The following is a 115,343-nucleotide window of genomic DNA, read 5'->3' on the forward strand; positions in this document are numbered from 1 at the left end:
ATCGAGGCTGAGGGCAGCGGCGTACTGACCACCAGCGATGGTGAGCAGGTACCCTACACCAAGAACGTACCCTTCAGCTTCGAAGGCGATGCCGCCAACCACTGCGCCGAATGGAACGTGCCCGGACAAGAGTACGCCGAAGGTATCTACACCATCGAGCTGTACAACAAGGGTAACCTGGTGGGGAACACCCAGCTGGAGCTCAAGTAAGCCTATCCGCCAACGCGGAGGTAATCAGGGCCGTCTCCCGGAGTGGGGGCGGCCCTGTTATCTTTACGCCGTGACCGAAGCCGACTCCACCGCCCAGGAACGGCTGCGCCAGGACTTTGACCTGCCCCGCGGCCGCCTCACCGAAGCCGAATTGCTCGACTGGCTCGCCCATCGGGTCGCCGAACTGCTGCGTACGCGACCGGGATTCCTCATGAGCCTCTGCTATACGCTGGACCTCTCGGAGGCGCGCGTACAGGCCGCCCTCCACCCCGCCGCGCCGCGCCCGGCCCACGAAGAGCTGGCGCGACTGCTCTACGAGCGGCAATGCCGCCGCGCGGCCACGAAACGGTCCGTCCCCGCCCCACCCCTTTCCGATCCCAACGCCTGGTAAGCCATGCGCGACCGCATCGATCCCCTGGCGGACTACGCCACCGCCCTCAGCGGACCCATTCCCGATTACTTACTGCGGCTCGAGCGGCAAACCTACCTCAAGACCATCGCGCCCCAGATGATGTGCGGCCCCGTGCAGGGCCGGCTGCTGGCCCTGCTCTCCCGGCTCGTCCGCCCCACGCGCGTGCTGGAAATCGGCACGTTTACCGGCTACGCCACCCTCTGCCTGGCCGAGGGGCTGGCCCCCAACGGCCGGATCGAGACGATCGAAGGCGACCCCGAGATCGCTGCCCGCGCCGCCCGTAACTTCGCGGGCAGTCCCTTTGGCGACCGTATCGACCTGCTCCGCGGCGACGCGTACGACCTGCTGCCCACCCTGCCCGGCCTCTACGACCTGATCTTCCTCGACGGCGACAAACGCGGATACCCCCGGTACCTGCCCGTACTAGTGGAACGCCTCCGTCCGGGTGGGCTCCTGATCGCCGATAACGTCCTCTGGGACGGAAAAGCGGGACGCAACACCACCGACCCGACAGCCGCTAACTTGCAGACGTACAACCAATTGGCGGCTGCTCATCCCCAATTATCGGCCTTAATTCTACCGATTCGGGACGGTCTGTCCATATGCAGGAAAAACTAGTAAACATATAACGGGTGTATCGACATATAATAGCGAGTGTAATATTCACATTCGCTATTTAACCATTAAATTCACACCCATGCTTTTTGTAAAAACCAAAGACAAACTATCCGGAAAAGAAGTAAAACTGCGCTACCAGGAATACGGCAGCGGCAAACCCGTAGTCTTCATCCACGGCTGGCCCCTAAGCGGCGACATGTTTGAGTACCAGATGGAACCGCTGAGCCGCGAAGGCCTGCGCTGCATTGCGTACGACCGTCGCGGTTTCGGCTTTTCCTCCAAGGTAGGTGACAGCTATAACTACGATACCCTGGCCGATGATCTCCACGCCTTCCTGACCGAGCTCGACCTCCACGACGTAACGTTGGTTGGTTTCTCGATGGGTGGCGGCGAAGTAGCCCGCTACATCGGCAAGTACGGAGAGGACCGCGTCTCCGCGGCCGTCTTCATCAGCGCCGTTACCCCCTATATGCTCGATACCGACGACCACGATGGCGTGGAGTGGAGCGTTTTCCAGGAGATGATCGACGGCATCCGCAAGGACCGCCCCGCATTCTTCTCCTCCTTCGCCAAGAATTTCTACGGCATTGGTATGTTGAGCCACCCCGTCAGTGACCAGTTCCTGCACTGGACGCAGCATATGGCCATCCAGGGTTCCAGCCGCGCGGCCATCGACTACATCGAGGCCTTTGCCAAGACCGACTTCCGCAACGACCTCAAAAAGATCACCGTTCCTTCCCTCATCATCCACGGTGAGGACGACAAGATCGTTCCCATCGAGGTCGGTGGTAACGCCACCGCGGAACTACTTCCCAAGGCCATCTACCACAAGTACGCCGATGCGCCCCACGGACTTTTCTACCCCCACCGCGAGCGGCTCAACCGCGACCTATTGTCCTTCATAAAAACGAAGGCCAGCGTCGACCGCAAGGTGGCCGTTCACTAGGCGCACTTCGCCCTTAGGACCGAATAAAAAACCGGCCGTCCCCTCGGGGGCGGCCGGTTTTTTCTTGCCGGTCACTGACTGGGAAACCGCTAGGCCGTCACGGAAGCCTCCTCCTCCTTCGGTAGGCCCTCCACGCCGTTCACGGTCGTGTACTTGAAGCTGAGCTTCTTGTCGGGGTAGATGTAGCTGAAGGCCGACTGTACCGCGAGCGTGCCCTCATGGAAGCCACACAGGATGAGCTTGAGCTTGCCGGGGTAAGTATTGATGTCGCCGATGGCGTAGATACCCGGCACGCCGGTGCTGTAGTCGCGGGTGTCCACCTCGATCGCGTTCTTGTCAATGGTCAGGTTCCAGTCGGCGATCGGACCGAGCTTGGGCGATAGGCCGAACAGGGGGACGAAGTGGTCGACGGCCACGTTCTCCTGCTCTCCGTTCTTGTGCTTGACGGTCACCGCCTCCACGTGGTCGTCGCCGACGATACCCACAGCCTGGGCGTTGGTCACCAGGTTCACGCGCCCGGCCTGGGCCAGTTCGTGTACCTTCTCCACGCTGTCCAGGGCCCCGCGGAAGCTGTCGCGCCGGTGGACCAGGGTGACTTCCTTGGCCACGTCGGCCAGGAAGATCGTCCAGTCCAGGGCGGAGTCGCCACCACCGGCCAGGAGTACGCGCTGGTCGCGGTACACTTCCGGGTCGCGGATCACGTAGGCCACGCCGTTGTCTTCGTACTTCTCGATGTTGGGAATCGGCGGCTTACGGGGCTCGAAGCAGCCCAGTCCGCCGGCAATGCAGATGACGGGGGCTTCGATGACGGTGCCGCGGCTGGTGGTCAGACGGTACAGCTTCTCACCTACCTTTTCCAGTTTCTCGGCCCGCTCGCCCAGGGTGAATCCGGGGTTGAAGGGCTTGATTTGCTCCATCAGGTTGTCGACCAGCTCCCCGGCCAGTACGCTGGGGTAGCCGGGAATGTCGTAGATGGGCTTTTTGGGGTAGATCTCGGTAAGCTGACCGCCCGCCTGGCCGAGGCTGTCTACCAGGTGGCAGCGCATCTTCAGCAGGCCGGCTTCGAAGACGGTAAAGAGGCCGACGGGTCCGGCGCCGATGATGAGTATGTCCGTGGAAATCATATAATTATCTTTTACTATCAACAGTTGGGGTCAAAAAAGGCTCACTACAGGTGCAGGCCGCACTCGTCCTTGTCGCTGCCCGCCCAGCGTCCGGCACGCCCCTGCCCGGGACGCGTGCAGTGGGTACAGCCGATCGAGCCGTAGCCCAGTTCCTCGAGCGGGTGGCGCGGGAGCTTGTCCTTTTCGAGCAGGTACAGGAACTCGCCTTCCTCGATGTCGATGAGGGGGTGAAAGTGGATAAGTCCGTCCACCTCCTCAAAGATTTCCATGGCCGCCCGGTTCATGGTCTGGTAGCTGTGCACGCCAGACATCCATACGCGGTGGCGCGCCTTTTCGGCCCGCAGGGGCAGCACTTTGTTGTAGTGGCAGCACCGACCGGGCTGCGATTTCCACATCTCGGTAGTGCGGGTGAGGGCGTGGCGCTCGGGGTCGGGATGGATCTCTACGACCTGCAGGCCGGTGAGGTCGGCCAGCGTCTGCTTATAGGCCAGCGTCTCGGGGAAATGGTAGCCGGTGTTCAGCATGTGCACCTTCTGGGCGGCGTTGGCGCGGCTTACCAGGGTGAGCATGACGACGGACTTGGTACCGAAGCTAGAGGTGAAGAGCACCTGATCGACCGGTACGTAATCGTACAGTCTCCGAATACGCTCCTGGAAGTCCAGGGGAGCAAATTCTTCATTCAGCGCCGCGATATCGAAGGAGAGGGCGGCTTTGGGGTGGGGTAAACTCATTATTAATTCAGGTTTTCGTTCCCCCCGTTTTCGGGGTGGGGCGGGGGCGCGGGTGCAGTGTCGTCGGGTGTGGCGGCGGCCGCCAGCAGGCAGCTGCCCCCGGGACATCGGCGACCCGCCCGGGCCGAGGCAAGTAAACCGGCCGTCAGGCTGTTGAGTTCGCGGACCTTGGACTGGAAGTCGCCGGTGAGCCGGTCACGGAATACTTTCAGGTTATCGATCAATTCGGTCGTTTCCCCCTCCGGCAACTCCGCCTCAAGCCACTGCCGGAATCGCTTGGCGAAGGTCGGACTCTGGCCGTTGGTGCTGATGGCCACCTTGAGCGGACCGCGGGTGACGATACTGCCGAGGTAAAAATCACACAACGCGGGGGTATCGGCGATATTGGCCAGTCGGCGGGCGGCCTTGGCGGCTTCCCACACCGCCCGGTTCACTTCGGGGAAGTTTGTGGCGGCCACCACCAGGTCGACGGGCTGTACGTCGTCCGGCCGAAACTGCCGCCGGTACCAGGTTACCCGCCCCCCGGCCGCCGTATGCCACGTCCCGGCGGGAGTTTCGTTCCCGAAACCAGTATTTCCCGTGCTTCCGCCCCCCCCCGGCACCTGCGTACCCGCCTCAGATTCGTAGCGGTCCAGCAGGGCGGTCAGCTCCTCCCCCATCCAGGGGGCCACCACCGACACCCGGGCGTTGGGGCTGCTCTTCAGGATAAAGCTCAGCTTCTCCTCCCCTACCTGCCCGGCACCTACGACGAGCATCTCGAGGCGGTCGAGGCGGAAAAAGGCGGGATAGAGGGGATTGGTCATAAGCGTTTAAATCTGAAATGTTACGTCGGAGATCTGAGACTTAAATTACTGTAGCACAGGCTATCACGCTTGCTTTAAAATCCTTATGCTGCCGTACCGTCTCCCCCAGTACGATGATGCCGGGCCCCCTGTCGCGCTCGGCAAGCACGCGCGGGGCGATGTCGTTGACGGTCCCTACCCAGCAGCGCTCGTCGGGGCGGCTGCCGTTCTGGATGACCATGGCGGGCAATTCGCCACGCCCCTCGGCGTCCCAGAGGGCACAGATCTGGTCCAGCCGGCCCAGGCCCATCAGGATGATGACGGTGGCATTGGACCGCGCGGCGCGGAAGAGGTCGTCGCTCAGCCCCCCGTCGCGGGTGTGGGCGGTGAGCACCCAGAAGCTGTCGGCGTAGCCACGGCTGGTCGGTGCCACGCCCTGCAACTCGGGCAGGCTGATACAGCTGCTGATACCGGGGACTACCGCTACCGGGATCCCGGCGGCTTCGGCGTGGACCTTCTCTTCCTGTCCGCGCCCGAAGACGAAGGGGTCCCCGCCCTTGAGGCGGACGACGTGGCCATACTCGCGGGCGGTGGTGACCAGAAGTTCGTTGATCTCTTCCTGTTTGCGGTAGTGGCAACCGGCCCGCTTGCCGACAAAGATCCGCTGGCAGTGGGCCGGCGTCTCGTCCAGCAGCTCGTCACTGCTCAGGGCATCGTAGAGCACGACGTCGGCCGTGGCCAGTGCGCGCAGGCCCTTGCGGGTGATCAGGTCGGGGTCGCCGGGGCCGGCGCCTACGAGGGTGATGCGGGGGATATGGGTAGTGGTGTTCATTTCCGGAGGTTAGGCGATTATGCCTTGTAGTATTCGCTGACGACCTGCTTATCTAGTTGCCGCTCGCGCGTCGTGATGGCCTTGGTGACGAACGCCCGGGCGTCGGCGATATAGCCCGAGACGAATTCCGGGTCAGGCTCCGTGTGCTTGATGCGGAGCACGTAGCCTTTGAAGTCATCGATCTCCGGGAAGCGGTCGCCGAAGTGCTCTGGGAAATCATTCAGGATGCCAATGTGGGTGTTACACTTTACATCCTCGCTGAGGAGCAGGGCCTTTGCGGCGGTGATCATGGCGGAGTAGGCGTGGTATCCGGCGTCGGCGGGGGCGTCGCCCTGTAGGCTGCGGTCGGCGGCGACCAGCTTGTTGCTGCTGTCGTTCAGGATGGCACCGATGACGTCGAGGCTGACCCCGGCGCACTCCCCTACCCCGATCTCCTGCTTGTAATCTTCGTCCTGTCCCCAGTCGTAGAACTCTTCATCGGCGATGTCAGCGGTATCTCCCAGGGACTTCAGCAGTCCGTAGAAGTAGCGCTTGCCCTGCCGTTCGGCGTAGTCGTTGTAGTATTCGCCCTCGTGGGCATTATCGCGGTAGTCGTTGAAGAGGACGCGGACGACTTCCGGAATGCGGCGGGTCGGCACCTTGATGACCTTCTGGGCGATGAAGCCCCGCCCGTCGGGGGCAATGCCGCCACCGACGACTACCTGCATGGCGGGGGCGATCCGGTCGCCGACGCGAATGCTGGAGCCGTGAAAGCCGATGTTGGCGGCCATGTGCTGCCCGCAGGCGTTCATGCAGCCGCTGATCTTAATGCGGATATCGTCTTCGGTGACCATCTCGGGAAACTCGTCGCGCACGAGCTGCTCGAGTACCTGGGCCAGGCCGGTGGAGTTGGTGACGCCGAGGGCGCAGGTATCGGTGCCGGGGCAGGCGGTGATATCGGCCGTGGTATCGTAACCGGGCAGGCCGAGGTCCAGGGCGTAGAGTCCGTTAAAAAGGTGGGGCAGCGCGGTCGGCGGCACGTAGCGCAGCACGAGGCCCTGCTGCACGCTCAGGCGGATATCGTCGCTGGCATACCGCCGGATGACGTCCGCAAGCAGCCGCGCCTGCTCGGCTTCCAGGTTGCCCAGGGGCACCCGGACGGCCACGGCGTGGTAGCCCTCCTGCTTCTGGGCGAGCACGTTGGTCTTCAGCCACTCGGCGTAGACGGCGGGCTGCACCGGTTCTACGGGCGGGAAGGTGTCCTGGGGTACCTCCCCGAGTTGGGGGACCAGCGATTCGTCGATGGCGTACTCCTTGTGGGCGATCGCCGGCCATTCCTCGTGTACCAGCTCCATGAAGCGGTCGAAGCCGAGGTCCTTGATCAGGAATTTCATGCGGGCCTTCATGCGCTTTTCGCGCTCGCCGTAGCGGTCGAAAACCCGGATCGAGGCCTCCATGAAGGGAATGATCTGATCGGCCGGCAAAAACTCGAACGCCGTGTGGGCCACCATGGAGACCGCCCCGAGCCCCCCGCCGATGACGACCTTGAAGCCTTTCTGTCCGTCCCGCAGCCGCGGAATGAAGCCGAAGTCGTGGAAGTAGGTGAAGGCGCTGTCGCGGTCGCTGCTGGAGAAGGCCGGCTTGATCTTGCGGCCCATCTCCTGGCAGATCGGGTTGCGCAGGAAGTAGTCGAAACTGGCGTAGACGTAGGGGCTCACGTCGAAGAGCTCCTCGGGGTCCACACCGGCCAGGGGACTGGCGGTGAGGTTGCGGACCGTATTGCCGCAGGCTTCGCGGGCGGTCATGCCGGCTTCCACGAGCTCCCGCCAGATGGCGGGGCTGTCGTTAAGCTTTACGTAGTGCATCTGCACGTTCTGCCGGGTAGTGATGTGCAGCCGGCCGTTGGTGTACTTCTCGGAGATGTCGGCCAGCGCTACCAGCTGCTTGGGCGTGACGTGCCCGAAGGGGATCTTGGTGCGGAACATATGGACGCCCATCTGCCGCTGTCCGTACACGCCCCGGGTAAGGCGGTAGTGCTTGAAGCGGTCTTCGTCCTCCCGTCCACGCTGGTAGGCATAGATGCGGGCGGACAGCTCCTCAATGTCCGCGCGGTTCGCGGGATCCAGGTGGTCAAGGGCGGGGGCTTCGGTCGTATTCATACCCCAAGGTACCCGCCAGAAAGGCCTTCGTTCATATCGATTCAGGATGAAATGATCATATGAACGAATAAATTAAGGAGTCAACTAGCTAATTTACAGGCATATACAAATATATGTTATCAGCATTTCATTTATCCTTAACATATATTTATTATTTCATGTGACTGTGACGACCCGTCCTGCTTGCTGGTGCCGGCAGATTAGGGGAAAGCCGTACCGACACCCCCCCCGGGAATCTCACGGTGGAGGCAGCGGCAATTTTTCTACCGGCTTGGAAGCGAATTACCCCCTTATCTACCACAAATTGAGGGCGACACCCGGCAAAAAGTGGCGGAAAGACGATCCGGGAGAACCAGTGCGGGCGCGGGTTTTGGGTGGGTGTTCGGTTCAATTTTAACTTTTTTTAAAAAAATTTCGAACCTGCAACGAGCCGCCCGGTTACACCCCATCATTTAGCGGCAGGCCCCGGACTGCTTAGGATTGCGCGGGGCGTACCCACCCCATGGGTTACGGAGTTTGGTCCGCCGGCTTGCCTGTTAAAAAGACTTAAGGTCGCAATGCCCGTTGTGAATGTGCACCCGGTTTGCCTATCTTTGACAGCATAAGGGTTGCACCCCTTGCTTTTACAGGCTTGCACGCCTTTCGCATTTTACCGTTCTAAAGTCTATCTATCGTCTAAACGTCTACACTAACTGTCCTTAGGCATTTGCGCCCAATCCCGCTTCGGGAAATAATCCCAAACTGAAACTGTGTTAGTCATGGACGTCAAGTCACTTAACGATCAGGAACTGATCAACCTCTACCTCTCTGGCCAGGATCGTGCATTCGAAGAATTGCTCGGCCGTCACCAGCAGAAAATCTACACCTCCATCTACCTTTTCACGAAGGATCACAGCAAAGCGGAAGATATCTTCCAGGAGGTGTTCATCAAAATCATCGACACGCTCCGGCGTGGCAAGTACAACCACGAAGGCAAGTTCCTCCAGTGGGCCATGCGGATCTCGTACAACATGTGCGTCGATTCCTTCCGCCGCAACAAGCGCCGCCCCCAGGTCGGCCAGACGGAAACCTTCAACATCTTCGACGTGCTCCAGTCCCCCGAGGACAACGCCGAAGACGGCATGATCCGCAGCCAGACGCACGACAAGGTGCGCAAGCTGGTGGATGCCCTGCCGCCCGAGCAACGCGAAGTGGTCATCCTGCGCCACTACGCCGACATGAGTTTCAAGGAGATCGCCAAGCTGACCCGCGTCAGCATCAATACCGCCCTCGGCCGCATGCGCTACGCACTGATCAACATGCGTAAAATGGTCGAAGAGAAAGAGATCGTTCTGCAGTAACTCCCAGGTTACTACGCCCTACGAATTGACTACATACAGCAAGCCCCGTTACGCGATGCGTAACGGGGCTTTTTGCGTGGGCCTCGGCAGCGATCAGACGCCCTCCGCCAGCGGAATGGGGAACTGGACGAATATGTCGTCTCCCTCCCGGTCGATGGGCAGGAACTGTGCGTTGAGCCGGCCGTAGCGGCGCAGATCAAACATCAAGTGCCCTTCACTCCACAGGCTGTAGGTACGCTGGTACAGCAGTTCGTCGATGAGGGCGTCCTGTGTCACCTCCCCGTCGTAGTCAGCGAGGCCGGCAGCGTTGCGCACGACGTTGAGGGCCTCCACGGCCGTTCCCAGGTCATTGCGGTTGATGTTGGCCTCCGCGTAGATCAGCACCAGCTCCTCGTTGCGGATGATGTCGATGGGCGAAGTGGCCGATGGATAGAGGGCTGTCTCGTAGTCACCGTTCAGGTTATCCTGGCTGGTGGATTGCTGCCGCAGGCGGAACTTTTCGTCAACCCGCAGGTCACCGGCGGTGGTATCGGCGATAATGCGGGGGTGCACGATGATCTGGTCGCCGCTCTGTCCGGGCGTTTTGAACAGCGGATTGAGCAGGTCACCGGCGGCGGCACTGAAGATCATCTCCGGGCCCACCGACAGATCGCCGTCAAGGTCCAGAAAGCTCTCGTTCACGTAGGTTAGCGCCTCGTCGTAGCGCTCCCCGTGGGTAGCGATCCGCGCCGCTAGCGCGCGGTTGAATTCCTGGAAGGTCTCCGGCGTATCGAACCCTTCGAACCCGGTCGACAGGGTAAAGCCGAAGTCGGCACCCTGTAGCTGCGCGTCCGCCTCGTCCAGCAGGCCGAGCAGGGCGGAGTAGCTTTCGTCGCGCGACAGGAACGGGCCGAGGTTATTGGGATCGGCGACGTCCACGCGGATACCGTTGTCGCCGAGCAGGTCCAGCACGCGACTGAGCACCAGGGCCTTCATGGTATTGGCGAAGGCGCGGTAGCCGTCCTTCTCCGCCTCGGAGACGGAGCTGGTATTGTCAACCGCCTCGAGCAGGATATTGGCGTTCTTCACTACCCGGTAGGAGCTGTTGAAGGGGCCGGTGATGTAAAAGGTATTGTTGTCGAGTACAATATCCTCCTTGCCCAGCAGGTCCTCCGTGTTGCGGGGGTCGGCGTCGAAGATATACAGCTCCCGGGCAATGGTCCCGGAGGCAGTCACGTAGCCCGCGTAGCCGTTGCGGATTCCCGCTTCGATGGCGGTAACGAGCAGGTCCAGTTCCACCTTGGTAGCGTCGGACAGCACGCTGTTGATGCTGGGTCCGTTGGGGTCAAACTGCTCGTCGATCTCGCAGCCCGTCAGAAAGAGCAGACCGCCGGCCAGCAGCGGTAGAAATAAGGTTTTCATACTAAGTATATTTTTCGGACGTCGGGGCGGGCGCGCGGGTGCGGTGTCCCCCCGAAGCCGGTCAGTTAGGGTTGGGTTAAAAGTCAAGGCCGATCTGCAGGTAGAACTGCCGGCTGCTGGGGAAAGGAGCAACCTCCAGGTTGGTGGAGAGTCCGCTGCCGCCGTTGACCGAAGTCTCGGGGTCGTAGCTGCTGTAGTCGGTGATGGTGAAGATGTTGCGTCCCGAGACACCGACCCGCACGCCCCGAATGAAGGTATCCTCCAGGGGGAAGCGGTAGGCGATGCCCGCCTCGCGTAGTCGGAAATAGGAGCCGTCCTCGATGAAGCTGTCCAGGTTATCGTATTCCCGCGGCGTGGTCCCGCCGATATCGGTCAGGAAGCGCGTCAGGTTCAGCAGTTCGCTGCCCTGCCGCCAGTGGAAAAGGAAGTTGATGTCCAGGTTCTCGAAGAGGGTCAGGTTGTTGTTCCAGCCGAATTGGAAATCGGGTTCCGTGTTGCCAACCTGCATCGGGCCGTCGGGCGTGCTCTGCCACAGACCGGTGATCGGCGATCCCTCGTTGATGTAGAAGGTACCAAGTCCCAGACCGAAGCCGGCGCCCGGGGGAACGAAACTGGGAATGTCTTCCCCGTCGCTACCGTCCTCGATACCCAGGCGGGTGATCTCGCTGCGGTTCAGCCAGAAGTTGAAGGTGGTACGGTAATCAAAGGCGGGCGAGCGGAAGGGATTCAGGCCCAGTTGGAACTCAAAGCCCCGGTTGCGCAGGTCGAGGTCGTTGCGGATCTCGTTGCCGAAACCGGAGCTGGTCGGCAGCGACCGGTCGTAGAGCAGGTTGGTGACGTCGCGGACGTAGTAGGTCGCCGTCACGTTGACCTTATTGTCGAACAGGCCGAGATCGGTTCCCACCTCGATCTCCGAGCTGGTTTCCGGCTCCAGGCCGCTATTGCCCTGCCGTCCGTTGACGGTGAGCCCGGCGTTCCCGCCGGTACTCACGAAGGCCAGGGAGGTGAAGAGGCTACCGAAGCTGGCGCTGTTACCCGTCTGTCCGTAGGCGGCCCGCAGCTTAAGCTGGTCCAGCGGACCATCGCCCGACCAAAAGTCGAACTCGTGGAGGTTCAGGGCTACCGAAGCCCGCGGGAAGGTGTATAGCTTGTTGGGATCGCCGTTCAGCGACGATTTATCAAAGCGTAATCCACCCGTCAGGATCACCTGGTCGTTGACGTTCACTTCTTCCTGTACGACGTAGCCAAATTCCTCCACGTTGAGCAAGAACTGGTTCGTCGACTGGGCCGCCCCCTGGGAGAGGTTGGTCTGCAGGGGAATGAGCTGGGTGGTCTGGCTCAGCAGCTGGTCGGCCGACTGGTTCAGGTAGGTGATGCCGGCCTGGGTGGTAAAGTTGATACCGCTCTCGGTGTAGAAGTCGTGGACGGCGATCGCGCTGTAGTTGTAGTTGAACAGGTCGTTCTTGCCCTCTGCAAGGAAGCCCTGCTGGCGACCGCGCTGCGACTGAAAGCTTTCCGGAACGTATACGAACGTCTTGCTGAGGATGAAGTCCAGGCCACCGTTGAAAATCACGTTGAGCGACTGGTTGCCCGTCCGCAGCAGGTTCAGGTTGATGTTGATGCCCTCGAGGATGCGGTCCACGTTTTCGTCGTTGCGGGTCTGGTCACGGGTCTGTAGCGGGTTACCGGAGGCGTTGGGGTTGTCCGGGTAGTTGCCGAACTCGTCGGGGAACAGGTTGATGTAATCCCGCGTGAAGGCCAGGGTATAGCCGTAGGACAGTCCGCCCTCGTTCTCGTTACCGGTGAAGGAGCGGGCGGCCTGCGAACGGATGTAGTTGGTGTTGGACTGGACCTTGAGCCAGTCGTTGACTTGGTGGGTCAGGTTCAGGCGGGCGGTAAAGCGCTCGTAGCCGGTATTCTTGATGATGCCCGCCTCGTCGCGCCAGCTGCTGCTGACAAAGAAGTTGGTCTTCTCGTTACCCCCGCTGACCCGCAGGCGGCTGTCGGTGATGAATCCCTTCTGTCCGTAAATGATGTCCTCGTAGTCGAAGATCTCGCCCGCGGCCTGGGCGGCTACGAACTGGTCGCGCGCGTCCGCGCCGAAGGCTTCCTCGATCTGGGCGGCGTTGTAGGAGCGGCGGCCCACCTTGCGGATGATGGTATTGAAGCCGAGGTCCTGGTTAAAGGAAACCCGGGTTTCGCCGCTCACCCCCTTCTTGGTGGTGATGATGACTACGCCGGCGTTGGCGCGGGTACCGTAGATGGCCGCCGCGGAGGCGCCCTTCAGTACCTCGATGCTCTCGATATCGTCGGGGTTGATGTCCGCGATCCGGTTGGAAGCGCCCTCTTCGTTGGCGCTGTTGGCCCCGGACGCCCCGCGGGAACCGCTGGCGATCTCCACGTTCGAGATGTACACCCCGTCCACGATAAAGAGCGGCTGGTTGTTGCCGGAGAGGGATGACACGCCACGGAGCCGGAGCGCGTAGCCGCCGCCCGGTGCGCCGGAGGTCTGGGTGATGTTGACGCCCGTCAGCTTGCCGTAGAGGGCCCCGTCGACGGTCTGCTGGCTGGTCACGCCGGTAAGGTCCTCACCGCTTACTACGGAGACGGCATTGGCCAGGTTGGAGCGTTTGATAGTGGAAGCCAGACCGGTAACCACGACCTGCTCCAGATTGGCCACGTCCTCCTGCAGGACGATCTGCAGCGGAGCGATGTCGCGCTCCACGGCAACCGTCTGGGGGGCGAAGCCGGTGTAGCTCAGCCGTAACTCGGAGCGGTTGTCCGGGATCTCCAGCTCGAAGGTGCCGTCAAAGTCGGTGATGGTGCCGCTGGTCGTTCCCACTACCAGGATGGAAACGCCGACGAGCGGCTCGCCGTCGGCGTCGGTAACGGTACCCGTGACCGGATACTGGGCCAGGAGAAAGCATGGAAAGAATAGCGCCAGAACAAGAGCCCAGGCCGCCGGATAGTGATGTCGTTTCATAAATCAGGGTAGTTAGTGTAATAGCCCTTCCCGGCGCCGGCACGCAGCCACTACCGGGGAGCAACCGCTTAAATGTAGTGATTGGGAGCGATTTGGCGTACCGGACGCGTATTCCCCGGCTGACGGGCCACGCGCGGACGCCCCGGTGTATCGATACCCTTGACCGGCCGTCCTGCCGTTTACCCGACGGCACCGCACCTGCGCCCGCCGCCCCGGGCGTATTACCTTTGCCGCTTCGCGATCTCAGCTGCATGAACCCTACTACCCCGTACGACACCCCCGCCCCACCGACCCACCTGCTGGGTGTACTGCGCACGCTCTGGCGCTGGCGGCGGCCCATCCTCTTCACCACGGCCGCCGGAGCCCTGCTTTCCATCGTGATCTCCCTGCTGCTGCCCGAGTACTACACGGGCTACACCTCCTTCGTCGCGATCAGCCCGGAGCAGATCTCGATCGAGAGCACCTTTGGGACCAACGGCGGGCGGATCGCCTTTTACGGCACGGGCGACGACATCGACCGCTTGCTGAGCATCTCCGAGAGTAAGGAGGTGATCGACCACCTCGTTGACTCCTTCCACCTTTACTCGATCTACGACATCGACAGTACCACCCGCAAGGGCCCCGTGAAGGTAGCCGAAGAGTTCCGCAGCCACTACAGCGTAGAGCGTACGCCCCGCGACATCATCGAACTGACCGTCGAGGACCGGGACCCCGAGCGCGCCGCGGCCATGGCCCGCGCCGCCCGCCGGCGCATCGACGCTCTCAATCTGGCGTTGATTCGGTCCACCCACCGCCGCAACGCCGCCGGCCTGGAGCAGGAAGCGCAGGAAAGCCAGCAGCGGCTCGAAGAACTCAATACCCGCCTGACCGAACTGCGGCAGAAGAGCGGCATCTACAACACCGAAGCCCAGAGCGAGGCCCTGGCGCTGGCCGCCAGCCGGGTCGACCAGCAGTTGGCCACCTCGGAGGCCCGGCTGGTCGCATTCCGGGAGCAGAACGCCCGCGACAGCATCCGCAAAGTGACCGTGGACCTGGCCGGCCTGCGGGAAACGCGCGTGGCCCTCACGGAGCAGCTCGCGCAGCTCAACGCCAGCATCGGTACGATCGATAACCTGGAGGAGGAACGGCTGCAGGCCAACGAAACTTTGAACGAGAGCCGTACCCGCCTGAAACAGTACCAGAGTATCCTGGGGGGCGACCGGGCTACGATGGAGGTGATCGAGGAAGTCTCCGTCCCCATCGTGAAGAGCTCCCCGATCCGGTGGCTCATCGTCGTCTTATCCACGGTCGTCACCTTCATCTTTTCCGTCATTGGCGTACTGCTGCTGGACAACGGCCGGCGGTACGACTGGGGAAGCATCACGCGATGACCGCCGCCCCGCTGCGCCTGTACACCGGCTACGCGGCCACGGTGTTGCTGTGCCTCGGCGGGGCCATCGCCACGGGTCACTACTGGATCGCCGGCCTGCCCCTGCTGCTCGTAGCGGTCGGGCAGGCCGTACTGGACATCCGGCTGTTTTTCTGGCTGCTGGTGGTGGTCATCCCGCTGGGCACCGAGATCAGCCTGCCCGGCGGCGTGGGGACCGACCTGCCCACCGAGCCCATCGCCGTGGCGCTCACCGCCTGGCTTGTGCTGCACGCCGCGCGGCACTGGCCGGCCTACGACGCGCGCACTTTCCTGCATCCCGTGGCCCTGTTGCTTTACCTGCACGTGGCCTGGATCGTGGTGGCCAGCGGCTTCGGAGAACTGAAAGTGCTGAGCTTCAAGTTTACCCTGGCCAAGCTGTGGTACGTGGGGGCATTCTTCCTGGTGCCGCTGCTGTTGCTGCGTACCCCGCGGGCGGTCCGCCGCTTCGCCTACCTGTTCTTCTGGCCCCTGCTGTTCGTGGCCGTACAGACGCTGATCCGGCACGCCGGCTACGGCTTCAGTTTCGCCGATCAGTTCCGCACGCTCTCCCCCTTCATGCGCAACCACGTGGCCTACGCGGGCTGCCTGGCCACCTTCACGCCCTGGCTGGTCTACCTGATCTGGCACCGCCGGCGACAGGGACAAAGCTGGCAGTGGCTTACCTACCTGGTACTGCCGCTCTGGACGGCGGCCCTGTTCTTTTCCTATACCCGGGCCGCCTACGTCTCGCTGGCGCTGGCCGGTGGTGCCTTCCTGCTCCTGCGGTGGCGCCTGCTGCGGCCGGCGCTCGTCGTCGGGTTCGTGGCGGCCCTGGGCGTGGCGGTGTACCTCGTCTACGACCACAACTACCTCGACTACGCCCCCAACTACGACACCACGATCTCCCACCGGGAGTTCGACGACCTGCTCTCGGCGACCTACCAGCTCGAGGACATCTCCACCATGGAGCGTTTCTACCGCTGGGTAGCCGGCGGCAATATGGTGCCGTACCGTCCCCTTACGGGCTTCGGGCCGAGCAACTTCGTGGAACTCTACCCGAGCTACACCAACAATAATTTCGAAACCTACGTCAGCGACAATCCCGAGCGGAGCGGCATCCACAACTACTTCCTGATGACGCTCGTCGAGCAGGGATACCCGGGGCTCTTCTTCCTGCTGCTCTTCTTCGGGGGGATTTTCTACTTCGGGGAAGATCTTTACCGGCGGCAAACCGACCCGGACGCCCGCGCGGCCATCGCCGCGGGCCTGATGGCCGTGGTAGTGGTCACGGCCTTCAGCCTGATCAACGACCTGCTGGAGACCGACAAGGTGGGCTCGCTGTTCTTCACCTCCACGGCCATCGTCATTACCATGGGCCTTTACCGCTCCCCTACCCCGCCACGGTCCCCGTCAGGTACACTACCGCCAGGATACTGAGTGTCCCGCCCAACAAACTGGCAAACAGGTAGGTAAACGCTACTACCCCGTAGCCCTGCTGCAGCAGGTCCGTCAGCTCCAGGGCGAAGGTGGAGAAGGTGGAAAAGCCCCCGCAGAATCCGGTGATCAGCAGCAACTGGCCGGCGCGGGGAAGCTGGTCGCGCGCCACGAACGCGAGGCCCAGGCCGAGCACCGAGCAGGCCAGCAGGTTGGCCAGGAAGGTGGCCCAGGGGAAGTGGCCCTCCGCCAGTACCGCCGGAGGCAGCATGAGGGCCAGCCCGTAGCGGCAGCATGCACCGAGCCCGCCGCCCGCGAACACGAGCAGCCAGTTCACACCGTCTGGGTCTGGGGTACCGGGGCCGGAGCTGCCTGTTCCGCCTGACGGGCCGCCGCGGCGCGCTTGCGCTGCTTGATCCGGCGGGCCTTGCGGTTGAGGAGGTAGGTCAGGCCGACCGCCAGGCCGATCTCCACCAGCAAAATGGAGTGCAGGCCCAGCAGCGGGTCGAGGAGGAACGCCAGACTAATGAAGCTCAGGTTGACCAGCGCGAGAACGAACGTAGCCTGCACGTGGCTCAGGTCGGAGTCGATGAGCAGGTGGTGGATATGCCGGCGGTCCGGGCGCATCGGGTTCGTCCGCCGCAGAAGCCGCGTGATAAAGACCCGAATCGTGTCGAAGAGAGGCACGATCAGGATACCTACGGCAACGCTGATGGGGTGCTCGAAGCGGTACTTCGCCGGGATGGGCGCCGTCGAACAAACATCGATGAACTGAATGGTCATGATGCCCAGCAACATACCGATCACCAGGGCACCGGTATCGCCCATGAAGGTCTTCTGCGTCTTGGAGATGTTGTAGTACAGGAAGGCCAGCATACCCCCGGCCGCCGAGAGCGCCAGGATGCCCAAGTGGACCATACCCACCACGAAAAACCAGGTGCCGAAGCTGACCATCGCGATCACGCCCACGGTTCCGGCCAGCCCGTCGATGCCGTCGATCAGGTTGAAGGCGTTGGAGATCACCAGCAGGGTAAAGGCACTAGCCAGGATGGAGAACCAGACGGGCAGGGTACCGGACTGGTAGAACAGCTCGTACATGCTATTCAGGCGGATGTCGCCGCGGGTAACCAGGATAGCGATCGCGATAAACAAGCCGGCGGTCTTTTTCCCGGCGGACAACTCGCTGATGTCGTCCTTGGTACCGATCATGAATACGATCACCAGCGCGCTGAGGATGTACTGCAGGCCGGCCCACTGGTCCATCGGCGTCAGGAGCAGGGCACTGAACAGGATACCGAGAAAGATGGGAATGCCGCCCAGGCAGGGAGTGATGACCGCGTGGCTGCTGCGGGCCTCGGGGGTCGCCACCAGCTTCTTGTCAATAGCAATACGAATCACGCCGGGCATGATCGCAAACACAAGGGCAAAGGAAATTAAAAAGCTGAGTATAAATACGAACATAGGCGAAGAGTGGCGGAGCCTGTTTCCGATTCCAGCTAACCCAACGGCAAAAGATACACTAAGGGGTTAGCCGGCACAAAGATACGTGCACCATCTGTACTAAAGGACGGATACCCAAGAGGTTCGTGACGTGTACTCTACATTACACAAAAACAGTCCGCCGGCCGGCGCACTCCATGGTTTGGGGAGCCGCTCCTGCCGGTCGAGGGCCCGGCGCACCTCCTCCAGCGACAGCCGCCCCTCCCCCACCCGCAGGCACATGCCCACGATCAGGCGCACCATACCGCGCAGGAACCGGTTGGCCGTGACGTGGTACTGCATGCCCTCCGCGCCAAACTCCCAGCGGCTCTCCGTCAGGGTGCACTTCATGGTGAAGGCATCGCTGTTGGTCTTGCAGAAGGGCGCGAAGTCACCGTATCCGGTGATCAGCGCCGCGGCCTCCCGCATCAGGTCGTGGTCCAGTTCGCCGAGGGCCGGCACCCAGGCCACCGTATCGGGGCGGAAGGGATCCTTCCGCAGGCTCAGGTGGTAGACGTATGAGCGGCTGCGGGCGCTGAAACGGGCGTGCAGCTCTTCCGGCACCCGGTACAGGCCCCGCAGGGCGATGTCGGCGGGCAAAAACCGGTTGAGGCGTCCGAGCAGGCGGGGCGGGAAGGAACCCGCGTAGTCGAAGTGCGCCGCGTAATCACTGGCGTGTACGCCCGCGTCGGTACGCCCGCAGCCCACCAGCTTGATGGGTTCCCCGAGCACGGTCGACAGGGCCGTATCGATGGTTTCCTCGACCGACACGGCGTTGGGTTGCCGCTGCCAGCCGGCGTAGGCCGTGCCGCAGTAGGCCAGCTCGAGCAGGTAGCGTTGACCGGTCACAGCAAAGGCTTCTTTTTCGACCGCGTCACGAAGGGCGGGTTGAGGTAAAAGGGCTCGTAGGCCGCAACATCGGGGCGGCGGGGCGCGGGTGCGATGAGGTGACGGGCGGCGGCGGTGCCGGGTTCCCCGTAACTGAGGGCGTTGTCGTGCTCCAGTGCGGTTTGGATCCGGTCTTGCCCGGGGCCGCAGACCCACACCCGCCCCAGTCCGGCTCCGGCGCGAAGTTTTCCGCGCCACTGGGGATCCTTGAGGCGAATGTTGAGCACCTCGGTTTCGGGGGTGCGGGTGTCCATGGCGAACAGCTGGCCGTAGACCTCGTCGCGGCGGGAGTTGATGGTGGCCAGGATACGGTCGGCCGGACCCGCGGGGGCCGCGGTCGCGAGCGACTGCAGGGTAGGTACCACGGCCAGGCGAAGGTCCGGCAGTGCCAGGCACAAGCCCTTGGCCGTGGCTGCCCCGACCCGGAGGCTGGTGTAGCTGCCGGGGCCGTCGCTGAGGACAACCTCCCCTACGTCGGAAAGCGTAAGGCCGGCCTGCTCCAGGGCTTCGCGCACGAACAGCGTCAGCCGGCTGGCGTGCTGCTGCACCTCCGGAGCGGTTACTTCCGCAAGCAGGACACCGTCGCGCGCCACGGCAACGGAGCAGACGTCGGTGGCCGTTTCCAGGAGGAGGCGGATCATGTATCAAGCAGACTAGCGGGTGACCAAAAACATTCGTCAAAAGCGGGAATGCGGTCGTCCACCACCACCACGCCCTCCGCCTCCAGGCGTTCCTGCATGCAGGTAGGGGTGGGAAAGTGATTGCGCCCGGTGAGTTCCCCGCGGCGATTGACGACCCGGTGGGCGGGTACCGCTTCCCCCGTCGCCAGGCCCTGGTAAAGGGCCCAGCCGACCATGCGTGCACTTCCGAGGGTAAGAAAATCGGCAATGGCCCCGTAGGTGGTCACCCGGCCGGGCGGGATGAGCCGCGCCACGGCGTGCACGTCTTCGATGTAGGCGCCGCCCACCGTTATCGGTGGATTTCCCGGGCCATCCGCTTGTCCTTTTCGGAGTGGGGCATGGTACCGAAAACGTAATCCCACAGGGGATTGGACACGCCGAAGAGCACGTCGTCTTCGCTGTAGTGGTGGATGGAGTGGTTGACCCAGAGCGCACGTAGGAAGTTGCGCGGCGGGGCGTAGATGTGTACGGTGTAGTGGACAACCAGGTACAGCGCGTAGCCGACCACGAAGCCGGCCAGGTAGGAAAAGGAGTATTCACCCAGTACCAACTCGAACAGGAAGAGCAGCGAGGTAGCCAGGAAAATAGCGACCAGTGGCGGCATGGCCAGCCGGCGCTTGTCCTTCGGGTAGTCGTGGTGCATCCCGTGCATCTTGTACGTAGCCTGCTTATAAGCGTCGGAGGCCCCGTGCGGGGGGTGGTACACCCAGCGGTGTACGGCGTACTCGGTAAAGGTGAAGCCCAGTATGCCCGCCAGGAAGAGGCCCATTACGGTCAGTACGGGGATAGCGGTGTGGGTCTCCGTGTACCAGAGCAGTCCGATAGCGTACAGGAAAAAGATAACGATCGGCGTGGCGATGTGGGTCTGGGTCAACCGGTCGAGCAACTTGTTCTCGAACATCGGCGGAGAGGTGTCAGTGTTCGACTTAAACTTCTGAGTGCGGGCTTTCATGGGTATCGGTTATGTTAGTGAATACTACCCGATATTCAGACCAAGTTCAGGCGTTGCTTGATCTTGCGTCCGTACATACGCTTGTACACGCGGTACATCCGCTGCAAATGCTTGACGCTGTAGGAAGCCGGCTCTCCGTTGGGCTTGAGGTATCCCTGCTCCTGCATCCAGGCGTCGTTGAATATCTTCCCGAGGTACTTACTGCCGTGGTCGGGGAAAAGGACCACCACCGTATCGTCCGGCGTCAGTTGCTTGCGCATCGAGAACACCGCCTCCAGGGCGGCCCCGCTGCTGTACCCCAGCAGCAGGCCTTCCCGCTGCGCCAGTTCCCGGGCACGGAGGGCGGCGGCGCGGTCGCCTACCTTGATGAACTCGTCGATGAGGTCGAAGGCCACGTTGTCCGGGATAATGGTCTTGCCGAGGCCCTCCACCTTCCAGCTGAAGATCTCATTGGGGTCGAATACACCGGTCTGCCAGTACTTCTTGAGTACCGATCCGTAGGCGTCGACGCCGACCACGGTCACGTCGGGGTTTTGCTCCTTCAGGTACCGGGCCGTGCCGGACAGGGTTCCTCCGGTGCCGGCGCAGCAGACGTAGTGGGTGATCTTCCCCTCGGTGTCTTCCCAGATCTCGGGGCCGGTGCTGTGGTAGTGCGCACCGCTGTTGTCGAGGTTCCAGTTTTGCCGCAGGTAGAAGCTATTGGGGATGGTACCGGCCAGCTCCTCGGCACGGCTATAGTATGACTCGGGGTCCTCGGGCGCGGCGTCCTTCGGGCAGAGGACGATTTTGGCGCCGAGGGCCTTCAGCAGGGCCTGCTTCTCGGGCCCCGCCTTATCCGACAGGGTCAGGATACACTTGTAGCCTTTGATGGCCGCGATCATGGCGATACTGAACCCGGTGTTGCCGCTGGTCGCCTCGATGAGGGTGGCACCGGCCTGGATACGCCCCTTGCGTTCGGCCTGTTCGATCATGTACAGCGCGGCGCGGTCCTTGGCGGACTGCCCCGGGTTCATGGACTCCATCTTGCCGTAAACGGTAGCCGGAATGCGGGTGCCACAAATGCGGTCGAGACGAATCAGCGGAGTATTGCCGATGGCTTGTAGTACACTGTCGTGGCGCATAAAGGGGGGGTTAGTAAGCGGGGCAAAGGTAGTAGCTACGGCATTAACGTCGCAGCACTGGCAGTGGTTGGGTATATTGTGGGCGCTTAGGTTCTGGAAACATACGTCACCCCCTTACATGGCTAAATTTAAAGTCTCCCTGAAGGCCAGACTCATTCTCGAGGACCGCGGTCGCATTCTCCTCCTCAAACAGACCAAACCGAACGGGGGCAACTACAGCCTCGTGGGGGGCACGATCGAACGCAAGGAGTACGCCGTGGAGAGCCTGATCCGGGAAAGCTACGAGGAGGCGGGCATCGAGCTGACGCCGGCCGACCTGACCCTCGTCCACGTGCTGCACAAGCGGTACCCGAAAAAGAAGAAGGGCCACCGTATCGTGCTCTATTTCCGGGCCCACCACTACGAGGGCGAGATCGAGAGCCGCGAGCGCAAGAAGTTCGAAAACGTGGAATGGCAGCCCTACGACTCCCTGCCCCCCAACCTGACGACCACCGTACGGCACGTGCTCAAAGCCTACAGCCGGGGCCGGCTCTACTCGGAGATGGAGAAATAATCCCGCGGGCGCCCTATCTTGCGGGTGCGTTGTTGTCCCCGCCTCCGGTCCGTAGCCTACCTGTGACCGTGACTCCTACCCCCGATACCTGCCTGCGCATCCGCGACCTCGCCGCCGAGGAGCAGCCCCGCGAGAAGCTGCGCCGCCGCGGCCCCCGCTCCCTCACCGATGCCGAACTGCTGGCCATCCTGCTGCGCAACGGCGTGCGCGGCGCCTCCGCCCTCGACCTGGCGCGCCGGCTGCTGCTGGCTTGTGACCACGACCTGCACGAGCTGTCGCGCCGGCAGCTGCAGGACCTGACCCGCACGCCGGGCGTGGGGCCCGTCAAGGCCATGCAGGTGGTGGCGGCGCTCGAGCTGGGCCGCCGCCGCGAGGCCTCCCCCCACCGCGACCTTCCGCTGCTTTGCGACAGCGGCAGCTGCTACCGGTACCTGCGGCCGCTGCTGGCGGACCTCCACCACGAGGAGTTCCACCTGCTATGCCTCAACCGCGCCAACCGCCTGCTCGGCGCCCACGTCATCAGCCGCGGCGGTACGACGGGCACGGTGGCCGACGCGCGTACGATCTTCCGCACCGCGCTGCAGCACGGCAGCGTCACCTCCCTGGTGCTGGCCCACAACCACCCGAGCGGGCAGGCGCACCCCAGCGCGGCCGACGTGCGGCTCACCGCCAAGCTGGGCCGCGCCGCGCGCGACCTCGACCTCCACCTGCTGGACCACGTCATCGTGGCGGGCCCGCGCTACTACAGCTTCGCCGACCACCAATTGCTGGACGGCGAAACGGGATAAGAACAGAAAGCATATCTTCGCGCTTCCTAAATCGATCCGGCCCAATTTCTTACATTGGCCGAAGCGCTAAACCAATCCAAATGGCCTCCACCTCAGATATAAAAAACGGATTCACCTTCCGTCACAACCACGATATCTACAGCGTAGTCGAATTTCAGCACGTGAAGCCGGGCAAGGGCGCCGCCTTCGTGCGCACCAAGATCAAGAGCCTCTCCACCGGCCGCGTTCTCAGCGAAACCTTCCCCTCCGGCCACAAGGTCGAAGAGGTGCGGGTAGAGCGCCACAAGATGCAGTACCTGTACAAGGACGAGATGGGCTTCCACTTCATGAACGCCGAAAGCTACGAGCAGGCCACCATCCAGGAGGCCATGATCGACAATGCCGGCTTCATGCGCGAGGGTGATACCATCGAGGTCCTCTACAATACGGAAGACAACGTCCCGCTTACGGTGGACCTGCCGCAGTACGTGGAAATGGAGGTCACCTACACCGAGCCGGGGGTCAAGGGCGATACCGCCACCAATACCCTCAAGCCCGCCACCATCGAAACGGGAGCGGAAGTTCGCGTGCCGCTGTTCGTGAACACCGGAGACAAAATTAAGATAGATACTCGCAGTGGCTCGTACCAGAGCCGCGTGTAACCCTCAACGCCCAACGCATGACGCTTAAAGACATTCAGGAACTCATCAAACTGATCGCCAAGACCGAGGTATCGGAGTTCAAATACAAGGACGAGCAGGTTACGCTTCACATCCGGGGAAAATCCTATAACCCCGTTTCCACTCCGGGCGCCGCCGCACCCGCCGTGCCGTCGATCATCAACGTACCCACCCCGACCCTCGGTCAGGGATACGCTCCGGCGCAGCAGCCACCGGCCGCCGCTCCCGCGCCTGCCGCCGCACCTGCGCCCGCCGCCGCAGCCGCCGCGGGGGGAACAGAGGCATCGGATGAATCCACCAATACCGCCAACCTCCTCGAGGTGAAGTCTCCCATGATCGGTACGTTCTACCGTTCCTCTTCGCCCGACAAGCCGGTCTACGTCAAGGTCGGCGACCGGATCGCCAAGGGCGATACCGTCTGCATCGTCGAGGCGATGAAGCTGTTCAACGAGATCGAGTCGGAAGTAGCCGGCAAGATCGTCAAGGTGCTCGTCGAAGACGCCCAGCCGATCGAGTACGACCAGCCCCTGTTCCTGATAGACCCCTCCTGAACCCAGTATGGCTAAGAAATTTAACAAGATACTTATCGCCAACCGCGGCGAGATCGCCCTGCGGATCATCCGTACCTGCCGGGAAATGGGCATCAAAACCGTGGCCATCTACTCCACCGCCGACCGCGAGAGCCTGCACGTGCGCTTCGCCGACGAGGCCGTCTGCATCGGCCCGCCCGCCTCGGCCGACAGCTACCTCAGCATCCCCAAGATCATGGCCGCGGTGGAAATCACCAACGCCGACGCGGTGCACCCCGGCTACGGATTCCTGAGCGAGAACGCCGACTTCGCCGAGATCTGCCAGGACTACGGCATCAAGTTCATCGGCCCCTCCCCGGAGCACATCCGGAACATGGGCGACAAGATCACCGCCAAGGAAACCATGATCCGCGCCGGCGTACCCGTGGTCCCCGGCGACGGCACCCTCCTCAAGAGCGCCGAAGACGGCATCGAACGCGCCGAGAAGATGGGTTACCCCGTCATGATCAAGGCCACCGCCGGCGGCGGCGGCAAGGGCATGCGGATCGTCAAACGGAAGGAAGACTTCGTCAACGCCTGGAACAGCGCCCGCGCCGAGGCCAAGGCCAGTTTCGGCAACGACGGCATCTACATGGAGAAGTACATCGTACAGCCCCGCCACATCGAGATTCAGGTGATCGGCGACCAGTACGGTACCGTCATTCACCTGAGCGAGCGCGACTGCTCGGTGCAGCGGCGCCACCAGAAACTGCTCGAGGAATGCCCCAGCCCCTTCATGACCGACGAGCTGCGGCAGCGCATGGGCGAAGCCGCCATCAAGGCGGGGGAGGCCATCGGCTACGAAGGCGTGGGTACCGTGGAGTTCCTGGTCGACGCCGACCGCAACTTCTACTTCATGGAGATGAACACCCGCATCCAGGTCGAGCACCCGGTCACGGAGGAATCCATCGACCACGACCTGATCAAGGAGCAGATCAAGGTCGCCTACGGCGAAAAGCTCTCCGGAAAGAACTATACGCCGAAGGGCCACGTCATGGAGTGCCGCATCAACGCCGAGGACCCGTGGCGCGACTTCCGGCCCAGCCCGGGCAAGATCACCAGCTTCCACAGCTCCAAGGGGCACGGCGTACGCGTCGATACCCACGTATACGCAGGCTATACCGTGAGCCCCTACTACGATAGCATGATCGCCAAGCTGATCGTCCGCGCCCCCACGCGCGCGGAGGCCATCACGAAGATGGAGCGGGCGCTCGACGAGTTCATCGTGGAGGGCATCAAGACCACCGTCCCCTTCCACCAGTGGCTGCTGCGGCAGGAGGATTTCCGCGAGGGCAACTTCGATACCGGCTGGCTCGGCCAGCAGGAACTGCCCAAAGGATAAGCAACCACTCCCGCCATGCGCATCTCCAATCTCCTGCGGTCCGTCGAAGAGCGGGCCATCCTGCCCCGGAGAAAGGCCGGCGCCCCGCCCGGCACCATGGTCTACACCGGGGAGCGGCACATGGAGGAGGTGCTCGTGCACCTGACGGAGTACCGGGGGGAGTTCTTCGACGTGCAGACGGCCGACGACGACCTGCCCGAGGCCCACGGCGAAACCGCCACCCGCTGGTACGACGTACGGGGCCTCCACGACATCGCCCTGGTGGAGCGCCTGGGCAAGCAGCACGGCATGCACCCGCTGGCGCTGGAGGACGTGGTGGACGTGCAGCAGCGCCCCAAGATGGAGATCTTCTCCGACGGCGTACTGATCATCATCAAGGCCTTCGCCTTCGCGCCGGAAACACGCGACCTCAGTATCGAGCAGGTCGGTATATACCTCTCCCAGGACACCGTACTCACCTTCCAGGAGGACGCCGGCGACCTGTTCAAGAGCGTACGCAAGCGCCTGGAAACCTCCAGCGGCCGCATCCGCACCCGGGGACCGGATTACCTGGCCTACGCCCTGGTGGACAACGTGGTCGACAAGTACTTCACCGTCATCGACCAGATCGAGGGCGAGCTGGACAAGCTCGAGGACACGATCATGCGCTCCCCGGAAATGTCCACCAAGTCCAAGATCCACGACCTGCGGCTGGCTCTCCTGACGCTGCGTAAAAGCATCAGCCCGCTGCGAGAGCTCATGACCCGCTTCGGCGACAACGAGAGCAAGCTCATTACCGAGGATACGCAGCTGTACGTGGCCGACCTCCGGGACCACGTCATCCAGATCACCGACCTGGTGGAAACCTACCGCGACGTGACCAACGGACTGTACGACCTCTACGTCAGCGAGATCAGCTTCCGCATGAACAGCGTAATGCAGACGCTGACCATCGTCTCGACCATCTTCATCCCGCTCAGCTTCCTGGTCGGCGTGTACGGCATGAACTGGGACAACATGCCCGAGCTGCACACGCGCTACGGCTATTTCGTGCTGTGGGGCGTGATGATCTGCGTGATTCTGGGCATGCTCGGATGGTTCCGCAGCCGCCGCTGGATATAGGCCGGCCGGCGGACCTGCGGGCACCGATTCCGCGGGTCGGGACGGCAAAGCCGATTTGGCTTCGTAAATTTGCGCCCTCAACAACAAAGCGTTCGCGCCCATGAACAAGCGTACTCTCACCATTATCGCCGTTATTCTGGCCCTGCTTTTCGTCGGTACCCTCATTTGGGGCGTCACAACCAAGAGCAAGTTGGAGGCCGATTACACCGAAAAATCGGGCGAGGCCGATCAGCTGGCCGTCCTGCGCGATAACCTGATGCAGTCGGTCGACAGCCTCGATCAGGCCTTCACCCAGGTAAGCGAGGAGAACGCCCAGCTGCAGGGAGAACTGACCGACGCCCAGGAAACCGCCAAGCGTGCGCTCTACGACATGCGGCAGGCCCAGCGCAGCCGCGAGAACGACAACAACGTGGCCTACCAAATGCGCCTGCAGATCGAGGACCTCATCAACGTCCGGACCATGCTGGAAACGAGCATCACCGAACTCGAGACCGAGAACCAGACCCTGCGGGAAAGCAACGTGGCCCTGCGCCGCGACCTCTCCACGGCAAAAACCGAAGCCTACGAGGCCACCAAGGTCGCCGATAACCTCAGCCGGATGAACGAGAGTATGGAAGCTGACCTGGAACGCATGACCCTCGGCGCTTTCCGCGCCTCCGCGATGCAGGTCGACCTGCTGCGCAAGAACGGTTCCAACACGGCGAACGCCAGCCGTGCCCGCCGCATCACGGTCAGCTTTGACCTGACGGACGTACCCCGCGAGTACCTGGGCGTGCGGCCGATCTACCTCGTCCTGACCGACGAGCGCGCCACCCCCGTCATCAGCGACAACCCCGTACGGGCCAAGAGCGTCGTCAACGGCGCGGAGAAGGATATTATCGCCCTGGAGGGCCGCGACGTGAACCTCGAGCGCAACCAGCGCCTCACCTTTACGCACGAGCTTGACGACAAGCTCGCGGAGGGCTTCTACCGCGCCGAGATCTACACCGACGTCGGTATGCTCGGCTCGGCCAAGGTTCAGTTACGGTAGCAAGCGGTACTACCGTACTGCCTAACTACGGTACCGTTGGACTCCCGACCACCGTACCACAACGCCCTACCACAAGACTAAACGACTACCATGGTGTTTCTGGAATTTGAAAAACCGCTAGAAAAGCTCTACGAACAACTTGAAAAAGTGAAGGACGTAGGCGAGGATGGCGTGGTCGATATGCAATCTACCATCGAGGAGCTCGAGAGTAAGATTAAGCAGACGCGCCGCGACATCTACAGCAACCTCACCGGTTGGCAGCGGGTGCAGCTGAGCCGCCACCCCGAGCGCCCCTACACGCTTTTCTACATCGAGCAGATGTGCCGCAAGTTCGTCGAGCTCCACGGCGACCGGCACTACGGCGACGACAAAGCCATCGTGGGCGGCATCGGCAACCTCGACGGGCAGACCGTAGTCTTCATCGGCCACCAGAAGGGCGTCAACACCAAGATGCGCCAGTACCGCAACTTCGGCATGGCCAACCCCGAAGGCTACCGCAAGGCCTTGCGCCTCATGAAGTTGGCCGAGCGCTTCGGCTTCCCGGTGATCTCCCTCATCGATACCCCCGGGGCCTTCCCCGGCATCGAGGCCGAGGAGCGCGGACAGGCCGAGGCCATCGCCCGCAACCTGTTCGAGATGGCCCAGCTGCGCGTGCCCGTGGTCTGCGCCGTGATCGGCGAGGGGGCCAGCGGCGGCGCCATCGGCATCGGCCTGGGCGACCACGTTATGATGCTCGAAAATACGTGGTACTCCGTCATCTCGCCCGAGAGCTGCAGCAGCATCCTGTGGCGGTCCTGGGACTTCAAGGAGCAGGCCGCCGAGGCCCTCAAGCTCACTGCTGAGGACATGAAGGGCTTCGGGATCGTCGACGAGATCGTCAAGGAACCCCAGGGCGGCGCCCATATGGCCCCCGAGGAGATGGCCAAGACCCTTAAGCGGCAACTCAAGAAGGCCATCGCCGCCATTCAGGAAAAATCCGTCGACCAGATGGTCGATGACCGGATCGAAAAGTACGTCGCCATCGGCCGCGTCACCCAGGCCGACTAGCCCCGGCCCGCTCCCGGCCGCCGGGTGTACCTTGCGGCCCTTTACCGCCCCGAGAATCCCATGCAAGCTCCCCTCCCCCCCTTCAGCGGCACCGGCGTCGCCCTCATCACGCCCTTCCTGGCAGACAAGTCGATCGACTACCCTTCCCTGAAGCGCCTCATCGACTACGTCATCACGGGGGGCGTGGACTACCTGGTATGCCTCGGCACCACCGGTGAGGCCATCACCCTCAGCACCCAGGAATGCCGGGAGATCCTGGACTTCACCCTCCGCCACGTCGATGGGCGGGTACCCATCGTAGCGGGCTTCTTCGGCGGCAACTACACGGAGAAACTGGTCCGCTTCATCTCCGAGTACAACTTCGACGGCGTGGCCGGCATCATGTCGAGTAGCCCCGCCTACAGCAAACCCCCGCAGGAGGGCATCTACCAGCACTTCATGCGGGTGGCCGAGGCCGCCCCGCGCCCCCTCATCATCTACAACGTGCCCGGCCGCACCAGCAGCAACGTACTCCCCGAGACCGTCCTCCGCCTGGCCGAGGCCAGCGATCGCTTTGCGGCGGTGAAGGAGGCAAGCGGCGTCCTGGCCCAGGCCACCGAGATCCTCCGCCACCGCCCGGAGCACTTCGGTGTGCTGTCGGGCGACGACCCCCTGGCCCCCGCCATGATCGCTCTCGGCGGCCACGGCGGCATCAGCGTGATCGCCAATGCCCTGCCCGAACACTTCAGCCGGATGATCCGCGCCGCCCTCACCGACGACTGGCCGGAAGTACGCCGCCTCAACTTCGAGCTGCACGACATCCACCCCCTCCTGTACTGCGAGGGCAACCCCGTCGGCATCAAGGCGGCGGTGGCCGAACTCGGCCTCTGTGAAAATTACCTCCGGGTGCCGCTCGTTCCCCTGAGCGCGCCCAAACAGGCCGAACTGCGTCGGGTCCTTAGCCGGGTACCCGGCCTGGACCTGTAGAAAGGGCCGTAACTTCTCCCGTATGCGCTTCCTCCGGATCACGGGTCTCCTCTTGCTGCTCCTGCTTGCCGGGCTGGTACTGATCGTCCAGTTTTTCGGCGACCCCATCGCCCGCCGCGTGGTGGCCGCCCTCAACCAGCAGTTGCGTACCGAGATCGTCATCGAACGCTCCGACCTCAGCCTCCTCCGTTCCTTCCCCTACCTCTCCGCCGACCTGCGCGGGGTGACCGTGGCCGGCAGCGACGGCAGCCAGCTCCTGCGCAGCGACCGCCTGGCCTGCCGCCTCGACCTCAGCAGCCTCTTCGGCAAGGTGCGCATCCGCGGTATCGTCGTAGAGCACGGCGAGCTGTACCTCCTTACCGACGTCGACGGCAACCCCAACTATCTCTTCACCGCCCCCCTGGAAGCGGACGGGGACGCAGGTGCCGTGGAATTCGAAATCAGTGAAGCCCGCCTGGCCGACGTAGCCCTGCACTACGAGGACCGGCAGCTGCGCACCGAGGCGTTCCTGACGGTGACCGATGCCTCCTTCAGCGGCGATTTCGGCGCACGCGCATACACCCTGGCCACCGACGCCGACCTCTTCGTTGATTACCTTGACCAGGACGGTTACCGCTATTTGAGCGACGAGACCCTGCGCCTGCTCGGCCAGGCCACCATCGACCACGCCGCGGGCAGCTACACCCTGACGCCCCTGCGCCTCTACGCCGGGGACTTCACCGTGGAAGCCACCGGCGTACTCACGCCCACCGAGGACGGCCTGGCCACCACCCTCCACCTCAGCAGCACCAGCGGCAACCTGGAGGACGTGTTTGCCCTGCTGCCGCCCGCCTACGCCCGCACGCTGGGCGAACTCGAGACCCGCGGCGACCTGGCCCTGACCGCAGACGTGGCCGGTGCCTGGACCGCGAGGACCTACCCCCGCATCGACGGCCGGCTGACCTTCACCGACGGCCGCCTCGGCAGCCCCCGCATGAACGTCGGCGCCCGCGACCTCAACCTCGACGCCACCTTCGCCTACGTGGACGGACCGCGGGGCGGCGTACAAACCTTTGCCATCGACCAACTCACGGGTAACTTCCGCGGGGAGCCCTTCGACCTCAAGCTGCGGCTCGAGGACCTCAACGATCCGGTGATCACCTTCAGCGCCGACGGCAGCCTGCCCCTCACTACCCTGCCGGCCTTCCTGGACGGGACCACCATTACCGACGGCGACGGCCTCCTGCGCTTCGACGGCCTGACCCTCAGCGGCCGCTACGCCGACATGGTGGAGCCCCGCCGCATGGGGCGTGTGGCGTCGACCGGCCGGCTCACCTTCGAGGACGGTAGCCTCACCGTCAACGGCCGCGAGATCCGCGTGCCCGCCGGTGACCTGCTGCTGGACGACAACGCCCTTAGGGTAACCGAACTGCGGGTGGAAACCGGCGAAAGCAGCCTCGCCTTCACCGGGGAAGCCACTAACCTCGTGCCGGTCCTCTTCGCCGACAGCCTGAATAGCCGCGATGCCACCCTGAACTTCACGGCAACCCTCACGGGCGACCGCCTCGACGTCGCGGAGTGGCTGGCACTGAGCGACCCCAGTGAGAAAGACCTCGAAACCGCCGCCGGCGACTCCACCTCCCTCGACAGCCTCGGGCGGCGGGCGCGGGAGCAGCGGGCCCGGGTGACCGAATTGCTCAACGGCACCTTTGAGGCCGACATCGATAACTGGACCTGGGACAAGCTGGAGGGGGAATCCTTCCGCGGGCAACTCGTTTTTACCCCCGGCCGGCTGGCGGTGCGGGGCAGCAGCCGCGCGATGGAGGGCGAGTTCCGGGTGGACGCCATCACCGATTTCGGGCGGCTCACCCGCACCGAGGCCCGCATCACGGCTACGGACGTGGATGCCTACCAGTTCTTCTACCAGAACGACAACTTTACCCAGGATTTCCTTACCGCGGACAATCTCACGGGCCGGCTCAACGCCCGGATGATCCTGTACCTCTACTACGACGAGGAAGGTAACCTGGATTACGACCGCCTGCAGGCCCTCGCCGGCCTGGAGATCCTGGACGGAGAGCTGCACGACTTCGCCCTGCTGGAAAACTTCGCTTTCGCCCTTAAGGCGGGCGACCTGGAACGCGTCCGCTTTACCCGCCTGGCCAACTACATCGAGATCACGGACGGTACGGTCTACCTGCCGGCCATGCTCGTGCAGAGCAGCGCCATCAACCTCACCCTCAGCGGGAGCCACACCTTCGATCAGTACCTGGAGTACTACATCAAGGTAAATGCGGGGCAGGTGATCGCCAACAAGATCAGCCGCCACGACGACAACCTGGAGGTGCTGCCCGCCCGCAACGGATTGTTCAACCTGTACTATACCATCGTCGGCCCGCTGGAGACCTACCGGGTAGAGACCGACAAACAGGCCGTGAAGAACGACTTCCGGCGTAGCACCTACCGCAGCGAACGCATCCGCCAGACCCTGGAAGAGCGCTTCCGCACCCCGATCGAGTTGTTGCCCCGGGTGGACGACGGGGACCTGACGGAATAGGTCATAACACCCGGCCTCCCCGCCGCGTTATGTGCCTGTCTATGAACAACTGAATCCTTTCGCTTGCGCCTTTTCCTTCTTCCCCTATTGCTGCTGGCCGCGGCCCTGCCCGCCCAGGTGGCCGCTCCCGACTTCCTCTGCACCCGCTCCGAGGCGGGCGACGAGGTGCTGACCTGGTCAAACGTCGCCAACGATTGCGGCACCTTCCAGGGTACCGAGGTATATCGGGCGGAGTCCGCTGCCGGTCCATACACGCTGCTGACCACCCTGACCGATCCCGCCGCCACCGAATACCGCGACCCGAATCCCAACGGAAGCCAGTTGTTTTACTACCTGCAGTACGCCTACGATTGCCCGGGGGAGGCCGTACTGACCAGCGATACCCTCGACAGCTTTATTCCAGTATCCCCCGACCTCAGGTTCGTGAGTGTCGTCGACGGCAACCTCGAAGTACACTGGCGCCCCTCACCCTCCCCGGAGGTTAACCGCTACGTAATTCTTGAAGTAACGGATACCGCCGTGGTCCCCCTGGATACGGTGGGGCTCGACACGGTATATACGGTGACCGGGGTCCCGGAAGCGGAACTGACCCGGCGCAGCTACCGGGTGGCCGCCCTGGACGCCTGCGACAACGACAGCCCGCAGAGTGATATCCTCTCGGCCGTGGATTTAATCGGCTCCGGGGGGTCCGGTTGCGAATCCGACATTACCCTAATACCCCTTGAAGGCATCCTCACCACCATCACGTTGTTTGTTCCCGATTCCGGTGAGGTCCTGTCGCTGTACGCATCGACCAACGGGGGGGATTACGTTCTATCCGATACCTGGACGGAGGCGTCAACCGTCGATTCCATCGTAAATGGCTACACCTATTCCGCCGCAAATGACGGCGACAGTATCTGCTTCTACTTTGAAATGGAATATCCCGGGCTGGATATCCGGCAACGTACCCTTACCTATTGCCAAACGGTGGACATCGAGCAGCCCGTGCGCGACTTCTCGCTGTACGGCGTGGAGGTACAGGATGACGGGCTACTCTACTTCGCGTACGCGTATTCCTCCCCACCCCCCGTCGCTTATACGGCCGATCTGGAGCAGGTGAGCGGAGGGGACACGGTGGTTTACGTCGACGAGCTCGTTGGTTTTCTATCGCTGAACGAACTAACTTCCCTCGGTGCCCCGCCCGTCGTGCCCGGAGATTCCTTTCGCTTCGTACTGACCGACGGCTGCGAACGGAACGCCTTCAGCAATTACGTCAGTCCGGTCTTTCTTTTCGCGGATGCATCGGGCGGCGGAGCGCAGGTGCAATGGACCCCGCTAGAGAATGGCCTTCCCGGCACCCTTACCTACAATCTCTACCGCGTGACGGCGGATAGCACCCTGGAGTTGCTGGCCGGCAACCTGGATACGTTGACCTACCTCGACGACGACCCCAACGCCGGCAGCGTGCGCTGTTACCGGGTGGAGGCCATCTTTCAACCCGAGGGCTCCGCCGAGTCGTATTCCTTTCTCTCCAACGTGGCCTGCGTAGCCGAGGAGACCGGCGTCTACATCCCAAACGCCTTCAGTCCCAGTGCCACCCGCGACGAGAACCGGGTCTTCCGGCCCATCTTCACCGTCGCGGCGGGCATCAGGAACTACCGCCTGCAGGTTTTTGACCGGTGGGGCGGACTGCAGTTCACCACCGAGGATCCCGTGGCGGGTTGGGACGGGCGGCTAAACGGAAGGCTGGCGCCCGCGGGTGCCTACGTGTACGTCATAACCTTTACCTCCACCCAGGGAAACTTAGTGGAGTATAGCGGCGTTGTCAACGTACTTTACTAAAAGAAAGGCAAGCCAAAGTTTGGTGCTACCCCGCGTAGCGACCTACTTTTGCCCCCCGATGGTTGGGTGGCCGAGTGGCTAGGCAAAGGTCTGCAAAACCTTGTACGGCGGTTCGAATCCGCTCCCAACCTCACTAAACCGCGACGGGCCCGGCCCGCGCGGTTTTTTTTATGCAGGGTGACGGTAGAAGTTGCCCGGGATTTGCCTCAGCATGTCCCGGAAACTCCGTATCTTTGCGCTCCCTTAGCCCGATCCGGGCGGGGAGGGGTAAGGCTGCCCCCGAAGCGGCCATACGTTTTCACCTAGTTAAACCTTTCACGTCATGCAAGTAGACGATGATAAGGACCCGCAACAAGACGGGACCACCGAAGAGACCTCCACTGATAATATTACGCCGGAGGCACAACAATCCGTAGAAGACCAGGCCGCTCCCACCGAGGAGAATCCCACCCCTGAGATCACGGCCACCCAGTCCAAGATCAATCCCGGTGCCGACGCGAGCGACGGCAACGTAGCCAAGGCCAACGAAGATGCCGAGGAGAGTCTTGACGACGACGATTCAGACGACGATGACGACCGCAGCGGAGCCAAAGTGATCCGCAAGGAATCCAGCCGCGTATCCGTGGCCCTCACCGAAGAGGTGAAGGAAGAGGCCGTCGAGATCGACGAAGCCGACCAGAGCGGTGCCACCGGCGCCGCACACGATGCCTTCGCCTGGGACGCCATCGCCAAGATCGACAACCGCTACTCGCAGGAGGAGCGCGAGGCCATGGAAAAGGAGTACGAAGCCTCCATGACCAACATCCAGGAAGCCGAGATCATGTCGGCCAAGGTGTCGGCCATCATCGACGGCGACGTGATCCTCGACCTCAACTACAAGAGCGACGGCCTGCTCCCCCTCTCCGAGTTCCGTGACCAGGACGTCGAAGTAGGCAGCACCGTCGAAGTGTACGTAGAGCAGCAGGAAGACGAGCGCGGACAACTCGTGCTCAGCCGCCGCAAGGCCAAGCTGTTGCGCGCCTGGGACCGTATCCGCGACTCCTACGCCAACGGCACCGTCATCAACGGTAAGGTAATCAGCAAGACCAAGGGCGGCCTCATCGCCGACTGCGGCGGCCTGGAGACCTTCCTGCCCGGTTCGCAGATCGACATCAAGCCGATCGTGGACTACGATGCCTACGTAGGCAAGACCATGGAATTCAAGGTCGTCAAGATCAACGAGACGATCAAGAACGCCGTCGTTTCCCACAAGGCCCTCATCGAGAGCGACCTGGCCGAGCAGCGCGAAGCCATCATCGCCAGCCTCGAGCGCGGTCAGGTACTGGAAGGTATCGTCAAGAACATCACCGACTTCGGGGCCTTCCTCGACCTGGGTGGCGTCGACGGCCTCCTCTACATCACCGACATCAGCTGGGGACGCATCAACCACCCCAGCGACGTGCTGGAGCTCAACGAGAAGGTTAACGTGGCCGTACTCGACTTCGACGAGAACAAGAAGCGGATCAGCCTCGGCCTCAAGCAACTGCAGCCCCACCCCTGGGAGGTGCTGGACGACAACATCACCGAAGGCAGCACCGTCGAAGGCCGCGTAGTCAACATCGAAGACTACGGTGCATTCCTCGAAATCATGCCGGGCGTAGAAGGTCTGGTACACGTAAGCGAAGTAAGCTGGAGCAACCAGCCCATCAACGCCCGCGAGTACTTCACCGTCGGGGAAACCCGCAACGCCAAGGTGGTGACCATCGACCGGGACGACCGGAAGATGTCGCTCTCCATCAAGCAGATGCAGCAGGATCCCTGGGACAACATCTACGAGAACTTCTCCGTGGGTACCAAGCACACGGGTAAGGTCAAGAACCTCACGCCCTACGGTGTATTCGTCGAGCTCAACGACGGCATCGGCGGCATGATCCACATCAGCGACCTGTCCTGGACCAAGCGCTTCGGCCACCCGAGCGAATTCACCAAGGTTGGTGAGGACATCGACGTCACCGTACTGGAAGTCGACGAGCACAACCGCAAGATGTCGCTCGGACACAAGCAGCTCGAGGAAAACCCCTGGGACAGCTTCGAGTCGGTCTTCCCCGAAGGCAGCTACCACGAGGCCACCGTACTCCGCAAGGACGACCGCGGCGCCATCGTACAGATGCCCTACGGCCTGGAAGCCTACGCTCCGATCAAGCTCATGCGCAAGGAGGACGGCAGCATCGCCGAAGTGGACGAGACCCTCACCGTCAAGGTGATCGAGTTCGACCGCGACCAGAAGAAGCTCATGGTCAGCCACAGCCGCTACGTCAACGATATCCGCCGCGAGGCCAAGGATACCGTCGTCCGCGAGCGCCGCGAGGAAGAGAAGTTCACCCGCAAGGCGGTCAAGCAGACCAACTCCAGCAACGAACGCTCTACCCTGGGTGACCTGTCCGCCTTCGAGCAACTGCGCGAACAGCTCAACAACGAGAACGACGACGACGAGAAGTAGTCGGCGTTCAGCTACACGGCGTTGCCTACGGGCGGCGCGCGCGAGGCCCCTTCACCTGACCGGTGAAGGGGCCTTTTTTGTGGTGCTTCATCTCCGTTGGCCGCGAATTCACTTTTCTGGTGCTTTGCGGTACGCTCGTAATTTTCGGGTTGCGCTGCCGGAGGCAGCATTTTGCTGGCGCTGCCGGAGGCAGCATTGTACTGGCGCTGCCGGAGGCAGCGTTGTACTGGCGCTGCCGGAGGCAGCGTTGTACTGGCGCTGCCGGAGGCAGCGTCGTACCGGTGATGCATCGGCCGCGCGAAGTACCTTGGGCCACCATCCGGCCAAAACCTCCGCCCATGTCCGACAACGTCTCCACGCACTACCACGGAAAGCTACTGCTGCTCGGCGAATACTTCGTCCTCGACGGGGCTACGGCCCTGGCCGTGCCTACCCGGCGGGGGCAGCAGTTTACCGTCGGGCCGGCCGGGACGGACGCGCTCGTCTGGCACATGACCTACGCCGGAGATACCGCTCCGCAAACCTTCACGTTCACTGGAAACGACTGGGCCGACGCCCCGCAGGAGCCGACCGACGTACGCAGCCGGCTGCAGCAACTGTTCCACGCCGCGGAGCAGCTGCGGCCGGAAGCCACCGACGCCCTCCGCGGAAAGGAGATCACTTCGCGGCTCGATTTCCCACCGGAGTGGGGCCTGGGGAGCAGTTCGACCCTCGTGACCTTTTTGGCCGACTTTTTAGAAGTCAACCGCTACGCCCTGCTGGAAGCTACCTTCGGCGGCAGCGGGTACGACCTGGCATGCGCGGACGCGGAGGGTCCCCTGCTCTACCGCCGGGACGGCCACGCACCCTACGTCAACGAAATCGACTGGTACCCGGACTGGCTGCAAACCACCTGCTTCGTGTACCGCAACCGCAAGCAGAACAGCCGGGAGGCCATCGAACGCTACCAGAGCTCGGACATCGACGAAGAGACCCTCTGGGAGGCCAGCCAGCTCCCCCGCCTGTTCCTGCAGGCACCGCACCTGCGCGCCGCCGCCCGGATCGCTACGGAGTTCGAGCGGCTGGTGGCCGACCACCTGGGGCTGACGCCGGTACAGGAGGAGCACTTCGGCGACTTCGACGGCGCGGTCAAGAGCCTGGGGGCGTGGGGCGGCGACTTCGTATGGGCCATAAGCGAGCAGCCGCTGGAAAAGTCACGCACCTACTTCAACGACCGCGGCTACGCAACGGTTATCCCCTACAACGAACTGGTACTATGAGTAAGTGGAAAGCGGCCATCGTCAAGCGGATCGAGCAACGCAGCCCGACGGTGCGCAGTTTCTGGCTGGCGCTGCCCGACCGGGAAGTACTAGACTTCCGCCCCGGGCAATTCCTTACCCTCGATCTGCCGATCAGCGAGCGGCGGCGCGAACGGTGGCGGAGCTACTCCATTGCCGCCGCACCGGATGGGACGAACGAGGCGGAGCTCTGCGTGGTGCACCTACCGGGGGGGAAGGGCAGCACCTACCTCTTCGAGGAGACGCAGGTGGGTACCGAGTTGCTCACCAAAGATCCCGGCGGTGTCTTTACCCTGCCCGACCGCCCGCTGGATTTCGACGTAGTGATGGTGTGTACCGGCACGGGCATCGCCCCCTTCCGCGCCATGCTGCAGCAACGGCTCGGTCACGAGACGCGCCGTTTCCACCTCATCTTCGGCTGCCGGCGGCCCGAAGACCTGCTGTACCGCGAAGAACTGGCCGCGCTGGCCGAGGAATTTCCCAACTTCACGTATACCGCCGCGCTGAGCCGGGAACTTCCGGCGGAGCAGATGACCTTTGAGACGGTGGAGGGCTACGTACACCAAATCTACGAGCGCGACTACCCCACCCCCCGGCCCGACCTGCGTTTCTACCTCTGCGGCTGGAGCCAGATGGTGGACGAGGCTAAGGAGCGGCTTTTGCGGCTGGGATACGCCGAACAAGCCATCGTGCTGGAATTGTACGGCTAGTTCAGGTATCCTGGGTACGGGTTTTTAACGTGTCCCGCGGTTCACGCTATAGCTTATCCCTTGAGCACGACCGATACTGGTATGGGTACCCCCTGGAAATTAAATCCATATGTGACAGGGCATACAAAGGCTTGCCAAAGTGGGCTCAGTAAGCTCCGTGCATCCCTGCAACGGGGGACGAAGGTGACCGGTAATCCCCCGATCCAAAATCTGTGTTGCGGCGATCCACGTTCGAAGCCTGACTTATCGTCAAGCGGACCTAGTTCCTTCAACTAATGAACCATAGGCTCGCGCATCCGCCCAGCCAGATAACGCAGTGGCTAGCCGTTAGATCGTATGATTTGCTGTACTGGGTCCAAAAAGCGCGCCATTTCACGTATATTGAAGATGCATCTCCCAACAGTTTGGAAGATTCTGAATACTGTGGTGGTTATGCCATTGCCAAAGCGGAGCAGCCAGAACAGATGACAGGAAACCCTCCGATGACTCACCTTGAATTTTTCCAAGCCTTCCAGACACAGTATGCACTTTGCGAGGCAGGCCCGGGGGGTACGCCCCAACAGTAGGTCACAACGTCTGCAGGTCGATTCTGTGGTTCAGGATCGACCTGCATTTTTAAATAGAAATGCACATGAAACACCTACCCCACTATTTAATCTTACTTCAGCTTTGTCTATTTAGCAGTTCTTCTTCAGGTCAGACTAACCACGGTATCGAGGGAACCGTCATCTACCGTTGGCACAGCGATACGGCCATGATGGATAGTATTTTCAGGCAACTGCAGGACAAAAATCCCGCTGATTTCGCCATGGTTGGCGCAAATCTTCAACGTTCCGAACAGATTATTCGCCAGTTGACTTTCGAGCTCCTTTTTACCCCTACGGAGGCCGTATGGCAGATCGTGGAAGATGCGATGGCGGCCTCGGAGGATGCTGCCGGCCCTTACATGATGGTAAAGATGAGGGCCGGAGGTAATAGAATTCATTACGTCAACGTGACCGAAAAAGAGCGACTGTACGAAATCAAGTTCGGCCAGTCAGGAGGCGTCGTACACGTGACCACACCGTACGATAAATTCACCTGGCAACTTACCGGCAGAAGCAAACAGGTCGGTAAATACACTTGCCGGGAGGCCAAGGTGGAATATGTGGAAGGCACCGGCACGAACGGTAAGCCAATTACCCGATCGTACATAGCCTGGTTTACGCCGCAGCTACCTTACCCCTACGGTCCGGCAGGAATAGATGGCTTACCCGGCCTGATTCTCGAGCTATATTTTGATGAGCGGGCCATCACCGGCTACCGAGCGGAGTCGATTGACATCGAGCAGGTAGCGCACCCTTCCCTCCCCGCTTTGCAAAAACCGATGCAGGTAATGACGGAGGATGAAATTAATCAAGCGGCGGGAACCAGAATGCGGCGGATGTCGGATAATTGAGTCCTGCTGCATGCGTATACTATACCTGTATGTTCTGCTAGTTACCCTGCTGCCCAACCGGGCTATCAGTCAAATTGATGCCGAAGGTAGCGTCAGACTGAGCGGTACGGTCGTCGACGAAAGCTCCCAGATTCCCCTGGAATACGCCATGGTGGTAGTGACTGATGTACGGAACCCCGCAAGCTTCGCACACGTGCAGACCGATACCCACGGGCGGTTTTCGCTGTCACTCGACCCCAAGCGAGACGTTCGCCTTGAAGTATTCTATCTTGGATACGCGGACTACGGCACCTCACTTCCCGGATTGACCGGCGATACGACCGTGACCGTGTCCTTAGTAGCGCTGGATAACCAGCTCAGCGAAGTGGTCGTGCGGGACACTTTACCTCCGATTTCGTACCGCGAGGATACCGTCGTTTACAACGCCCGGGCCTTCTACACCGGCAGAGAGCGCAAACTCGGTGAGCTTATCGACCGGATGCCCGGGCTGGAGGTAAACGATGACAATTCCATCACGTACCGGGGCGAGCCCGTATCCACGTTGCTGGTAGAGGACAAGGCATTCTTCGGAGGAAATTCCAACCTGGCGTTGACCGGGCTGCCCGCTGACGCGGTCGGACGAATAGAAGTCCTGGAAGACTACCAACCCCTCGGATACAAACTGGACCCTAACGCAGAACGCAAGATCGCGTTGAATGTCCTGTTGCGGGAGGATAAGCGCAATGTGTACTTTGGTGAGGCCACCGGAGGAGCAGGGCCACCGGATTACTACAGCTTACGCCTGGATGCCTTTAACTACAACCGGGCGTACAACCTGTATGCGCTGGGCGGGGGGAATAACACCAATCAGGAGCTGCTGAGTTTCGCACAAACGGCTCAGCTACTGGGAGGCCCGCTGGGCATTACCGACGACGATCTTACTACCATCTTCGATTTAGCCCGGCAACTGGAACGCCCCCCGTATGTCCGGCAGAGCCGGGGAAGTTTTGCCGCCGTCGGAAGTGACTTCACGGTAGCCAAGCGATTGGACCTGCACCTTCACGGGATCGTTTCCGATCAAAAATATGCGACCCTTACGAATAACCTGAGCCGCTTCGAACCGACTCCGGACACACGAATCGTAGAGGAAGAACGGATCGACCGGGCGGTGAGCGCGACGGCCTACGCGCTCCAGGCCGATGCGAAGCTAAACCTGAAGGGGCAGCAAACCCTACTGGCCAGTGCACGCCTGCACGGCGTTTTTTCCCGGCAAGGCGCGCAGCAGATTTACCGGTCTAACTTTGGCGACCGGGATTCCCGGAGTGAAACGCATTACCAAGAGCAGGGATTCGAGTTCGCGGCGGAGTACGTGAAACGGAGTAGTGCTGGTCACGTGCACGTCATACGCGGCAGCGCCGAGCGCCGGATAACCAATGATTCCCTGAGCCTACTCAGCGATCGCCCCTTTCTCGAAAATTTGCTCGGTTGGCCCGGTGGGACCGATACTTTTTCACTGCAACAGGGCCTGCAAGACCGTAATTTCACGTGGCGCTTAAAGGACACGTATACCTACCGCTTCGGTCCGCGCCTGAACCTCAATAGCCAGATACGCATCGGAGGAAGTAACCACCTTTTCCATTTGCGGGGTGACGAAAGCGGGTCGGAGTTGCGAACCTTTCTTCGCGACGAACAGGCATTACGACTCACGCTTACCGCTACGCCAGGCCGGTGGAAGATAAACACCGGTGTCGCAATCGTACGAAACGGCTGGGGAGTACGGGATACCCAGCTTTACGCTAAGACGTTCCAATTGCTTCCCCAGGCCAGGGCTGAACGCACCTTTTCGGGCTTCGGGCGCATAAAATTCGAGTTCCAATCCTCCTTGAGGCCGTTGCCGATACAAGCTTTCTACCCAGGCCGGCGAATTCTGAACTTCACTACGGTCCAAACGGCATCCCTCAGCCTGCGGCCCTACGCCGTGCATACCCTCTCACTGGGGTACGACCGTGACTATCCGCTCAAGGACTTTTACTGGGGGATCGACCTTAATAGATCCCGAACGGCTGCGTCCCCGATAAACAGTATTCTACGCGTCACGGGCAACAATCGCGAAGTCAGCTACACGCAACGCCGTAGTTCGGTACGCAATACGCAGGTTCACCTCTACTTCACGCGGGGCTTCGCCACTACCACCTGGAAGCTCGATACCCGGTGGATTATTACGGATGACTACACCTTTCTGGTCGGTGGAGAACGAGCCCCTACTACCCGTAATATCTTGCTGGTCCGACCGGAGGTCAAAGTTCAAACTGGGAACACCGGTAGCGTAAAGTTAAGTAGCCAACTGACACGGCAACTCCTGCGGGGCGGTACCATTCGCAACGAGATATACACCCTAACCACAGAGGCGCAGTACACCGCTCGCTGGGGCAACTTTTCCCTGCGGCCCGCTGCGGAATTATCCCTTTTCGACTTTAGCGCTTCGCCAACGCGCTACGCCGCAGTCCGACTGACGGCCGACTACCAGTTTCCGAAGTCCCCGTGGAGGCTGGGGCTTACCGCTGCGGCACCCCTCGGAGGCAGGCAGGTACGTTCGTTCGAGCAAACGGAACTTTTCTACCAGGAAAGCACCTTTATGGTTTTTCCAGCCTTTGTGGTCGGGACGGTGAACTACGCATTCTGAGCAAATGGATGCCGATGGCGCGAGCGTCTACAGACAGATACGAAATAATCTCTGCCGAATTTTTTGCCTGCCTAACTTCCCCCTTACCTTCGCGGCTGATCCGGGCCCATAGCTCAGCGGTTAGAGCAGCGGACTCATAATCCGTTGGTCGTAGGTTCAAATCCTACTGGGCCCACTTTTTTAGTACGGTAGTTCTGTACTCGGGTAGTGCGCGCGCACTACCCGACTACCGTACGCACACCATCGAACACCGGCTTTCTGGGCAAGGTTAGACCAGGTAACCAAACCCTACGACCATGCGCTTCAACCAGCAGACCACACGGTACCGGATCTTCGACGCGAAGACCGAGCTTCCCGTGCCCGAAGACGACAAGAAAGACAAGAAATCCCCGTCGGCCACGCCCAAGAAGGACGTTGCCGACCAAGACGATGACGACCTGAAGAACGTGGACAAGAGCAAGGGCGGCTACGGCCACGGCTCCGGATTCGACAAGGACAAGTAACTATCCCCTACTTCCCCCAGCGGGAATCGAGGAACGGCGCACGGTACATTACCGCTTGCGCCGTTCTTCGTCTATGGCCTGCACCAGAGCCTTGACTTCGGTGGTAAAGTCCTTGTCGAGGATCCACTTCAGGTAGCTGGGTTCGCGGGCGAACACGTCGGCCACGGCCTTGCCGGCGTGCTTACCGAAATTGAAGACGGGTACGCCATCCGGGCCCCGCTTGATGCGGCGGGTGGCATCTAGGTAGCGGTCGTCGCGGCAAAATTCGGCGATGGAGTCGATGTCGGCGAAGGGCTCGATGACCGTCCCGTCCTCCTTGGTGAAGGTGGCGCCGGCGTAGTGCTTCAGCTGGCCCTGGAACACGTCGACCGTAGCGCGGACGTCGGCGAGGGCATCGTGGGCGTCCACCATTTCCTTACCGGCGTAAAACTTGAGGGCCGCGGCGAGGGTACGGGGCTCCATCTGGTAAAAGATGTGCTGGGCGTCGATGAGGCGGCGGGAGGCGGTATCGAGGTACAGGCCGGCGCGGTAAAACTCTTCCTGGAGCAGCGGCACGTCGTAGCGGTTGCTGTTGTAGCCGCCCAGGTCGGCGTCGCCGATGAAGTCGTAGAGTCGCTGGGCGACATCTGCGAAAACGGGGGCATCCTGCAGGTCGGCGTTGGTCAGCCCGTGAATGGCCGCCGCCTCCGCGCTGACGGGAACGGTGGGATTGATCTTCAGCTCGAGCTCCTCGGAGGGGCGACCGTCGGCGAACAGCTTGATCATTGCGATCTGTACGATGCGATCGCGGGTAAGGTTAAGGCCGGTGGCCTCCAGGTCGAAGAAGATCAAGTCGTTGGGCAGGGTCATGAGTGGAGCGGTATTTGTCGCGGTAGGAAAGGCCAAGGTAGGCAGCGTACGGGGATGATCAGCGGGGCATTCCCGAAGATTACTGGAGGACGGGGGCCGTCTGCTCCGCGAATCCGAGCTGCAGCTCCAGCTGTCGGGCCAGCGAAAGGCCCGCGCGGAGTTGGGCGGGACTCAGGCCACTGGCGTACTCTTCCGACCAACCCTCCACGAAGGCGGTCTGTGCCCGATAGTAGTTCGGAGTCAGGTTAACGGTCTGCAGGGCCTGCACCAGGGATTCCGTCCAGGCCCAGAGCGTGGGCTGCCGGAAGGCCTGCTGCACGAGGTACAGTACGCGCTGCTCGGCCGCGTTCTCGAGTTTGGCGGTCGTCTTCCAGGTGTGGGCCCAGTGCAGGTGGTCGGTGACGATACGTTGCAGGCGGGCGGGGTCGGGACGGCTGTCGCCGGTCAGGAGTTCGAGGAGCCGCCGGTGCATGGTAAAGTTGACCGCCGCGACGTAGCTGTCGGGTAATGGCAGGTCGTTGGCGCGCATGGTGCTCATCAACTGGTAGTTGTCGTAGTACACGTCCGAGAAGCTGGAGGCCGCGACTTCCAGGGTCCGGTCGGTCATTTCGAGCAGGATCTTCCGCTTCTCGTCGCGGAAGAGGTGCCAGATAGAGAAGGTCTGCCCGCTGAAGTTGTCCTTCATCAGGTTGATGACCTCACTGACGTGGCCGATGCGGAAGTGTCGCTCGAGCTCGGGCAGCAGGGCCTCGAAGTCGCGCACGTCCATGTCCTGACTGATTTCCCCGATCATGGCCTGCTGCCCCAGGTAGAGCACGGCGAAGCTGAAGTCGGAGTGGCTGGAGGTGATGTTGGACAGGATGCTCATCCGGCCGATGGACAGGCGGAAGGTGCCCGCCCGCAGCTGCTTGAGGGTATGCAGCTGGCTGCGGTAGTTGAAGAGTTTGAGCTGGGCGAGTTCCTCCTCGAAGAGGCTGGCGGCCGCAAAGTGCATGCCCACCCGTAGCAGGCCGACCCGGGCGGGAACCACGGATTCCCGGTAGGCCACAGCGGCGTTGGGGAGCACGTTGCTCTCGATCGACTCGAGGCGGGCGATGAATTCGGGGTGGTAGTTTTTCCCCGTGAGCACCTCGCACAGGTGCAGGGCCCGGTTGGCGTACTGGAGTACCTGCAGGGTTTCGATACCGGTCACCTCATTGAAGAACCAGGCGCAACTCGTGTACATAAGCATAGCGTGTCGCTGCATTTCCAGCAACCGCAGCATACGCACCCGCTGGCGGGGTTTCACTTCGCGCGCACGGGCCCAGTGGGCCAGAAACGCGTCCGCCGCCTGGGGGGACCGGTTGAGCACCAGTTCGATGTAGGCGTCACGGGCTTTCCAGCAGTCCGTGAAGAGCTGCCGCCCCTCCTTTTCGAAGACCTTAATCAATCGATCGCGTACCTCGTCGAGCGCGGCTCGCAGGGGTGCCCGCCAGCGCTGGTGCCAGCCCGGCCCGCCCCCGGTTTCGCAGCCGCAGTCGCTGCGCCAGCGCTCCACGCCGTGTACGCACGACCAGGAGCTGTTCTCGTGAATCTGGGCCTCCCAGGTCGGGGGGTGAAGCTCGAGGAACTCGCCGTAGTTGGTGAGTTGGAAATCCGGGTTTTTCTCGATCTCCTCCAGGCAGGCCGCCAGGGCCATCTCTCCCTTCGCGTGGTGGTGGCCGTAGCTCTCGCCGTCGGTGGCGATGTGGGCCAGCTGGACCTCCCCGTCGCCGTCGAGGCTATTCATGAGCTTATTGGCGAGGTAACGCCCGTCGTTGAGCAGGCCCTCGAAGGCTACGGCCTTAGCGACGTTTCCGTCGTAGAAAAACAGGACTATGCTCCGCCCGCTGGGCAGCACGCAGCGGTACGGGCGCCGGGGGTCCACCCCGCCGTTGACCTCGTGCCACTGTTCATCGGCGCCCGCCCGCACCGCCCGGCACTGCCGTGGCGCGAGAATGGTGTATACGATACCGTTATCCACCAGGTCTTCGAGGCATTCGGTGCTGATAGCCGTTTCGGCCAGCCACATGCCTTCCGGCCGGCGGCCGAAGCGGTGCTCGAAATCGGCGATGCCCCACCGGATCTGCGTCTGCCGGTCACGGGCATTGGCCAGGGGCATGATGATGTGGTTATAGCTCTGCGCCACCGCGGAGCCGTGCCCGCTGAACATCCGGCGGCTCTCCACATCGGCCTCCTGGATTCGGCGGTAGGTAGCGGGGTCGTGGGCCTCCAGCCACGAAAGCAGCGTCGGTCCCATGTTCCAGCTAATGCGGGCGTAGTTGTTACGGATGGCCCGGATGTGCTGTACGTCGTTCAGGACGCGGGCGGTAGCGTTGGGGGCGTAACACTCCTCGTTGATGCGCTCGTTCCAGTCGTGGTAGGGGGCCGCACTGTCCTGGATTTCAATGGTTTCCAGCCAGGCATTCTCGCGCGGCGGCTGGTAGAAGTGGCCGTGGATGCAGATATACTTGTGGGGTCGCGAACTCATACCGCAAAGGTACCGCGGAATACGCCGGCTGCGGCATACGGAAATGCCCGAAAAGCCGATCCGTAGCGCCCATAAACGCCGAACCTGAGCGCCGGGGCTTCGGTTAAAAAGGTGTAGCAACACTGCTATGCTGCAAGGAAAACCTGCTAACTAATGAAACGCGATTACGTACGGATGGGATTTTGGCTTACGCTGACGTACCTCCTCCTGTACTTCATTTTCACGATCTAATACCTTTTCCGGCGGTTGAACAGTCAACCCCGGATGCCACGCCACGTTCTCACGGGACGTCGCCGCCTGCGGTGACCTCCCCGGAAACGGGGCTTTTTTATTTACTTCAAAACCACAATTACTATGTTTAAGTTACCCGACCTCCCCTACGCCTTCGACGCGCTCGAGCCCAGCATCGACGCCCGCACGATGGAGATTCACCACGATAAGCACCACGCCGGCTACACCAGCAAGCTCAATTCCGCACTGGAAGGAAGCGACATGGCGGATAAGAGTATCGAGGATATCCTCGCCAACGTGAGCTCCGCCGGCACCGGCGTACGGAACAACGGTGGTGGATTCTACAACCACAGCCTGTTCTGGAAAGTCATGACCCCTAATGGCGGAGGCAAGCCGAGTGGCGAACTGGCTACGGCCATCGATAAGGCCTTCGGCAGCTTCGACGCCTTCAAGGAAAAGTTTTCTACCGCCGCTGCCGGACAGTTCGGATCCGGCTGGGCCTGGCTGATCGTCAAGGACAACGGTGAACTCGCCGTCACGTCGACCCCCAACCAGGATAACCCCCTGATGGACGTGGTCAGCGAGCGCGGTACGCCCATTCTCGGCCTCGACGTCTGGGAGCACGCCTACTACCTCAACTACCAGAACCGCCGCACCGATTACGTGGATGCCTTTTTCGACGTGATCAACTGGGATGAAGTCAACAAGCGGTACACTGCGGCCAAGTAGTCGATACTACTTCCCCAAAGATGAAAACCGCCGTCCGATTGCTCGGGCGGCGGTTTTTTATTGGTAGTAGCGGGGGGAGTTAAGCCATCGCGGTGCGGGCGGCATCGCGGTACCCTTCCATCTTCTCGCTGTCGGCGTTGCGGTAGCGGGGACCGCACTGCTGCAGTACGGCGCTCATTTCGTCGTCGGACAAGTTGGCGAACTGCTCGACCGAATTGACGCCGGCTTCCTCGAATCGCTTGGCCATGGTGGCGCCCACGCCGTGGATCTTGGTCAGTTCGCTTTCCGGGCCCTTGGTGGAGGGGCGGCCACGACGCGCAGTGGTCTTGCCCTTGCTGGCGGTGCCGGTCTTGGTAGCGGACTTGGTTTTGGTGGCCGACTTGCTGCTGCGGGTGCCGGACTTGCGGGCCGACTTCGCGGCACCGGTGGTCTTGCGCGGGCGACCGCGGCGGGGCTTGGGGGCGGGGGTTTCGGCGGCCGCCTCACTGACGGATTCCGGAGCTTCGCTGACGGCCTCGGCCATTTCACTGGCGCTTGCCTCGGTGGTGGCGTCTTCCTGGGTTGCTTTACGGCGCGTACGCTTGGGCGACGTCTTCTTGGAGGAAGTCTTCTTGGGGGTCGTCGCGGTAGAGGCGGTCGAGTTTATTTCCGCAAGAGCAGCCTGATCGTCCTTTACTACATCCAGTTGCTGCTCCAGGCTGGCGACTTTCTGTTCTAGGCTCTTGATCTTGGCCTTGGCGGCCTTCAGCTTTTTCTTGTTCTTCTTCTGTCGCGTAGCGCCTTCGGTGAAGACTTCCTGCGCGGCGTCAAAGCGGGAGATTACCGCCTTTAATTCTTTCTTTAAACTGGCCATTTGAAACGTTTGAGTGAATAATATCGATTTATAGTTCACCGGGCAATACCCGGATAGTTGGTTTGCATGTACTAAGGAGCAATACGGGGTACACATTCTTGACCCGGGGGAATACCCACCGGTAATTGAGAAACGTGCTGGGGTTATTACCCCCGTACCAGAGCATAGAATAGTAGTAGATCAGCATTTGCCCGCGTCACCATTTTGATTTAGCAGACGATCAATACATACAATACCTAACTCTAGTTATTGTTCTTTCGTTGATCACAAAGGTAGGGTATTTACCAGTAATAGTGCGATTAATGATTTCGCCGGTCCTCTCCCCAGTTTAATTTACCGCGCAGGGTATCCATAAAGGTTATATCCGGAAGCTTTACCAGATCAATACCAAAATCGTTTTTACGTACTGCCAGTTCGTGTACCGCGGTAACGGTTTCAAAACGACTGTCGAGTGTAGACAGGAAGTTATCGGCGCGTCCTTCAATCTGGAAGGATATTACCGCATCGTCGCTGATCACGATCGGCCGCACGTTCAGATTATGGGGGGCCACGGGAGTTACGACGAAATTCCCGCTTCCCGGGAATATAATCGGCCCGCCGCAGCTGAGACTATATCCCGTGCTCCCGGTCGGAGTAGAAACGATGATGCCATCGGCCCAGTAACTGTTCAGGTATGCCCCGTTGATATAGGTATGGATGGTGATCATCGACGACGTATCCCGTTTCAGCAGCGTAAAGTCGTTCAGCGCATACGGGCTCTCGCCAAATACGGGGAGGTTGCTTTCGAGGTATAGCATATCCCGGTGTTCGGTTTCGAAGCGGCCCCGGGCCAGCAGCCGCAGGGCATCGCGCATTTTGGTCTTTTCCACCCGCGCCAGAAATCCCAACCGCCCGAGATTGATTCCCAGCACGGGTATTTTATAATCCTTGATCATCAGGATCGCACTAAGAATGGTACCATCCCCCCCAAGGGTTATGACCATATCGAATTTCTTGATTCTGAAATCAAGGTGGCTCTCGAATATGCCTACGTCCCGGGAAAAATGAATGTGCGGCCGTATCTGTTCCAGATAGGGGCCGTATACGTACGTCGAGAAATTATCGGCCGCCAGCAGGTCGAATAGTTCCTGGACGTGCTCGCGGTCCGACTCCTTGTACACCTGGCTGTAGATTACTACCTGCATATTCTCCTTCGCTTTAACGACCTCCGTGGTACAAGAGTACGAAATCTTACGCGCCGGGTCCTACCCCGCCCGCTACCGCGGCCAACTGTTCGGCGACCGCCGCTGCGGCGCGGTCCCAGCTGTACACATCTTTGCGGGCGTGCCCGGCCGCTACCAGGGAAGCGGCCAGGGCGGGATCTTCCGCGATGCGGGTCAACCCCTCGGTGATGGAGCTTTCCCGCCGGGGATCTACAAACACGGCAGCGCTACCGGCCACTTCGGGGAGACTGCTGGTATTGGACGTCACGATGGGTACCCCGGCGTGCATGGCCTCCAGCAGCGGTACGCCAAATCCTTCACTCAGGCTTGGATAGACCAGGGCAAGGGCACCGCCCAGGGCACGTACCAGGGCGTCTTCCGGCAGGTATCCGAGGAAGACGATATCGGACCGGAACGGGCTGTCGGCGTACGCCCGCTCGATCGCTCCGGTCTGCCAGGCCATCCGCCCGCCGAGGACGAGGCGCACGGGAGGTCCGCCACCCGCGCGGAAGCCGTTGTAGGCCCGGATGAGCCGTGCTACGTTCTTCCGCGGATGGATTGCCCCGAGGTAAAAGAAGTATGCCGATCCGTCGGCAAAGTCATCGCGTGCGCGGGTGCGCTCCTCCGCGCTGAGGGGCCGAAACTCCGGGCGTACCCCGTTACAGGTCAGCGCGATCTTCTCCCCGGGTACGCCATAGACCCGCTGGATATCGCCGCGCACGTATTCCGATACCGTCAGTATCCGGGCGGCGCGGTCGAGGAAGCGGGGTACGGTACGTCGGTAGTACGCACGGGCCCGGCGGGGAATCTCATTCGGATAATGTACGTGCGCGATATCGTGGGTCACCATAACCTGGGGCACGGACGTACGTAAGGAACAATACCCGTCAAGATGAAGCACCACGTCCGCCTCCCATGCCCGTACCGCGCGGGGCAGGGCATAGTCAAACCACAACTTCCAGAGTATGGGATCCCGGGCCGGGGGAAAGATGGCGCGGCCGGTCACCCGCGGATCGGCCGTAAGGACCGGATCGAAGGGGCGGTCAAAGCAGTAAAGCCATTCCGCAGCGGGAAGCAGTTCGGGTAGGCGGCGGCATATTTCCCGGGTGAAGTACCCGATGCCCTCGAGCTCGCCCGGGCGTAGGAAGCGGGTATTTACTGCTACCCTCACTGGAAGGCCCCGATTGGGGGACGACGGAATACGATGTTATCCGATTCGAGTCCCAAACCGGTAAGGTAGGACTCGATATCTGTCAGTTCCTGCAGTCCTCCCGCGGCATCAATGGCGTAGGAGAGATAGCCTTCCGCGGCCAGGCTGGCGGCCGCTTGGCGGTGTGGGGCATTATCCGCGGTGGCGTATTCCATAGCGATCTGGGGGGAATTGTCTTTCAGATACGGCAACAGGCCGCTGATGACCAAGTTTTCCGCGCCCTCCACGTCGATCTTGATCACGTCCGGTCGCAAGCTTTCCTGTTCCAGAAAGTCATCCAGGCGGATGGTATCCACGCGGACGGTTTTCGGGGGATTGCGCGCGTACCATGCTTCATTGCTATACCTCACCGTATCGAGCGTATTGTATTCGGCGTATAAATTTGGAAACTCGAGAAACTCCCGCCCCCCCCCGAAGTTTCGGCGGCGGCCAGGTTCCACGCCTCCACGCCGGCCGGCCGGACGTTGGACGCCAAGGTAGCAAAGGTGGTCGGAGAAGCCTCCAGGGCGACCACCCGTCCGCCCCCGCCGAACCGCCGGGCCGCGAGGAGCGAAAAGTACCCGTAGTGCGCCCCGACGTCCAGGAAGCTGTTGCCCCTTCTCAGGGTTTTAACCAGGTAGCGCGCCAGGCGCAACTCCGAATCGTGGGTCTTGCCGCCCGTCAGGTAAATATCCGTTCCCGACGGAAGCCGAACTTCAAAGCGGTCGCCCCAGCAGGTACGGCACCTGCGCGGCAGCGCCCTACCCGTCCTGCGGTATAGCAGGGTACGGTGCAGCAGGGCAACGGGATAACCTACCGGCCGGTGCAGCCACCGCCGCAGGCGTGATCCCTCGGCCAGGCCAGATACCTGTCTGATGCGCTGTAAAAGTTCTGTTTCGGTCATGGGGTCAGAAACTGAAGTTGAAATTTAGGTAGACACCGTCCTCCCCCAGGTGATTGCGATTGTACTGGATACCGCCGACCATATCGTAGTACAGTACGACATCCAGGCTTGCCCCGATACCCGTCAGCAGGATATTATTGAGGGCGTTGGAGGTATCGCGAAAGGGCGCATTGGCGATTCCCTGATTAAACTGAAGCGATACGAGTACCCGCAACGGGATATACCGGAAGGCATCAATGAAAACGAGGGGCCCGAGGTCAAGTTTGGTGCGGAACAACTCCCGCCGCACGCCGGCGCGCCAGATAAGCATGTCCAGCCCATCTACCACGTAAAATTGGTAACCCGTGATGCCGTTACTGCCGAATCCTATGGCCCGGTTTTCCAGGAAGGGTTGCTGGGTGCGGATAATGCTGTATTTACCCGCGAGACCATAATTGAAGGAATAATGCTCGCCGAAGGGTACGAACCGGCGGTAATCGGCGTGTACCTCGAGACCGTCCCGCTCGCCGAATATTCCAAGCCCGTCTTTTGATATGCCCACGTTGAGGTACATCCCGCGCCAGGGGTAGTTGCGCACGTCGCGGCGGTCGTTGCGAAAGTCGTAGCCGATACGAAAGTATTCCTGGCTGCTGCGGCCGCCGCCGTAGAACTCGGGATTGAGGTCTTGGGCGATGGTATCGGCGATGCGGCTGTAGCGCCACCCCAGCTGCACGGCGTGGGAGACGTATATCTTGCGCCGGTAGTTCAGCGTCAGCGCGGCGGCGGAGCGGCGGTAGACGAAGCGGGTGGAGTCGGAATAAAACAGTTGCTGGTTATCCCGCGTCAGGTAATTCTGTTCCCGCCGGCGGCTGAAGTCCACGTCGGCCGAGATTCCTACGGTGCCCGCCGGGTTCAGGTAGGGAAAGATGTAGCTGGCCTCCGTCGCGCGGGTGTAGCCGGTGGTGTACCCGACCTTCAGCTTGTCACGCCGCCCGGTAAAGTTATAGTGGGTGAGCTTTCCGCCGATGTTCACCCGGTCGAGCGAGCGGCCCTGCTCGTTCCACCAGACGTTGAAATTGCGGTCGGCCAGTTCGAATACCGGCACGGGGTAGATATACCAGGTTTCGCGTATGTTGACGAAGATCGTCGTGCTGCCCTCCGCCAGCGCGGCCGTATCGTAGGCCATCTCGATACTCGCGAAGAGGCCGGTATTCATCAGATTGTTGTAGCTGCGCCCTACTTCGAAGTCGAGGTCGTCCAGCGGAATCAGATCGCCGCCGGAGAAGGTCATTTCGCGGTAGATGACCCGGGAACGCGTCTTATTGTGCCCGTCCAGGACGATGCCGTCAATGCGCACGGAATCTCCGGGATCCGCCGCGGCAAGCAGCGGCGCCAGTAACAGGAGCATAACCGTGAGTAACTTCATTAAGGGTAGTGTATTATCCGATAGCAAGCGTTGGTGGCGTGAATAGCGGGGATCAGTCGGTAAGAACGTAAATAAGCCCGGCATCGTTTGTCCCGTCACTTGCGCTTGCTCAGAAACACTCCCAGCAACACCAGTGCGATCGCCGGCACCTGTAGGGTCGCGAAGCCCTCGCCGTCCAGCAATCCCCACGTCAGGGCGACCACCGGAATGAGGTAGCTGACGGTGCTGGCGAATACCGGGCCCGTCCGTTGAATGAGCCGGAAGAAGACGAAACTGGCCAGCACCGTACTGCCCACCGCCAGAATCGAAACGTACCCCAGCGCCCGCAGCCCCGCGCCGCCGCTCTCCCGTATGGTCTCCACTACCCCACCCGCCGCGAGGGCGTACACCAGCGCCGGCAGGCCCACCAGGAAGAAGCTCGTCACCGTGATCGTCAGCGAGGGCAGCTTCCGAAAGTAGGTCCCCACCAGGTTGGCGGAGGTGCCGTAGCAGAGACAGGCCGCGAGCACCAGGCCCGCATACAGCAGCTGCCCCGCCGGTTCCTCGCGGCCCGGCGACACGTACGCCAGGGTTACGGCGCCGATCAGGCCCACCGAAATCCCGATCACCTGCTCGCGCACCGGTCGGTTGCGGAAGACCAGCCACGCCACCAGAAAAGTGCAGAGGGGCGTCAGGCTGCTGAGCATCCCGGTGAGGCTGCTGCTCAGGTGGTTCTGGGCCGCGGGAAACAGGAAGGAGGGCAGGGCCGTCCCCGTCAGCCCTACCAGAAAAAGCAGCGGCAGTTGGCGGCGCTCGATCCGTCGGAGGTGGGTAGCGGCGAAGGGGGCCAGCGCGAGCGCGGAGATCCCGAGCCGCAGAAGCGCTACCTGTCGGGCACTGAATACGTCCAGTCCCCACTTGATGAGTACGTAACTGCTGCCCCAGATCAGGCTCAGCCCCAGCAGCGTCAGAAAGTCTACCGGGGTGGGTCGCTCGTCCATCCCTCGAAGGTACGGGGCTATTCTCCGGGGTACATCACGCCAATCTGCTTGCGCACGTCGGTGAGGGTACGGTGCAGCAGCAGGCTGTCGTGGAGCGACCAGCGCGCTGATTCGGTACGTCCCGCGCGCACGTCCTCCATCACGGCCGCGGCCTCGAACTGGTAGCCGTGGCCCTCGAAGCTTTGGTAATGGTTCTCCGGGGGGGTATCCCGGTCGCGGAGGACGCTAAAGCCCTGGGCGTGGTGGAAGCGGCCGTGAATGTGGAGTTCCGCCTCGGAACCCAGCAGCAGGGCGTCGGTCTTGGTTTCCCCAAGCAGGGTGGAATAGCAGTGCGCGAGGCGGCCGCCGGGGTAGCGCAGGGTCACCTGGGTATCGACGTCGGCGCCGAGGTCGGTACGCCGGGCGGTGGCGTGCAGGGATTCCGGCGCCCCGAACAGGAACTGGGCAAGCCAGACGGGGTAGATGCCGATATCGAGCAGGGCACCGCCCCCCAGGGCCGGATTGTAGAGCCGGTCGCGGTCGAAATCCTCGCGGGGTTGCCCGCGGAATCCGAAATCGGCGCGCAGGCTCTCGAGGGTGCCGATACCGCCGGCATCGACGAGGGACTTCATCTCCACGATCGAGGGGATGAAGACGCTCCAGAGCGCTTCCATAAGGTAGGTACCCGTTTTGCGGGCTACAGCCACCATTTCCTCCACTTCCTGGTAATTCAGTCCCAGGGGCTTCTCGCAGAGTACTGGGATACCCCGGCGGAGGCACATCAGCGTCAGATCGCGATGTCCGGTGTGGGGGGTGGCGATGTAGACGGCATCCACCCGCGGCCCGTCGAAGGCGGCGGCGTAAGAGCCCGCGGCGTGTTCCGCTCTGAAATCATCGGCGAAGGCGCGTGCCCGTTCCAGCGAGCGGGATCCTACGGCTACCAGTTTGGCGTCGTCGGTGCGTTGCAGGTCTTCGGCGAATTTGCGGGCGATCTTGCCCAGTCCCAGAATGGCCCAGTGGAAAGTAGCGATGGCTTGATGCTTTGGTGGCCGGCTAAAGTAGGTAATTCGGGCGGCGGGCGCGGGTGCGGAGGTTTTGGGGCGGCGCTAATGTTAACTGTGTGTTAAGAAATGGAAACTGGTACGTACGGCTAGTGGCCGGTCGAGTAGTGGCCGGTCCGCTAGCCGCCGGTCCGCTAGCCAATCACCCGACTTAGTTTAACTTTCAAACTAACCAACTTATCCCGCCTGCGCCTGTTGTATTTCCGATTATCCAAAAACCACCCCGTATGTCCGCCGAACTTGATCTCGCCACGCAGAACCTGAAACGCCGCGGCTTCCTCGACCTCGACGTAGATCCCACGCTCGACCTGGCGAAGGAGATCAACAAGCTGAAGAAGGAACGCAACGCCGTCATCTTGGCCCACTATTATCAGGAGTCCGAGATCCAGGACATTGCCGACTACATCGGCGACAGCCTCGGGCTCAGCCAGCAGGCCGCCAGTACAGATGCCAATATTATCGTGTTCGCGGGCGTGCACTTCATGGCGGAAACGGCCAAGATGCTCAGTCCCCAGAAGAAGGTGCTCCTGCCCGACCTCAAGGCAGGTTGCAGTCTGGCGGATTCCTGCCCGGCACCGGTCTTTGCCAAGTTCAAGGAGAAGTACCCCGACCACGTCGTAGTGAGCTACATCAACTGCACCGCCGAGCTGAAGACCCTCACCGACATCTGCTGTACCAGCACCAATGCGCGGCACATCATTGACTCCATTCCGGAAGACCAGCCCATCATCTTCGCGCCCGACGTGAATCTCGGACGCTGGCTCGTGAAGGAAACCGGCCGCGACATGGTACTCTGGAACGGTAGCTGCATGGTCCACGAGATCTTTAGCCATGAGAAGGTGACCAAACTCAAAATCGCCCACCCCAAGGCCGCCTTCATCGCTCACCCCGAATGCGAGGCTCACATTCTGGATATGGCCGATCACGTCGGGTCCACCTCCAGCCTGCTCCGCTTTACCCGGGAGAGCGGATACGATGAGTTTATCGTCGCCACCGAGCCCGGCATCATCCACCAAATGGAGAAGGAGAGCCCCGGTAAGACCTTCTACCCCGCCCCGCCCAATAATACCTGCGCCTGCAACGAGTGTCCGCACATGAAGCGGAACACCATGGAAAAGCTCTACCTGTGCATGAAGTACGAGCAGCCTGAGATCATCTTGCCGGAGTGGGTCATTGAGAAGGGCGTGAAGAGCATTGACCGGATGCTGGAGATTAGTGCTGCTGCTGGTTTGTAGACTACCGTTGAATACAGAGGCTTTTTTCCAGGTGAAGTGGGAAGCTGTGGGTCTTTGCTCTTATTCTCGGCGTTGAGGTATGTAGCGTGCGCTTCGCGCGATAAAGGCTAAACGCAGAGGAAGGGAGGGACGCTAAGGTGCGCGGAGGAATTGGGTCAACTAGGGTTGAAGACCTGCGGTCCGTAGTTTTAGTCGCTGTGCGACTCATCGTGCTAAACACGGAGGCTTCGCTCACGGAGGGGTTCACAGAGGTGCCACAGAAGAACCCAACTGTCCTGCAGGGAAACATTTGGTACCGGTAGAGGCAACAGCGGACCTGGTATTTGCTGGACAGAAGTGATACGAACCCAATCCAAGTAGTTCTGGGCTACTTGTGTGAAACCTGGCCCAGCCGTTCCTATGGAGATATGTAAATACACCTTTTCACGATTGCCCGCTAGAGAGACCGTACCGTATCAAACGGACGGTGATAGCAAGGCCCGGCAGTAAGGCGGCCAGGCCGTAGAATAGACCCATCATGAAGAAGAAGCCGCTGCCGCTCCAGCCTTCGGCCATTCGCAGCAGCAGTCCGATCAGCAGGTTGACGGCGAAAAATCCCAGGTATTCCGATAGTCGACTGCGGCCCCGGAAATCCGCGTAGCGACGCCAACCTCCGCGGTAGGCGCCCCATATGTTCCGGACCGGAGGCGGTAGGGTCACTCAGTAATGTCGAAAGTATACTCGATCACCTCGGTGACGGGGCGCCCATTGCTGTCGCTCTGTTCGAGGAAGATGTCGATGCCGAGGGTTTCGGGGGCCGTTTTTTCGGCGCTGTCGAAGGTCACCTGCAGGGTGCCGCTTTCGCCGGGTGCGTACACGGTGCGGTCGTCGTGCTCTACCGTGGTACAATCACACGCCTGGATGAGCATCACCTGAGCGGGTACGGTGCCCCGATTGGTGAAGGTGTAGGTGAAGCTTTTCTTGTCTCCCTTGCGGACGGGACCGAGGTCAATTGTCCGTGCATCAAAGACCAGAATCGGTAGACCAGCAATTTCGGCGGCCGGCTTGCCGTGAAGGCTGCTCATCGTACTGATGGAATCGATGGGATATACGGATGACTGCGGCATCCCGTTGCGGTCAGGACCTTCCAGGGCACGCTCGATCACGTCGCGCCGAATGATTATCTCCGTCGGGCCCTCGAGCACCTTGAATTCCGTCCGCCGATTGAGTTGGTGGGCCAGTTCCTTGAGCTCGTTGTCCTGAAGGGCATTGATGTAGTCTTCGGTGAGTACATCACCCACCGCGAACGCACCGGTACGCTCGGCGAGGCGCTCCGTGATTACCTGTGGCTGGGTTTCGCCGTACCCTTTAAATTTAATCCGGGATGCCTCGATCCCCCCCTGGCTGATCAACCACCGGCGGGCGGAGTCGGCGCGGCGCTGGCTCAGGCTCTGGTTGTAGCGGTCGTCGCCCCGGAAGTCGGTATGGGAGCTCAGCTCGATCACCATGTCCGGATATTCGTTCATGATCTCCGTCAGGGCACGCAGGTCGCCTTCGGCATCGGGCCGGATATTTGATTTATCGAGGTCGTAGAGGATATTCTCCAGGGCAATCGACTCTTCGATCTCGATGGTGTCGTATACCGCAATGGTAGAGGGATCCTGCCTCAGAAAGAATACTTGCTCGAAGCTCTTGCTTTCGACGAGGCCCAGGGTGCTCAGCTCCACCGTATCGGGAAAGTAGCCGGGGTGGGAAGCCACCACGCTATATTCCGTTTCGAGCTCGAGGCCGAAATCAAAGCGATTGCCGTTGTCGCGGGTCTTTTGCTCGCCGCTGCCAACGGGCCGTCCGTTGCGGATAGGCTGCAGTTCAATGGTGCCGTTGTTGAGGGGCTGCCGGTCCTCGCTGAAGAGTCCCACCACGAGGTTGGCGTACAGCGACGGAATTTCGAAGGCGTAGATATCGTCGCAGCACGTCTTACTCTTTACCGAGCGTCCCTCACCGGGGCGGTTGCTGGTCATGAATCCTACCAGGCCTTCGTTATAAACACTCAGGCTCTGGTCGTCGACGCTGCTGTTGAAGCCCGGCCCCATATTCTCCGGATCGCTCCATATACTGCCGTTCCACGCGGAGAAGAACAGGTCAGTACCCCCCATCGTAGGTAGTCCGTTGGTACTCCAGTATAGGGTGCCGTCGAAGTAGAAGGGGGTCATGTCGTCGCCGACCGTATTGATGGTGGGACCGAGGTTGACGGGGGCGGCGTAGCTGCCGTCGCCGTTGTAGGTGGCGTAGTAGATATCGAAGCCGCCGAAACCGCCGTCCATATCGCTCACGAAGAAGAGTACCTCGTTGCCGAACAGCTCTCCGGTAGCCGGCTGCAGGGCCAGGTAGTCGTCGCTGTTGATACCGGAAACGGGATTGCCGCTCCGCCAGCCATCTTCGTCCTCATCGCTGACGTAGATCTTGGCCTGGTCGATGCGGTTGCTGTTCATCAGCAGGCGGTTGTAGTACAGGCGCCGGCCGTCGGCGCTGATATTGGGGTTCGCGGAGTGGACGCCCGGACGGTTGACCTCGGGGCCGAGGGGTTCGGGACGTTCCCATTCTCCCTCGTCGTCGCGGGCACTGCTATAGATGCGAATAAATTGGCCCTCATCATTGGCGTTGATGAGTTCGACGGGACTACTCGCCTTCACCGTAGCGTAATACAGTGTATTCCCGTCCGCCGAAAGAACCGGTGAGTATTCACTCCATACGGTGTTGATGGCACGGTCCAGGAATTCAAGCTCTACCTCGCTCGTTTCGGTAGGAGCGTCGCGGTAGAGCCGGGCGCCCTCAATCTCCATACGGGCCAGTTGCTCCAGTACGGTATCCTGATTAAACTGCAGGAAACTCTCCAGGTAGGTAACGGCCTCATCGTACTGCTGGTCCATCTTCAACAGGCGGCCAAAGTAGAAACGATGGATGTTGTACGTGCTGTCGGTGGGCTGCACCTTGCGGAAGGCCCGTGTGTACCCCCGGATACCGGCGGCAACGTCGCGCAGTTCGTAATTCATCTGCGCGATGAGCGGCAGCAGGTCTTCGTCCTCCTCGATATCGTAGGCCTGGTCGTAGTTGTCCAGCGCGACCGACCAGTTGTAGCTGACCCGGGCGGAATCGGCGGCCGCCAGCAGCTGCTCCAGGTTAGAAGAGCCGGAAAGCGGCTGCGCCAGCAGCGGCAGGCCGACGACGGCAAACAGGGCGACCAACAGCCAGTGGATATCCCGGGGGGTGTCCGTAAGGGTACGTATCATGAAGGGTCGGAGGTAGTTAGGTAATAAGAACGGGTCGGGAAGGATTTCCCACGCGGCCGCGTCAGATTTTCGGGCACAGCATCGTGGGTACGACAGTTGGCTTCTTGTAAATATTGATGATGTACTGGGCCGAGAGCTCGAAAGCTCCCTGGTAGTTGTCGATCGTGCGCGCCTGGCTCAGCGTGATATCGTAGCTGAGGGCTGCCCGCAACTGTTCGTAATCCAGTCCCACCAGCACCTGCGCCGCGTCGCCCGTCCGGTAGCCGAGTCCGAGCCGCAGGTTGACGTTGGGCTTCAGCGCCCGGCTGCCCCATGCCTGCAGGGAGACGGAGGTCACCGACGCCGACGACTGGGCAAAAACGGAAGGCTGGAAACGCCAGTTTCCGTCCATTTCGAGGTCGAGGCGGGCATGGCCGTGGAGCGTGGGTTTGCGGCGACGGTTGTCTTCGTTGTTGCTGCCTACGGGCGGGCCGCCGCCGGTGGTGTCCCGGGAAGTAGGGACCAGGGTATTTTGCTTCGGATTGTTGAGATGAAGCAGCGAGATACCGGCCTCCAGCTTATTCTGTTTCCGGGGGTCAAGTACGGAGCGCAGCATGATGCCGGCGTTGATGTTGTTGTAACTCTCTCCGTCACTGCCCTCCTGGTTGAGTTGAAACTCTCCCTGCGACTGCCCGCCGCCGCCCAGTGCGGGGTCGATCGTCAGCTGCTGGACGAGGCTCGTACCGTTCACGTCCAGGCTATAGGTAGTGCTACCGTACTGGGCTCCGAGGGTAATGACGTTGCGGCGATTGTTGTCGAGCGACAGGTGGTAGGCCGCTGAAAAGCCGAAGTAATTGGACTGCAGCCCGAGATCCGCTCCCATCCCCGACTGGTCGTTGATGAGGTTGGCGCCGACGCCGATCCAGTCGAACTTCCGCAGGCCCCGAATGATCGGCGCATCGACGTAGGCGCTGGGCGTGCTGAGTCCGTTAAGCGTGTACCACTGTCCGCGGTAGATCCCCCCTACCCGCACCGTACCGCTATACGCACCGGTCTGGGCCGGATTGAGCCAGAGGGGGTTGTAGTCGTGCAGGGTAAAGTGCGTATCCTGTGCCCCTACTGCCAACGAGCAACAGAAGGACAGTAACGCGAGCAGGTAAAAGCTGGATCGCATGGGCCATGTTTACGGCCGAAGATAAGCACCAGCGGTTACTTCCGGACGAGGGGCTGTTTGTACACGGGCACCGTGCTGCAGGGCTCTCCGAACATGATGGAACGGGCTACCGGCCGCAGGCGGGCGGTGACCTCGAGGTAGGCTGCCGGGGGCACCGGGCGGTCGCCGCACCCCTTCACTACGATACGCTGCCCCGCGTAGGCGTCCGTATCCAGGCCGGCGATGGTCTCCCGGTAGTAGTCACGCAGGTATTCCGCTTCCGAGCCCTGGTAAATATCGGCGGCGTAGGGAGCGGCGGCGGCGGCAACCAGCATATAGGCCCAGGCCGGGATGATGGCGTCGGTAGAGCAGTGTACGAGCAGGACTTTGTCCTGGTACTGACCGAAATCGTGCTCCTTGATGGCTTCCCGGAAGTCCTTCTCCTTAAGGATAAGCTCCTTGAAGAGATAGTCCTTCAGATCAAATTCAACCAGGGGCCGGGTGGGCCACCATTCTTCGAGCTTGAGGGTGATGAGTCCGGAGGCGGCAACTTTATTAACCATGGGCGGGGGGTACTATTGGTCGGCGTCCACCATCAGCTCCTCGGGTTCTCCGATGGTGCTGTCGGGCAGTTTGAACTCCCGGGGCTGGGGAAGGTCGTTGAGCGACCGAATGCCGAAGTAATCCATAAACTTGTCGGTCACGCCGTACAACAGGGGTTTGCCCACGCTGTCGGCCCGACCGGTAATGGTAACAAGCTCCTTTTCCAATAGTTTCTGTAGCGCGTAGTCGCAGCTTACGCCCCGGATCTTCTCCAGGTCCGACTTGGTCACCGGCTGCTTGTAGGCTATGATACTGAGGGTTTCCAGGGCCGAACGGCTCAGTTTTTTGGTGCTCTGCTGCCGCAGGTGGGTGCCGATCGTCTGGTGGTAGGCTCCCTTGGTCATGAACTGGTATCCCCCGGCGATCTCTACCACCTCGAAGCTGTGTTCGGCGTGGTCGTAGCGCCGCTTGAGCTCCCGGATAGCGACCAGCAAGTTCTCCTCCGCAAACTCCATTCCGACGCTTTCCAGCAGTACCGACTGAATCTCCTCCAGGGGAATGGGATGAGGGGAAGCGAAGATCAGGGCCTCGATGTGTTGGGGGAGGGAGGTCAAGTGGTCTCTTAGTTCTGTAGTTCTTCTTAGTTCTGTAGTTCTGTAGTTCTGTAGTCGCGCGCAGGTCTCCGTGCTGCTCGCTTCGCTCGCAGCGGGTCAAAGATAGCAGGACTACCGAACTGCCAGCGACCGCAGGGAGCGAGACTACCGAACTACCAGCGACCGCAGGGAGCAAGACTACCGAACTACCGCAAGGCGCAGCCGAGCGCGACTATTCCTCTTCAAAGTTGCCGCGAATGTGCTGCAGAATGGATTGCAGACGCATAAAATCATCCTCGCTGAGTCCCGCCCAGGTCTGTTGCCGCAAGTCGCGGACGTAGGGCGATATCCGGTTGTGTATCTGCCGGCCGGTGGGGGTAATGGAGACGAGGTAGCGGCGGCGGTCGTTAGGGTAGCGACGGCGTTCGACTAGTTTCTTGCGGGCGAGCTTGTCAATGATGCGGCTGACCGTGGGGGCATCCTTGTAGGTGCCGTTGGCGAGCTCGGTCTGGCTGGCATCACCCTGCGAGAACAGGCGGTCGAGCAGCACCCACTGTTCGGTACTGATGTCGATCCCCTCCTCGCGGAAGGCGCGCAAGTAGTGTTGCTTGAGCAACCGGGTGGTCCGGTCGAGCATAGTGCCGACGTTGGGGTAAGCCAGGGGTTTCACGCCGGCTAAGGTAAGGCAGTAACCAAACTATCCCGGTAGTAATCGGCAAGTAATCGCTCGGGCAGCCAGTGACTGCCGGCGTACCGGTGGATATCGACCGAGGGCAGCGGCTCGTACATCCGCGTCAACCGGTCGTGGTGCAGCAGGGGGTCGCTGTCGCCCACGAAGACGGTACAGCGAATGTTGCGCTGGTCCAGGGCCCGCTCGAATTCCTCGGGCGCGGGCGGAAATCCCAGAACGCTGCGGAGGGTACCGGCCAGCCGCCGCCGGAAGGGGCGGTCGTTGAGGTTGTACTTCAGGTACTCGGCGGAGTAAGTGTTGATGATGCCGCGCTTGGTCAGCCAGCGGGAAAGACGGAGGATGGTCCGCGGACGTTCCGACAACTTGGCCAGCGGGCGCACCAGCGACGATGGCAAGGTATCGATCCAGTTGGTATAGCGTCCGCCGGCACCGTCGGGGGCGACGAGCAGGATGTCCTGGAGCTGAGGGTGCTCCAGGTGCGGCAGGCAGGCACTTACGTAGCGGCCACCCAGGCTATGGCCCAGCAGGTAGACGCGGCGGTCGGGGTAGCGATCCAGGAGTTGCTGGAGCATAGCGGTGAACTGCGCGAGGTCATAGCGATCACTGTACCACTCCGACTCGCCGTGGTAGGGCAGGTCGGGCGCGAGTACGGTAAAGTCCCCGCCGAGCCGCTCGCCCAGGCCCGCCATCCGGGCACCACTACGACCAAACCCGTGCAGGGCGATGAGTACGTGCGGTCCGTTACCGAACTGCCGTACGTGCAGGCGGTCGTCCGGCGCGTCGGAAAATTGTTTGGGGTGGCTTCCGGTGAGCCAGAAAGAAGAATTCATAGGCCGGGGGTGACGGGTTTGGGGTAGAACACCGCAAGAGGCAGAAAATATTAGGTGCAAACAGATATTCCACCCGCCCGGGGGGTGCCCGCTCCCTGCGGCGGCCGTGGTTTCCGTTACAACTCTACGCCTTCCACCCCGATACCGAACAGCGCAAAATCGTAGCGTGCCGGGTCTTCGGGGTCAAAGCGCCGCAGGTTATCGGTAAGTTCCATTACGGCCTGCCAGTCGTTCTGCTTACGGGTGAGCAGGCCGAGCGCACGGGCGGTCCGCTCCACGTGGACGTCGAGGGGTACGCAGAGCTGATGGGGCCGGATGCGGGTCCACATACCCAGATCGACGCCCCGATCGTCTTGCCTCACCATCCACCGCAGGAACATGCACAGGCGCTTGCACCGCGATTTGCGGGCGGGGGTGGCGACGTGCTTCCGCGTCCGGTGGGGGGCGTCCGGCAAACTGAAGAAGAGTTCGTGGAAGCCCCGCAGCGCCGGCTCGATGGTCGTGCTCTCCGGGGTCAGGTGGCGGGCAAAAGCATCTTCGAGGCTGTCGTGGCGCGCGTAGTACCACTTGAGCCAGCGCAGGAAGTAGGTCGTATCCGCGAAGGTGAAGGTGCGGTGTTTCCAGTCGCCCAGGGCGGCCGCCACCCGCTCGGGCGAGTCGCCGTGCTCCACGACGAAGCGGTAGGGCTCCCCGCCCATGGCCTCGACCAGCTGGTGGCTCTTGTCGATGATGGTGGCCCGCCGCCCCCAGGCCAGGGTAGCCACCCAGAATCCGACGATCTCGCGGTCGCGGGGATCATCAAAGGCATGGACCAGCCCCAGCGGATCGTCGGGGATGAAGGCCGGGGTATTGAAGCGATCGTGGTAGTGCTCGAGGATCTCGCGTTGCCGCTGTTGCTTGGTGTTGTTGCGCACGGGAAGAGTACGGTTGGGTCCGGGGTTTGGTTGTTCGCATTACCTCAGTGTTTTGGTTTCTCACAGATCGCCTGCGGCGGTACGGATTGGCCGGGCCGCTACTCCGTGAAAATCTGTGGACTATCTGTGTGAATCTGTGTGAAACCCAGGCAAGTGCCTAAACCCAAGGTTTACCACAGATCGCCTCCGGCGACACGGAGTCCGCTGCGCTCCAACACAGATGCACACAGATTTTTCCCGCAGTACTCCATCAAGCCCCACCAGGCAATCAGTGAAAATCCGTGGACTATCCGTGTAAATCTGTGTGAAACCCAGGTAAGGGCCGAAGGCCCACGCCTAAACCCAAGGTTTCTCACAGATCGCCTCCGGCGTCACAGATTTGGCTGCGCTCCGGCACAGATGTACACAGATTTTTCCCGCAATACTCCATCAAGACCCACCAGCCAACCAATAAAGATCTGCAGACTATCCGCGTAAACCTGTACGAAACCCAGGCAAGCACCAAGGCCCACACCCCTCACTCCCCCACCATCCGCAGGTAGTCTTCCACCGTCTCCACGGCCGCCGCGCGGCGCTGCTCGTCCGGAAAGGGACCGCCGCCGGTTCGTAGCTGCCGACGGAGTTTCAGCGCTTCGGCGGGCTCCAGTACCCGACCGGCCCAGGAAAGCTCGGCCCGGTCTTCCAGCCAGCGGTCGATGATGTAGAGGTCGGACGGATCGCCCAGGTCGGCGTGGGTGTATACGTCGACCCCTTCTTCCGGGGAGGTAGTGGCGTAGTCGCGGCTGCGCACGTTCTTGAAGTAGAGGTGATCGGGATCGCTGACGTAGTCCGCCCCCCGGGCCGCCCGGCGGTTGCGGGCATCGCCCTCGCAGCCGGAGAGGAGGAGGCAACAGAGGAAGCAAAGTGACAGAATCCGCATTAGCCGGGGGTTGTCCCGCTATAATGTAGGTTCCTACATATGGTTCGCCGGGCGGCCGTTACCTTCGCTGTCCGCCCCCAATTTCCCCTATGCGCTGGATCGCCCCCGCCGTCGCCGCCGTCGCCCTCACCGGATGGCTCCTCCTGGCCAGTCTGGCCAATCCGTTCGGACTGCCCCTGCCGGCCCTCGGCCCCTTCTTCGACCCCGGCCACGGCTTCTGGCAGAATGCCGGCGAAGGCCCCCGCATAAAGCAGCTGAACTTCCACCTTGACCACCCCGTGGCCCGCGGCGAGATCCACTTCGACGACCGCGGCGTACCCCACATCATCGCCGGCAGCCTGGAGGCCGCCTGCTTCCTGCAGGGCTACGTCAACGCCTACGACCGCATCTGGCAGATGGACATCAGTACCCGCTCCACCGAGGGGGCGCTGGCGCAGGTGCTAGGGGAATCCATGGCCGCGCGCGACCGGGCCCAGATCCGCAGGGGCTTCCGGGAAATGGCCCGCCGTACGGTGGATACCATGCGGCAGGATTTTCCGGCCGATTACGCCGCCGTGCAGGCCTATTCCGACGGCGTCAACGCCTACCTTGACCAGCTCGATCCCGACGACTATCCCCTGGAGTACAAACTGCTCGGCCACCGGCCCCTGCGCTGGTCTCCCTACCGGACGGCCCTGCTCCTGAAGGGCATGTCCGCCGGCCTGAGCGGACGCTACGCCGACGCGGAAGCCACCCGCACCCGCGATTGGCTGGGGCCGGCGGAGTTCAACAACCTCTTTCCCGAGCGCTTCCCCGAGTCCAGTCCGGTCGTACCGGAGACGCGACCGGCCGACCAGGTCAGTGCCTTCTCCTTCTTCCCAAACCTGACCCGCCCTTCCGCTCCGCCGGAGAACGCGGCACCCGCGTCCCCGCAGGATGCGTACCGGTATTTCCCGCCCGACCCGGATAACGGCAGCAACAACTGGGCCGTGGCGGGCAGCCGCTCGAATACCCGCAAACCCATCCTGGCCAGTGACCCTCACCTCTCCCTCACCTACCCCAGCGTATGGTACGAGGCACAGATCACCTTTCCGGGCTGCAACGCCCGCGGCGTGGGCCTCGTGGGCGCGCCCGGACTCATGATGGGCTTCAATGACTACGTAGCCTGGGGGGAGACCAACGTCGGCCACGACGTGACCGACTGGTACCGGATCGACTGGACGGACGAAAGCCGCGACGCCTACCGCCTCGACGGCGCAGAAACCCCCACCCGCTGGGTGAACGATACCCTGCGGGTGAAGGGAGAACCGGACGAGATCGTACGCACCCCCTGGACCGTCTTCGGCCCCGTACCCGAAACCGAGGGGCCCTACGCCGAGATGGCCATGCGGTGGCTGGCCCAGGACGAGCCCGGCAAGGAAGTGCGCCCGCACACTACCGTCATGACCTTCCTGAAGCTGATGCAGTCGCGCAACTACGGCGACTACGTCGAGGCCCTGCGGGGCTACGTAGACCCGGCACAGAACTTCATCTTCGCGGCGCGCGACGGAGCTATCGCTATCCGGCCTAATGGATTCTTCCCGCTGCGGGAGCCCGAGGAGGGACGCTTCATCCGGGAGGGCGACAGCCTGAAGAACGCCTGGAGCGGTACCATCCCCTTCGAGGAACGGCCGGTAGCGTACCGGCCCGGCCGCGGTTTCGTGAGCTCGGCCAATCAGGTGACCACGGGGCCGGACTACCCCTATTACTACCTGGGCTTCTTCGACGAGTACCGGGGCCGCTACATCAACCGGGTGCTCGAAGAGCAGCCGACGATGAACCAGCGGCGGATGAAGGAACTCCAGCTCGACAGCTACTCCCTGCTGGCCGAGGAAATGGTACCCTACCTGCTGGCGCGCGTCAACCGGTCGACACTTACCGGTGAGGGACGGCAGCTATTGCGGGTGCTTTCCGAGTGGGACTACCGCTACGAGGGCGACAGTCGCGCTCCTGCCCTCTTCGACGACTGGAGTCGGCGGGTGTACGACCTGACCTTTGACGAATTGCCCCGGGACAGTCAGCTGCTCCGCCCCGAACTGTGGAAATTCAATGCTCTACTGCGGGACGACCCCGAGAACATCATATTCGACATCGACTCCACGACGGACGTGCGGGAGACGGCGGCCATCCTGACGCAGCGTGCCTTCGACGAGATCTTGGACGAGCTGGAGGGCACTCAGCCAGAAACCTGGGCCGGGCGCCGCAACGCCCGCATAGAGCACCTCGCCAAGATCCCCGGATTCGGCTCGCCGCTGATCACTACCGGTGGTGCGCGCAGCGTGCCGCGGGTGGTGAGCAACGAATTCGGCGCCAGCTGGCGCATGGTCATCGAGCTCGGCGAGAATCCCCGGGGTTGGGGTGCCCTGCCCGGCGGTGCGTCCGGCAACCCCGGCAGCGAGTTCTACGACGACGGCTTCGAGGAGTGGGCCGAGGGCCGCTACCACGAACTCACCCGCTGGAGCCGGCCGGTGGAGCCCATTGGCAGCTGGATCTTTGAATAATAACCTATGTATCGCTTATTTCTCTTGCTTCTGGTACTGCTGATCTGCCTGGCAACCCTCGCACTGGGAGGTCCCTGGTGGGTGCCGGCGGTAGGCGCACTGGTCTGTGCCGGGCTGCTACCGGTGTGGCGGCGGGCGGGCTTCTACTTTCCTTTCCTGGCGGCGGTGATGGTGTGGGGCTGCTACGCCGGCTACCTGCACCTGATGTCGGAGGGGCGCCTCGGCGACCGGCTGGCGGTGACCTTCGGGGTTCCGACGGGCTGGGTACTGGTGGTCCTCACGGCACTCTTCGGGGGCATCACGGCGGGGCTGGGCGGGCTGTTCGGCTCGTCGCTACGCATCGCATTGCAGGGGGGTAAGCGGTAATTTTGTTTCTTTGGTGGCATTCACCGCGGATCACGCAGCTTGTACTCGCGGATTTTTCACGGAACCGTACCTCCGGCCCGCGGCTGACGGTAGCGACACTAACCTTAACCAAACCTGAATGGATACTACGACCGTAAGGCACCCGGAAGACGGGGGCAGCATCTTTGGCCACCGGCCCGGACTTTTCGTGCTCTTCTTCACCGAGATGTGGGAGCGCTTCAGTTACTACGGGATGCGGGTGCTGCTGGTCGTCTTCCTGGTCGACGTTGCCTTCGGCGATACGCCCTGGGAGCGGGCCGACGCCCTGGCGCTGTACGGCATCTACACCGGACTGGTCTACTTCACCCCCATGATCGGCGGCATCCTGGCCGACCGGCTCCTCGGCTACCGCAAGGCGGTGGTGCTGGGCGCCTTCATCATGACGCTGGGCCACGCGGCCATGGCCTTCGAGACCTCCGGCCTGTTCTATACCGGCCTGGCCCTGCTGATCATCGGCAACGGCCTATTCAAACCCAACATCAGCTCCATCGTGGGGCAGCTGTACGATAAGGACACCGAACGCAAGGACGGGGCCTACACCATCTTCTACATGGGCATCAACGCGGGGGCCTTCCTGGGCATCCTGCTGTGCAGCTACTACGGCGAAAACCCCAACTACGGCTACGGCTACGGTTTCGGCCTGGCGGGCATCTTCATGCTGATCGGGCTGATCCAGTTCTGGTTCGCCCAGGACATCTTCGGCGACATCGGGCTCTCGCCCCGGCAGACGCGCGAACTGGAGGCCAGCAAATCTGACGTCACCGAGTCCCGCGCCGTGGAGCCGGAAGGCTTCACCGTCGACGCCTCCCTGGCACCGGTCGATGCGGAAGAGGACTTCACCCCCTCCGTGGGCGGCGACGACGACGGGCAGCGCGCCCTGATCTGGGGCGGCATCGGCTTCGCCGTGGCGGCCGTCTTTTACTTCCTCATCGCCACCTTCGCCGAGCCGCAGGCCAACGCCCTGCAGACCTTCAGCCGGGAGTTCATGCCACCCATCATCCTGGGCGCCGTGGTCGGCTTCGTGGGCTGGATCGTGGCGGACAAGTCGCTGAAGAAGGTAGAGCGCGACCGGGTGTGGTCGATCATCGTTTTCAGTTTCTTCATCATCTTCTTCTGGTGGGCCTTCGAGCAGGCGGGCGGTTCCATGACCATCTTCGCCCTCGACTACACCGAGCGCAACCTGACGGGTGAGGGAGCCACCTACTTCCGCATCGCGAATACGGCCATCACGGTCATTCCGGTGGTGGTACTGACCTGGGTACTGTTCAAGCTCTTCAGCATCACCTTCAAGAACTACAGCCTGTCGAATATCGTGCTCGGCCTGGCCTTCGTCATCATCTGGATCCTGATCGGCAACATGCTCTACGAGCAGTTCACTGAGGCCGCTCCGGAGGTACCCGCCGGCTGGTTCCAGATCTTCAACAGCCTGTTCATCATCTGCTTCGCGCCGGCCTTCGCCAAGCTGTGGGAGCGCAAGATCTCCTTCCTGCGGCGCGGCCCGATCAAGTTTGCCCTCGGCCTCACGCTGCTGGGGCTTGGCTTCGCGATCCTGGCCATCGGCTCGCTGAGCATTCCCGACGGGGCCAAGACGGCCAGCGTGAGCATGTTCTGGCTCATCGCCGCCTACCTCTTCCATACGCTGGGCGAGCTGTGCATCTCGCCGGTGGGCCTGAGCTACGTGTCCAAGCTGGCGCCGGTGCGCCTGGTGGGACTGATGTTCGGGGTCTTCTTCGTGGCCAACTTCATCGCCAACTTCGCCGCCGGCCTCACCGGCTCCTACATCGACGAGATCGCCGAGGCGGTAGGCCTGAGCGGCTTCTTCGGCATCTTCGCCGCGGTGCCGATCACCGCCGCGCTGATCTTTATTGCCATCTCCGGGTGGATGAAAAAGATGATGCATGGCATTGAATGACGGCCGCTGGTTCCAGCGCCTGCAGACGATCTTCTACGGTTTGCTCATGGCGCAACTGCTGTTCGCCATCGTGGTGTGGTTCCTCATCCGGGGGCAGGCGCCGCGCTACTTTATGGACGGCGAGACCGACCTGCTGGTGGTGGCCGGTTACGCCGTCTGCATGGTGGGCGGGGCGTGGTTCATCGACAACTTCCGCAAGCGCACGGTGCGGCGGCAGCGCAACTTCCGGGAGCGGGCCGCGAGCAGCTACCGGGCCACGGTGTACGTACGCCTTGCGATCATCGAGAGCGCGACCTTACTGCTGACCGCTATCGCCCTGCTCACTTTCAACTTCGAGCCGCTGGCCCTGGTGGTGCTGATGATGGGGGTGTTTTACTGGTTTAGGCCTACTGTTGAGGAGTTTGCTGAACGGTATACCTAGTACGCTGGTACTACTGTAAAGCCTTTGGCCCTGAATTAAAGCAGTTTTTCATCGCTTCAACCGCTCTTTGCTGTCTGCTTTTTCTGCGGGTGCGCTGGTGCGGGGGGCGTTGGTTTGCGGCGGTTGGGGCAGGCTTCTGAATTTGATCACTACCCTGTTTGCGGTTGCTTTCTACGTAGCGAACGCGCGGCAAGACTGGTACGAGATATGCACTGACCCGGTCTACCATCCGGCTGTGCCGTTCCGGGCCCACTTTCTCTCCAATGTCGGCAACTTCGTCGGCACGAAGCTGCCACGGATACGGGCAGCCCCATAGGTCGACCTACGGCCACCCTGACGAACCTCCGAACTTAGACTTCACCGGTGCTACCGCTTCTTGACGGTGCCCACCCGGGTGCTCTCCGGTGGCCCCAGGTAGCTGGGCTTCAGGCCGCCGGCGTCGATCACGAATTGCTGGAATACCAGGCCCGGATCCACCATCCACACCTTGAGCGTATGCTGACCGGCGGCGAGGTGGCCGTGGTCGGAATCCTTGATGCGGATATGGTCGGTGACCGAATTATTCCACCAGTCGGGATATTCCCAGTCGGGCTTCTCGTCGCCGGCGTTGATGTTGATGATCTGAGGAGACGCGTCGTCAATGGCGACGGCGTACTTCAGCCCCTCGTTCTTCTTGTAGTTGAGGGTCGGCGAGAGGTATGTTTCCAGCCGCACCGTCGCCGTATCCAGCAGGGTGAAGGTGTACTCCAGCAGGGGCGCGCCGGGGCCTGGCTCCTGCCGTGGGGCATCTGCGGGCTCCACCGTGACGGAGGATGCCGTGCGTCCCAGGTTGGGAACTACCGTCCAGTGGGCCTCCGCGGCGTCGCGGTGGCTACTGAAGTCGGCGGCTCCGATCGCTACCACTCCGTTATTCTCGATAAAGCCGGCCGCTTCCGGCATATCCCGTCGCAGGGGTACCGCGATAGTGAAGTCCTGCCCGGCACCGGTTACCGTGATTTCTCCGGAGGTGACGCCTTCCGGTACCCGTGGCCAGTCGATGCTTACCGTGACGGTTCCCTCGTAGGTTATGCTGCCGCCCTCACCAGAGAGCTGGATCCAGTCGTCGCTGGTTTGCAGGCGGTAATCCAGAGGAGTTTGCCCGCGGTTGAATATCTCCAGTCGGTACTGCTGGTCGTTGAGCGGGTCGAAGGGTGCGAAGGTGCGGCTGAACAGTCCCCCCGGCGACCAGCGGGAACCCGGCCCGTTCTCGACCACGTAGCCGAGGGCCGCGCCCTGTGGCACCTTGATGTAGGTGACGGCGGGCATTTGCTCCACCATGGGTTCGCTCCAGGTGGTATACCCGATGTGCTTCTGGTCCATGAAGTGATCCCATTTACCACCGGAGAGGGTGTCGTGGTAGTAGCGGATCAGTTCGGAGTCTTTGGCAAACTTCTCCCGGGCCAGGTCCGCGTAGTGGTTGGCGGATGCGCGGCCCTGCCGCGCATAGCGGGCGTTTTTGGCCGCCGCGATATACATCTCGTTCAGGTTCTGAGAGATCAGGATCGGGAAATGCACCAGTTGGTAGTACGCATCGCGGGACGCTTCGGGAAGTTTGGCGTAGACCGCGCTGCTGCGGTCGGCCAGCGACTGGTATTCTTCCAACACGCGGTCGGCTTCGCGGTAGTTATCGAGACTGTAGGTGTCCGGCTTCAGCATTTCCGGGGTGCGCCGCGCACTGTACTTGGTGGTCAGGGCGAGGATATTGGCGATCTCTTCGGCCTGCCGGTCACCGAACTGGCGGGCGGCCCATTGGGTGTAGTAGTTGGGCAGGTCGGCGGCTTCCAGGGTGGCGTCGTAGGCAAAGTCGAGGAAGAAGCTGATGGGCAGCTCCATGGGCTTGAGGTCACCGACGTTGACGATCCAGAGGTCCTCGACGCCCCATTCGTAGGAGAGGTTCATCTGCTCCCACACCCGCTCGATCTGGGTGACATTGAGGAAGCGGTAGGAGACGGGCCCGCCCACGAAGTCAAAGTGGTAGTACATGCCGTAGCCGCCGGCGTGATCGAGGTCCTCCTTCTTCGGCAGGATGCGGACGTTGCCCCAGTTGTCGTCGCAGAAGAGCACCAGGATGTCGTCGTCGACCCGCATGCCCTTGTCGTAGTAGTCCTGCACCTCTTTGTACAGGGCCCACACCTGCGGCGTTTCCGCGGCGGGCCGGCCGGTCACGTCGGCGATGATCTCGCGCTGGTCGGCAATAATGTCCTTGAGCAGTTTGACCGCCGTGCCTTCGCCCATGGCCTCGTCGCCGTCACCCCGCATACCGAGCGCCACGACGCTCTCGTAGTCACCCATCCGCTCAATGCCGCCCCGCCAGAATTCCCGCAGCTTGGGGGCGTTGGTTTCGTAGTTCCAGACGCCGCCGTCGTAGCGGCTCCACTCCTCGTGGTAGCGCATCATCGGCTCGTGGTGGGTGGTCGATATCACGATGCCATAGTCGTCGGCTACCTGCAGGTTCTCCGGGTCGTCGGTGGCGAATACGCGCGGGCGCCACATCGCCGGCCACAGGTAGTTGGCCTTGCTGCGCAGCAGCAGCTCGAACACCTTCTCGTAAAATTCGTGGTTGAAGGAGCCGAAGGTTTCGTCCACCCAGCCGGTCAGGGCGGGGGCCTCGTCGTTGAGGAAGATGCCCCGGTACTTGACGGAGGGGGCCGCCGATACGTAGCGATCCCGGCTTACGTACAGCTGCTCGTGTTGCTGTACCGGGGCGTCGGCCCAGTAGTACCAGGGGGAGACGCCCATCTTCTCGGAGAGCGAAAGTGCCCCGTAGGCTGCGCCCCGCTTGTCACTGCCGGCGATAACCAGGGCTTCCCGGATCCCGGGCAGCGGCCGCTTTACCGTCTGCACGACGTAGCGCTCCCAGCCACCGCGGATCTCATCGACGTCAAGCTTCCCGGAAGAGACCAGTTTATCGATGAACTCGCTCTTACCGACGGTGCCAATGATGACCACCCGGTCACTCGATACGTCACCGGCCGCGACGGCCACCTCCGGTCGCTTCCCGGTTACCCGCTCCACATCATCGGCGAGGAAACCGGCGGTCAGTTCCATCAGTTTTTCGTCCTCCGCGTCGTAAAGGATGGGCGTGGCGGCGGTACCGTCGACCAGGATAAATTCTTGCTTGCGGTCTACCGACCGGTCCATGACCTCAACCTGGCCAAGCAACAGCAGGGGGCAAAGCAGGAAGAGAAGGGATAGCGTTTTCATCGGAAGCTAGGTTAAATGGCACAATCGATTGTGTAATATACGGTGTTGTCGTTTGGGGTAAGTGTGGGTTGTCGGGTCAGTCCGAATACGGTGAGGCTGCGCCCATTGCGGGATGACTGAACCGCGCCACAACTCCGGGATCGGATGCGGCGCTGCTCCAGCAGTGCATTTCAGTACATACCTTGGATTGCTGGTTATTTAACCTTACCGCCGTCCTACAACCGGCTACGGACCAGCTTAGCTGTTACTCTGCCCAGTAACGCGGCTGGATCAGACGCAGGAACAACCGGTGGCTGTGCGCGCTCTTTCACTTGCTGAGTCGGGAATGCGGGACATTATTTTCTCCGTACTTTTTCATTTACGTATCTCCGGTAAACCTTCCACTTCGCATAGAGAGCCAGTAAGACTATTGCGGTATAAAGTAAGTTTTTATTTGCCCCTTCGATAGCTTCCGCCCACATAAAAAGTGCACTCCCTGCTACGTATCGTATTTCGACCCGGTCACCGATACTGAGGCGGTTAACCGTTCGGTCACTTCCCACGAAGCGTCCGTCCCGCTGACCGTCGATTCTGTCTACGTAGAAAACCACTACATCGTGGTGATCGATGGCAATGACCCGCCCCTGTGTAATTTTCCCTCTGTAGTACTTCACCACCTGGGATCCAAAGATCGCAACTACTGGTGTTGAGAAGGCGAGCATCAGCAACACTGCCTATATATCAGTAGTGATTGATGTTTTCGCCTTCATTATCTCAGTGTAGCGATCTAGGTTGCAAACGTACTAGCCTGATCAATCGGGTGATAGGGTAAGTACCGCGGCGGCACGTGCTCCGGTTTCCGGTCACCAGCTACACAAGCGTAGGGGCGGTGGTAGTGGTAGGTTGGCCCGCTGTATTTCTTGACCATACTGTTCAGTTGTTACGAGAACAATAGTAGCCTTGCTTCCCCTTGCAGTACTTGGGCGCTCATTTGACCAACTCCGATGATTGCGTTAGCTAGCTATCGCACCAAATGGCAAACCCCGGCCCAGCGGAGTAGCCTCCCTCCCACCGACCAAAACCGGCTCGGTTGCTAATCGCCACGAACCCGCCTTCGACTAGAACGCAGAAGAGCCAAGCGGATCAACCGCAACCCCCTGCTGCGTTCAGAAAAACCGTGACCGTAATGTCATTGTGAGGAAGCGCCTAATAGCTGCGCCCCATTCATCCCGCAACACTGCGGGATAGTATTTATTAGGCGACGGGAAGTGGTCTCGTAGAACTGGGTGGTGCCAATGACAAACTATCGACGATATCGTCCGGAATAGCGAATTTATAAGTATAGCTGCCAGAACGGAAGCATTTCACTACTTCACTCTCGATAGTGTTGAAAAGGATACCTCCGGAAAGAAATACATGATGTCGAATGAGTCCGGCAAGCAGATGTCCGCTTTAATACCTGACGGTTAACTGCGTTACTGCAAACCTTGCTGATACAAGATTTTAATCAGCTCGGTCACCCAATTCAATTCCATTATTGAAGGTACCATTATATGTAATGGAAGCTGGCATCTTGCTGGGAAGCGGATCAACATTAGTAAGCCGTCTGATGGCAGGATAATACCACCGGGCCCCGTATTCGTAGAAGCCGAGATCTACGTTCAGCTGCTTGCCAGTATACCGACACCAAGTAACCGATCACCTACACAAACCGCTCCCCGTGCTCCTTTTCCGCCTTAGCACGCAGGGCCTTGATCTCCTGCTCACGGTTGCGGGGGTAGACGAGCAGTACGTCGCCTTCGTCGATGACGAGGAGATCGTCGATACCGCCGACGACCACCAGCTTGTCCTTGGGGGCGCGGATGTAGCTGTTGTGGGTATCCTCGGTGATGATGGTACCGGACAGCACGTTGCCGTCATTATCCTTCTGGGTCTCGTGGTAGAGGGCGCCCCAGGCGCCGAGGTCCGACCAGCCGAACTGGGCGGGGATGGTGTAGATATTGTCGGCATTCTCCATGATGGCGTAGTCGACGGAGATGCTGGGCGTCTGCGGGTAGAACTCGTCGATGAAGGACTGCTCCTCCTCGGTGTTGTAGTAGTTCAGTCCCTGGGACAGCAGCGCGTAGATCTCGGGTGCGTACCGTTCGTAGGCGTCGAGGACGGTCTTGGCGCGCCAGATGAAGATGCCGGCGTTCCAGAGGTAGTCACCGCTCTTGAGGAAGCCCTTCGCGGTCTCCAGGTCGGGCTTCTCGGTGAAGCGCTTCACGCGGTAGACGTCCTCGGTTTCGGTGGTGGAGGTGTCGTCGAGAAACTGGATGTAGCCGTAGCCCGTATGGGGTGCATCGGGGGAGATGCCGAGGGTGACGAGGGCGTCGTTCCCCGCGGTAAATTTCAGCGCCTTATTGATGTTGGCGGCGAAGAGGGTATCGTTGACGATCAGCGCATCGCTGGGGGCAATGACGAAGTTAGCCTCGGGATCGAGGTTGTGCAGCTTGAAGGCCGTGTACGCCACACAGGGGGCGGTATTGTTACGACTGGGCTCGCAGAGCACCTGATCGGCGGTGATCTCGGGGATGTGCTCGAGCACCTGTGCCTCGTAGCGGGCGTTGGTGACGATGAAGATCTTGTCGGCCGTGGTGAGCTTAAGGAAGCGCTCGAAGGTCATCCGCAGCAGGCTCTTGCCGTCGCCGGCGATATCGAGGAACTGCTTGGGCTTATCTTCCCGGCTGGCGGGCCAGAAACGGGAGCCGACGCCGCCGGCCATGATCGCTACGTAAGTGTGGTTATCCATGGGTATACTCTGAGTGCGCAAGGTACAACGCGCCCCGTACAACGCTGCCTCCCGGCAGCGAAAGCACAAGGCGGCCTCCGGCCGCGCTAAGCCACCCGGGTTAAAGTACAACGCTGCCTCCCGGCAGCGGAAGCACAAGGCGGCCTCCGGCCGCGCTAAGCCACCCGAGCAACAATAAATGAATCGTACAATTCAGGAGACCACCAATTCCCCTCCCAGCTAAGCGGATCCTCCGTCAGCCCCGCCTTTACCGGGTTATTCAGCACGTACCACAGCACATGCTCGAATCCGCCCCGGCGCACGGTGCGGCTGTACTCCTTCTCCGCCCACACCCGGCGCCCCTTCATGCCGTGCAGGCGATTCAACTGGGTGGCGGTCCACTTCTTGTGGTTTTCGAGGGTATCGACCATCGAGACCAATCGGTTTTCCGAACAGTTTTGTAACAGCAGGTGGACGTGGTTGTCCATAACGCTGACCGCGTAAATCTTTAAGCCTTCCTGTTTGGCCAGGTGGTGCCAGGAATCGATGACGATCCGCTTGGCGGCCGCACCGCGTAGGTAGCGCGGGCCGGTGGTGGGGCGATCCAGTAGCTCGTCGTACCCCAGGTAGTGATCCACTTCCGCGGCAAGGCAGGCCTCGCGGTACAGTTCCTTGGTTTCCTGGTTAGCGGCGCGCTGGTCGGCGGGAAAGGTCTCTGCCAGTCTCAATTTCCGCAGGCGGTGGCTGCTGTGGAGCTTTTGAAGTGGGAGGTTGGGTATGCTTCCATAGAGGCGGTAGGTCAGGTGCAGCGGGGTGTCCGGGATATAGAGGGTGCGCATGGCTACGGGTTTTTGACGGGATAAAAATACATTTTGTTTTTTGTTTTTCAAATTTCAAACTAATTATTTAAATCACGATTGACGGTCATCGGGCGCTGCCGGGAGGCAGCATTCTACTGGCGCTGCCGGGAGGCGGAGTTGTACTGGCGCTGTCGGGAGGCAGCGTTGTACTGGCGCTGCCGGGAGGCAGCGTTGTACTGGCGCTGTCGGGAGACAGCGTTGTACTGGCGCTGCCGGGAGGCAGCGTTGTACTGGCGCTGTCGGGAGACAGCGTTGTACTGGCGCTGTCGGGAGACAGCTTCTTACCAGCGCTGCCGGGAGGCAGCATTGTACTGCTGCTGCCGGAGGCAGCGTTGTACTTTGCAGCGATGCCGCCCGCACCCGATGATCAGCAGTTGTTGGCCGACTTCCGGAAAACCGGAACGTCGCGGGATCTCCTCCCCCTCTACCAGCGCCACGCCGAGCTCATCTACGCCGTATGCATGCGCTACCTGGGTACCCCCCAGCGGGCGGAGGACGCGGGTGCGGAGATCTTTACGGTGCTACTGAAAAAACTTCCCCGGCACGAGGTGACCAACTTCCGCTCCTGGCTGCAGACCCTCGTACGCAACCACTGCCTGATGCAACTGCGACGGGAAAAACGCGACCCGGCGGAACTGGGCGTCGGCGACCTTATGCAATCGGAAGCTTTTCAGCATCACTACCGGGAAGCCGAGGACGCACCGCCCGATACCCGGCCGCTGCACCGGTGCCTGAAGCAGCTGCGCGAGGAACAACGGCAGTGCGTCCGTCTGTTCTACCTGGAGGAGGGCAGCACCTACGCCAGTGTCGCCAAACGGCTACATCTTAGTGTGGGTCAGGTGCGTTCTCACTTACAGAACGGCCGCCGCAACCTTAAATTATGTCTGGAAGGACACCACGCAAGCAACGATCCCCGTGCCCACTGACGCCTACCGTGACGACGAACTCCTCCGCCGCTGGATCAGCGGGGAGCTGACCGCCCCCGAGGAGGCGGAACTCGAACGGCGTGCCACCCGCGATCCCGATCTGCGCGAAGCCCTCGACGGACTCTCCTCCGCCCCCGAAACCGACCACGGCGCACGGGTCGCCGCCATGGTGGAACGTGTCCGCCCCACCGCGGCCGTCCGCCGCATCCCCTACGCCCGCTATGCCGCGGCCGCTACCGGCCTGGTCCTCCTCGCCGTGGCCGTCCTGCTGCTGCCGCGCTACTTCGGAGAATCGGAATCTACCCTGGCCATGACGGAAGCCCAGGAGATCGAGCCCACGCCGCCGGCCCCCGCCCCCGCTTCCCCCGCACCCGCGTCCGCGCCCCGGGAACAGCAGGACGTGGCCCCACCACCCCAGGAGAATGCCCCGGCACCCGCCGCCCCGGCCGCAACCCGCAGCAAGCGGGTCCCGGTACAGGACGAGCAGCCGGAAGTGGAAAGCGCGGTCGAAGAAACGGAGGCCGATGCCATGGCCCGCTCGTCCGCGGTGCCCCCTCCCCCACCCGCCCCGGTGCTGCAAAGCGCTCCGCCGCCGGCCGTCCGCCGCCGGATGGCCCCGCCGCCCGTCTCCCCCCGCCAGGTGACCGGCCGCGTAACCGATGCCAACGGCACCCCCCTCCCCGACATCGAGGTACGTCGTGCCGGTCAGCCCCTGGGCGTGACCACCGACAGCAACGGCATCTTCACCCTGCCCTACGACCTTACCCTCAACCTGTTGCGCTTGAGCCACTCCGGCTTCGAGGATGAAACCGTGGAGGTCTTTGATACCACGGCCAGCCTGCAGATCAGCCTGGAGGCCGAACCGGTCCGCCAGCCCGCAGACTTCCCGGAAACGGCGGCGATCAGTCGCGTGGACCTGAACGATACCCCGCTCGAACGCGCGGTCGCCCGCCCCGTCGAGGGCTACCGCGCCCTGCGTCGCCGGATAGAGGAAGAAAAACCCGACAATGTGCCCGCCGGAAAGGTGCGGGTGAGCTTCCTGGTCGACGACGACGGCAACCTGAGCGATTTTCGCTTCCGGGGGCAACCCGACGGGGCCACCATGGATTACGTGGGGAAGACGCTCGTCGAAAGCTCCACGTGGGAGGTCGTAACCGGAGAGGCCCCCGTACGCGTTTACTTTACCTTACGTTTCGAATAGCTTATCCCGACCGCATGACCTACGAGAATTTTACCACCAAGGCCCAGGAGGCCATCATCCAGGCACAGAAAATTGCCAAGGAGATGGACCAGCAACAGGTGGATACCCCCCACCTGCTGGCCGGCATCATGACGGTGGACGAGGACGTGGCCGACTTCATCTTCAAAAAAGTCGGCGTTAACCTCCCCGACGTACGCCGCGAGCTGAAGACCGTCCTGCAGGACTACCCCCGTGTGAAGGGGCAGTCGAAGCAGTACCTCACCGGCGACGCCAACCGCGCCCTTAGCCGCGCCAAGAAGATGCTCGTCGATTTCGGCGACCAGTACATCAGCATCGAGCTGATGCTGCTCGGCATCATCCAGGGCGCCAGCGACAAGGGTGCCCGCATCCTGAAAGACCTCGGTGCCACCAACGACGGCATCCGCACCGCCATCCAGGAGCTGCGCAAGGGAAAAACCGTCACCGACCCCTCCTCCGACGATACCTACAACCTGCTGGACAAGTACACTGTCAACCTCAACGAGCGGGCCGAAAACGGCAAGCTCGACCCCATCGTCGGCCGCGACGAGGAGATCCGCCGCCTGCTGCAGATCCTGAGCCGCCGCAAGAAGAACAATCCCCTGCTGATCGGCGAGCCCGGCGTGGGCAAGACAGCCATCGTGGAGGGCATTGCCTGGCGTATCGTGAAGGGCGACGTGCCCGAAAGCCTGCGCGAGAAAAAGATCTTCGTGCTTGACATCGCCGGTATGCTCGCCGGCGCCAAGTATAAGGGTGACTTCGAGGAGCGCCTCAAGGGCGTGATCAAGGAGGTGACCAACAGCGACGGGCAGTTCATCCTCTTCGTCGACGAGATCCACACCCTCATCGGGGCCGGCGGCGGCAACGGTGCCATGGACGCGGCCAACATCCTCAAGCCCGCCCTCGCGCGCGGCGACCTGCGCACCATCGGGGCCACCACCCTTGATGAGTACCAGAAATACTTCGAAAAGGACAAGGCCCTCGTGCGCCGCTTCCAGACCGTGCGCATCGAGGAGCCCAGCGTGGAGGACACCGTCTCCATCCTGCGCGGCCTCCAGGAGCGCTACGAGGTGTACCACAAGATCGAGATCCTCGACGAGGCCCTGGTAGCCGCCGCCGAGCTGAGCAACCGCTACATCAGCGACCGCTTCCTGCCCGACAAGGCCATCGACCTCATCGACGAGAGCGCCGCCCGCCTCCGCCTGGAGCTCGACAGCGTACCCGAGGAGATCGACGAGTGGGACCGCCGTGTCCGCCAGCTCGAGATCGAGCGGGAGGCCATCAAGCGGGAGGGCAGCGCGCCCAAGCTCAACATCATCGCGGAGCAGATCGCCAACGCCCGCGAGAAGCGCGACAGCCTCCGCGCCCGCTGGCACAACGAGAAAGAACTCGTCGACACCAGCCAGAACATCAAAAAGACCATCGAGGAGCTGGAGCACGCCGCCGAACGGGCCGAGCGCAACAGCGACTTCGAAACCGTGGCCAAGATCCGTTACGGACAGTTGCAGGACCTCAAGCGACAACTCGCCGCGGCCGACAAGGACCTGGAAAACCTGCCCGACGAGAACCGCTTCACCAACGAGGAAGTCACCGCCAACGATATCGCCGAAGTGGTAGCCCGCTGGACCGGTATCCCCGTACAGCGGATGATGCAGAGCGAGCGCGACAAGCTCCTCAAGATGGAAGACGAGCTCCACGAGCGCCTCATCGGACAGGAAGAGGCCGTCCACGCCGTTTCCGACGCCGTGCGCCGCAGCCGCGCCGGCCTGCAGGACGAGAACCGCCCCATCGGCAGCTTCATTTTCCTGGGCCCCACCGGCGTCGGTAAGACCGAGCTCGCCAAGGCCCTGGCCGAGGTACTCTTCAACGACGAGCGCGCCATCACCCGCATCGACATGAGCGAGTACCAGGAGCGCCACACCGTGAGCCGCCTCGTGGGCGCCCCCCCCGGTTACGTGGGCTACGACGAGGGCGGCCAGCTCACCGAGGCCGTGCGGCAGCGCCCCTACTCCATCGTGCTGCTCGACGAGATTGAGAAGGCCCACCCCGACACCTTCAACATCCTGCTGCAGGTGCTCGACGACGGCCGGCTCACCGACAACCGCGGGCGGGTGGCCAACTTCAAGAATACCATCATCATCATGACCTCCAATATGGGGTCGGATACGATCCTGGAAAACTTCGAGGACCTGGCCAATCTCGACGACAAGCACCGCGCCGACATCATCCAGACCACGAAAGAAGAGGTCTTCGAAACCCTGCAGGACAATCTGCGCCCCGAATTCCTCAACCGGATCGACGAGCGCATCATGTTCACCCCCCTCTCCCGCGCCGAGATCAAGCAGATCGCCAAGCTCCTCCTGCGCAAGACCGAGAAGATGCTCGCCCGCCAGGGCATGGTCATCAAGATCAGCGACCGCGCCCTCGGCTGGCTTGCCGAGCGCGGCTACGACCCGCAGTACGGCGCTCGTCCCATGAAGCGGGTGCTACAGTCGGAGCTGGCCGACGAACTTTCCAAGGACCTCATCTCGGGCAAGTTCCTCGCGGGCGATGTCATTTACACCGATCTGGGCAGCGGGAAGCTGACCTTCGGCAAGGAGCCTTTCCCCGCCGAGCCGGCCACCGAGAGCAGCCCGGAGGACGCCGCCGAGGCGGCCGCCGTGGCCCGGGAAAAATCGGCCGAGGAAGAAACCGAGCACAAGAAGACCCGCCGCCGGGGCAAAAAGAAGTCGGCCGAGGATGACGACGACGAGCCCACAGGCACCGTGGACGAATTGAAGCAGGCCACCCAGGACCTCCTGGACGCCACGGAAGAAGCCAAGAAGGAATAAGTTCGTTCCGGCGGGGCCGCTGGTGCAGGGTTTTCCCAGAGACGAAGCGTTCACCCCGCAAACCATTCCGGGTTGAGGGCCTCCGGCCCGATTCATTCGCGAGTGCAGCGAGCGGCAGATGGCATACCGAAAGGAGCACATCACGGTCTGAGGGCCTCCGGCCCGATTCATTCACAAGCAAGGCGAGCGGCAAAACCATATCAAGCCCCGCAATGCACGCTTCGTACCCTATCGGACCGGAGGTCCTCAACCCTTGTTTGTGCGCTGAGGGCCTCCGGCCCGATTCATTCACAAGCAAGGCGAGCGGCAAAACCATACCAAGCCCCGCAATGCACGCTCCGCACCCTATCGGACCGGAGGTCCTCAACCTTTGTTTGTGCGCTGAGGACCTCCGGCCGATTCATTCGCGAGCAAGGCGAGCGGCAAAACCATACCAAGCCCCGCAATGCACGCTCCGTACCCTATCGGACCGGAGGTCCTCAACCTTTGTTTGTGCGGTGTACGCCGGGACGGTGGGACGTTCTCCGCTTTTTCAAGCTAATCGGGCCAGAGGCCCTCAACCCAGCTAAATCGATTTGGTGAACGTATCTTTATCGGCTGACAACCATCGACCATGCCCAGAATATTTGTTCTTTTGATCGCCCTCGCAACCCTGGCATACTGCGCCCAGCAACCCGAGGTCGCCGAGCCGCGCTACCCCGACCGCAACATCCAGCTGGAACCCGCCGCGGCGGCCGACCTGGCCCAAAAGATCCGGACGGAAAGCAGTGCACAGGTAGCAGATGGGCTGGAACTGAGTCTCTGGGCCAGTGATTCACTCGTCACCGACCCCATCGCCATCAGCGTGGCGCCCGACGGGAAGATCTACTACACCAGCGCCAAGCGGATGGCCAACTCGGAGTTTGATATCCGGGGCCACCGCGACTGGATGACGGCCTCCATTTCCTTCCAAAGCGTGGAGGAGCGGCAGGCCTTCCTGCGCCGCACCTTCGAGGAGGGCAGCGAGCAGTCGGAACGTTACCTCCAGGACCGCAACGAGGACGGCGTCCGCGACTGGCGCGACCTCGCCGTGGAAAAGGAGCAGGTCTGGTTTGTCGAAGACCAGAGCGGCGACGGCGTGGCCGACCGGGCCAAGCTATACCTGGAAGACTTCAACGACGAAATGACCGACGTGGCCAACGGGGTGGAGTACCACGACGGGGAGGTATACATCTCCGTAGGGCCCGACCTCTGGCGCACCAAGGACACCGATGGCGATGGCCGCGCCGACGAGACCACCTCGATCAGCCACGGCTGGATCGTGCACATCGGCTTCAGCGGCCACGGCATGTCGGGCGTCACCGTCGGGCCGCAGGGCCGCATCTGGTGGGGGGCCGGCGACGTGGGCATGAACGTGGTCGACAAGGAAGGCAAGGAATGGAAGTACCCCAACCGGGGCACCGTGGTCCGCTGCGACCCCGACGGCAGCCACTTCGAGGTTTTCGCCATGGGCGTGCGCAACACCCACGAGTTCGTCTTTGACGAATACGGCAACCTGATCTCCGTCGACAACGACGGCGACCATAGCGGCGAAAGCGAGCGGCTGGTGTACCTCATCGACGGCTCCGATACCGGCTGGCGCATCAACTGGCAATTCGGCAAGTACACCGACCCCGACAACAACGACTACAAGGTGTGGATGGACGAGCGCATGTACGAGCCCCGCTGGGGGGGGCAGGCGGCCTACTTCCTCCCCCCAATCCAGAACTACGTGAACGGCCCCACCGGCATGGTCCACAATCCCGGCACCGCCCTCGGCCCCGAGTACTACGACCACTTTTTCGTGGCCGAATTCCGCGGTAACCCGGCCAACTCCCCGCTCCACGCCTTCACGCTGGAGCCGGAAGGGGCCGGCTTCAAGCTGGGCACCACCAAGGAAGTGGTCTCGGGCCTGCTGCCCACGGGGGTTGACTTCGGGGCCGACGGCGCGCTTTATTTCTCGGACTGGATCAACGGCTGGAACACCAAAAACGAGGGCCGCATCTGGAAACTGGACGTGCCGGGCGGAGCCGAGCAGCCCATCCGGCAGGAAGTCAAGCGCCTCCTGAACACCAACTTCAACGAACTTACCGTAGATACCCTGGCGCTGCTGCTGGCCCACCAGGACCAGCGGGTACGGCAGGGTGCTCAGTTCGCCCTCGTCAAAAAGGAAGAGGACGGCCACGCCGCCCTCCTCGCCGCCGCGCGGGGCAATGCTAATCAACTGGCCCGGGTCCACGGCATCTGGGGACTCTCCCAACTCGCCAGGGCGGACAACGAAGCGGCCGCCGACCTGGTGCCCCTGCTCGCGGACGACGACCCGGAGATCATCACCCAGGCCGCCCGCGCCATCGGCGACGTCCGTTACCCCGGCGCCGCCCGGCAGCTGATCGGTCTGCTAAAGCACGCCGAGCCCCGCGTCCGGTTCATGGCTACGGAGGCCCTCGGCCGGACCGAGGAGCGCTCGGCCGTACAGCCCATCATTGCCATGCTGGAAGAGAACGACGATGCGGATACCTACCTGCGCATGGGCGGCATGATCGCCCTCGGCCGCATTGGCGCCGTGGAGCCTTTGGTGGCGCTGCAGGACAGTCCGTCGCGGGCGCTGCGTACCGCCGCCGTCGTGGCCCTGCGCCGCATCGAATCGCCGGAGATCGCCCAGTTCCTGGACGACGAGGACGAATACATCGTTGCCGAGGCCGCCCGCGGCATCAACGACGACTATTCTATCGAGGAGGCGCTGCCCGCCCTGGCCGCCACCCTCGACGATCCGCGGTTCACCTCCGAGCCGCTGATTCGTCGGGCCATCAGTGCCAACGTGCGCGTCGGCGGGAGCGAAAGCGTGGAACGGCTGGCCGCCTACGCCCAGCGCAGCGGCGCCCCCGCCGAACTGCGCGCCGAGGCCCTGGGTGCCCTGGCGGCCTGGGGCCACCCGTCGGTATTTGACCGCGTCGACGGACGCTACCGGGGCGAGATACAGCAGGACTCCACCATTGCGGCCACGGCGCTACAACCGGTCATCGCTGACCTGATGCGCCGCGGCAACGAAGACGTACGCCTGGCCGCTATCAAGGCCGCCGGCCGGCTGCAGCTGGAAGAAACTATCCCCCAGCTCACCGAATTGCTGAAGCGCGACCGCTCCGCGACCGTGCGCATCGAGGCCCTGAACGCCCTGGCCCAGCTGGAGGCACCCGATCTGGACGCCGACCTGGAGATCGCCCTCGCCGCCCGCGACGGCAACCTGCGCGCCCGCGCGCTCGAGATTCTTCCGAGCTCGGGCATTCCCGCGGAGCGCTCCGTGCTACTGTACGAAAAGGTGATGCAGAACGGCTCGACCATCGAGCAGCAGGCCGCCCTACAGGGCCTCAGTAAGATCCCGGGCGAGTCCTCTACCGCCCTCTTTGGCCGCCTGCTCGAGCGCCTGGAGGCCGACAACCTGCCCACCGAAGTACGCCTCGACCTGGCCGAAGCGGTCGAGCAACACGGCGACCCCAACCTCAATGCCCTGCTCACCGGCTATGCCGGCAAGATCGACGGGGACCTGGGCCTCTACACCTTCGCCCTACAGGGTGGGGACGCGCGGCGGGGACAGCGGATCTTCGTCAACAACGAGGCGGCGAACTGCGTGCGTTGCCACGCCATCTTCGAGTACGGCGGCAATGTAGGCCCGGGACTGGGAGGCATCGGGGAGCGGCTAGACCGCCGGCAGCTGCTGGAAGCGCTTATCCGGCCGAGCGCGCGCCTCGCTCCCGGCTACGAGACCCTCTACGTCACCCTGAACGACGGTACGGAAACCGCCGGCACGGTGCTGGAACGGACCGACGAAACGATCAAGCTGAAGGTGGGCAAGGAAGATATCCAGACCATTTCGGTCAGCGACATCGCCGAACAGACCACCCTGCCCTCCAGCATGCCCTCGATGGAGGACCGGCTGTCGCGCCGTGAGATCCGCGACGTCGTGGCCTTCCTCGCCAGCCTGCACGGGGAGGAAAGCTGATCGTCAGTCGTCTTCCCTGCGCCAGCGTAGGCGTATCGGCCCCCGCCACTGCGCGTCCGGGTCGACCGCTTCGGACCGCTGGGTGATCTCGATGCGGCGGGCACGAGCCAGCGTCCGGGCCCGCTCCCGCACGGATGCCATGAGCGGGCGCCAATCGTCCGGCGACAGGTGCCGCGCCACTTCCGAGGGGCAGACGGTCTTGTCCGGCCCGCGGCGGCGCGTCAGGTCCAGAATGGCTTCGTCGATTGTCCGGCCGTCCATAGCGGGGAAAACACGGATCGGCGACCAAAAGCTCGCCGGGGGCCGACGCCGGCACGAATACCAGCGGTGGCCGAACCCAAGGTGCTGACCAACGTCACTGGCGACTTACGTACCTTATCAGACCATACTTCGATTATGCATCGTACCCTGATCCCGCTGTTATTGACTCTTCTCTGCACCTGCGCCCCCGCCCCCCCGGAGCCGCCCCGCTACGAACCGCGGGTGGTGGAACTGCGGGCGGACAGCGCCGCCACGATCGCCCAAAAGCTCCGGGCCGAGGCCAACGTGCAAGTAGCGGACGACCTGGAGCTAAGTCTCTGGGCCGGTGACTCGCTGGTCAACGACCCCGTGGCCATCAGCGTGGCGCCCGACGGTAAGATTTACTTTACCAGCGCTACGCGACAGGAATACTCCGAATTCGATATCCGGGGGCACCGCGACTGGATGACGGCCTCGATCTCCTTTCAGACAGTGGAGGACCGCCGCGCCTTTCTGCACAAAACCTTCACGACGGACAGCGAGCAGTCGGAACGCTACCTACAGGACCTCAACGGCGATGGCGTCCGCGACTGGCGCGACCTCACCGTGGAGAAGGAGGAAGTATGGTTCGTGGAGGACCGGAGCGGCGACGGCGTGGCCGACCGGGCGCAGCGCTACCTGGAGGACTTTAACGAGGAGATCACCGACCTGGCCAACGGCGTTGAGTACCACAACGGCGAGGTGTATATCTCCGTGGGCCCGGACCTGTGGCGGACGAAGGACACCGACGGCGACGGCATTGCCGACGAGACGACGTCGATCAACCACGGCTGGATCGTCCACATCGGCTTCGGCAGCCACGGTATGTCGGGCGTCACCGTAGGTCCCCAGGGCCGCATCTGGTGGGGGGCCGGCGACGTGGGCATGAACGTAGTGGATAAGGAAGGCAAGCGGCATAAGTATCCCAACCGGGGTACCGTGGTGCGCTGCGACCCGGACGGGAGCAACTTCGAGGTATTCGCGATGGGCGTCCGGAACACCCACGAATTTACCTTTGACGACTACGGCAACCTGATCACCGTCGACAACGACGGCGACCACAGCGGGGAGCGGGAGCGGCTGGTGTACCTCATCGACGGCTCCGACTCCGGCTGGCGCATCAACTGGCAGTTCGGCAAGTACACCGACCCCCTGAATAACGACTACAAAGTGTGGATGGACGAGCGCATGCACCTGCCCCGGGAGGAGGGTCAGGCGGCCTACTTCCTGCCGCCCATTCAGAACTATGTGAACGGCCCGACCGGCTTCGTCTATAACCCCGGCACGGCCCTGGGACCGGAATATTACAAGCACTTTTTCGTAGCGGAATTCCGTGGCAACCCGTCTAACTCCCCGATCCACGCCTTCACGCTGAAGCCGGCGGGGGCGGGCTTCGTGCTGGACAGCACCCGGGAGATCCTTACCGGACTGCTACCCACCGGGCTCGACTTCGGGCCCGAGGGCGCGCTTTACTTCGGCGATTGGCTCAACGGCTGGGACCCTAAGGACGCCGGTCGCATCTGGAAGCTCGACGTGCCGGGGGAAGTGAACTCTCCGATCCGTACCGAGACACACCGCCTGCTGACGCGCGACCTGACGGAGGTAGGCCCGGACTCCCTGGCCCTGTTACTGGCCCACCAGGACCAGCGGGTGCGGCGCAACGCCCAGTTCGAGCTAGTACGCCGCGGCGACGCGGGGGCTGAGGTCCTACTGGCCAACGCCCTTCAAAATACAAGTCAGTTGGCCCGCATTCATGCGATCTGGGGGCTCGGTCAGCTGGGCCGGAAGGACCAGGAAGTCGCCGCCGATCTGGTACCCTTACTCACGGATCGCGACCCCGAGATCGTCGCCCAGGCCGTCCGGATGATCGGTGACGCACGGTACGCCGGGGCGAGCGACGAACTGATCGCGGCGCTCGGCCACGCGGAGCCCCGGGTGCGCTTCATGGCGATCGAGGCACTGGGCCGGACGGAAGATGCCGCGGCGGTGGAGCCGATCCTGGCCGTACTGGAAGAAAACGACGGTGCGGACATGTACCTGCGCATGGGTGGTATGATCGCCCTCGGCCGCATCGGTGACGCGGACGCACTGGCCGCCCTGATCGATCACCCGTCGCGGGAACTCCGCACCGTGGCCGTCGTGGCGCTGCGGCGGATGGAGTCTCCGGAGATCGCCCGCTTTCTATCGGACCCGGACGAATACATCGTAGCCGAGGCCGCCCGCGGGATCAACGACGACTACTCGATCGAGGATGCCCTGCCGGCCCTGGCGGCCACCCTGGACGAGACCCGCTTTACCTCCGAACCGCTACTGCGGCGGGCGATCAACGCGAACCTGCGGGTCGGCGGTGAAAAGAGTGTGGACCGGTTGGTGGCCTTCGCCGCCCGTACCGGCGTACCGGCCAAGCTGCGGGCGGAAGCCCTTTCTACGTTGGCCTCCTGGGGCCACCCCTCCATCTTTGACCGGGTCGACGGACGTTACCGGGGTGAGTTGGTGCGGGACTCCACCCTCGCTGGCGAGGCACTGGCCGGAGCAATCTCCCCGCTGCTCCGTGACAGAAATGAAACGGTACGGCAGGCAGCGATCGCCGCGGCCGGACGGCTGAACTTGCAGGAGACGGCTCCGCAACTGGCCCAATTACTGGCGCGCGACCGCTCACCGGTGGTACGCATCGAAGCCCTGGACGCGCTCAGTCGGCTTAACACGCCGGACCTGGACCAGCACCTGGAGACCGCACTGGCCGACCGGGACGGAGCGGTACGGGCCCGGGCCCTGGAGATCCTGCCCGGATCCTCGATCCCGGAGGAGCGCTCGGTCGTGCTTTACGACCGCATCCTGCAGCGGGGCTCGGTGGTCGAGCAGCAGGCCGCCCTGCAGGGGCTCAGTGAAATACCGGGGGAATCCTCCACCGCGCTGTTTGGTCGCCTGCTCGAACGGCTCGAGTCCGACAACCTCCCCACCGAGGTACGCCTCGACCTGGCGGAGGCCGTCGAGCAGCACGGCGACCCCAACCTGAACGCGCTCCTGACCGGCTACGCCGGCAAGATCGACGGTGACCTGGGCCTCAACACCTTCGCGCTGGAGGGCGGTAACGCCCGGCGGGGGCAGCAGCTCTTCGTAAACAATGAGGCAGCCAACTGCGTGCGTTGCCATACCATCTTCGAGTTCGGAGGCAACGTCGGCCCCGGGCTCGCGGGCATCGCCGACCGCCTCGACCGCCGGCAGTTGCTGGAAGCCCTCATCCGGCCGAGCGCCCGCCTCGCCCCCGGCTACGAGACGCTCTACGTGACCCGCACCGACGGTACGGAAACTGCCGGAACCGTCTTGGAACGTACCAACGAGGCGATAAAACTGCAGGTCGGCAGGGAAGAGATCCAAACCATCCCGCTCGACAATATCGCGGAGCAGACCACCCTGCCGTCCAGTATGCCGTCGATGGAAAACCGGCTGTCGCGCCGCGAGATCCGCGACGTAGTCGCCTACCTGGCCAGTCTGCACGGGGAGGAGCCCTCCCGGTAGCCGTATAGAGCGGGCAACTGGAGAACTACCACCAGCGTAAGCCGTTAGATATAGTGTATGATTTATATAACTACCGCGCCCTACCGGCGCCTTTTCGACCAAACCCTATTTCTACTTCTCAACATTATACTATGGCAACCACGCAAACCGACATCGCAGCACAATCCGGCACCTACACACTGGGCGGGGATATCACCATCCATCGGCTGGGGTATGGTGCCATGCGCATTACCGGCGAGGGCATCTGGGGTCCCCCAAAGGACCGGGATGAGGCCCTGCGGGTACTGAAGGCGACCCGCGACCTCGGCATTAACTTCATCGATACCGCCGACAGCTACGGCCCCAACGTATCCGAAGAGCTGATCGCCGAGGCCCTGCACCCCTACCCCGACGAACTCCTGATCGGCACGAAGGGCGGTCTGGAACGTACCGGACCCAACGAATGGCCCGTCAACGGCCGCCCCGAGCACCTGGAGGAAGCCCTCAAGGGCAGCCTTAAGCGCCTGAAGATCGAGCGCATAGATCTCTACCAGCTCCACCGCTTCGACGAGAAGGTGCCCGCCGACGAATTCCTGGGCAAGCTCGCCGAGCTGCAACAGCAGGGCTTCGTCCGCCACCTCGGCCTTTCGGAGGTCAGCGTAGAGCAGATCAAGCAGGCCCAGCAGCATTTCCAGGTCGTCAGCGTACAGAACAAGTACAGCCTCACCGACCGGCAGTGGGAAGATGAGGTCGCCTGGACCCGCGAGAACGACATCGCCTTCATCCCCTGGTACCCGCTCGACGCCGGTGCCCTGGAGAACGAAATCCTGCAGAAGATCGCCAAGAAGTACGACAGCAGCGTCTACCAGATCGCCCTGGCCTGGCTGCTGGCCCACAGCGACAACATCCTGCCAATCCCCGGCACGAGCTCGGTAGCACACCTGAAGGAGAACACCCGCGCCGCCGCCATCAACCTTGATGCGGAGGACGTGCAAGCGCTGGACAAGATCAATGCGTAGCATTTAGCTTGTAGCGTATAGTAAGTAGGGGGTAGCCGCCATCGTGCGCGCTACCCCCTACTTGCTAAAAGCTACTTGCTAACAAAAACCCTCCACTCCCATGGCCCCAGTGCCACCTCTTCCCCCTCGGAGATTTCCTGCTCGGTACCCGTCATGCCGTCGGTGTATACCCCGGGATACAGGCTTTCGGAAAAACGTACCACCCGCGCTTCGCCGCAGAAATTGAAGAGGGCGAAGACCTTGCCGTTATCGTCCTGCCGCACGAAGCTGAGGACCTCGGATTCGTAGTTATTGGGGACGCGGATCATCGTAGCGCCCCAGGGCGGGTTGGCCAGGGCCGTGTTTGCCTTCCGTATGGCGATGAGCTTACGGAAAAGGTCGCCGAAGGCGTGCTCCTGCCACTCGATCGGGTCGCGGCGGAAGAAAGCCAGCCGGTTGTCCAGGCCGGCTTCCTGTCCGTTGTGAATCAGCGGTATCCCCTCGCCCAGGAAGGACAGTGCGATACAGGACTCCAGGCCATCGCCCAGCATTTCGTACATGGTGCCCTCCCAGGCATTTTTATCGTGATTGTCGGTAAAGGTGAGCCGCATGGCGGCCTCCGGCCAGGCCCGCTCGTTCCAGGAGTAATAGACGAACAGGGCACCGACCCCCTCCTTGCCGTGGGTGATGCGATGCAGCGTTTCGTGCCAGCTCCAGGCGTAGGTGGCGTCGAAGGCCCTGCGGTGCAGGTCGCGGGCTTCCCACTCGGCCAGCATGAAGACGGGCTTGATGGCATCCAGGCTTTCGCGCGCGGATTCCCAGAAATCAACCGGCACGTAGCCCGCCACGTCGCAGCGGTAGCCGTCGATGTCGCACTCGCGGACCCAGTACTCCATCGCTTCGCGCATGTAGGTGCGTACGCCTTCCTGCTTGTAGTCTAGGTCGATGATGTCCGACCAGTCCCACCAGGGCGTGGGCCGGAAGTCACCCTTGTAGTCGCGGGCGTACCATTCCGGGTGCTCGTCGACCAGGACGTTGTCCCAGGCCGTGTGGTTGGCGACCCAGTCGAGGATGACCCGCAGGCCCTGCTCGTGGGCCTGGGTGACGAAGGACTTGAAGTCGTCCAGCGTCCCGAACTCCTCGTTGACGCCGTAGTAGTCGCGGATCGAGTACGGGCTGCCCAGTTCACCCTTGCGGTTCTTCTCGCCGATGGGGTGGATGGGCATGACCCACAGGATGTCAACTCCCAGTTCTCGGAGGCGGGGCAGTTCCGCGGCGGCGGCGCGGAAGGTGCCTTCCTCGGTAAACTGACGGGTGTTGATCTGGTATAGGATGGCGTCGCGGGACCAATCGGGGTGCTGCAAGGGAACGGGGGTTTAAGGGCGTGAACGGGTGACCAATGGTGGCGGTCCCGTCTGTATAGTGACGCAGCCGGCCGGAAGTTCTATCTTTCGCAAAAGATCAAGCATGCAACGCAGAAACTTCGTCCGGGCCGCCGCCGCCGCGGGCACCGCCGCCCTCGCCGGGCAGAGCCTCCACGCCCAATCCACTACCCCACCGGCCGCCGGTAAGGAAATCATCGAATGGCGCGTGTACGAAATGGCCTGGGGCGGCAACCAGGGGATGCTCACGACTTACCTGAACGAAAGCCTTGCACCCGCGCTCCGCCGCAAGGGAGCCACGCAGTACCAGCTCTTCCGGGAGTACGGCAAGACGGACCCGGCCAAGCTGCACGTCATGATCGCCTACCCCGACGCCGCCACTTACGTGGCCTGCCAGTCGCTGGGCGACGACTCGGTCTACGCCGTGGCCGCCGAAGCCTACGACGCGGTACCCGCCGACCGACCGATCTACGACCGCTTCTCTTCCTGGCTCATGGACGCCTTCGACGGTATGCCGCAAGCCGTGGCTACTGACGCCGACGCCGGCCTCTTCGAACTCCGCGTTTACCAGGGCTACTCCGAGGACGCCACCCGCCGCAAGATCCGCATGTTCAACGACCACGAGATCCAGATCTTCAAGGATACCGACCTCGATGCCGTCTTCTACGGCGACATGATCGCCGGTCCCTACCGCCCCTGCCTGGTCTACCTGCTGCAGTTCGACGATATGGAAGAGCGCGACGCCAACTGGGGCAAGTTCGGCAGCCACCCCGAGTGGACCCGCATCAAGGACCTGCCGGAGTTCGCCAACTCGGTATCCAATATCCTGCGCACCTTCCTGGTGCCGGCCTAGGACCGGGGGGCTACTCCTGCAACGCCTGCCGCAGGGCCTTATCGAACAGTCCGAAGGCTTCCAGCTGGGGCAGGTGGCCAATGTTGGCCAGTTCGATGAGTTCGGCGTCGGGGATCCGGTCCGCGACCTCCTGGCCCAGCACGTCGTAGCGGCCCATGGTCGCCGCCACCTCTTCACTCACCAGGTTCTTGCCCAGGGCCGTGCGGTCGCGGGTCCCGATGATCAGGACGGTAGGTACCCGCAGCTCCCCGAACTCGTAGACCACCGGCTGGGTAAAGATCATGTCGTAGGTCACGGCCGCGTTCCAGGCTACCTGCTGGTAGTCGGGGTGGCGGGTCCAGCCGGCCAGCAGCTCCACGGGGGGATCGTAGCGGGGGTACCAGTTGCCGGCGTAGTAGCTCTCGCGCATGTATTCCTTGATAGAGGTGTAGTCCTTCTGCATTTCACCGCGGTACCAGTCTTCGACGGTCTGGTAGGGAACCTTCAGTTTCCAGTCCTCCAGCCCGATGGGGTTGACCAGGATCAGGCGATCCGTCGCCTCCGGGTACATCAGGGCGAAGCGGGTGGCGAGCATGCCGCCCATGGAATGGCCGAGGATGATGGCCCGGTCGACCTCCAGGGAAGTGAGCAGCGCGCGGGTATTGTGGGCCAGCTGCTGGAAGGTAAACTGGTAGCGGGCGGGCTTGCTCGACTTGCCGAAGCCGATCTGGTCCGGCACGATCACGCGGTAGCCCTCCTCAAGCAGGAAGGTCATCGTTTCGCCCCAGTATGCCCCGTTGAAGTTTTTCCCGTGCAGCAGGACGATGGTGCGCCCGTTGGCTTCACCGGTCGGTGCTTCGTCCATGTACGCCATCTCCAGTTCCTGAAACTGGCTCGAGAAGGTGTACATTTCGGTCGGATAGGGGTAGTCATAGTCGCTCAGCCGGGGATCGAGCGATCGGATGGAGTCGGACTGAGCGGTCAGCCCGGTGGCCCACAGGAGAGGGAGCAGAACGAGGAGGTGGCGGATCATCGGAGGTATTTCCCCGTGCAACCCCTACCCCACCACCCAAAGTTCAATTCAGGGGTAAACCCGGCACTCGGGCAGGGCGCGGCGGATGCGCTCCACTTCCCCTGCGCGTAGCGGATTACCGGTCAGCACCAGGGTACGCAGCGCGCGCCAACCGGTGAGGTCGGCCGGTAGCTCGGTCAGGTCGTTATCTGCCAGGATCAGCAGCTCCAGCGCGCCCAGGTCGGTGAGGGCGGCGGGTAGTTCGGTCAGTTCGTTGTCGGTGAGCACCAGGGAGCGCAGACCGGTCAGGCGACCCAGTGCGGCGGGCAGGGTACGCAGGCGATTGGCCTCCAGGTTGAGTTCCGTCAGGGCTTCCAGCTGTTCCCAGCGGGCGTCCGCCTCCCGTAGCTGGTTGTAGCCCAGGTTCAGGTGGGTGAGGCGGCGCAGGCGGTGCAGGTCGGCGGGCAGGCGGCTGAGTTGGTTGCCGCTCAGGTCGAGCAGCGCGAGCCGGCGGCAGCGGGCCAGCTCGGGCGGCAGCCGGTCGAGCTCGTTGAGCCCGAGGTGCAGGTAGGTCAGGCGGCGCAGGCGGCCAATCGCCGGGGGCAGCGCCTTCAGGTGGTTGTGGGTCAGGTCGAGGCGGGTGAGGCGGCGCAGGTCGCCCAGGGCGGCGGGCAGCTCGCGCAGGGCGTTCTCCTGTAGGTTCAGGATCTCGAGGCGGCGCAGGCCGTTGAGGCGGTCGTCCCAGTGTTCCAGGCCATTGCGCATCAGGCTGAGGTAGGTGAGGTCGTGCAGGTCTTCGGTGCCTGCGGGCAGGCGGAAGAGGTGGTGGTCGCGCAGGTTGAGCTGGCGGGCGGCGGGGCGGGCGCGGGCGGCCGTAGCCACTTCCTCGTATACGGGTAAATCGGTGTTCGCGTACTGGGCGGCGAGCGCGGGTGCGGCGAACAGGGCGAGCAGGAGTAGGAATTGGTTCATACGGAAATGAAAAGTGCCCGAGCGGGCCGGCGGACCGGCCCGTCGGGCAGCTAAAAAGACTGTGCGCGCTTAGCGGCTGAAGTGGATCAGGCGGTGGGTGACCCGGTCGCCGGTGGAAATCTTAAGTACGACCAACTGGTTGGCCGTGCCGTGGCGGGCGATGTCGTAGGTCCAGGTGCGCGCGCCCGTGGAGCCACTGACGCGGTCGAGGCGGGTGAGCATCCGGCCCTGTACGTCGTAGAGGGAGAAGGTCAGGTCGAGGCCGTCGGTGTCCTCCATGCGGATGGACAACTGACCGGTCGTCGGGTTAGGGAACACCGAGAGGCCGGTGGCCGCCGCGAGTTCGTCGACGCCGGTGGAGTTGACCACCTCGATGTACTGCTCCCGTACCAGGGTGTCACCGCCCTGGCCGTTGGTGGCCGTGAGCTGTACCCGGTAGAAACCCAGCCCGTCGTAGCGTACGCTGACGATGGAGTCGGTAGCGATGGCGGGTACGCCGCCGTCGAAGACCCACTGCCGCTCGGTCACTCCGTTGATGCTTAGGTCGGTGAAGGTGACCTGTTCGCCCTGCTTGACCTGCTGCACGTCGGATACGAAATCCACGACCGGCGCCTGCTCGCCGAGCTCCGCCCCGACCGAGAAGACCACCGAAGCCGAAGCGTCGAAGGCGATCTCCTCACCCGTGGCGTCCTCCTGGGGCTGGTTGGCTCCGCTGGGGTGCTGTACGCTGAAGAAGCCGAAGCGGTAATCGGGGCTGAAGGTGAGGCCGGTGGGTTCCGAGCCTACGGGCATGCTGGCAAACAGTTCCACCTTGGGGGCGGCCTGGGTGTGGTCCGGGCGGATCATCCAGATGTAGTTGTTACCGCCGTCCTGCAGTACCCACAGGTTGCCGCGGTCGTCGAAGGTCAGGTTGTCGTTGCCGCCGCCCCAGGGCTCGACGAACACGCCGTCGACGGTGTTGAGCACGTAGCTCATGCCGCCCACGAAGGTCTGGAAGTCGGTGACGCCGTTGGGGCCGTCGGTGAAGCGGTAGGTACGGCTGGCGCCCTTCGCAGCGAAGTAGATCTGGCCGGTGAGGGGGTTGACCTCCACGTCCTCGATGCCGTTGAAGTTGGTGGCTCCGAGGGCGATCGCCAGGGCCCGCGTATTGTTGCGGTCCTCCTTGGTGGTGTTGGGGACCTCGACCCAGGTACCGGTGGTTCCGTTGGGTTCGTAGCCCTCCAGGCCGGCGTCCAGCACGAGGGTGTACAGGGTACCGCTGGTGAGGTCGCGGGGGCTATCGGCTACGAACTTGAAGAGCGCGCTGGAGCCGCCGTCCTCCCCGGTGAAGAGGGTGACCTCGTCGTCCAGGATCAGGGCGTTCTCGTGGCTGATATTGCCGATGGCCCACAGTTTTTCCTGCTTGCCGTTGCCGTACTCGCGGACGCGGGCGGTGACCGGGTCGATCTCTACGAGCCAGCCCACGTCGGTGTAGCCGTCGCCGTTGGCGTCGCCGGCGTTGCCGGTTTCCTCGGCCGTAATGACCGTCCCCCAGGGGGTGATGCCGCCCGAGCAGTTACGGGTGGTGGTGACGAGGTCATCGTTGTAGAAGTCTACGGCCTGGGAGCTGTCGATCTGCCAGAGGCGGGCGCCGGCTTCGTAGTGTAGCCCCACCATAGAAACCCCGCCGGGGGTGTTCTCGTGGTTGATGCTCAGGTAGCCTACCTCACTGCTGCCCTCGATGGGTACGTAGGCGGTGAAGTCGTGGTTGCCGGGTACGGTCCCGCCGCCGATGGTGTATGCGGTGCCCTGCTTGTGCAGCTGCTGAAAGCGGTGGCTGGCGTCGGGAATGATCAGGTTGGTCGTCTGGGCCGTGGGGGCGATCGACGTGAAACATCCGATGTGGTCCTCGCCTTCGGCGCAGCCGAGGGCCGGCGGATTGACCACGGGAGCGTCATCGAGGTAGAGGTCAAACACCAGGTCCGAGCTGTTCGGGGTAGCCTGGTGGATTTCCACGGCCAGGGTGTTCACCCCCGGGCGGAAGGCGTTCGGCAGCAGGGTGGTCGTCACGTAGTCCTCTTCCTGGCTACCGCCGATGGTCGCCGTCGCGTAGGTGAGGTAGTCGACGGTGTCGCCGGCCGGCAGGTTGCTGCGCAGTACCTCGGTTCCGTTGAGGTATACGATGGCCCCGTCGTCACGCCGCAGGCCCAGCTGGATGCTGTCGGGCAGACTGGCCGGGTCGATATCGATCTCGCGGCGGAAGTAGGTGGTGACGTAGCGGTCGGCCTCGTTGGGTCCGAAATCGAGTTGGGTAGCGACCGGGCCCCCGTAGCCCAGCGGGCCGTAACCCCACTCCCAGGCGTCGTCAAAGCGGGCGTAGGTCGTATCCTTCCAGGCCACGGTGTCGAGGGAACGGCCCTTGTCGAGATAGTGCCAGGCCGAGCCCTTGGCCAGGGGGTAAGTTGCCGGCTCCAGGGGGGGCAGGGTGAAGTCCACCTTAATGTCGAAGGCCAGGTCGTCGCTGGTCGGGTCTGACTGGTGCAGCTCCACGGCGATCACGTTGGTACCGTCGGTGAGCAGGTTACCGGTCTTGGTTTCAAAGTAGGCTTGCTCGGCCGGCCCGGCCACGTTGTTCTGGGCGTAGTCGTCGAAGGTTACCGGTCCCACCCGCATGTTCTGGCGGAAGGCTTCGGTGCCGTTGACGTATACGATCACGCCGTCGTCGCGCAGCACGTCGAAGAGCAGGCTGTCGTACTGACTGGCGTTCTCCACTTCGAAGGTGTGGCGGAAGTAGGTCGTTACGTGCCGGTTGAGGGTATCGTTGCCGAAGCTGATCTCGGTGGAAACGTCGTCGCCGTAGCCGAGCACGGCATCGCCGTAGGCCCAGTCGGCGTCGTCATAATCGGGGGCGAACCAGGCCTCGCCGTCGAGGGGTACGCCGCTGTCCAGGTACTTCCAGGACGAGCCGGCGGCGATGGGGAAGTCACCGGGCTGGTAGGCCAGCGGGGGGTAGTAGGTTACCACCAGCTTGGCGCTGGCCTCGGGGCTTTTGTCGTAGCTCTGTGCCGTGCGCTTTCCGGTATTGCCGGCGTAGCCGGGTACGTTGAGGAACACAGGGTCGACCAGGCCGATCAGCACGGGGTTGCCGCTGCGCCAGTCCTCGCGGTTGATTACGGCCTGCAACGACCCGGACAGGTCGGGGGTACGCTGGTTAGGTCCGGCCACGTCTACCGTGGGCCAGTCGGGCAGATCGTCCCAGAAGACTTCCAGGCCGAAGTCGCGCGTGGTGGGGTCGAAGGTGCTGCCCATCGGAGCCGGGTTGCCCGACTGCTCGAAGAGGATCATGGCATCTACGTTCCCGCCCGTAGTTACTTCGTCTACGGTGAACTGAACGTAGGCCTCCCCGATCGTCGATCCGGCCGGCAGGTTCACTTCCGGGAAGCGCAGGCTCACTACCTGCGGGCTACCGTCGGTGGTGATCTCCAGGTCGGAACTGGTCACGTCGGTGGTGTTGCTACTGAGGTTGCGTTCTACGTCGTCGGCACTGGCGGTAAGGGAGAAGGTAGCGGTTACCGCCTCCACGTACTCGACCACCAGCATGGGAGCTTCGGCTGCGGTACCGTCGTAGGACTCCGCGGTGCGCTCGCCGGTACCGGTGAGGATGAAGGAGATAGCGTTGCCGGCGGCCCAGCCGTCGCGGCGGACTACCGCCTGCACCAGGCTGGCCAGGTCAGGAGTGCGCTGGTCCTCCCCGGCATCGCCGGCGGAGGTCCACTCGGGAATGTCGGACCAGCTGACCGTATCGGCCACTACGGCGCGGCTGGAAATGGAGAAGGGCTGCTCATCGAAGGTTGCCGCATCGTCCGTGTCTTCCACCATGATGAATACGGTGCCGTCCAGGTTGTCGGTTTCGTCCACTGTGAACTGCAGGTAGGCGTTGGTGATGAAGGCACCGGCGGGCACCTGCAGGCCGGGGAAGCGCAGTCCGATGTACTGGTTGTTGCCGTCGCGCGTCAATTCGACGTCGGAGCTGCCCAGGTCCATGGCTCCGGGGTTGGAGGCGTCGGCGCCGGCCTCTTCGGCGTCGTCGCTCGTGGCCGCGATGCGCACGGAGGTATACTGTAGCTGGGCGGACATCCCCGCCGAAGCGAGTACGAGCAGCAATAGGGTGAGATAAGTAGTTCTTGGGAACATAAAGCTGGGTTGATTTGAGAAAGCTCAAATATCCCCGGCCCAAGTGACCTGTGAATTAAGACAACATTAAGTGAATTGATTTCACAGTTTATTAATGTCGTTTACTTTCCGTTCACCCTGGTTTCCGAAAGACCTGCCGGGTCGGGCACATCGGTCAGGGCTTCCAGGAAAGCTACCAGGGCCTGCTTTTCCTCCCCTGACAATTGCAATGGATCGGGGGGAAGCGTCTGATTGCTTACCGCAAGCCCCAGGCCTTCCCCCCCGCCCCGGTCGTAGAAGTCGACCACGAGGTCGAGGCTGTGGTAGGCCCCGTTGTGAAAGTAGGGGGCCGTCACGGCGGCGTTGCGCACCGTCGGCGTCTTAAAGGAGCGTTCGTAGATCCAGACGGCCTCGTGGGCCAGTCCGCCGGCGGCGCGCCCGCGGTCGGGATCGAGGGTTTTCGTCCAGGCGTGGGGATCGGCGGGTACCCCGAGGATCTCGCTCTCGTTCTCGGCGAAGGCCGGCGGTACGAGTCCGGCGAAGGTGGGTGCGAAGTGGCAGGTACCGCAGGCGGCTTTCCCCATGAACAGGTTGTAGCCCACCTGGGCGGCGGGGTCGAGATCGTCGGTTTCCCCACGGGCGTAGCGGTCGAAGGGGCTGTTGAAAGAGCGCAGCGAAAGGACGTAGCTGGCGAGGGCCGCACTGAAGGTTGCGTGATCGATAGGACGCCGATCGCGAAAGGCGACGCGGAAACGGTGGCGGTACGCGTCGTCCGCGCGCAGTTTTTCCACGATACCCGCGTAGTCGGTATCAAATTCGCCGTGGTCGTAGATCACGTGCTCCGCTTGCTGCTCGAGCGAAAAGGCGCGCAGGTCATAGAAATAGCGGTCGGCGTACACGGCGTTCATCAGCGTTGGGGCGTTGCGCGCCCGGGTACCGTCGGCCCCGTCGGTGAAGCCCCGCTCCGGTTGGTGACAGCTGGCACAACTCAGCGTGCCCGACCGGCTCAGGCCGGCGTCGTAGAACAGTTCCCGCCCCAGGGCGCGCAGGGCGGGGTTGTCTTCCCCGGCGGTGAGCTCGGTATAGGCGTAGGGGTCGAGAAAGTCGTCGGCGTAGAGGAGGGTCTGCCCGCGGGGGTCGCGGCCGGTCGGGAAGCGTACCGCGGCGGGCAGACCGGCCTGCCGTTGCAGCTCGCCCAGCCCCCGGTAAATGCCGTTGAGGTGATCGCGCTGGAAAGCCAATCGGTCGAAGGCGGCAAAGTCGGTGGCGTGCTCGAGCGCGGCCGCCGCCGCGGTGAGTTGCGATAGCACGGCGGCGTGGGCGGGCCATACGTCGAGTTGTTGCTGCTCCGCCAGCACCCCGGCCAGGGCCTGCAGCGATGCCCGAGATTCGCTAATTCCCGCCAACGAACCCGGCGTGTCGAAGCCGGTCAGGTAGAGGGTGGGAATACGGACGAGCTCCGTGCGCAGGGCTTCGACGACCTCGTCCAGGGGGTACGGGCGGGCGGCCACCTCTGCGGCGAGCAGTACGGCCTGGTTGTGCAGTTGCCGGGCCAGCGTGAGGAGCTGCTGCGCGTTGGGCGCATCGGCGTAGGCGAGCTCATCGAGTACCTGCAGGCCCTCCGGCGGCTCCACGGTGGAGTGGGTGCCGTACTTCTCGGCCTTAAGCAGGGGCGCGCCATTGAAGTGCTTCGTCGCGAAGGAGGGATAGTAGAACTCGGTTAGCCACGCGGTCCGCTTGTAGGCGCGGCGGGCCTCCCCTACCGCTGCCCGCAGTTCGGCTGCGGTGGCGGTACCGGCGCGGTAGGCGGCGGCCGTATTTACCAGGGCCGCCGCGCGGTCCACGAACCCGGCGTAGGCGGCGGGCTCCCCCTGCGCGTACGGGAGGGTGCGGGCGGCCGGCGCGAGGATAAACAGTACGGCCACTGGCAGAAAAAGGAGCATACGCTTCATGGGCCCCAAGGTATCCGGCCCGCTTTACCTGGGGGTTAAGCGTACATCAACCTTGCGTAACGCTATGCCGTCCGGATCGGTACCGGAAAGAAAGATACCGGGGTTACACCGGTGATTTGGTTTAATACACCGGGCGGTATATCTTTGCCGCCGCTTACACGAATCGCGGGGCCCGGGCCGCGCGATGGAGTGAAATGGCGCGGTAGCTCAGCCGGTTAGAGCGCAGGATTCATAATCCTGAGGTCGGGTGTTCGAGTCACCCTCGCGCTACTAGGAAAAAGCCCCCCCGATCGGTGATCGGGGGGGCTTTTCGGTTTAGGCCACCTGTTCGGCAATGGCCCGGATGGTGGAGCTGTCCCCCATCGTATAGTAATGGAGGCAGGGCACGCCCCGCTCCTTGAGTTCCTTGCTCTGGGCGGTGCACCACTCGATGCCTACCTGGGTACGGGCCTCGGCGTCTTTGGCCTTGGTCATTTCGGATACCAGCGCATCGGGCAGGTCGACGTGGAAGAGGCGCGGCAGGGAGTTGAGCTGGTACAGCTTGGTGACGGGCTTCAGGCCCGGTACGATGGGCACGTTGATGCCGACCTTGCGGCAGGCGTCGACGTAGTCGAAGTACTTCTGGTTGTCGAAGAACATCTGGGTGACGATATAGTCGGCCCCGGCCTCTACCTTCTGCTTTACGTAGCGCAGGTCGTGCTCGAGGTTGGCGGCCTCAAAGTGCTTTTCGGGGTAGCCGGCCACGCCGACGCAGAAGTTGGTCTTGCTGGCGTGCTCGTCCTTGACGAGCTCGTCGAGGTAGTGTCCCTGGTTCATGTCGACGATTTGTCCTACCAGCTCACAGGCGAAATGGTGTCCTTCCTTCTCCGGCACGAAGCGGCCTTCGAACTTGCGGGCGTCGCCGCGGAGGGCCAGGACGTTCTGTACGTCGAGGAAGGCCAGGTCGATCAGGGCGTTCTCGGTATCCTGCTTGGTGAAGCCGCCGCAGAGCAGGTGGGGTACGGCATCCACCCCGTAGCGGTGCATAATCGCCGCGCAGATACCGACGGTACCGGGGCGCTTGCGGATGGCGGTCTTCTCGTAGTAGCCACTGGGGCGCTTCTTGTAAACGTACTCCTCGCGGTGGTAGGTCACGTCGATGAACGGCGGCTCGAACTCCATCAGGGGGTCGAGGGTATCGAAGATGGCCTGCATACTTCCGCCCTTGAGGGGGGGCAGTACTTCAAAACTGATAAGGGTCTGGCCTTCGGCCCGTTCAAAATGTTCGGTAACGCGCATAGGTAGAGTCAGTCGCTTCGCTCCTGGCGGTAGCGTTCCCTTCGGTCACGGTAGAAGCTGCCGCCAGTAGAGTCAGTCGCTTCGCTCCTGACGGTAGAGGCTTCGCCGATAGGGGTTTGTGAGTAATCTATTACGAAAGCGAAGGTAAATAGTTGCGGTTTTATAGTCAGCCCTTACACAGCTATTACAAAGGATTGAAATCTACCCCACCTATACCGACGGGAGCAACGCGACCCGGCGTCTATTGCGAGCAACGCGAGCTTCTACCAGCCAAAAGTGCAGCGACCCGGCGTCTACTAAAGTGCAGCGTAAAGATCCTCCCACCCTTTCCGGTTCCGCACCACCACGTCCAGATATTCCCGCCAGACGGCACCGTCCTGCGCGGGATCCTTGACGACGGCCCCCGACAGGCTGGCCGCCAGGTACTCGGTGGCAATATCGCCCGTACCGAAGTGGTAACTGAGGGCGCGGCTCTGGTTGATGACCGAGATGGCCTCCGCCGTAGAGAGCGTGGAGCTGGGCGACTTCAGCTGGGTACGGCCGTCTTCGGTGCGGCCGCTGCGCAGCTCGCGGAAGATGGTCACCAGCCGGGTAATTTCGGCGGCGGCGTCCTGCTGTACGGGAGGAAGCTGCATTCGCTCGGCGGCGGCGCGACTGCGATCGGTGACGATCCGTACCTCCTCCTCGAGGGTAGCGGGCAGGGGCATGACCACGGTGTTGAAGCGGCGGCGGAGGGCGCTGGAGAGTTCGTTCACGCCCCGGTCGCGGTCGTTGGCGGTGGCGATCACGTTAAAGCCGCGCCGTGCCTGGGTCTCGCGGCCAAGTTCGGGAATGGGCAGGATCTTTTCGGAAAGTACGGTTATGAGGGCGTCCTGCACGTCGCTGGGTACGCGGGTAAGTTCCTCTATCCGGACCAGCTTGCCCTCCCGCATGCCCACCATCACCGGGGAAGGCACCAAAGCCGACTCGCTGGGGCCTTCGGAGAGCAGCCGCGCGTAGTTCCAGCCGTACCGGAGGGCATCTTCGCTCATACCGGCGGTCCCCTGTACGAGCAGGGTGGAATCGCCGCTGATCGCCGCGGTGAGGTGCTCGCTCACCCAGGTTTTGGCCGTACCGGGCACGCCGACGAGCAACAGGGCCCGGTCGGTGACCAGGCTGGCCACGGCCACTTCGATAAGGCGGCGGTCGCCGAAATACTTCGTAGTGATCTCGGTGCCGTCCTCCAGGGTGTCGCCCATGATGTAGCGCACCACGGCGCGGGGACTCAGCCGCCAGCCGTCGGGGCGCACGGCGGTGTCCGCGGCCGCCAGTGCGGTTAGCTCGGAGGCGTAGGCATCCTCGGCGTGGGGGCGTAAAATGTCTGCTTCGCTCATGCGGTGGGTGGGTCCTAGATGGCCGAAGGTAAGCCGCAGACCGGGCCTTAACGGTCCGTCCGGGCCCGGAACTTGCCGGCGGGGCGGTTGCGGTCCATCAGCAGGGTTGCCAGCCGTTCCTTGCCGTTGAAGAGTTTGACAATGTTTTTCTGGTCGGCGTAGTACTCCGTCAGGACGCTGTTTTCCACCGTGATGCCCTCGGGACCGGTGACTTCTTCGGCGGACAGATAGATCCAGAGTCCGTGCATATCGTCCTCCAGCTCGTAGCCTACTAGCTGTACGGGCAGGGCGCTCCCGTTCCAGTTGATTCCGAAGTGGCGGTCGAGGTAGGCCGTCAGGTAGCGTTCGGTCTCGGCGTGCTCGTCGGGGGTGCCGATTTCCAGGGCGGGTCCGCCGGCGTCGGCGATCGCTAGTTCCAGGTCCTCAACGAAGACCTGCATTTCCACCTGCACCTGCGTCCGGTCGGCGACGTAGCGCACGTTGGTCTTGCTCACGTGGTAATCGTGGACGGGTGGGGCGAAGCAGAGCAGGAAGGCAATCAGGAGAGGCATGGTTCGGGGATTGGGCGGGGCAAAGGTACGGCTTCCCCTACTCCATCCGGTAGTAGACGGCCAGCTGTAGGCTGTCGGCTACGGGCGTACCCTGCCGAACGGCCGGGGTGAATCCGATATCGACCAGGTAGCGCCCCATGCGCTCGGTCTCCTCAATGAGTGCCCGGTCGGCGTTCACCTTCATTTGCCCGGAGACGGTCGCGCCGGCGGTCCGGTCGGCGGCCACGACGGCCAGGTTGATGGGATTGGCCGGCTTGGTGGAGGCGGTGAGGGGGACGGCGGTCCAGGTGGAGGCTCCGGAAGGGTCGATGGTGATCGTCAGCAGGTAGGCACCGCCGCGGCGGGCCTCCTGGGCCACCTTCGGGAACTTCACCTGCTCGTAAAAGGTCTGCAGCAGGTGGCGCTGCGGGTTGGTGCCCTCGGGCATTTCGCGGAGGGTCGGCAGGGCGTCACCACTTTGGGCGGCGAGCGGTGCGGTAGTGAGAAAAAACGTCAGGCCTAGCAGGAGGGAAAAGGTAGAAAGTAGCGTGTTCACGGCTTGGTTGGTTCGGTTGGTGGGTTGGGGCTGCTGGGAAACGGATGGCGGGGGCGTCGGGTTGCGGGCCAGTTGAGAGGAACGTCACCCCACCAACCCCGCACCCGCGCGCCGCCGCCCTACTCGATGCCGAAGCGGACGTCAAACTTCAGCAGGGCCGGCACGGGCTGCCCCTCAGACGTGGCCGGACGGAACGGACCGATGGCGCGGAAGGCCCGCTCTACCTCCTCCCGTAGCCCGTGGTCGGCGGTGGCCGGTACCGTGTAGTCGCCCGGGGTATCGGAATATCCGATCACCACCAGCGCCTCGTTACCGGGCGTTCCCTCCGCTCCGGCGGGGGTGACGGACACGCTTTCGACCTCCCCGTCGCGGGTAAGCCGGGCCGCTACGCTCACGGTGCCGGTCGCCCGGGCCTCGCGAGCAACGCTGGGGTAGCGGACCTGGGAGTAGAAGCCGTGCAGAAAGGTGGGAAACTCATCGTTCAGCGGCACGGGGGCCGTGTCGTCGTTTTGCAGTGCCGGCAGGGAGAAATCGCGGGCTGCACTGTTGGGTACGAGTTCTTCCCCGAGGTCCTCGCCGGTGCAGGCGAACAGCAGGGCGGTCAGGAGCAACAGCAGCAGCGTCCCGTGGCGGGGGCGCAGGCGGTGGGTAGGCAGGGAATCGGTCAGCATGGTAATGCGCTTTTTGATGGGTGAAGAAAAGAGGCCGAGCACCGGGCGCGGGGCCAGGGTGGCGTGCAGCAACTGCCGGCCGTAGGTTTTGGCGGGTACTTCCCGGACGACCGCCGCGTCGGCCTCGTATTCGTGGACTTCTGCCAGCAGGCGGGCGTATACCCAGGCAAGGGGATGAAACCAGCAGAGCGCGGTCCCGACCAGCAGCAGCATCCGCTCACGGAAGTGCCCGTGACGGAGGTGGGCGGCCTCGTGGAGCAGGGCGGTGCGTTCAAGTTCGGGCGGCAGCGAAAGGGGCAGGTAGATCCGGCCCAGGGCGGCGTAGGGGCTGTTCACGGTTGGACTGCGCACGACCCGGAATCCGGCGAAGGTCTCCCCGTGGCCGGCGGCGGGGCGCAGGTGCCGGGCCAGCCGGTAGAGGGACATTCCCAGGATCAGCGCGGCAACGCCCAGCCAGACGAGCAGCGCCAACTGGCCGTAACTCAGTGCGGGGGCGGCAGCGGCAGATGGTTGGGCAGCCGCGGATGCTGCGGGCACCATATAATCGATGAGCCGGGCAGGCAGCCGGGCCGCGGCGGAGGCGTGCAGGTGGATGGACGGCAGGAGCGGCATCGTGACGCCGAGCAAGAACGAAACCAGGAGATAGGCGCGCCGCAGTCGCCACCGATCGCTGCCTTGCAGCACCGCGCGGTAGAAGATAAGGAGGGCCGCCCAGACGAGCGTGGTTTCCAGCAGGTAGCGGATGAGGTTGATGGTCATTCTTCTTCGAGTTGGCGGACGAGGGCGTTGAGCTCGTCCAGGCTGAGGTTTTCGTCCTTGACCAGGTAGCTGACCGCGGCCGACCCGGAGCCTCCGAAAAAGCGCTGGACCAGGCGGCGCAGCCGCTGGCGGCCGTACTGCTCCCGGCTGATGCGTGGGGTATAGACGAAGGTGCGGCCGTATTCGCGGTGGGTGAGGTAGCCGCGCTCGTCGAGGGCCAGCATGAGGGTACTGATGGTGCTGTGGGCGGGTTTCTTGCCGGTCTTGCCCGCGAGGTGGTGGCGCAGGGTACCGACGGTGCATTCGCCGATGTCCCAGACGTGGTGCATCAGTTCTTCCTGGGCTTTGGTTAGTGGCTTCATGGCGCGTTGGTTAACGTAAATATACGTTATGTAACGTAGAGTTGCAAGTTTGGTCCGTACGATTACTGGCCGGTCGACTAGTCGACCGGCCAGTAGCGCACCGGCCAACTACCCACCCGCCACTCCCCACCGGCCCTGCATCTTTTCCGCCCGCCACCCGTTATTTTACCGAATAAACTACCGCGAAATGGCCTTTCTCCGCCTCTTCAAGACCCCCCGCAATCAACAGTTCTCCTACAAGCCCCGCTACTGGGATCCTAAAAAGGAGGAAGCCGAAGAACGGCGGCTCCGCATCGAAACGCTGCAGAACGGCGGCGTCGACGGCATGAAGGAGCGCCTCCGCGGCGGTTTCCGCAAGGGGGCCGGCGGTGAAGCGGCGGGCCGCTACCGCAACGAGCGGGTACGCAAATCCAACCTTAGCCTCGTGATCATCATGATCGTGCTGGCGGTCGTCACCTACATCCTTTATTACGTCTATATGCCCGAGCTGGAGCGGATGATGGGCTAATCTTGCGTACTTTGTGGTTCTCTCAACTGCTGATACCCCGGTATGACGGATAACCTCGTCCACCTCTTACCTGACGCCATAGCCAACCAGATCGCCGCCGGAGAAGTCATCCAGCGACCGGCCAGCGTGGTGAAGGAACTGGTGGAAAACGCCGTCGACGCCGGGGCCGACGAGATCAGCCTCATCGTCAAGGACGCCGGTAAGACCCTCATCCAGGTCATCGACAACGGCTGCGGCATGTCGGAAACCGACGCCCGCATGTCGCTCGAGCGCCACGCCACCTCCAAGCTGCGCACCGCCGACGACCTCTTCACCCTCCATACCATGGGCTTCCGCGGCGAAGCCCTTGCCAGCATCGTCGCCATCGCCCAGCTGGAACTGCGTACGCGGCGGGCACCCGACGAGCTCGGTACCCGCCTGCTGGTCGAAGGCAGCGAGGTCACGGTACAGGAGCCCGTCGCCGCCCCCGCCGGCACCAGCATGGCGGTGCGCAATCTCTTCTACAACGTACCCGCCCGCCGCAACTTCCTGAAAAGCGACTCCGTCGAGATGCGCCACATCCGTGAGGAGTACATCCGCATCGCGCTGGCCCACCCCTCGATCCGCTTCGACCTGCACGTCGACGATAAACTCGACCTGTCCCTTCCCGCCGGCAATGTCCGCCAGCGCATCATCGCCGTCTTCGGCAAGAAGTACCGCGACCTGCTCGTGCCCGTCGAGGAATCCACCGACGTGCTCAGCATCAGCGGCTACGTGGGCAAGCCCGAAGCCGCCCGCAAGAGCAAGGTGGGGCAGTTCTTCTTTATCAACGAGCGGTACATCCGCAGCAGCTACCTCCACCACGCGGTCACCATGGCCTACGACGAGCTGCTGAGCAAGGAGAGCTATCCCTTCTACGTCATCTTCCTGGAGATCGATCCCGCGCGCATCGACGTCAACGTCCACCCCACCAAGCAGGAGATCAAGTTCGAGGACGAGCGCCTCATCTACAACTACCTCAAGGCCACCATCCGCCACGGACTCGGCCGCGCCAGCATCATGCCCACCATCGACTTCGAGTCCGACAACCCCTTCTCCCCTTCCCGCACCCACCTGAAGCCGGCCCACGCCCCCACCGATCCCGACGAGGCGCTGCCCAGCAAGATGAACCGCGAGACGCCGCGTACACCCTCCCAGAATCCGCCCTCGGAGGCCCGCCGTCACGCCAACAATCTGCGCAACTGGGAGCAACTCTACAACAACCTGGAAGTCGAGGTCGACACCGACACCGGTGAGGTACTGCAGAGCCGCATGGGCCGGGAGGAAGAAACCGACACCCCGCCCGTCCACGGCCGTGCGCCCTACCAGCTCCATCAGCGGTACATCGTCAGTGCCATCAAGAGCGGCTGGCTACTGGTCGATCAGCAGGCGGCCCACGAGCGGATCCTCTACGAAAATTTCCTGCGTACGCTGCGCGAAAAGCCGGCCGCTTCCCAGACTTCCCTCTTTCCCCAGACCCTCGACCTGCCCCACGTCGAGGCGGAGCTCATGGCCTCCCTCCTGCCCCAGCTCAACCAGCTCGGCTTCGACCTCGAGGCTTTCGGCGGCGGCAGCTTCATCGTCCGGGGCATCCCCGCGGAGCTCGCCGGCCGCAACAACGAGCTGGAACTGCTCGAGCAGTTGCTGCAGCAGTACAAGTCCAACGTAGACCTCGCCAGCGGCGGCCACGAACGCCTGGCGCGTACCCTCGCCCGCGCCGCGGCCACCAAACGGGGCACCCCGCTCGACGATGCTGAAATGCGGTCGCTGATCGACCGCCTGTTTGCCTGTACGAACTCCCGCACCGCCCCTAACGGCCGGCGCTGCTACGTCCGCTACGAACTCGAAGAGGTGGAGCGGCTGTTCGACGGTCCCGCCTGATCCACCCCGGCCGGTCATTTCGCTATCGGGGCGACCCTGACCCGTGCCGCGGGGAACCGCAGGGCGCCTCCGCGCATTGTGTTACAAATCATCGCCCGCATGCCGCCGCTGACCCCCGTCGTAAAGAACCTCCTGATCATCAACGTGGCGGTCTTTGCCCTGCTGTTCCTGCTGCCCTACCTGGGCATTGATACGGGGGAACTGTCCGATTACCTGGCCCTCCACTACCCCACCAGCGACCGCTTCCACCCCATCCAGCTGGTCAGCCACTTCTTCGTCCACGGTGGCCTGGCCCATATTTTCTTCAATATGTTCGGCCTGGTCATGTTCGGCCCGCTGCTGGAGGCGCGCTACGGCAGCCGGCGCTTTCTTTTGCTGTACCTGGTGGCCGCCGCTGGCGCGGTCGCCCTCCACTTCGGCTACACCTGGTACCAGCTCAACTACCTGGAGGAATGTATCGCCGCCTTCCAGGCCCGGCCTACCCTGGCCAACTTCAACGCCTTCTTCGACAGCGTCAACATCGGCAACCTGTTTCTCGACAACGGAACCACCGTCACCGCGGAGGTAGCCCGCATCCAGAGCAACCTCGTGCTGTCCGGGGGCGACCCGGAACGCAACCTGCGCGAGGGCGTCAGCATGATGACGGAATATCTGGACTGGAAGGCCAGCGTGCCCATGGTTGGGGCGTCGGGCGCCCTCTACGGTATCGTGGCCGCCTTCGCGATCCTGTACCCGGACTTCAAACTTATGCTGATCTTCCTGCCGGTGCCCATCAAGGCGCGCTACTTCGTTCCGATCCTGCTGGCGGTCGACCTCTTCCTCGGCATCATGGAGTACAGCTGGGACCCCATCGCCCACTTCGCTCACCTGGGCGGTGCCGTGGCCGGAGGGCTGCTTGCCTTTATCTGGTACCGGACCGACCCGCCCGCGGGCGCCCGGCGCTGGGACCGCGGCGTGCCACGCTAAAATTGTAGTTTGGGGGGCTTATTGGGCCTTCCGCTAAATCTTTTCTCCCCGGAAACGTTTTAAGGGAGATACCTCCGCCAACTATGCTACAATCCATCTGGGACGACATCCGCCGGGAGTTCGACTATGGCAACATGATCAACCGGATCATTATCGTGAACGTGGCCGTGTACCTCGTTATCAACCTGGCGTGGGTGTTCTTGCGGGTCTTCAACGACTTTGAAACCCCAAACTCCTACCTCGACGTCCGCAATTTCCTGGCTATTTCGACCTCGGGGTGGCACATGCTCACCCACCCCTGGTCGGTACTGACCCACATGTTCCTCCACGAGGGCTTTTGGCATATCGTGTTCAATATGCTGTGGCTGTTCTGGTTCGGCCGCATCTTCGGCGACCTGCTCGGCGACCGTCGGGTACTGCCCCTCTACATTCTCGGCGGGCTCGCGGGTGCGGTGTTCTTCTGGCTGGGGGCGGCTCTGACCGGTTTCGCGGGCGACGGGACGGTTGCCCACTATGCCTTCGGCGCCAGCGCGGCCGTAATGTGTATCGTGGTGGCCACCGGGGTATTCGCGCCCGACTACAGCATTCGCCTGCTACTGCTGGGCAACGTCCGCATCAAGTATATCGTCGCGTTCGTGGTGATCATGAACATCATCAGCCTGGGCAGTAATGTCAATACCGGCGGCACCTTCGGCCACCTCGGCGGTATCCTCATGGGATTTCTCTTTGCCTGGTACCTGCGGCGTGGCACGGACCTCACGCAGCCCATCCAGTCCGGCATTACGGGCGCCGAAAACCTCTACCACAGTCTGCTCCGGCCCAGCAAGGCACATCCCCAGCGCGGACCCCGTGCCGCCTTTCGCGGTGGTAAATCCGTCAAGGAAACCGCTACGCAGCCACGCCCCAGTTTCATGCGGCGGGCGGGTGGTGGTTCGGCGACGCAAACCGGGGCCGATACAACCACCGTTGACAACGAGGCCTCGCACCAGGAACAACTCGATGCGATCCTCGACAAGATTAAGGATCGAGGCTACAACAGCCTGACCAAGGACGAAAAGGAGTTCCTTTTTCGAGCCAGTAACCGTAACTGATTTTTGTGCGCAGGATCGTTTCCGTGATTGGTAACCTGGTAGCCCTTACGGCCGCCTTCGGCCTGCTGGCCCGCTACGTACCCCCGCAGGTCTTCTGGCCGCCGGCTGTCGTGGCACTACTGCTGCCCGGCCTGCTGATCCTCACCTTCATTTTCCTGATCTTCTCCCTCACGCGGCGGCGCCGGTGGAAGTGGGCCGTGCTGCCGCTGGTGGTACTCGCCTTTTCCTTCCCCCTGCTCGAGCAGCTCTTCGCCTGGCCCCACGCGGACCCCGCGGCACTTCCGTCCGATGCCCCGAAGGTCACCTTTGTCACCGGCAACCAGCGCCTGTTTCGCGACGCTGAAGCGCTCAACATCGACTCCTCGGCGGTGGCCCACGCTTTTGTATCCTACGGGGCGGACGTCGCCGTACTACAGGAGGTACGTCCCCCGAGTTACGGGCTTAATTACGTCGACGCCATCCGCGCGGACAAGCGCCTGCAGTCGAGTCACCAGAAAGCCGGCACCCTGATCGCTACCTACGGAGCCGATATCACTCCGGTCACTTCCTCCTTTACCCCGCCGAACGAATACAACGGCTTCATCGTCTCCGACGTAGAAACCGAGATCGGCACCCTGCGCGTAATCAACGCTCACCTGGAATCCAATCAGATCAGCGGCATGACCGAAGGCATCCGGGGCGGTAACAGCTACCCCGATCGGCTTGAGACTTTCGGCCGCATGCTGACCGGCTACGGCCGTGCCACCCGGCTGCGCGCGCAGCAGGCCGACGAGATCCGCACCCTAGTGGAAACCAGTCCCCACCCCGTCGTGCTGGGTGGCGACTTCAACGACGTGCCCTCCTCCTATACCTACAACAAGATCACTACCCCCCGACTGCAGGATGCCTGGGTCGCCCGCGGCGCCGGCCTCGGAGCCACCTTTACGGGTCCCCTGCCCGGCCTCCGGATCGATTACTTTCTGGTCGATACCAGCCTCACGGTAGTCAGTATCGAGCGGCTGGCACCGCTGTGGTCCGACCACCGGCCGTTGCGGATGGTGGTGGCGGAAAAGCATGCGAGATCCCGCTAGCATTGCCCGTCAACTGCGGCCCGTTAAATATTTTACGCTTCGGAGAGCAGACCGGTACGAAAATACTTTTGTGTGATTATTGTCATCACACGTGAAAATAAATTACACCCGCCGTGCCCGCCTGGCGTATTTGCGGTTCTTTAACTCCCGCAGTCCCCAGCTAAACATCGTACTCGGGTTTCTGGTGTATACGCTCGCGGGCTGGGTGCTGCTGTGCCTGCCCTTCCTGCACACGCAACCCGTTGGTTGGCTCGACAATCTCTTCGTCGCTACCTCCGCCATCTCCACCACGGGGCTGGCGCCGGTCAGCGTGGCCGACAGCTACAACTGGGGCGGGGAACTGGTGGTCCTGCTGCTGATCCAGGCGGGCGGGATCGGGTACATGACCCTCACCACCTACTATTTGCTGCTCACCACCCGCCGGATTACGCGCTGGCACGAAAACATCATCGGAGCGGCCTTTACGATGCCCGATTCCATCGAGTTGCGCGACTTCATCCGCAGCGCGATCGTGTTTACCGTGGTCATGGAACTCCTTGGGACCGTAGGCTTTCTCATCTCCTTCCTGCAGGCGGACATGGGGTTCTGGCAGGCTCTCTGATATAGCCTTTTTCACAGCATTTCCGCTTTCTGTACCGCCGGATTCGGGCTCTACAACGACAGCTTCGTCAGCTATGCCGACGATGGCTGGGTAAATCTCGTCATTAGCGTGCTATCGATCGCCGGCTCGCTGGGCTTCATCGTGATCACCGATCTGTACTACTGTCTCTCCGGGCGCGAGGAGCACCTGTCGTTCACGAGCAAAATCATCGTTTACGGTTTCGTCATCCTGCTCACGCTTGGCACCCTGCTAATCTACCTGACCGAGCCCCTGGTGCGGGAGGAAGGGGGGAACGCACTGTTGAGAAGTTTCTTTGCGAGCATGACCGCGATGACCACGGTTGGCTTCAACACCATTTCGACCGGAGATATGCGGATGCCGGTACTGCTGGTAGTCATCTTCCTGATGTACGTGGGCGCCTCTCCTTCCGGCACCGCCGGCGGGATAAAGATCACCACCTTCACGGCGATGCTTGCAGTACTGCGCAGCCGGCTGACGGGCAGCAAGTCAATTACCTTTCTCGGCCGCGCGATCCCCTGGGAACGATTGTACGTGGCGACGTCGGCCTTCATCTTGTACACCAGCCTGATCTTTCTCTTTTCGATCTTGCTGTCGTACACCGAGACGGGTGCCGATTACGAAAGTATACTCTTCGAGACGGCCTCCGCCCTCGGCACGGTGGGCCTGAGCATGGGCCTTACGGGCAGTTTGACCGCCGCCGGCAAGGGATTACTCATCCTCATCATGTTCATCGGCCGGGTGGGCGTACTCACCTTCGGCTTCGCGCTGCTGGAGCGCGAGCAACGGTCCGGAATTCCCGACCCGCGGGAGGATGACCTGGCGGTATAACCGGCCGCGGACGGGGATCAGATGTGCAGCGCCCGGTTGTCCGTAGCCGCCAGTGCCGCCTCACGGAACGCCTCGGTGTAGGTCGGGTGGGCATGGCTCATGCGGGCCACGTCTTCCGCGCTGGCGCGGAATTCCATCAGGGCTACGGCCTCGGAGATCATATCCGCGGCGCGGGCACCCACGATGTGTACGCCCAGGATCTCGTCGGTGACGGCGTCGGCGAGTACCTTGGCCATACCCTCGGTGTCGGTACTGGCGCGGGCACGGCCCAGGGCCTTGAAGGGGAACTTGCCCGACTTGTACTTAATGCCTTCCGCCTTGAGTTCCTCCTCGGTCTTGCCGACGGCGGCCACCTCGGGCCAGGTATAGACGACCCCGGGAATGAGGTTGTAGTCCACGTGGGGCTTCTGGCCGGCAATGTGCTCCACGGCGTAGATGCCCTCTTCTTCCGCCTTGTGGGCGAGCATGGCCCCGCGGATGACGTCGCCGATGGCGTAGATGTGGGGAGCTGTAGTCTGCAGGTGATCGTCGACGACCACGCGGCCCCGCTCGTCCAGTTCCACGCCGGCCGCCTCGAGTCCGAGGTTCTCGGTGTAGGGCCGGCGGCCCATGGCGAGCAGTACGTAGTCGTATTGCTTGGTGGTGGATTCCGAGGAGCCTTGCTTCTCGAAGGTAAGCTCCGCACCTGTGTCCCCGCCCTTGACCGCCGTCACCTTGTGGCCGGTATAGAAGGTCAGGCCGGTTTTCTTCAGGGCGCGGGTCAGTTCCTTGCTGCAATCCTTGTCCATGGTAGGCAGGATGCGGTCTTCCAGCTCGATCACGTCGATCTCGGTGCCCAGGCGACCGAAGACACTGCCCAGCTCGAGGCCAATCACGCCACCGCCGATGATGGCCATGCTCTTGGGAACCTCGTCGATGTTGAGGGCCTCGGTGCTGGTGATCACGCGCTGCTTGTCGTAGTTGAACATGCCGGGCGTGATGGGCTTGGAGCCCGTGGCAATAAGGAAGTTCTTGGAGGTGATGGTCTTGTCCTCCCCCTCGTTCATGTTCACCTTCAGCTCGTTGGGACCGGTGAAGGTGCCGTGGCCGTAGAAGACCTCGATCTTGTTCTTCTTCATCAGGAACTCTACCCCCTTGACGGTCTGGTCGACGACCTCGTTCTTGCGCTTGATCATCTGCGGCATATTCACCTTCAGATCGCTGAGGTCGATGCCGTGCTCGGTGAATTTCTCGTGGGCGTTGTGGTAGTGTTCGCTGCTGTCGAGCAGGGCCTTGGAGGGAATGCAGCCCACGTTGAGGCAGGTGCCGCCGAGGCTGTTGTAGCGTTCTACGATGGCGGTCTTCAGGCCGAGCTGGGCGGCACGGATGGCGGCCACGTAGCCTCCGGGGCCGCTGCCTACGATCGTTACGTCAAATTCCATGGGGAGTCTTATGATGGGTTGGCTAAGAGAACTAGCCGGAAATTAAAAAGATGTAGCGGATACGGCTTTATTCGCCGCCTTTCGGTTTGTCCTTGCGGGAACGCCGCCGGTTGCGGTTTTTGCTGCGGCGCTTGCGGCTGGACGTGTTGCCGTCGGACTTACTTTCCGCCGGCGGAGACGAGGCTCCGCCCTCCGAAGACGACTTGCGCCGGCTACTGGATTTGCGGCTCTTGCCTGACTTTTGCTTGCGGCGGCGCTTCTCGGCGGGCAGTT

Annotated in this window: 93 protein-coding genes, 3 tRNA genes and 2 pseudogenes (2 of these 98 only partly in view); 47 read left to right on the forward strand and 51 right to left on the reverse strand. The window is 62.4% G+C overall.

Annotated elements, in window-relative coordinates; all coding sequences use genetic code 11:
- From DQG19_RS09255 to DQG19_RS09270, 4 genes are all read left to right on the forward strand, one after another.
- On the forward strand, positions 1 to 210 hold the end of the coding sequence (locus DQG19_RS09255) for a hypothetical protein (RefSeq protein ID WP_116125971.1). It extends 789 nt beyond the left edge of the window; 210 of the gene's 999 nt are visible here — the last part of the coding sequence; the start codon falls outside the window, past its left edge; its stop codon occupies positions 208 to 210.
- A 70-nt stretch (positions 211 to 280) separates the two neighbouring features.
- Positions 281 to 601, forward strand: coding sequence for a hypothetical protein (locus tag DQG19_RS09260; protein WP_116125972.1), 321 nt, complete (start codon positions 281 to 283; stop codon positions 599 to 601).
- Positions 602 to 604: 3 nt separating this feature from the next.
- On the forward strand, positions 605 to 1,240 hold the full coding sequence (locus DQG19_RS09265) for an O-methyltransferase (protein WP_116125973.1): 636 nt from the start codon (positions 605 to 607) through the stop codon (positions 1,238 to 1,240).
- Positions 1,241 to 1,319: 79 nt separating this feature from the next.
- Complete coding sequence (locus tag DQG19_RS09270; protein ID WP_116125974.1) at positions 1,320 to 2,186, forward strand: alpha/beta fold hydrolase; 867 nt, start codon at positions 1,320 to 1,322, stop codon at positions 2,184 to 2,186.
- Positions 2,187 to 2,275: 89 nt separating this feature from the next.
- Here DQG19_RS09270 and DQG19_RS09275 read toward each other — a convergent pair whose 3' ends face one another.
- Genes DQG19_RS09275 through DQG19_RS09295 form a run of 5 tightly spaced genes read right to left on the reverse strand, consistent with a single transcriptional unit; the run spans position 2,276 to position 7,793 of the window.
- Positions 2,276 to 3,310, reverse strand: coding sequence for an NAD(P)/FAD-dependent oxidoreductase (locus DQG19_RS09275; protein WP_116125975.1), 1,035 nt, complete (start codon positions 3,308 to 3,310; stop codon positions 2,276 to 2,278).
- A gap of 44 nt (positions 3,311 to 3,354) precedes the next feature.
- Positions 3,355 to 4,041 (reverse strand): phosphoadenylyl-sulfate reductase, encoded by a 687-nt coding sequence (locus tag DQG19_RS09280; protein WP_116125976.1) that lies wholly within the window; start codon positions 4,039 to 4,041, stop codon positions 3,355 to 3,357.
- A gap of 2 nt (positions 4,042 to 4,043) precedes the next feature.
- Positions 4,044 to 4,844: a bifunctional precorrin-2 dehydrogenase/sirohydrochlorin ferrochelatase gene (locus tag DQG19_RS09285; RefSeq protein WP_116125977.1), complete on the reverse strand. Its 801-nt coding sequence runs from the start codon at positions 4,842 to 4,844 to the stop codon at positions 4,044 to 4,046.
- 40 nt (positions 4,845 to 4,884) lie between these two features.
- Positions 4,885 to 5,655 (reverse strand): uroporphyrinogen-III C-methyltransferase, encoded by a 771-nt coding sequence (cobA, locus tag DQG19_RS09290; protein WP_116125978.1) that lies wholly within the window; start codon positions 5,653 to 5,655, stop codon positions 4,885 to 4,887.
- Between the two features lie 17 nt (positions 5,656 to 5,672).
- Positions 5,673 to 7,793, reverse strand: a complete 2,121-nt coding sequence (locus DQG19_RS09295) for a nitrite/sulfite reductase (RefSeq protein WP_116125979.1) — start codon at positions 7,791 to 7,793, stop codon at positions 5,673 to 5,675.
- Positions 7,794 to 8,551: 758 nt separating this feature from the next.
- Between DQG19_RS09295 and DQG19_RS09300 the strand changes: the two genes are divergently transcribed.
- Positions 8,552 to 9,133: an RNA polymerase sigma factor gene (locus DQG19_RS09300; RefSeq protein ID WP_116125980.1), complete on the forward strand. Its 582-nt coding sequence runs from the start codon at positions 8,552 to 8,554 to the stop codon at positions 9,131 to 9,133.
- Between the two features lie 93 nt (positions 9,134 to 9,226).
- On the opposite strand, the gene DQG19_RS09305 is transcribed toward DQG19_RS09300, so the two are convergent.
- Complete coding sequence (locus tag DQG19_RS09305) at positions 9,227 to 10,534, reverse strand: RagB/SusD family nutrient uptake outer membrane protein (RefSeq protein ID WP_116125981.1); 1,308 nt, start codon at positions 10,532 to 10,534, stop codon at positions 9,227 to 9,229.
- Positions 10,535 to 10,610: 76 nt separating this feature from the next.
- Positions 10,611 to 13,517, reverse strand: coding sequence for a SusC/RagA family TonB-linked outer membrane protein (locus DQG19_RS09310; protein ID WP_116125982.1), 2,907 nt, complete (start codon positions 13,515 to 13,517; stop codon positions 10,611 to 10,613).
- Between the two features lie 251 nt (positions 13,518 to 13,768).
- Between DQG19_RS09310 and DQG19_RS09315 the strand changes: the two genes are divergently transcribed.
- On the forward strand, positions 13,769 to 14,887 hold the full coding sequence (locus tag DQG19_RS09315; RefSeq protein ID WP_116125983.1) for a hypothetical protein: 1,119 nt from the start codon (positions 13,769 to 13,771) through the stop codon (positions 14,885 to 14,887).
- Positions 14,884 to 16,341, forward strand: a complete 1,458-nt coding sequence (locus DQG19_RS09320) for an O-antigen ligase family protein (RefSeq protein WP_116125984.1) — start codon at positions 14,884 to 14,886, stop codon at positions 16,339 to 16,341. Before DQG19_RS09315 ends, DQG19_RS09320 begins: the two co-directional genes overlap by 4 nt.
- Here DQG19_RS09320 and DQG19_RS09325 read toward each other — a convergent pair.
- The 7 genes from DQG19_RS09325 to DQG19_RS09355 all read right to left on the reverse strand — a co-directional run bounded on the left by DQG19_RS09325 (position 16,295) and on the right by DQG19_RS09355 (position 21,458).
- Positions 16,295 to 16,675 (reverse strand): fluoride efflux transporter FluC, encoded by a 381-nt coding sequence (locus tag DQG19_RS09325; protein WP_116125985.1) that lies wholly within the window; start codon positions 16,673 to 16,675, stop codon positions 16,295 to 16,297. The two genes, DQG19_RS09320 and DQG19_RS09325, sit on opposite strands and share 47 nt — an antisense overlap.
- Complete coding sequence (locus DQG19_RS09330; protein ID WP_116125986.1) at positions 16,672 to 17,799, reverse strand: glycosyltransferase family 4 protein; 1,128 nt, start codon at positions 17,797 to 17,799, stop codon at positions 16,672 to 16,674. Before DQG19_RS09330 ends, DQG19_RS09325 begins: the two co-directional genes overlap by 4 nt.
- 99 nt (positions 17,800 to 17,898) lie before the next feature.
- A complete protein-coding gene (truA, locus tag DQG19_RS09335) occupies positions 17,899 to 18,666 on the reverse strand; it encodes a tRNA pseudouridine(38-40) synthase TruA (protein ID WP_116125987.1) in 768 nt (255 codons plus the stop codon).
- Positions 18,663 to 19,346: a tRNA (adenosine(37)-N6)-threonylcarbamoyltransferase complex dimerization subunit type 1 TsaB gene (gene tsaB, locus DQG19_RS09340; RefSeq protein ID WP_116125988.1), complete on the reverse strand. Its 684-nt coding sequence runs from the start codon at positions 19,344 to 19,346 to the stop codon at positions 18,663 to 18,665. Before tsaB ends, truA begins: the two co-directional genes overlap by 4 nt.
- Positions 19,343 to 19,672, reverse strand: a complete 330-nt coding sequence (locus tag DQG19_RS09345) for an MGMT family protein (RefSeq protein WP_116125989.1) — start codon at positions 19,670 to 19,672, stop codon at positions 19,343 to 19,345. The genes tsaB and DQG19_RS09345 overlap by 4 nt, the downstream gene beginning before the upstream one ends.
- 2 nt (positions 19,673 to 19,674) lie before the next feature.
- Entirely contained in the window at positions 19,675 to 20,337 is a 663-nt protein-coding gene (locus DQG19_RS09350) for a sterol desaturase family protein (RefSeq protein ID WP_116125990.1), read from the reverse strand.
- A gap of 35 nt (positions 20,338 to 20,372) precedes the next feature.
- Positions 20,373 to 21,458, reverse strand: coding sequence for a PLP-dependent cysteine synthase family protein (locus tag DQG19_RS09355; protein ID WP_116125991.1), 1,086 nt, complete (start codon positions 21,456 to 21,458; stop codon positions 20,373 to 20,375).
- 118 nt (positions 21,459 to 21,576) lie between these two features.
- Between DQG19_RS09355 and DQG19_RS09360 the strand changes: the two genes are divergently transcribed.
- From DQG19_RS09360 to DQG19_RS09455, 19 genes are all read left to right on the forward strand, one after another.
- Positions 21,577 to 22,011, forward strand: a complete 435-nt coding sequence (locus DQG19_RS09360; protein WP_116125992.1) for an NUDIX domain-containing protein — start codon at positions 21,577 to 21,579, stop codon at positions 22,009 to 22,011.
- A gap of 68 nt (positions 22,012 to 22,079) precedes the next feature.
- Entirely contained in the window at positions 22,080 to 22,799 is a 720-nt protein-coding gene (gene radC, locus DQG19_RS09365; RefSeq protein ID WP_232826471.1) for a RadC family protein, read from the forward strand.
- Positions 22,800 to 22,879: 80 nt separating this feature from the next.
- Positions 22,880 to 23,440 carry an elongation factor P gene (gene efp, locus DQG19_RS09370; protein ID WP_116125994.1) on the forward strand — a complete coding sequence of 187 codons (561 nt, stop codon included), beginning with the start codon at positions 22,880 to 22,882 and terminating at the stop codon, positions 23,438 to 23,440.
- Between the two features lie 17 nt (positions 23,441 to 23,457).
- Positions 23,458 to 24,009: an acetyl-CoA carboxylase biotin carboxyl carrier protein gene (gene accB, locus DQG19_RS09375; protein WP_116125995.1), complete on the forward strand. Its 552-nt coding sequence runs from the start codon at positions 23,458 to 23,460 to the stop codon at positions 24,007 to 24,009.
- Between the two features lie 7 nt (positions 24,010 to 24,016).
- The gene (gene accC, locus DQG19_RS09380; protein WP_116125996.1) at positions 24,017 to 25,369 is read left to right on the forward strand and encodes an acetyl-CoA carboxylase biotin carboxylase subunit; all 1,353 of its coding nucleotides are present in this window, start codon (positions 24,017 to 24,019) and stop codon (positions 25,367 to 25,369) included.
- 15 nt (positions 25,370 to 25,384) lie between these two features.
- Positions 25,385 to 26,470, forward strand: coding sequence for a magnesium/cobalt transporter CorA (gene corA, locus DQG19_RS09385; RefSeq protein WP_116125997.1), 1,086 nt, complete (start codon positions 25,385 to 25,387; stop codon positions 26,468 to 26,470).
- Positions 26,471 to 26,570: 100 nt separating this feature from the next.
- Entirely contained in the window at positions 26,571 to 27,500 is a 930-nt protein-coding gene (locus tag DQG19_RS09390; RefSeq protein ID WP_116125998.1) for a hypothetical protein, read from the forward strand.
- Positions 27,501 to 27,590: 90 nt separating this feature from the next.
- Positions 27,591 to 28,547 (forward strand): acetyl-CoA carboxylase carboxyltransferase subunit alpha, encoded by a 957-nt coding sequence (locus tag DQG19_RS09395; protein ID WP_116125999.1) that lies wholly within the window; start codon positions 27,591 to 27,593, stop codon positions 28,545 to 28,547.
- A 60-nt stretch (positions 28,548 to 28,607) separates the two neighbouring features.
- Positions 28,608 to 29,513 (forward strand): 4-hydroxy-tetrahydrodipicolinate synthase, encoded by a 906-nt coding sequence (dapA, locus tag DQG19_RS09400; protein WP_116126000.1) that lies wholly within the window; start codon positions 28,608 to 28,610, stop codon positions 29,511 to 29,513.
- A 22-nt stretch (positions 29,514 to 29,535) separates the two neighbouring features.
- The gene (locus DQG19_RS09405; RefSeq protein ID WP_116126001.1) at positions 29,536 to 32,049 is read left to right on the forward strand and encodes an AsmA-like C-terminal region-containing protein; all 2,514 of its coding nucleotides are present in this window, start codon (positions 29,536 to 29,538) and stop codon (positions 32,047 to 32,049) included.
- Between the two features lie 63 nt (positions 32,050 to 32,112).
- Positions 32,113 to 33,873, forward strand: coding sequence for a gliding motility-associated C-terminal domain-containing protein (locus tag DQG19_RS09410; protein ID WP_157974415.1), 1,761 nt, complete (start codon positions 32,113 to 32,115; stop codon positions 33,871 to 33,873).
- Positions 33,874 to 33,933: 60 nt separating this feature from the next.
- Positions 33,934 to 34,004, forward strand: a tRNA-Cys gene (locus DQG19_RS09415).
- A 191-nt stretch (positions 34,005 to 34,195) separates the two neighbouring features.
- Positions 34,196 to 36,352 (forward strand): 30S ribosomal protein S1, encoded by a 2,157-nt coding sequence (rpsA, locus tag DQG19_RS09420; protein WP_116126003.1) that lies wholly within the window; start codon positions 34,196 to 34,198, stop codon positions 36,350 to 36,352.
- 338 nt (positions 36,353 to 36,690) lie between these two features.
- On the forward strand, positions 36,691 to 37,611 hold the full coding sequence (locus DQG19_RS21195) for a GYDIA family GHMP kinase (RefSeq protein ID WP_116126004.1): 921 nt from the start codon (positions 36,691 to 36,693) through the stop codon (positions 37,609 to 37,611).
- Positions 37,608 to 38,339, forward strand: coding sequence for a ferredoxin--NADP reductase (locus tag DQG19_RS21545; protein WP_116126005.1), 732 nt, complete (start codon positions 37,608 to 37,610; stop codon positions 38,337 to 38,339). Before DQG19_RS21195 ends, DQG19_RS21545 begins: the two co-directional genes overlap by 4 nt.
- Positions 38,340 to 38,970: 631 nt before the next feature.
- Entirely contained in the window at positions 38,971 to 39,777 is an 807-nt protein-coding gene (locus DQG19_RS09440; RefSeq protein ID WP_157974417.1) for a GLPGLI family protein, read from the forward strand.
- Positions 39,778 to 39,787: 10 nt separating this feature from the next.
- On the forward strand, positions 39,788 to 42,439 hold the full coding sequence (locus DQG19_RS09445) for a carboxypeptidase regulatory-like domain-containing protein (RefSeq protein ID WP_157974418.1): 2,652 nt from the start codon (positions 39,788 to 39,790) through the stop codon (positions 42,437 to 42,439).
- Between the two features lie 102 nt (positions 42,440 to 42,541).
- Positions 42,542 to 42,614 (forward strand) — tRNA-Ile (locus tag DQG19_RS09450).
- 121 nt (positions 42,615 to 42,735) lie between these two features.
- Positions 42,736 to 42,942, forward strand: a complete 207-nt coding sequence (locus DQG19_RS09455) for a hypothetical protein (protein WP_116126009.1) — start codon at positions 42,736 to 42,738, stop codon at positions 42,940 to 42,942.
- Between the two features lie 48 nt (positions 42,943 to 42,990).
- On the opposite strand, the gene DQG19_RS09460 is transcribed toward DQG19_RS09455, so the two are convergent.
- The gene (locus DQG19_RS09460) at positions 42,991 to 43,791 is read right to left on the reverse strand and encodes a 3'-5' exonuclease (protein ID WP_116126010.1); all 801 of its coding nucleotides are present in this window, start codon (positions 43,789 to 43,791) and stop codon (positions 42,991 to 42,993) included.
- Between the two features lie 79 nt (positions 43,792 to 43,870).
- Positions 43,871 to 46,300 carry a DUF3536 domain-containing protein gene (locus DQG19_RS09465; RefSeq protein WP_116126011.1) on the reverse strand — a complete coding sequence of 810 codons (2,430 nt, stop codon included), beginning with the start codon at positions 46,298 to 46,300 and terminating at the stop codon, positions 43,871 to 43,873.
- A 354-nt stretch (positions 46,301 to 46,654) separates the two neighbouring features.
- Between DQG19_RS09465 and DQG19_RS09470 the strand changes: the two genes are divergently transcribed.
- Positions 46,655 to 47,260, forward strand: a complete 606-nt coding sequence (locus DQG19_RS09470) for a superoxide dismutase (RefSeq protein WP_116126012.1) — start codon at positions 46,655 to 46,657, stop codon at positions 47,258 to 47,260.
- A 79-nt stretch (positions 47,261 to 47,339) separates the two neighbouring features.
- Here the strand turns inward: DQG19_RS09470 and DQG19_RS09475 are convergent, their stop codons facing one another.
- From DQG19_RS09475 to DQG19_RS21205, 8 genes are all read right to left on the reverse strand, one after another.
- Positions 47,340 to 48,113 carry a helix-hairpin-helix domain-containing protein gene (locus DQG19_RS09475; RefSeq protein ID WP_116126013.1) on the reverse strand — a complete coding sequence of 258 codons (774 nt, stop codon included), beginning with the start codon at positions 48,111 to 48,113 and terminating at the stop codon, positions 47,340 to 47,342.
- 299 nt (positions 48,114 to 48,412) lie between these two features.
- Complete coding sequence (locus DQG19_RS09480) at positions 48,413 to 49,297, reverse strand: NAD kinase (RefSeq protein WP_116126014.1); 885 nt, start codon at positions 49,295 to 49,297, stop codon at positions 48,413 to 48,415.
- A 46-nt stretch (positions 49,298 to 49,343) separates the two neighbouring features.
- Complete coding sequence (locus tag DQG19_RS09485) at positions 49,344 to 50,486, reverse strand: glycosyltransferase family 4 protein (RefSeq protein ID WP_116126015.1); 1,143 nt, start codon at positions 50,484 to 50,486, stop codon at positions 49,344 to 49,346.
- Positions 50,483 to 50,965: an FkbM family methyltransferase gene (locus DQG19_RS21470; protein ID WP_116126016.1), complete on the reverse strand. Its 483-nt coding sequence runs from the start codon at positions 50,963 to 50,965 to the stop codon at positions 50,483 to 50,485. Before DQG19_RS21470 ends, DQG19_RS09485 begins: the two co-directional genes overlap by 4 nt.
- A complete protein-coding gene (locus DQG19_RS21475; protein WP_116126017.1) occupies positions 50,872 to 51,408 on the reverse strand; it encodes an FkbM family methyltransferase in 537 nt (178 codons plus the stop codon). The genes DQG19_RS21470 and DQG19_RS21475 overlap by 94 nt, the downstream gene beginning before the upstream one ends.
- Positions 51,409 to 51,412: 4 nt before the next feature.
- The gene (locus DQG19_RS09500) at positions 51,413 to 52,813 is read right to left on the reverse strand and encodes a BamA/TamA family outer membrane protein (protein WP_157974420.1); all 1,401 of its coding nucleotides are present in this window, start codon (positions 52,811 to 52,813) and stop codon (positions 51,413 to 51,415) included.
- 95 nt (positions 52,814 to 52,908) lie between these two features.
- Positions 52,909 to 53,793: a DMT family transporter gene (locus DQG19_RS09505; RefSeq protein WP_116126019.1), complete on the reverse strand. Its 885-nt coding sequence runs from the start codon at positions 53,791 to 53,793 to the stop codon at positions 52,909 to 52,911.
- A gap of 17 nt (positions 53,794 to 53,810) precedes the next feature.
- On the reverse strand, positions 53,811 to 54,839 hold the full coding sequence (locus tag DQG19_RS21205; protein ID WP_198661706.1) for a Gfo/Idh/MocA family protein: 1,029 nt from the start codon (positions 54,837 to 54,839) through the stop codon (positions 53,811 to 53,813).
- Between the two features lie 221 nt (positions 54,840 to 55,060).
- Between DQG19_RS21205 and nadA the strand changes: the two genes are divergently transcribed.
- Positions 55,061 to 56,068 carry a quinolinate synthase NadA gene (gene nadA / locus DQG19_RS09515; protein WP_116126021.1) on the forward strand — a complete coding sequence of 336 codons (1,008 nt, stop codon included), beginning with the start codon at positions 55,061 to 55,063 and terminating at the stop codon, positions 56,066 to 56,068.
- 423 nt (positions 56,069 to 56,491) lie between these two features.
- Here nadA and DQG19_RS09520 read toward each other — a convergent pair whose 3' ends face one another.
- From DQG19_RS09520 to DQG19_RS09560, 9 genes are all read right to left on the reverse strand, one after another.
- On the reverse strand, positions 56,492 to 56,767 hold the full coding sequence (locus DQG19_RS09520; protein WP_116126022.1) for a DUF805 domain-containing protein: 276 nt from the start codon (positions 56,765 to 56,767) through the stop codon (positions 56,492 to 56,494).
- Positions 56,764 to 59,337: an OmpA family protein gene (locus DQG19_RS09525; protein ID WP_116126023.1), complete on the reverse strand. Its 2,574-nt coding sequence runs from the start codon at positions 59,335 to 59,337 to the stop codon at positions 56,764 to 56,766. The genes DQG19_RS09520 and DQG19_RS09525 overlap by 4 nt, the downstream gene beginning before the upstream one ends.
- Before the next feature lie 61 nt (positions 59,338 to 59,398).
- Positions 59,399 to 60,490, reverse strand: a complete 1,092-nt coding sequence (locus tag DQG19_RS09530; RefSeq protein WP_116126024.1) for a PorP/SprF family type IX secretion system membrane protein — start codon at positions 60,488 to 60,490, stop codon at positions 59,399 to 59,401.
- A 35-nt stretch (positions 60,491 to 60,525) separates the two neighbouring features.
- Positions 60,526 to 61,032: a DUF2480 family protein gene (locus DQG19_RS09535; protein WP_116126025.1), complete on the reverse strand. Its 507-nt coding sequence runs from the start codon at positions 61,030 to 61,032 to the stop codon at positions 60,526 to 60,528.
- 12 nt (positions 61,033 to 61,044) lie between these two features.
- Positions 61,045 to 61,626 (reverse strand): SMC-Scp complex subunit ScpB, encoded by a 582-nt coding sequence (scpB, locus tag DQG19_RS09540; RefSeq protein WP_116126026.1) that lies wholly within the window; start codon positions 61,624 to 61,626, stop codon positions 61,045 to 61,047.
- Between the two features lie 211 nt (positions 61,627 to 61,837).
- Complete coding sequence (locus DQG19_RS09545; RefSeq protein WP_116126027.1) at positions 61,838 to 62,275, reverse strand: MarR family winged helix-turn-helix transcriptional regulator; 438 nt, start codon at positions 62,273 to 62,275, stop codon at positions 61,838 to 61,840.
- A gap of 5 nt (positions 62,276 to 62,280) precedes the next feature.
- Positions 62,281 to 63,126: an alpha/beta fold hydrolase gene (locus DQG19_RS09550; protein WP_116126028.1), complete on the reverse strand. Its 846-nt coding sequence runs from the start codon at positions 63,124 to 63,126 to the stop codon at positions 62,281 to 62,283.
- Positions 63,127 to 63,242: 116 nt separating this feature from the next.
- On the reverse strand, positions 63,243 to 64,040 hold the full coding sequence (locus DQG19_RS09555; protein ID WP_232826472.1) for a TIGR02757 family protein: 798 nt from the start codon (positions 64,038 to 64,040) through the stop codon (positions 63,243 to 63,245).
- A 517-nt stretch (positions 64,041 to 64,557) separates the two neighbouring features.
- Positions 64,558 to 64,959 carry a hypothetical protein gene (locus DQG19_RS09560; protein ID WP_116126029.1) on the reverse strand — a complete coding sequence of 134 codons (402 nt, stop codon included), beginning with the start codon at positions 64,957 to 64,959 and terminating at the stop codon, positions 64,558 to 64,560.
- Between the two features lie 89 nt (positions 64,960 to 65,048).
- On the opposite strand from DQG19_RS09560, the gene DQG19_RS09565 reads away from it, so the two are divergent.
- From DQG19_RS09565 to DQG19_RS09580, 4 genes are all read left to right on the forward strand, one after another.
- Complete coding sequence (locus tag DQG19_RS09565; protein ID WP_116126030.1) at positions 65,049 to 67,478, forward strand: penicillin acylase family protein; 2,430 nt, start codon at positions 65,049 to 65,051, stop codon at positions 67,476 to 67,478.
- Between the two features lie 6 nt (positions 67,479 to 67,484).
- Positions 67,485 to 67,844 (forward strand): hypothetical protein, encoded by a 360-nt coding sequence (locus DQG19_RS09570; RefSeq protein WP_157974421.1) that lies wholly within the window; start codon positions 67,485 to 67,487, stop codon positions 67,842 to 67,844.
- A gap of 118 nt (positions 67,845 to 67,962) precedes the next feature.
- The gene (locus DQG19_RS09575) at positions 67,963 to 69,795 is read left to right on the forward strand and encodes a peptide MFS transporter (RefSeq protein WP_116126032.1); all 1,833 of its coding nucleotides are present in this window, start codon (positions 67,963 to 67,965) and stop codon (positions 69,793 to 69,795) included.
- A complete protein-coding gene (locus DQG19_RS09580; protein ID WP_157974422.1) occupies positions 69,782 to 70,216 on the forward strand; it encodes a hypothetical protein in 435 nt (144 codons plus the stop codon). The genes DQG19_RS09575 and DQG19_RS09580 overlap by 14 nt, the downstream gene beginning before the upstream one ends.
- Positions 70,217 to 70,582: 366 nt before the next feature.
- On the opposite strand, the gene DQG19_RS09585 is transcribed toward DQG19_RS09580, so the two are convergent.
- From DQG19_RS09585 to DQG19_RS09605, 4 genes and pseudogenes are all read right to left on the reverse strand, one after another.
- Entirely contained in the window at positions 70,583 to 73,459 is a 2,877-nt protein-coding gene (locus tag DQG19_RS09585; RefSeq protein ID WP_116126034.1) for a glycosyl hydrolase 115 family protein, read from the reverse strand.
- A gap of 1,482 nt (positions 73,460 to 74,941) precedes the next feature.
- A pseudogene (locus DQG19_RS09595) lies at positions 74,942 to 75,112 on the reverse strand (RHS repeat-associated core domain-containing protein); the annotation flags it as partial.
- A gap of 28 nt (positions 75,113 to 75,140) precedes the next feature.
- Positions 75,141 to 76,229: a mannose-1-phosphate guanylyltransferase gene (locus tag DQG19_RS09600; protein ID WP_232826473.1), complete on the reverse strand. Its 1,089-nt coding sequence runs from the start codon at positions 76,227 to 76,229 to the stop codon at positions 75,141 to 75,143.
- Positions 76,230 to 76,384: 155 nt separating this feature from the next.
- The gene (locus DQG19_RS09605; protein WP_116126036.1) at positions 76,385 to 77,047 is read right to left on the reverse strand and encodes a transposase; all 663 of its coding nucleotides are present in this window, start codon (positions 77,045 to 77,047) and stop codon (positions 76,385 to 76,387) included.
- 368 nt (positions 77,048 to 77,415) lie between these two features.
- On the opposite strand from DQG19_RS09605, the gene DQG19_RS09610 reads away from it, so the two are divergent.
- From DQG19_RS09610 to DQG19_RS09625, 4 genes are all read left to right on the forward strand, one after another.
- On the forward strand, positions 77,416 to 77,994 hold the full coding sequence (locus DQG19_RS09610; protein WP_116126037.1) for an RNA polymerase sigma factor: 579 nt from the start codon (positions 77,416 to 77,418) through the stop codon (positions 77,992 to 77,994).
- Complete coding sequence (locus DQG19_RS09615; RefSeq protein WP_116126038.1) at positions 77,984 to 79,195, forward strand: carboxypeptidase regulatory-like domain-containing protein; 1,212 nt, start codon at positions 77,984 to 77,986, stop codon at positions 79,193 to 79,195. The genes DQG19_RS09610 and DQG19_RS09615 overlap by 11 nt, the downstream gene beginning before the upstream one ends.
- A gap of 14 nt (positions 79,196 to 79,209) precedes the next feature.
- Complete coding sequence (gene clpB, locus DQG19_RS09620; RefSeq protein ID WP_116126039.1) at positions 79,210 to 82,044, forward strand: ATP-dependent chaperone ClpB; 2,835 nt, start codon at positions 79,210 to 79,212, stop codon at positions 82,042 to 82,044.
- A 613-nt stretch (positions 82,045 to 82,657) separates the two neighbouring features.
- Entirely contained in the window at positions 82,658 to 86,059 is a 3,402-nt protein-coding gene (locus DQG19_RS09625) for a HEAT repeat domain-containing protein (RefSeq protein ID WP_116126040.1), read from the forward strand.
- A 3-nt stretch (positions 86,060 to 86,062) separates the two neighbouring features.
- On the opposite strand, the gene DQG19_RS09630 is transcribed toward DQG19_RS09625, so the two are convergent.
- On the reverse strand, positions 86,063 to 86,320 hold the full coding sequence (locus DQG19_RS09630; RefSeq protein ID WP_116126041.1) for a DUF3253 domain-containing protein: 258 nt from the start codon (positions 86,318 to 86,320) through the stop codon (positions 86,063 to 86,065).
- Positions 86,321 to 86,455: 135 nt separating this feature from the next.
- On the opposite strand from DQG19_RS09630, the gene DQG19_RS09635 reads away from it, so the two are divergent.
- Together DQG19_RS09635 and DQG19_RS09640 are read left to right on the forward strand one after the other, a co-directional pair.
- Positions 86,456 to 89,857, forward strand: coding sequence for a HEAT repeat domain-containing protein (locus DQG19_RS09635; RefSeq protein WP_116126042.1), 3,402 nt, complete (start codon positions 86,456 to 86,458; stop codon positions 89,855 to 89,857).
- 131 nt (positions 89,858 to 89,988) lie between these two features.
- Positions 89,989 to 90,855 (forward strand): aldo/keto reductase, encoded by an 867-nt coding sequence (locus DQG19_RS09640; protein ID WP_116126043.1) that lies wholly within the window; start codon positions 89,989 to 89,991, stop codon positions 90,853 to 90,855.
- Between the two features lie 71 nt (positions 90,856 to 90,926).
- On the opposite strand, the gene DQG19_RS09645 is transcribed toward DQG19_RS09640, so the two are convergent.
- Positions 90,927 to 92,198, reverse strand: a complete 1,272-nt coding sequence (locus DQG19_RS09645; protein ID WP_198661698.1) for an alpha-amylase family glycosyl hydrolase — start codon at positions 92,196 to 92,198, stop codon at positions 90,927 to 90,929.
- Positions 92,199 to 92,301: 103 nt separating this feature from the next.
- On the opposite strand from DQG19_RS09645, the gene DQG19_RS09650 reads away from it, so the two are divergent.
- Positions 92,302 to 93,069, forward strand: coding sequence for an NIPSNAP family protein (locus tag DQG19_RS09650; protein WP_116126044.1), 768 nt, complete (start codon positions 92,302 to 92,304; stop codon positions 93,067 to 93,069).
- A 10-nt stretch (positions 93,070 to 93,079) separates the two neighbouring features.
- Here DQG19_RS09650 and DQG19_RS09655 read toward each other — a convergent pair whose 3' ends face one another.
- From DQG19_RS09655 to DQG19_RS09670, 4 genes are all read right to left on the reverse strand, one after another.
- Positions 93,080 to 94,081: an alpha/beta fold hydrolase gene (locus DQG19_RS09655; RefSeq protein ID WP_198661699.1), complete on the reverse strand. Its 1,002-nt coding sequence runs from the start codon at positions 94,079 to 94,081 to the stop codon at positions 93,080 to 93,082.
- A gap of 48 nt (positions 94,082 to 94,129) precedes the next feature.
- Positions 94,130 to 95,032, reverse strand: coding sequence for a leucine-rich repeat domain-containing protein (locus DQG19_RS09660; RefSeq protein WP_116126045.1), 903 nt, complete (start codon positions 95,030 to 95,032; stop codon positions 94,130 to 94,132).
- Positions 95,033 to 95,101: 69 nt separating this feature from the next.
- A complete protein-coding gene (locus tag DQG19_RS09665; RefSeq protein WP_116126046.1) occupies positions 95,102 to 99,205 on the reverse strand; it encodes an alkaline phosphatase PhoX in 4,104 nt (1,367 codons plus the stop codon).
- Between the two features lie 101 nt (positions 99,206 to 99,306).
- The gene (locus DQG19_RS09670) at positions 99,307 to 101,136 is read right to left on the reverse strand and encodes a cytochrome-c peroxidase (RefSeq protein ID WP_116126047.1); all 1,830 of its coding nucleotides are present in this window, start codon (positions 101,134 to 101,136) and stop codon (positions 99,307 to 99,309) included.
- 196 nt (positions 101,137 to 101,332) lie between these two features.
- Between DQG19_RS09670 and DQG19_RS09675 the strand changes: the two genes are divergently transcribed.
- Positions 101,333 to 101,406: transfer RNA gene (locus tag DQG19_RS09675), tRNA-Met, on the forward strand.
- Positions 101,407 to 101,451: 45 nt separating this feature from the next.
- Here the strand turns inward: DQG19_RS09675 and metF are convergent.
- The 6 genes from metF to DQG19_RS09705 form a co-directional block, all read right to left on the reverse strand.
- Entirely contained in the window at positions 101,452 to 102,414 is a 963-nt protein-coding gene (metF, locus tag DQG19_RS09680) for a methylenetetrahydrofolate reductase [NAD(P)H] (RefSeq protein ID WP_116126048.1), read from the reverse strand.
- Between the two features lie 296 nt (positions 102,415 to 102,710).
- Positions 102,711 to 103,787 (reverse strand): ATP-binding protein, encoded by a 1,077-nt coding sequence (locus DQG19_RS09685; RefSeq protein WP_116126049.1) that lies wholly within the window; start codon positions 103,785 to 103,787, stop codon positions 102,711 to 102,713.
- A gap of 47 nt (positions 103,788 to 103,834) precedes the next feature.
- A complete protein-coding gene (locus DQG19_RS09690; protein ID WP_116126050.1) occupies positions 103,835 to 104,338 on the reverse strand; it encodes a DUF6702 family protein in 504 nt (167 codons plus the stop codon).
- A 37-nt stretch (positions 104,339 to 104,375) separates the two neighbouring features.
- Positions 104,376 to 104,873, reverse strand: coding sequence for a hypothetical protein (locus tag DQG19_RS09695; protein ID WP_116126051.1), 498 nt, complete (start codon positions 104,871 to 104,873; stop codon positions 104,376 to 104,378).
- 119 nt (positions 104,874 to 104,992) lie between these two features.
- Entirely contained in the window at positions 104,993 to 106,303 is a 1,311-nt protein-coding gene (locus tag DQG19_RS09700; RefSeq protein WP_116126052.1) for a M56 family metallopeptidase, read from the reverse strand.
- On the reverse strand, positions 106,300 to 106,665 hold the full coding sequence (locus tag DQG19_RS09705) for a BlaI/MecI/CopY family transcriptional regulator (protein WP_116126053.1): 366 nt from the start codon (positions 106,663 to 106,665) through the stop codon (positions 106,300 to 106,302). Before DQG19_RS09705 ends, DQG19_RS09700 begins: the two co-directional genes overlap by 4 nt.
- A gap of 187 nt (positions 106,666 to 106,852) precedes the next feature.
- On the opposite strand from DQG19_RS09705, the gene DQG19_RS09710 reads away from it, so the two are divergent.
- From DQG19_RS09710 to DQG19_RS21215, 7 genes and pseudogenes are all read left to right on the forward strand, one after another.
- Positions 106,853 to 107,173 (forward strand): hypothetical protein, encoded by a 321-nt coding sequence (locus tag DQG19_RS09710; protein WP_116126054.1) that lies wholly within the window; start codon positions 106,853 to 106,855, stop codon positions 107,171 to 107,173.
- A 42-nt stretch (positions 107,174 to 107,215) separates the two neighbouring features.
- A complete protein-coding gene (gene mutL / locus DQG19_RS09715; RefSeq protein WP_116126055.1) occupies positions 107,216 to 109,072 on the forward strand; it encodes a DNA mismatch repair endonuclease MutL in 1,857 nt (618 codons plus the stop codon).
- A gap of 99 nt (positions 109,073 to 109,171) precedes the next feature.
- Positions 109,172 to 110,038 (forward strand): rhomboid family intramembrane serine protease, encoded by an 867-nt coding sequence (locus DQG19_RS09720; protein ID WP_116126056.1) that lies wholly within the window; start codon positions 109,172 to 109,174, stop codon positions 110,036 to 110,038.
- A gap of 83 nt (positions 110,039 to 110,121) precedes the next feature.
- Complete coding sequence (locus DQG19_RS09725; protein ID WP_116126057.1) at positions 110,122 to 111,129, forward strand: rhomboid family protein; 1,008 nt, start codon at positions 110,122 to 110,124, stop codon at positions 111,127 to 111,129.
- Between the two features lie 5 nt (positions 111,130 to 111,134).
- Entirely contained in the window at positions 111,135 to 112,199 is a 1,065-nt protein-coding gene (locus DQG19_RS09730) for an endonuclease/exonuclease/phosphatase family protein (protein WP_157974424.1), read from the forward strand.
- A 91-nt stretch (positions 112,200 to 112,290) separates the two neighbouring features.
- The gene (locus tag DQG19_RS21550) at positions 112,291 to 112,800 is read left to right on the forward strand and encodes a potassium transporter TrkG (protein WP_198661700.1); all 510 of its coding nucleotides are present in this window, start codon (positions 112,291 to 112,293) and stop codon (positions 112,798 to 112,800) included.
- 15 nt (positions 112,801 to 112,815) lie between these two features.
- Positions 112,816 to 113,649, forward strand: a pseudogene (locus DQG19_RS21215) (TrkH family potassium uptake protein); the annotation flags it as partial.
- 17 nt (positions 113,650 to 113,666) lie between these two features.
- Here the strand turns inward: DQG19_RS21215 and lpdA are convergent.
- On the reverse strand, positions 113,667 to 115,070 hold the full coding sequence (lpdA, locus tag DQG19_RS09740) for a dihydrolipoyl dehydrogenase (protein ID WP_116126059.1): 1,404 nt from the start codon (positions 115,068 to 115,070) through the stop codon (positions 113,667 to 113,669).
- Between the two features lie 67 nt (positions 115,071 to 115,137).
- Positions 115,138 to 115,343 carry the 3' portion of a stage 0 sporulation family protein gene (locus tag DQG19_RS09745; RefSeq protein ID WP_232826474.1) on the reverse strand. 979 nt of this gene lie beyond the right edge of the window, so only the last 206 of its 1,185 coding nucleotides appear in the window; its start codon lies off the right edge, out of view — the gene reads right to left on this strand; the stop codon is at positions 115,138 to 115,140.

The organism is Lewinella sp. IMCC34183, assembly GCF_003390915.1.
Taxonomy (GTDB): domain Bacteria; phylum Bacteroidota; class Bacteroidia; order Chitinophagales; family Saprospiraceae; genus Neolewinella.

Excerpts from the sequence above, each read along its gene's own strand:
- DQG19_RS09600 (WP_232826473.1), bottom strand. The coding sequence starts at position 76,229 with ATGGATAACCACACTTACGTAGCGATCATGGCCGGCGGCGTCGGCTCC.
- DQG19_RS09585 (WP_116126034.1), bottom strand. The coding sequence starts at position 73,459 with ATGAAAACGCTATCCCTTCTCTTCCTGCTTTGCCCCCTGCTGTTGCTT.
- DQG19_RS09275 (WP_116125975.1), bottom strand. The coding sequence starts at position 3,310 with ATGATTTCCACGGACATACTCATCATCGGCGCCGGACCCGTCGGCCTC.
- DQG19_RS09570 (WP_157974421.1), top strand. The coding sequence starts at position 67,485 with ATGTATCGCTTATTTCTCTTGCTTCTGGTACTGCTGATCTGCCTGGCA.
- DQG19_RS21195 (WP_116126004.1), top strand. The coding sequence starts at position 36,691 with ATGTCCGACAACGTCTCCACGCACTACCACGGAAAGCTACTGCTGCTC.
- DQG19_RS09300 (WP_116125980.1), top strand. The coding sequence starts at position 8,552 with ATGGACGTCAAGTCACTTAACGATCAGGAACTGATCAACCTCTACCTC.
- accB (WP_116125995.1), top strand. The coding sequence starts at position 23,458 with ATGACGCTTAAAGACATTCAGGAACTCATCAAACTGATCGCCAAGACC.
- DQG19_RS09660 (WP_116126045.1), bottom strand. The coding sequence starts at position 95,032 with ATGAACCAATTCCTACTCCTGCTCGCCCTGTTCGCCGCACCCGCGCTC.
- DQG19_RS09580 (WP_157974422.1), top strand. The coding sequence starts at position 69,782 with ATGGCATTGAATGACGGCCGCTGGTTCCAGCGCCTGCAGACGATCTTC.
- DQG19_RS09470 (WP_116126012.1), top strand. The coding sequence starts at position 46,655 with ATGTTTAAGTTACCCGACCTCCCCTACGCCTTCGACGCGCTCGAGCCC.
- DQG19_RS09610 (WP_116126037.1), top strand. The coding sequence starts at position 77,416 with ATGCCGCCCGCACCCGATGATCAGCAGTTGTTGGCCGACTTCCGGAAA.
- DQG19_RS09560 (WP_116126029.1), bottom strand. The coding sequence starts at position 64,959 with ATGCGGATTCTGTCACTTTGCTTCCTCTGTTGCCTCCTCCTCTCCGGC.
- accC (WP_116125996.1), top strand. The coding sequence starts at position 24,017 with ATGGCTAAGAAATTTAACAAGATACTTATCGCCAACCGCGGCGAGATC.
- DQG19_RS09690 (WP_116126050.1), bottom strand. The coding sequence starts at position 104,338 with ATGCCTCTCCTGATTGCCTTCCTGCTCTGCTTCGCCCCACCCGTCCAC.
- DQG19_RS09355 (WP_116125991.1), bottom strand. The coding sequence starts at position 21,458 with ATGCGCCACGACAGTGTACTACAAGCCATCGGCAATACTCCGCTGATT.
- DQG19_RS09440 (WP_157974417.1), top strand. The coding sequence starts at position 38,971 with ATGAAACACCTACCCCACTATTTAATCTTACTTCAGCTTTGTCTATTT.
- DQG19_RS09565 (WP_116126030.1), top strand. The coding sequence starts at position 65,049 with ATGCGCTGGATCGCCCCCGCCGTCGCCGCCGTCGCCCTCACCGGATGG.
- lpdA (WP_116126059.1), bottom strand. The coding sequence starts at position 115,070 with ATGGAATTTGACGTAACGATCGTAGGCAGCGGCCCCGGAGGCTACGTG.
- DQG19_RS09280 (WP_116125976.1), bottom strand. The coding sequence starts at position 4,041 with ATGAGTTTACCCCACCCCAAAGCCGCCCTCTCCTTCGATATCGCGGCG.
- mutL (WP_116126055.1), top strand. The coding sequence starts at position 107,216 with ATGACGGATAACCTCGTCCACCTCTTACCTGACGCCATAGCCAACCAG.
- DQG19_RS09330 (WP_116125986.1), bottom strand. The coding sequence starts at position 17,799 with ATGTTCGTATTTATACTCAGCTTTTTAATTTCCTTTGCCCTTGTGTTT.
- DQG19_RS09655 (WP_198661699.1), bottom strand. The coding sequence starts at position 94,081 with ATGATCCGCCACCTCCTCGTTCTGCTCCCTCTCCTGTGGGCCACCGGG.
- DQG19_RS09650 (WP_116126044.1), top strand. The coding sequence starts at position 92,302 with ATGCAACGCAGAAACTTCGTCCGGGCCGCCGCCGCCGCGGGCACCGCC.
- DQG19_RS09625 (WP_116126040.1), top strand. The coding sequence starts at position 82,658 with ATGCCCAGAATATTTGTTCTTTTGATCGCCCTCGCAACCCTGGCATAC.
- DQG19_RS09685 (WP_116126049.1), bottom strand. The coding sequence starts at position 103,787 with ATGAGCGAAGCAGACATTTTACGCCCCCACGCCGAGGATGCCTACGCC.
- DQG19_RS09605 (WP_116126036.1), bottom strand. The coding sequence starts at position 77,047 with ATGCGCACCCTCTATATCCCGGACACCCCGCTGCACCTGACCTACCGC.
- DQG19_RS09630 (WP_116126041.1), bottom strand. The coding sequence starts at position 86,320 with ATGGACGGCCGGACAATCGACGAAGCCATTCTGGACCTGACGCGCCGC.
- rpsA (WP_116126003.1), top strand. The coding sequence starts at position 34,196 with ATGCAAGTAGACGATGATAAGGACCCGCAACAAGACGGGACCACCGAA.
- DQG19_RS09465 (WP_116126011.1), bottom strand. The coding sequence starts at position 46,300 with ATGAGTTCGCGACCCCACAAGTATATCTGCATCCACGGCCACTTCTAC.
- DQG19_RS09710 (WP_116126054.1), top strand. The coding sequence starts at position 106,853 with ATGGCCTTTCTCCGCCTCTTCAAGACCCCCCGCAATCAACAGTTCTCC.
- DQG19_RS21545 (WP_116126005.1), top strand. The coding sequence starts at position 37,608 with ATGAGTAAGTGGAAAGCGGCCATCGTCAAGCGGATCGAGCAACGCAGC.
- DQG19_RS09525 (WP_116126023.1), bottom strand. The coding sequence starts at position 59,337 with ATGATACGTACCCTTACGGACACCCCCCGGGATATCCACTGGCTGTTG.
- DQG19_RS09350 (WP_116125990.1), bottom strand. The coding sequence starts at position 20,337 with ATGAAAGCCCGCACTCAGAAGTTTAAGTCGAACACTGACACCTCTCCG.
- DQG19_RS09725 (WP_116126057.1), top strand. The coding sequence starts at position 110,122 with ATGCTACAATCCATCTGGGACGACATCCGCCGGGAGTTCGACTATGGC.
- DQG19_RS09445 (WP_157974418.1), top strand. The coding sequence starts at position 39,788 with ATGCGTATACTATACCTGTATGTTCTGCTAGTTACCCTGCTGCCCAAC.
- DQG19_RS09405 (WP_116126001.1), top strand. The coding sequence starts at position 29,536 with ATGCGCTTCCTCCGGATCACGGGTCTCCTCTTGCTGCTCCTGCTTGCC.
- DQG19_RS09455 (WP_116126009.1), top strand. The coding sequence starts at position 42,736 with ATGCGCTTCAACCAGCAGACCACACGGTACCGGATCTTCGACGCGAAG.
- DQG19_RS09390 (WP_116125998.1), top strand. The coding sequence starts at position 26,571 with ATGAACAAGCGTACTCTCACCATTATCGCCGTTATTCTGGCCCTGCTT.
- tsaB (WP_116125988.1), bottom strand. The coding sequence starts at position 19,346 with ATGATCCGCCTCCTCCTGGAAACGGCCACCGACGTCTGCTCCGTTGCC.
- DQG19_RS09720 (WP_116126056.1), top strand. The coding sequence starts at position 109,172 with ATGCCGCCGCTGACCCCCGTCGTAAAGAACCTCCTGATCATCAACGTG.
- metF (WP_116126048.1), bottom strand. The coding sequence starts at position 102,414 with ATGCGCGTTACCGAACATTTTGAACGGGCCGAAGGCCAGACCCTTATC.
- dapA (WP_116126000.1), top strand. The coding sequence starts at position 28,608 with ATGCAAGCTCCCCTCCCCCCCTTCAGCGGCACCGGCGTCGCCCTCATC.
- DQG19_RS09635 (WP_116126042.1), top strand. The coding sequence starts at position 86,456 with ATGCATCGTACCCTGATCCCGCTGTTATTGACTCTTCTCTGCACCTGC.
- DQG19_RS09305 (WP_116125981.1), bottom strand. The coding sequence starts at position 10,534 with ATGAAAACCTTATTTCTACCGCTGCTGGCCGGCGGTCTGCTCTTTCTG.
- DQG19_RS09320 (WP_116125984.1), top strand. The coding sequence starts at position 14,884 with ATGACCGCCGCCCCGCTGCGCCTGTACACCGGCTACGCGGCCACGGTG.
- DQG19_RS09665 (WP_116126046.1), bottom strand. The coding sequence starts at position 99,205 with ATGTTCCCAAGAACTACTTATCTCACCCTATTGCTGCTCGTACTCGCT.
- DQG19_RS09530 (WP_116126024.1), bottom strand. The coding sequence starts at position 60,490 with ATGCGATCCAGCTTTTACCTGCTCGCGTTACTGTCCTTCTGTTGCTCG.
- DQG19_RS21475 (WP_116126017.1), bottom strand. The coding sequence starts at position 51,408 with ATGACCGAAACAGAACTTTTACAGCGCATCAGACAGGTATCTGGCCTG.
- DQG19_RS09505 (WP_116126019.1), bottom strand. The coding sequence starts at position 53,793 with ATGGACGAGCGACCCACCCCGGTAGACTTTCTGACGCTGCTGGGGCTG.
- DQG19_RS09640 (WP_116126043.1), top strand. The coding sequence starts at position 89,989 with ATGGCAACCACGCAAACCGACATCGCAGCACAATCCGGCACCTACACA.
- DQG19_RS09550 (WP_116126028.1), bottom strand. The coding sequence starts at position 63,126 with ATGAATTCTTCTTTCTGGCTCACCGGAAGCCACCCCAAACAATTTTCC.
- DQG19_RS09705 (WP_116126053.1), bottom strand. The coding sequence starts at position 106,665 with ATGAAGCCACTAACCAAAGCCCAGGAAGAACTGATGCACCACGTCTGG.
- efp (WP_116125994.1), top strand. The coding sequence starts at position 22,880 with ATGGCCTCCACCTCAGATATAAAAAACGGATTCACCTTCCGTCACAAC.
- corA (WP_116125997.1), top strand. The coding sequence starts at position 25,385 with ATGCGCATCTCCAATCTCCTGCGGTCCGTCGAAGAGCGGGCCATCCTG.
- cobA (WP_116125978.1), bottom strand. The coding sequence starts at position 5,655 with ATGAACACCACTACCCATATCCCCCGCATCACCCTCGTAGGCGCCGGC.
- DQG19_RS09480 (WP_116126014.1), bottom strand. The coding sequence starts at position 49,297 with ATGCAGGTAGTAATCTACAGCCAGGTGTACAAGGAGTCGGACCGCGAG.
- DQG19_RS09395 (WP_116125999.1), top strand. The coding sequence starts at position 27,591 with ATGGTGTTTCTGGAATTTGAAAAACCGCTAGAAAAGCTCTACGAACAA.
- DQG19_RS09310 (WP_116125982.1), bottom strand. The coding sequence starts at position 13,517 with ATGAAACGACATCACTATCCGGCGGCCTGGGCTCTTGTTCTGGCGCTA.
- DQG19_RS09270 (WP_116125974.1), top strand. The coding sequence starts at position 1,320 with ATGCTTTTTGTAAAAACCAAAGACAAACTATCCGGAAAAGAAGTAAAA.
- DQG19_RS09475 (WP_116126013.1), bottom strand. The coding sequence starts at position 48,113 with ATGGCCAGTTTAAAGAAAGAATTAAAGGCGGTAATCTCCCGCTTTGAC.
- DQG19_RS09670 (WP_116126047.1), bottom strand. The coding sequence starts at position 101,136 with ATGAAGCGTATGCTCCTTTTTCTGCCAGTGGCCGTACTGTTTATCCTC.
- DQG19_RS09460 (WP_116126010.1), bottom strand. The coding sequence starts at position 43,791 with ATGACCCTGCCCAACGACTTGATCTTCTTCGACCTGGAGGCCACCGGC.
- clpB (WP_116126039.1), top strand. The coding sequence starts at position 79,210 with ATGACCTACGAGAATTTTACCACCAAGGCCCAGGAGGCCATCATCCAG.
- DQG19_RS09285 (WP_116125977.1), bottom strand. The coding sequence starts at position 4,844 with ATGACCAATCCCCTCTATCCCGCCTTTTTCCGCCTCGACCGCCTCGAG.
- DQG19_RS09295 (WP_116125979.1), bottom strand. The coding sequence starts at position 7,793 with ATGAATACGACCGAAGCCCCCGCCCTTGACCACCTGGATCCCGCGAAC.
- DQG19_RS09360 (WP_116125992.1), top strand. The coding sequence starts at position 21,577 with ATGGCTAAATTTAAAGTCTCCCTGAAGGCCAGACTCATTCTCGAGGAC.
- DQG19_RS09265 (WP_116125973.1), top strand. The coding sequence starts at position 605 with ATGCGCGACCGCATCGATCCCCTGGCGGACTACGCCACCGCCCTCAGC.
- DQG19_RS09575 (WP_116126032.1), top strand. The coding sequence starts at position 67,963 with ATGGATACTACGACCGTAAGGCACCCGGAAGACGGGGGCAGCATCTTT.
- nadA (WP_116126021.1), top strand. The coding sequence starts at position 55,061 with ATGTCCGCCGAACTTGATCTCGCCACGCAGAACCTGAAACGCCGCGGC.
- DQG19_RS09500 (WP_157974420.1), bottom strand. The coding sequence starts at position 52,813 with ATGAAGTTACTCACGGTTATGCTCCTGTTACTGGCGCCGCTGCTTGCC.
- DQG19_RS09315 (WP_116125983.1), top strand. The coding sequence starts at position 13,769 with ATGAACCCTACTACCCCGTACGACACCCCCGCCCCACCGACCCACCTG.
- DQG19_RS09535 (WP_116126025.1), bottom strand. The coding sequence starts at position 61,032 with ATGGTTAATAAAGTTGCCGCCTCCGGACTCATCACCCTCAAGCTCGAA.
- DQG19_RS09700 (WP_116126052.1), bottom strand. The coding sequence starts at position 106,303 with ATGACCATCAACCTCATCCGCTACCTGCTGGAAACCACGCTCGTCTGG.